We start from the raw sequence: 115343 nt of genomic DNA, 5'->3' as shown, positions 1-115343 counted from the left end.
ACCTTTCTCTAGGTAAGTCATATATTTTTCAGCTAATGTGGGATCAATTTTAAAGCCTGCATGGTTTAATCCCTCGGCGACAGACACCGCATGTGCATAATTGACCGCACCACTTCCTGTCCCTCCAGGGAGATTTTTATAGCTGTAATTTCCAAATAATGCTATAGATTTAGAGCCCTTATTTAATGGAAGTACATTATGTTCATTTTTTAATAAGACCATACTTTCTCTCGCCACCCGACGTGCAATTTCTTTGCTCTTTTCAAAATCGGGTTTATCGGTATAATGATAATTCTTCCATGTACCGGTTTTTAGCGCCACATTAAGAATATTCGCAATGTTTTGGTCGACTACATCCATGCTCAGATCCCCATAACGCAGTGCATGGGCAATCGTATCGGTCCATACTTGTAAACCGGGCATCAACAGGTCGTTATGCGCTTTCATTTGTTCCACCGGATCATCGCCACCGTACCAATCCGTCAGTACGAAACCGTCGAAGCCCCATTCTTTGCGGAGGATATCCACAAGCAGTTCTTTGCTTTGCGGGGTGTATACGCCGTTAATCTTGTTGTATGACGACATCACCGTCCACGGTTTCGCTTCCTGAACTGCGATACGGTATCCCTCTAAATAAATCTCACGTAAAGCGCGCTCCGATAAGATGGTGTTAATGTACCGTCTGCTTGTCTCTTGATTATTGGCTGCAAAATGCTTAATAGATGCGCCAACACCTTGAGATTGTATGCCCTGTACAAATGCCGAAGCCATTTTGCCCGTCAACAAGGGGTCTTCGGAGTAGTATTCAAAACTTCTCCCCCCCAATGGATCGCGATGAATATTCATGGCCGGAGCCAAGAGTATATCCACGCCATACTCGCGCGCTTCATGCCCCATGGCCTCACCTATCTCCTTAGAAAGAGACGTATCCCATCCTGAAGCTACGAGGGTCGCCACCGGAAAAGCGGTCGCATAATAAGTTTGTTTTTCGCCCATTCGTTTGGGCGCAATACGAACACCCGCCGGACCATCTGACAAGTAGATGGGGGGGATCCCCAGATGCAAAAAAGGGTATGTATAACCACCCACAGCTACAATATTTTTTTGCTTTTTCCCCGGCAAAGCGATTGGGTAAACTTCACGGCGTTTTGCACCGGTGACCATCAGCGCCTTCTCTTCAATTGTCATGGCCGCGATCACTTCATTCAGTGGGTCAATACCAAATTGCGGGTATTTCTTTTGTGCATATAGATCTTTTATCGACCCAACCAGTCCCAACATCAGCAATGTGAAATAAAAAACTACCTTTTGATTACTTTTCTGCATAATTCTAAATTTTGTTATTCCTAAAAAGATCCTTCTGTACATTCGACCTTTTAACCCACCGCAGCGGATCCATCCGCGTGTTTACTATCGTTTTAAATGCTTGAATATCTCGTTTGCTATCAACTCATGCCCCAAACGGTTTGGATGGTTAACATGTGACATCAACGGTGCAATCGTTCCCTCCGTTCTAAATACGGTTTCAAATGCTGCATACGAATCCGCAATAGGTAAACCATTCATCCGCGCCAACTTTCTGATCTGCCTTGCATGCTGGCTCAGCATGTTTTCCGGATTGTTCATATCCTGCCGCTGATCAGGAGATGGCGTCAGCAGTACGAGGGGCGTACCATTGGACTTCGCATAGCTGATCATTTGATCCCAAGCAACATTTGCACGCGCAAGGCCCAGTCCCAGGTCATTAAGAGCATAGTCGATGAACACGAGGTCTGGCCGGTGAGGCAATACATCGTTCAAGAACCTGGCTTCGCCTTTTTCCGCATGCTCCCCGCCGATCGCCGTGACGATGATATTGATAACCGCTTTTGGATATTCCTTTTTCAGCAGACCAAGTAAGATATAAGGATATGAATCCAAGGTGTGCACCTCTTGATTAGCCCAGTATCCTGAAGGAACGGAGTGTCCGTGGAACACGAGATTTATGGTTCGGTTATGCGGAAATACCTTCTTTAATTCCTGTTTGAGCTGACAGAGATTCTGTAATGAATCTTGCCCTAGATGTGCATTAGCTATTAAGCAAATAAAGAGGCAATACATGCTCATTATTATTTTTTTCATCCTGTTTTACAATTTTATTACCACGCAACAGTAACATGTCCTGTTACGTTTCTTATTACAAAATGATGTCCATATTTAGGATCCCCCTTTTCAAAGGTCTGCTGCCCCGTTTTCCAAGGATAGCCCACATTTAAATAAGCTTTAAAACTATCTACCGTGACGTGGTCTTCTGGATAGATGCGTAGGGTCGCATTTTTTAGACCAGCGATCCGTATCCTTCTACTCACTCCGAGTTCACCGGAATGCATTTCTTTGGAAGACACGATACCATCATGCTGCTCAACGAAAACGCGAACCTCATTGTGCCAAGCTGTAGGGAAGTGATAAGTTGACATACCCCTTTCTAATTTGGTATCGTACCCATGTAAAATTGGAGCACCCTGCGGAAATTTAAACTTCTGAAGCACTGTTGTATTTGGTGCATAGCCAGAAAAGAAAAAACCATTATGACTGCGTGCTATGGTCAACATCGGACTTTTAACCGACACCCCCTCCTTCTCATATGAAAGTCGGTAATCGAATTCGGCTAAAAGGTGGCGCACGAGCTTCGGACTTATTGCCCACTGCTCCGGATCATCCGGACGCAGTAACATACCGCCCTGAAAACTGCTTGAATTGGTACCACGTATGTACGCTACCTTTCCACCTTTCCACGAGGGAAGCGACCTTATCCAGGCCTGATCGCGTTGCATTTTACCTTGTATTACGTATGCAATACGTTTCGTGTGTTGATCGTGTTTGTCCGCTATCATTGTCCGCAGCCCCCCTCCCGAAAACAGCGAGTTGTGTTGTATTTTTGTTGGCATATGCCCATTGACGACATCGGGTTCGAGCTGACTTACCAGTTCCAGTTCACCTTCTAATGGTTCGATATTTTTAAGATTCAGCAGCTCTCTAAATCCAGTGCTTGCGCGATCGGCGGGACCGTACACAATTGCTTGACCACCCTTTTTTATAAATTCACTTAATGCAGTCTCCTGTGCAGATCCAGCATCAGGCACTATGGTCAACACGATCGACTCAAGATAATAACTAGGGTCGCTTTTTAACAGCTTCGTGAAATTTGTAGTAGAAGTTACCGTATTCAGCGGTAGCCCTTCGTTGATCGCCTGTCTAATAAACCAGTCCCCATAATACATTTCTGGTAACAAATCGTGGCGTTCCTTCGCCCAATCATGATACTCATCAAAAGGATAAACCCATACCACCGGACCTGCTGCCGTAGGCGAATCCTCCCGCCCTCTCAGAATATGCGGAATGACCTCATTAGGAACCACATCCGGTATGTTCCCAAACGAATCGTCTATTGTTAAAAAGTTTAATGTAGACGGTAGTGCCACCTGCCCTTTTTCGTCAATTCGGGCCACCGACATGGGCATATAAATATCATGCGGAAAGCGCCCATAGCGATCCAACCAAGGGCTGTTAAGCCACCACGGATCATGGGTATAGAAGCGATAAACATAGCGATCATCAGGCAATTCAGCTATATGCGACATATACCCAACCATTTCAAGACCGAAGTCGCCGTCAATTGCTGCCCAAGGCGAATTAGGTGGAGGCATTATGTTAAATCCAGATTTATAGATACTCCGTAGGTCGACGCCATCTCGTGCTAGATCGACGCCTGTAGAAAGGTTTGATCCTCTTGTTTGTATTTCGAAGCCGGCGCATTCCTTTCGAAATAGCGTCCAGAAGTTGATAATTTTCTGCCGCGTATGCTCCAGCTTATGTTGCAGAAACCCTGCACCCGTAAAGACCGCCCCCGTGGAAGACCAAGGCTCTACGCCAAAGCCGAATCCATTACTCAGCCACAAAAAGTCAAAATTCAAATCCGTCAAAAAAAGCTGGCTCTGCTTCCCAAAGAAAGTCCCGAAGGGGGTTTGATCCGGAATACCATTAGGATAAGCTGCGTAAGCCACATTATCGCCATTAAGCAAAGCGTAACAACTCACGAACGACTTGTGCCCCATAGCGTTGCCTTCCAGTATCTCTGGATGGCGTACATATTTAAATTCCGACCTAGCAAATTCAGGCCCTGGATCGAACGTGGCGCCAATCTTTATTTTTTTTCCTGTTATTTCCGTACCCTTTTCGCGTAGTGTTTCAATAATCAAGCTAAGATCGGCATAAGAAAAGTCCGGTGGATTGTCCATATAAAGATATGCACGCTCATGAAGCGAGAGGGATTTCGGACCAGATCCTACGGGGTAACTCGTATTCGGATTTCCAATATATTTAGCCCATTCCAGCGGTTGTTGCATGTCTCCGGTGTATTCCAGAATTTCCGACCCATCAGCTATCCACAGCATCACGGAAACAGTATCGGTATGTACCAATAAATTTGACCACTGCTCAAACATGTGCGTTGCCACCTCCGCAATATACGCCGGATCTTTCTGTTTGAACGGCTTCAATGAGGTTTCCAAGGTAATGTTCTGAAATTTCTTCGGCTCCTTGGGATATACTTGTTTCCCGTCCCATGAAACGATCAAGAGGTAACACGAAAACAGTAAGGTGATATAAATTTTGGCTGACTTCATACGCATTTACTTTACTAAGACAGTTTCAATGTTTAAATATTTACCGATCTTTTGGATGGTAGCGGCATGATGACCTATACCCAGTGCAAAATGATGGGTAGGCCCTTCAGCAACCCAATTTTTCAAAAATTGACGCACATCAGATCCAAAAAAGCCTCGGGTATTGGTATTGCCAGTTGGCGGTATCGGACCTTCTACCGACTGTCCTTCGGCAACGATAAACTTAAATCGGCCATCATATGTAGAGCTGATACTCAACATCGTTATCGGGCCTTCTTTGATTTTAAACTCTACTCCCGCTCCAAAGCCTGGTTTACCGTGATACTTCTTAAGACTCCTTAGAACAGGTTTACCTTCCGCTATGGTTACATTGTGCGGGCCATCATGCCCCACCAAGACAAAGTTTTCATTAAAATCGACGGGGTGAAACTCTGCAAAGCTACCACCGATACCCAGGCGATCCATCACCATCATAGCAATACATGTCTTGAGATCAGATTCGCCACACATCGGAAAACCTGCTGCCGTTAAAAGCGAGTTACCTACGATCAAGTTTGACATTACCAATTGTTCTGTGCTTTGGGCCGCACCCTCATAGTAATACGCCAAACCATCTAATTTCTTAGCCGCCACAAAGGCTTTTAATGCCAATGAAACCTTTGCCGCCACTTCAAGATCCTCCTGCTTTAATTTCTCCGATATGGGATCAGATACCGGATCCGGTGTATCAAAAAAGCCCAGAATAAAGTCTTTTTCTCTTTCCAGATCTATCACGTCGACCTCTTGGTATGCGCTGATAATTTCGTGCGATTCACACTGCACGACATGCAATCCAAAATGTGCCGTAAGCATGGTCGAATCGGTATGCATATCCAGCATGGCTTCTATTGGATGTCCGATATGGCCTATCCTAGATCGTTTCAGGCTATGCAATACATTTGCAATGCGGCAGTACTTTCCGATTTCTTCCAACGCTTCTGCATCATCATACAACGTGCCGATGATAACATCCGGTACCGGACGTCCCAATCGAACGGCAACGCCTGTAAATTCAGGTAGCGAACAAATGTCATCATTAAACAGTTGCTTATATGTCGAGGCTTGTTCATAGTTAAGTGCTTTATCCGGCTGCAGCGCAACCAATACCAACGGCACCTGAATATTTTTAACGATCGCACCAAAGGTACTGGAAGTGGCATAAGTAAGCATATCACAGAAGATCAGGTCCAAGTCGGCCGCCAGTAGCTTAGGAACAAGATCGTAAGCCGATTGCGCGTCATCTACCATTCCAAAATCGACGACTTCCACATCGAACTGCCCCACCATGCCTATAAACACTTCCTGCTTTTCCAGCATGTCTTCCAACAAACCCTCAAATTGTGCCCAATACTTAACATATCCTACACCAAAAACCCCGATACGTGCTTTTGCATCCCTTTTCGTCGGCGACTTATAACGGGCTGTACTCGAATTCAATTTTATTTCCATTATTACAATTTATACTTAACGCACTAAGTTAATTAACTTCAAACATAACCATAAAATGATTATATCCCAAAAAAAAGTATTATTTTATTTTCAATTTAAAACAATGCTTTCACACGGGGAACCAGTCCCACAAACAACAGAAAGCCCAAAGGGTACATTAACCCTGCTACCACCCATAGCGGCGTATACGAATATCGGGTTACGATTTCTCCTATGAACGGATTGATCAGCAGGCTCGATAATGCACCGGCAGTGCCGGAGACGCCCACGACAGTAGACGTCGCTTTACTACCAAACATATCGGATATTGCCGTAATGTAATTTGTGATCCAAAATCCATGTGCGAACAGCAGCAGAGACAGTAGCGCAATTGCCAGCTGATAAGAATCGACAAACGCAATAAACGGCGCACTGATCGTGAGTCCAGCCGCTACCCCCATCACCCATTTTCGAGCGCTGTTGAGCGATACCCCACGTTGCACAAGCTTATCGGAAATCCATCCACCGAAGATGTTTGATATTCCTAACGCCAGAAATGGGATCCAAAACAAGTCGCCGATACGCTCAAACGACATCCCACGATATTCACTAAGGTATTTTGGAACCCAAAACATCAAAAAGTACATGACCGGATCCAAGAGAAATCGTATGGCCACGAATACCCAGAGGTACCGGTTCTTTAAAATAGTGACAAACGGAATGCGGTAAGCCATTATTTTTTCCCTACCCGATACTACATACTTCTGCCAAGGAACTAAGAACCAAACCAAAACCCACATCACACCGATGATCCCCGGTATAATAAAACTTGCTCTCCAACCGTAATTTGACGCAACATACGTAGTAAGCGGAGGCGCCAGAACCGCACCAAGTGCAGATCCACCTATAGCAATACCGTTGGCCATTCCGCGTTTCTTTTCATCGAACCACTCGTACACCACCTTAGCTGCTCCGGGAAAACAGCCCCCCTCCCCAAACCCCAATAGGAAGCGAAAAGCGATAAGCTGATAGAAACCCTGCATCGCACCATGCAGCAGGCAAGCGACAGACCAGATCAATACCGCCAACCCCAAGCCGATTTTGCCCCCTACAGTATCGATTATGCGTCCTCCGACAGTGAACATTAGGGCATAACTAACCAGAAAGCTCGTATTTATCCATCCATATTGCACGTCAGTAATATGGAACTCTTCCTGAATTTTTATGATGGTCATGGAAAGCACCTGTCGGTCCAAAAAATTTAATCCAGTAGCGACAAAAACCAGAATCAATACAAGCCATGCTATTCTATTCTTCATTCGTGTAATTTTTATTTTGCGTTTTTATATGCGGTTATTTAGTAAGGTATATGGTCTACAAACATAAAAACATGTTCGGTTAAACGCTAAGTATGTTAACGCATGAAGCTTAAACTGTAAAACATCATAAACACATTTGTTACACAAACTAATTATTTTATATTTGTAGCTCAACCCTTTTATAGTATATATGAGTTCTAAATTTATTTCCATCAGCGAAGAAATCATCAAACGAATCAAAGATGGTGATTTGATCCCCGGCGATAAAGTTCCTTCCGAAAATGATCTGATCAAAACCTTTAACGTGAGTAACACGACCGCCCGCAAAAGCCTTCTGAACTTAGAGACTTTAGGATGGGTGCGTCGTATAAAAGGCAAGGGCACATTTGTACTAAACCGAACTGGGGAGCACAAAATTGTGCGTACCTTGGGTTCCATCGAATCCACACGAAAGGGGTTCAATGAAAGTTTGTCACAAGAAGGATTTGAACCTAAAAATATTGTCATTGAAAAAACGATATTACAGGAAGGTATATCCACCATGATTCAACATAAACAACTGACGCTGGAAGGCCCTGTCTTGAAAATACACATCCTTCGTTACGCGGACGATGAAATTTTGAAAGACGAAACCCGCTACATTTCGCTGACACAATGCCCTAAGATTGAACGCGTTTCGCCGGAGATATCTTTTTTCAAAATGTATGAACAGACCTACAACCTGAAGATAAAAAACATTGAACAAACCCTTAAAACGGTCATATTCGACGAAAACACCCCCGAGAACTATTTTGAAAACGAAGCGCCTATCGCCATCTTCATTCTGGATAGCGCGGTCATAGCGGATGACGGCAATATCATTGAAATAGAGCATTCGTTTTACAGCGGAGACAAGTACCAATTTGGTATTATCGCTCATCCAAATTACTAGCTTATTCGCCATTCGTTTTTAGGTATTTCAATAGCACGCTCAACTGCGGTCTATCCATTCCATTTCTTGGTTCTATCGCCAGCTTGTACTTATTCCACCACGGCCCAGCCGCCCAGTATGTGCCATTTACGCCGTTAGCTTTCAGATATTCCAGCATCTTATCGAGTGTTACTAACCAACGCGGATCATCGTCGGGCACGCCATACTCTCCGAGAAAACCACGTAAGTTATTCTCCTTAAGCCATTCAACGAAGGGCTTTGCACGCATCATACCTGTCTCCGAGGTTGTTTCTTCGGTATCGTACGTACCTTTGTAGGTCCCAGAAGCATCCTTATCAAAATAAAGGTGAGCTTCAAAAATCAGGTTAGTCGAAGGATCCACCAAATCCTTCAAGTTTCCGCTCGCCTGCTGCCAACGCTGCGCCGAACTCCAGCTATCGCCACCGACCATAATCGGCGTTTGTGAGTCGATCTTCCGGATTCGATAGATAGCCTGTTGCGCAATAGTAAACCACGGCACACTGTCCAACATACCATGTGGTTCGTTCATAAGGCCGTAAGCCCAGATGTTTTCCTTCTCTTTAAATTGTTCCGCAATCTTGGCCCAAGCATCTTCAAAATGTGCAACACTTAGATTCGGCGAGCCTATAATTTCTCGGGTGCCATTTACAAAGCGTCTTCCGTAATTGTGCATATCCAGAATCACCCATAAGTTTCTCTCCCTAGCGGCATCCACAAAAGCTGTCATTCGCAGCAGTTCTTCCTCGTCTAAAGGCCCATTCACCTCATGCTGTATGCGCTCCCAAAGAAAAGGCAGACGGAAAAGCGTAAGCCCCCGTGATTTGAAATAATCTAGTTCTGCAATTGTTGGATAGGTGTAATCCCGATTGAATACACCCGGCGTTTTCTGGTGTGCAAACTCGGCGCCAGCCAGGTTGACACCATATGGCTTTTCACTGCGGTCGGGCATATTGCGTTCCGCTTTGACCAGGCGAAAACGGTGCCCCGTAGGTTTAGCAGTTAAGTATATTGAATCCGGCAGCACTCTGGCTCGCTGCTCCAGACCTTCCTGTAGCGGCTTTAGATGTAAATAGTCGTCGAATATTTTTTTGAATGTATCGTAACGCTTATCGTTTGAAACCTGTAAAAAAGACAAATATTCCGATATAAATTGGCGAATTGCCTCCATTTTGCTGTCCCACATTTCCTGCGGCAGATAGCTAAATTCCACAAATTTAATATCCCGCAACTTCCGCTGGACATTCCGGTAGGCAACAGCCTGCTGTAATACTTTTAGCGACTGTTGGTACTGCGGCGTATTTTTGTATACAGCAAGATTCACACCCGCTGCGAGTTCTTCATACGTAAAATTATGGATCAAGATATCGTCTATAGACAACGCATATACCCCCTCATCCAAATTGCTTACCTGTAGCAACTGCTTATTGAACTCATCCACAATTGTTATCCATTTCAGCGCGCCCTCTGCTTCTGGCGGAACAGGAAAAGGTAAAGATTCTTCAAGGTATTCAAATGAGACCTGGTCACTCCCTGCATCTAGATTCGTCACTGTACCCGCATGAATTTGTGAAACCCCCGACTTATCGATGGTAAGCGAAGACACCCTTTCAGGTGCATTTATAGCTTTAAGAAAAGTGTGGGTCATAACCATATGTCCCACAGGTTCAGGGTGTACCCTGTCCTGGCCGACAACGGTCGCTTGGGCGTTGTGCTTTTGCATTTTCGCGTTCACTTCATTCATGATCGTCCAGTAGTCAACTACCATCACCTTATGCTTTTTTGCCAACTTATCGACAATCTCGCCACATCGCTCCAAAGCCCCATTGACTCCTATGAGATTGACTGCCGTTAAACGACCTGTTTCGTCATAAATACTTGGCTTTTGTAGGATAATATTGGTTTTCGTTCGCTTGAGACGGGTTAAAAAAGTGTCATAATACGATTCAAAATCTTTCAACGCCCTATCCTTACGCTGTTGAATATCAGCTTCCGCCTGTTTCTCCGGCGCGTACAAACTGCGGTTTACATCATTCATTCCGGCCATGACGATAGACCAGTTTGCTTTATTAGGTACAATATCGGCTTCCATACGTCTCAAAAAACTATTCGCGTTATCACCTTTTATCCCCAAATTATAAAATGTGAGTCTTTTATCCGGGAAACGTGTCGCATAGTACAGTAAAATATAATGATGAAAATCGCCACTATGCGTGATGCTGTTACCAATAAAGCTCACTTTATCACCAGCCTTAAAAAACATATCTTCCTCCTGCTGTTGCGCCGAGGTAGTAAACACCGCGAAAAAGAGCAATATCGATAGTACCACCCTGTTGAAAAAGTTGATGAGCTGCAAATGTTTCATGACTATTCAGGCAATATGGTTATCTCGAATTCACGCACGACGGACTTATAATCTTCAGCACTGGAGTTGGAAGCCAAAAAAGCGACATGGTATGTTCCCGGAGCATGATAGATATACGTATAATCGGACAGCCTATTGGAACCGATATTTTGGATAGGGGCTCCTCTGTCGGGGGGTACTTTCGTAAAATAGAGCGGCTTCGTAATCAGCCAATCTTCGCTTGGATCACTATTTGGCCCACCGCCGATAATCACGATATCCGCTATGGGGTTTCCTCGGATCGTCCAGGCAGTCGCCGGGTTCAATACGTCGATGGTTGTCCAGCCGGCATTACCAAGTTGTGCTACTGGAATCTCAGAACCATCAGATAGCTCCGTACTTGCTTGTAGTCCGCGTACTATCCAGTTACCCGGCCTCGTGACAGGGTCTCGTTCACCGACGAATTTGAAAGCCATGAAAAACGGCTTTGCAACATCGACCCAAGGGGTCAGTTCGAGGAAATCTGATTCCACGATGGTCGCATCCGTCGCTATGTCTACTTGCGACGTAATATCGGTCCATGTAGCCTGTGCAACACCTACTGCGTTAAGTTGTTCCAGATCGTTACTTACCATCAGCCGCAGCGATGCTACCTGGTTGCCGCCACCACCATATTGGGTAATAATTTTCGCCTTGGGGATACCCCCTTCGACCTGTGTCCGCTCCCTGAATCGATAGTCGGCCCCCGGGAGCCCGGAATAAAATGTGATATTATCTGGTTTTCCAGAAAACTCAAACCGAATGGTATCCCCTACCCGATAATTCGTTTTTGTCAGCTTAACCTCAAAATCAGGATGCCCAACATGGATATTTTTTTCACAGGAAAGCAGCCCAATAAAAAAAGCAATGGATAAGATTTTATGTAAATATTTCATGATTAGTATGATTAAGAAAATTAATACCCTGGGTTTTGAGTTAAAGCCTTATTGAGCGCCATATCATAGGTCGGAATAGGTAATAACACGTTGCGATCCGACACGTTACGAGAGCCCAGCACGTGCCCTTCAACACCGCCGTTAGCCAGCGCCCAAGCGATGTAGTTTTTCATGTCCCCCACAAAATTGCCCCAGCGGATCAAATCGGTACGGCGCGAGGCCTCAAAGCAGAACTCCCTAGCCCTTTCATCCTTAATCATTTCCCTGAACTCATCTTTGGTTAGGTCGGCGGGCAGGTCGGCGTCCACACCGGCATGAGGGGGCTGCGGCAACAGTAGGCCATAGGCACGTCGACGCACTTCATTGATGTACGTATAGGCATTATCAGGGCCGTTTAGTTCATTTTCTGCCTCCGCGGCCATCAATAGCACGTCCGCATACCTTAAAATAGGAAAGTTCTGAGGAGAGGTCGATATATCTTTAGGTGACACCACCTCATACTCTCTACGCCATTTTCCCATATTTCTTCTCCATCTGTCGTTGTTTGGGGTTTTCACACCCGGTGTTCCTACATAGGTGTACGGTGCGAGGTTCCAGTCCCTTCTCAAATCCAGAGAAGCTTTCAAAGGCACTGCAGTGCTATTAGGGTCCAATTCATACAGATCGAACAGCTTGCCGCTGCCGTTTATCAGGCCACCGCTGCGGCCAAGTTCGGCATCTTGTGTTCGTATTCCACCCCGAGCGCCGATGTAATACGTATATTCTTGCATTGCCCCCTGTGTATTGCCATAAAATTCCACTTCCCAGATACTCTCCCGAATATCATACTCATCCTTTGCATATTTGATGAATACGTCGGAATAATCCGGATTTAAGCTGTGTAATCCTGAATTCCGTACTGCCAATGACCATTTCAGTGCATCCGCATATTTCGCGCGATCCATTAGGGGATATCCGGCCATTTTAAGATAAACCCGCGCCAATATTCCCTGCACAGCAGAACGCGATACCCTACCACCAAAATTTACCGTTGCCTCCGTGTTTCCGCCAGCTACCTCATCGACCAGTTGCTCTGCTTCCAACATATCGGCGATGACCAGGTCATATACCTCGCGCATGGGCGTCCGGGGCACATCCATCTGATTAATCGAAGGCTTTACCGTCAGATACAACGGTACGTCGCCGTAATTGCTGACCAACATGAAATAGTAATAGGCACGCAGAAAGAGCGCCTGCCCCTTGATTCGGTTTTTCGGTCCATCGGCCAGATCAGTATCATCTATGACATCCAAGATCAGGTTTGCCCGATAGATTCCGTTGTATAATACTTTCCAAAAATCCGTTACGTTGGCCTCCGCAGGCCCATAAATATAGACCGTAGCATTCGAGGAGCCCGTATTGGTATATTCAATATCCGTGCTTACATTGAGCCAGTAGGGCCAAACGTCGCCATAAAATGTTCTATTGCCTAATATATCATACACGCCAGCAAGTGCAAGATCAAAATCGTTGACGGTTTTATACGAAGGCGTTACGAAATCGGTCGGTTCGGTATCAAGAAAACTCTTGCAGGAAGAAGATCCCAGTGAGAGTGCGATTAAAATATAGATGAGTCTCATATTCATGAAAATTAAAAAGTTGTGGTCAAACCAAAGGTTATTGTCCTTGCCAATGGATATGCAGAAAAATCAAATCCAGGCGTCAATGCAGAATGTCGCACCGAAACTTCTGGATTCGATCCGGAATAAGATGTCCAGGTGTGCAGATTCTGCGCTGCTGCGTACACGCGCAACGAACTTACTTTCAATCGACTTAGCACTTGGTCCTGAAATGTATAACCTAGCGAAACTGTCTTAAGGCGCAAGAATGATCCGTCTTCCACGATACGGCTAGAATAATAGGTGTCACGTTGTCCGCCTGTCCTGAACATTTCGTTGCTCGGGTTCTCGGGTGTCCAGCGATCTACATAACTGGCGTACTGATTGAGTGAGCGCTGGCGCTTAGCGTTTCCTTCAAAAATTAGTCTATTCGCATTCAGAATATCATTACCATAGGACCATTGAAAGAAAATATTCAGATCAAAACCGTTGTAATCAAAACGGTTTGTAAATCCTCCCGTATGGATCGGAAGCCCCCTTCCAATAATCGTAAAATCCATCTCATTTACCTCAAGATCACCATTTATATCTTTATATTTGATATCCCCTGGCTGTATATTTGCTCGTGGTTGTCCGTTTGTCGTAATATGGTCCTTAAGTACGTAATTTCCCAGCACCTGATCAAAGTCATCATACTGATACACTCCGTCCCATGCTAGGCCGTACATTTGCGCCAATGGCCCTCCCACGACGGAGATATAGGGGAATACATTTCTAAAATCCGTATCAAATGCGACCGGGCTTAGCAGCGCGTTCTGATTTTCGTTGAGCGCTATAATTTTGTTTTGGTTAAAACTGATATTAAAATTAGTACTCCATTTAAACCTGTCTCTCTCCACGTTAATGGTGTTCAATGTCAGTTCCAAACCCTGATTACGCAGCTCACCGATATTTTTATAAGCTGTTGCCAAATTCGTGGCGCTGCTTGTTAAGCCTGTCGCATAAGGCAGACTCGCGTCCAACAACAAATCTTTCGTATTTCGCCTATAGACATCAGCAACCAATTCTACCTTCCCTTCGAAGAAAGATAAATCTAATCCGATATTACTTTGTTCGGTCGTTTCCCATGTTAAGTCCGGGTTGCCATACTGCAAAAGGAGCGCCCCCCGGGTGGGTGCAGCATTATTAAAGGAGTATCCCCCAAATCTTGGCACGCTCAACTGTGTAATGTATGGAAAATCCGAAACCCGATTGTTACCTGTCAATCCATAACTCATCCTAATTTTGGCATTATGCAGGAAGGAGACATCACGTAAGAAGTTCTCCTCGGAGACGGTCCATGCAAACGCAGCCGATGGAAAGAACGCCCATCGGTTGCCTGGTGCAAATTTTGAAGATCCGTCATAGCGGAACGAAGACGTTAATCTATACTTATTCTTATACCCATAATTAAATCGTCCTAAAAAAGACATCAAAGACCATCTGGAAGAAGATGAAAAACCAACGTTGGTTCCGGCTTCGTCCAAGCCATCAATTCCTAACGATTCGTTTAGTATATTAAGCCCTTGGAAACCATAATCTCCGCTATCATATTGCTGTAAGGAATATCCACCCACCGCATTGAGGGTGTGTCCTTGTTTGAACGATTTCTTATACGTCAGAATATTCTCATTCACCCAGGTGGTCCTTGGACGGAAGGCAATGGATCCGTTAACACCTTCATTGCGTCTTATGTTACCATTTGCAGTCAGGGAATTGAAAAACATGTCCTGGCGCACCATCACGTTGGTGTAAGCCGCCGATGATCTGAAGATTAGATTTGGACTAAACGAATATTCACCGTATCCATTCAGGGTCAGCGTATTGGCAAAAGTTTCACGCAGCTCATTTTCTGTCGACAAAATCGGATTTACCCGGAAGTCATTCTCCGGAGCGGTAGGATCGAACAAATCTTCGAGTAGCGATTCATTTAAACCCTTTACCGGGCGGAATCCCCATACAGAGGCCAGCAAACTTAGTCCACTGTACGTGATCCGCATGGAAGGCTCACCGACGATGATACCATATGTTTTGTTCGCACTATAATTTGCTATGGTTCCCACTTTCAATTTTTTACCCAATTGCTGATCAAACTGAAACCGGAGCTGCTTTCGATCAAATCCCGAGTTGGTTACCAATCCGTTATTTTTCAGCAGGTTACCAGAGAGCGAATACGTTGTACCATTGCTACCGCCACGTAGCGACAGCTCGTGGTTGTGTACAAATGCCTGTTTATATATTTGGTCCTGCAGATCGAGGCTAGGTTCATCCCGATAGCTCTCCAATGTACGGGTCGCCAGGTAATAATCTGTGGTGAACTGTGGTTCTAGCTCGTACTGGTATTTCACGAACTCGTAGGCTTTCATGAGCTCAAGAGGTTTCGGGTTTTCCGCGAAGCCCGCATAGGCATTGTAGCCTACCACTGGTTTTCCGGCCACTCCCTTTTTTGTTGTGATTATAATAACACCGTTGGCACCCCGGGCCCCGTATATTGCGGTAGCCGAGGCATCTTTTAGTATTTCGATTGAAGCGATATCTCCCGGATTAATGCTGTTGCTATTTGCATCTTCCAACGGAAATCCATCAACAACGTACAGTGGCGCTGTATTTTGTGTAATGGATCCTGAGCCACGGATTACGATGTTAGTATTCGAACCAGGCTGCCCGTCATTAGCTGTTACCGTGACTCCGGCGATCCGGCCCGCTAACGCCTCGTCAAATGATTTTACGGGGGCTTGCGCCAGATCTTTCATATTGACCGATCCTACAGACCCCGTCACGTCACGACGTGTTGTCTCTCCGTAACCAATGACGACGACATCGTCTAATGTAGTGGCCTTGCTCGTTAACATGACATTAAAGGCTCTTTTCTCTCCCACCTGTACTTCCACGCTTTCATATCCTAAGGACGTAAAAACGAGTACATCCTCAGCACCTCTCACATTTAGGGAAAATATGCCCGAAGCATCGGTCTTTGTTGACACAGATCGATTTTTTACGGAGATGCTTACACCTTCCAACGCGCTATTCTGCTGATTCACGACCTTTCCGGAGATCGGAACCGCCACGGGGGCACGCTGCGCATAAATTAGGCTGTTACAGAACAGGCCGTACAGCACTAGTTTGCAATTTATTAAAAACACTATTTTTTTCATCATCTAGTTGTATTTGGATATAGGTTAACAATTATTTTTATCTTCCTAACTCTGGATTAATATCAATCTCCCTTCGCGGGATCGGGAACACTAGTTCATCATCTTCGACTGTAAAATTTAATCCTTTACCAGCAAAGAAAGCGTTGATAACCTGTTGCGTTTTCCCTGTCCGTCGCAAATCAAACCACCGATGCCCTTCGAACGCAAATTCAATTCGACGTTCTTGTGCAATCGCATTACGCATCAGCTCTTGATCGGTAATTTCCAAGTCTTCCAAGTCAGCACGAAATCGAATCCGATTGAGGTATTTCAGCGCTTCACCTGTATTATCAGTTTCATTGAGTGCTTCGGCGTACATAAGAAGTACATCTGCATAGCGTATCAATGTAAAATTAACCGCTCCATCCCTTGGATTTTCGGCCGTTAAATCAACGAATTTTAGTCCATGTCGGCTGTATTCTTTTACTCCATTTGGTCTAATGGTATCACCAACGGATGCCGTCTTCCGTTTATCACCGGCTTCATACGCCTCCATCAAATCCAACGATGGAGTGATCCGGCCAGATCCCTGTTGGTTATTGGCTAGCAAGCCCGTTGAAGCAGGAGTAAATAGCACCGAATACTCGTTGCCCTGATTGAATCCGGAAATAAACTGCAATTCGAACAACGATTCGTCCAGGTTACTATTACCAGGCTTAAATAGCGTTTGGTATTCGGGCTGCAAGCCATACTTATCCATCTCCGTCAGCTCTTTCAAGACCTTTAACGCATCAGCGTGCTGATTATGCGTTAGATACACTTTACCCAGCAATGCTTTAACGGTACCCAAGGCCACTTTTCCCTTGTCCGTATGGCCGTTATCCACTAATAATTGCTCGGCCTCTATCAGGTCGTTGACGATTTCCTCATATACCTCTTCCGCAGGCTTCAATGACAGGTCGGCCTTGGCTATATCTTCCGGACTTCGAAACTCTTCCCGCGTGATAGGCGAACGGCCGAAGACCTGCACCATTAAAAAATAGCTATACGCCCTAATAAATCTTGCCTCTCCGGCAATTCTCGCTTTAATTTCTGTATTCAAATCCGAATTTTCTAACCGTTGCAGTAGAATATTTGTACGTGCTATTGTAAACAGCACCTTCGTCCAAAAGCCCTGTACGATCGTATTCGATGGTGTTAGATTCATCTCGTCAAACTCCATTTCCGCCACAGATGAAGACGAAATTGAAACTTCGGCGTTATCGGTGGTTAATTCGGCGATGTAGAATATCTCCCGGGTAAAGACGTCACGAAAAGAGGCGTAAACACCGACCAATGCGTTTTCAAAATCTTCCGTAGTTTTATAGAAGTTATTTTCACTAATCTGATGAGCCGGAGATAGTTCTAAAAATTTGTTGCAGGAACACAAAAATAACAGTGACAGCGCAACAGAAAGCATATATTTTTTCATCTGTATAGAGTTTTTAAGGTGATGAAACGATTGTGATTTTGTTCGATCTACCTGTTGATTATAAAAATTTTAAAAGTTCCATATAGCTATTTTTGCCATCAACGAATACGCATCCGCAAACCTAGCGTAAAAGTTCGGGGCAGAGGGTATGAAAAATAATCTATACCACTTGCGGCGATATTATCACCGGTGGAACTGCCTTCGGGATCATAACCTGGGTAATCTGTAAATGTGTACACGTTGGAAACATCGGCAAAAAGATCGATTGCAGGGATACTGGTGTTAAACAACTTAGCCGCAGGCAACTTGTACGCCAGATTAACATTCCGAATCCGAACAAAAGAAGCCTCAAAGAGGTATCTCGAATTGACACCAATTCCACGCGCATAATCATTTCGTATAGCTCTCGGCACCAGTCCATTACCCGGCTCTGCTTCCGACTTCCACCGATCATTCACCAGCGCGAGCTGATTTTGAACGCCTGCCGAATTCATAATGATTTCAGCACCCTGAAAATACATTTTTTGCCCATATGACCCGGTTAAACTTATGCCGAGCGAAAGATTTTTGTACGTAAGCTGATTGTTAAACCCAAAGGTATACTTCGGCCATGGGGCACCGACATACGTTTTGTCGTCATCGGTAATCTTGCCATCTCCATTAGCATCCCTGAACCTGATATCTCCTGGCTGCGTATTTGGATGCTGCAAAGCTGATGTCCGCACTTCATCCCAGTTTTTGAACACACCTACAGCTTCCAACAAAAAGAAACTTGAAATTGGCTGCCCCACTTCTGTCGCCTGATAAGCAGAACTTAATATTCTTGCCGACGAGCTGTTAAGCGCCAGCACCTTATTTCTATTGAAGCTGATATTAAAATTCGTATTCCATTGAAAGAAGCTACCCGTGATATTTTGCGTATTCAGTGCAATCTCCAAACCTTTATTTTCAAGCTCACCGATATTTTGAGTCACGGACCCGAATCCTGTCGCCGCGGGCAGTAAACTGTTTAACAGCAAATCCTTTTTCATATTGCGGTAGGCATCCACTGTCAGGTTAATCCGATTATTAAACATTGTCAGATCCAAACCAAGATTGGTTTGTAAAGATCGTTCCCAGGTTAGGTTCTCGTTAGCAAGCGTTTGAGGCGTTACGCCCAGCAATGGCTGACCATTACCTACATACGGCACCACGCCTAGAAGACCGATATGTGCGTAATTTCCGATCAAGTTATTTCCCGATGCGCCGTAGCTGGCCCGTATTTTCAATTCGTCCACGAAGCTCAAAGCCTTCATAAATGCTTCATCCGATAACCTGTAGCCCAACGAGGCAGAAGGAAAAGTACCCCACCGGTTATTCACACCAAATCTTGAACTTCCGTCCTTTCGCACCGTACCCGTTAGTAACCACTTGTTTTTGAAACTATAATTGATCCTGCCTAGCCACGACAACATAGCCCATTCGGTAATGTAATTTGTTCCAGCATTTACATTTCCTCCAGCTAGGAAGGGAATCAAATCTGTCGGAAAATCCATTGCACCGGCCTGCAACATGTTTAAACTCTCCTTTTGCGCCGTAAACCCGGCCACCGCATCAAACTTGTGGTCCGCTCCAAACCTTGCGGTGTAATTAATGGTGTTTTCGTTTAACCAATTGAGCAAGGCACTATTATGTGCCCCAGCCGTAGCCGGACTGGTTTTAGCTCCCCACTCACCAATCTGTGACGATTTCCATAATCTCGTCGCATTCGTAATATAATTGACGCCTATCGACGTTTTTATGGATAAACCATCAAGAATATCATATTGAAGGTAGTTATTGCTGAAAATATTCACCGAATTTCGTTTATCGCTAAACTCTTCAAGAATTAAATAGGGATTTTCAACCGGGACACCCAAAGGATCAAGCAGCTCCGAGCTGTATGAGCCATCTGCCTGGTAAATGGGCATAGCTGGCGAATTTGCCAAAGCAGCGGCGATTAGCCCCCGTGTACCTAGATGACCTTCGGCACGTGCAAAATCACCATGGGTATAAGACCCTGCTAAAGATACGCCCAGTGACAACCGATCCGACAATTTCACATCGATATTCGAGCGAATATTATATTTATTGAAGTCTGATCTTTTGATAATTCCTTGCTGATTATAATAGCCAAGCGAGACCATATAATCGACCGATTCCCCTCCACCCGCTGTAGAAAGCTGGTAATTCTGCAGCGGTGCATTTCTAAAAATCTGATCTTGCCAATCGATATTTGTATGCAACGACTGCAGGTCGCGAAACTCCGGTCGTACGCGTGTACCGCCTGTTCGTACGTCATTTGGATCCTCGGCATTTCCCCCTGCATACACCCAAGCATTATCCCGTCCCTCTGCATGAAATTCGGCAAATTCCCGCGCGGACATCATCTCCAACTTATTGGCCACTGTTTGGAAGCCTCCTGCAGCCTCGATATGAACTACCGGATCCCCCTTTCTTCCCTTTTTCGTCGTGATAATAATAACACCGTTGGCTCCTCGCGATCCATAAATAGCTGTTGCGGATGCGTCCTTTAAAACCTCGATGGAGGCGATATCAGCAGGATTAATACTGCTTAGCGGATTAATTTTTGAAACCGTATTGCGGGCCATACCAGCCGAAGAATACGTATCGCCGTTAAAATTCGACACGTCCGAGCCTCCCCCTCCTGAGCCTATAGCATAACCATCGATGACATATAATGGCTGGTTACCTCCCGTAATGGAATTGATACCCCTGATAACAATATTGACATTACCTCCGGGGGCACCGCTGGTTTGGGTAATCTGTGCACCAGCGACTTTACCTTGCATCATCTGATCAAAACTTGCAGCCGGCCCCGGCTGTAGATCGTCGGGAGACAAACTCGTTACCGACCCCGTTATGTCTCTTTTACGCTGCGAACCATACCCGATGACAACCACCGAATCGAGACTTTCTGCCGCCGCTATCAGGCTTATATTGTACACGGACACATCCCCTACCCGCACTTGACCCGCTTTGTAGCCCACTGAATTAAAAGTCAATAAATCGTCCGCTTTTGCTTGCACTGAATATTCTCCAGCACTATTGGTGCTTGTTCCTTGACGCTTCCCAATAACGTTTACGGTTACGCCAGATAGCGGCACTGCGCTGACCGCGTCCATTACCTTCCCCGTTACGGTACGCACCTGCGCATTCGCCGTAAAACCTGATAGAAAAACAATAAGAACAAAGTAACTAAATAGGTTAAGGTGTGAATAATTTTTGCTCATAATAATCATATTTACCGGATAGATTAGTTTACGCACTATCTTAATTTTAAAAAAACAAATACTTTAAAAATATCCCGAGGGTTTATAATTTACATTGCTTAACAATAGAATAAACGTCAATACTTAACGCACTATGTTAACATTTCACAAACATATATGTTTTTTTCATAAATAAAAAATCTTTTTTATTTATTTCGTTTCAACATGAATTTCGGCTATTAATTAGATATTGGGTTTTATATATCGGCTGGCCGCGTGCAAGGAGTCTTTATGTACAAGCAGCGATGAGGGCTATTCTTTTCTTACCAAGGGGGTGGATGGGTTGGAAATATTTGAAATGAAGGTTATGGATGGAATGGCAACAGAAGTACCTAAAACTGTTAATAAAGGGAACGAAAAAATCCAACCGGGAATGATATTAGCGTAAGTCTGAGAAGAAAATATACTGGCTTGACAATGGCCCACTGAAGTCAAACATCTACCCCATACATGGAGCACCTACCTATCGGTTATCACTTTCTTCCTCTTTTCCTTCCTGTATCAATTCATTAACCTCTTCCATTTCTCCACTTTCGAGCGTTTTAACGTCTTCTGCCTGTTCATCGTTCACTTTGTCAATATGGAACGTGCACCCTATAGGAAAATGGTCTGAACCTACGGAAGGATAAATAAACAGTTGGTCAATAAAAATATCGGGACTGTGAAACAATAAGTCCAAAGGCACTCGGAAGAACCAATATTTTGCATGGAATGTCGACAATATCCCTCTACCGATCCGCGCGTCGAGCAGTCTGCTTGTCTTCTTAAATAAAATAGAGGATTTCGCCCAGGCCACATTATTAAAATCTCCTGTTACGAGCACCGGAATGTCGTAGTCCTTTACCTTTTTCGCTACGGCGAGCAGATCTCCATCCCGTTCCTTAGAATTATCTTCTTCCGTAGGACTAGGCGGTGGCGGGTGCACACCGAAGAATATAAAACGGCATCCGTCTTCCGTTTCGAGTTCAGCTTCGATACTAGGCAGGTCGTCCGCAACAAAATAATGCGTCTGTATTTTATTGACTTTCAGCTTTGTATAAAAGTGCATTCCGTACGTATTTTCCAAACCGATTTTTTCGTGGCCCGGATAGTCCGCCTCCAGCACTTCCAACGCTTTTTCCCAATCCTTGTTACTCTCAATCGTTAAGAATATATCTGGCTTCTCTTCCTTAATTAACGTTATAAAACGATCATATTCTGTATTATACTGATATATATTACAAGATATGACCTTAACTTTATTTGTACTATGTTTTGCATGCGGAAATTTCTGCGTTCGCCAAAACTTAGTGTATCGCATCAAGATAAACACATGATATATAATCAACGTCAACTGTACGGATTGGAGTACCCAAAGTGTCGTTATATCTTTAATCAAAAAGAAAGAAATGCAAAAAGCCCCTATTTGAAGGAACAGGAGCTGCAATTTAATGAATTCGGCTACTCTGAACACCCAATGTTGATGTTGTATAAAAGGGAGTACGCTCAACAAAATCAGAAGAGCAGAAAAAATTATTGCAAATAGTTCCATTGGGTACTAAGATAAAAAAATTCTATAAAAACCAGACCCCTCGGGTTTCACACCTATCAAGCCATTTATCATAGCAAAATCGGAATCAGCCTGTAAAAAAATCCTATGCCTACCAACCCACATACGCGGGAGGTTTAATTCCCTTTAGCCGCAGGTAGACGATGATCTGTCCTACATTTTTGCCATGACTCCCGTATAATGGATGTATTCAAAAATAGTTAAAATGTGCTACAAATGTCAATATTCTGGATCGACGAATAAGTTGTACGTAAAACCATATTGCAATCGTACCGGGAACGATTGCGTAATTTGATGGAAATTTTCTTGTACAAAGCTGTTAAAATATATTATTATTGTATCATAGATGATACATACATGCAATCGTGTTTCATGTGTCGCACCAATTTGAATCTGTAAAAAAAATTCAAACATACAGATAATTAAACAGAAATAATAGAGGACAGACCGTTTCTTGCAGAGTAACTGAAGTTTTCTTAGTAGTAGTTATAGACCTTATACGATCAATTTTTAGAGAATCGTGACATAGCTTGTCTATGGGAATGCAACCGGTTCTTTTGATAAACAACCAATATATAATAAACTGAACTAATAAAAATTAAGAAGCAATACTACAACCAATATTTACATATAAAACAATTCCTAATAATTATATAAAACAGCTTAGATTATGAAAAGACTGCTCCTTATTACATTAACACTATGGGTGTCCATTGCCTCCTTTGCCCAAGACAGGCAAATTACAGGCTCGGTCGTGGAAAAAGGCACTGGACTTGCCCTCCAGGGTGTTTCAATTCTCCTTCGCGGCACCCAGATAGCTACGACAACAGACGGCAAAGGACAATTTGCCCTACGCATTCGCGATACAGGGATGGTTGAATTGGAATTTAAAAACATTGGTTTCGTCACACAAATCGTTCCCGTAGAGGGCAACGAGCCATTGACGATTGAGCTGGTCAATGAAGAAGCCGGACTTGACGAAGTTGTCGTAATAGGTTATGGTGCTGCAACATCCATAAAAGACCTCACCGGTTCAGTGGCTTCCGTCTCTGGCAAAACGTTGGCTCGCGTACCCGTATCTTCAGCTGCTGAGGCCTTACAAGGGAAGGCAGCCGGTGTGCAGGTCACGATGGCAGATGGTGCTCCCGGTGCAGAGATCAATATCCGGATCCGCGGCGGTACATCAGTAACCCAAAGCAATGCCCCGCTTTTTATTGTGGATGGCTTTCCGGTGAGTAATATCAACGACATTCCCCCTACTGATATCCTCAGTATAGACATCCTCAAAGACGCTTCGTTAACAGCCATTTATGGTGCGAGGGGTGGAAATGGAGTCGTCGTTGTTACCACCAAACGTGCACAGGCCGGCAAGATAAGTCTTAATTTCAACCACAATACACAGGTGAGGAGCCTCGCCCGCAAAATAGAGGTGATGTCTCCCTATGAATTCGTAAAAATCCAATACGAATCAGTTGTCGGGAACAATACCAACCGTCAGAAGTTTCGCGGAAACTTTGGCAACCCAGCTGATTTTAGTTTGTACAAACGATTCGAAGGTAACGACTGGCAGGATGAAATTTTAGGTGGAAATCCGATCAGTCAGATGTACAACCTCACCCTTAGCGGCGGAACACAATCACTTAAATTCAACACCAGCATTACCCATCACGACGAAGAAGGTGTACTTATCAAAACTGGCGTGATGCGTACCAACGTCAACACCAAATTGAATGCCGACCTGGCCAAGAATGTAAAGCTATTGATCAATCCACGCTTTACTTACCGTCAGGACAGAGGACCAGGTGCAGACAAGGTTGGCGGCGGCGGTCTGATCAATGTATTGCGCTACCGTCCGACCAATGGTCTCCGGGAATTCTCCTTTCTTCCTGCTGAAGACATCGATCCCGAAGACGAGCGGTTTTTCGCTTATACTAATCCCAAAGGAGACATTGATCAGAACTACCGTCGGGAAAACCGATACGAGTTTACCAACCAGGCCTCCGTCGAATGGGCCATTATACCCCAACTGACATTCCGCACCTTAGGCTCACAGTTTATGGGCTTCCGATTTTCCGATCTTTTCTTTGGAGACCTTACCTCTGAGGCCAGGAATAACAATGGTCTCCCTGTCGTCCAATTGGGAACCGTTCGACAAAATCGGTACGGATGGACAAATACGTTGCAGTATGCGGCATCAAAGGGCAAGCACAACTATTCCGTATTAGCCGGACAGGAAATTCAAACCTCGACCGAATATTCAACGGCCCAAGGCTCGCGTTACTTCCCAAAAGCGATCGAGGCAGAGCGAGCCATCCGGAACCTTGGATTAGGCACGCCATGGGGAGCGACCTCGTTTATGACTTCTCCTGAACGACTATCCTCCTACTTTGGTCAAGCCAATTATAATTTCGACCGTAAATACCTGCTTTCACTCACCTACCGCGCCGACGGTTCGACCAAGTTCGCTCCGGGCAACCAGTGGGGGTATTTTCCCGCCATTTCTGGGGGCTGGGTCATTTCGAACGAAGAGTTCATGGCCAATCAGGACGTCTTCACGCAGCTTAAACTGCGTGCAGCAATCGGTAAATCCGGAAACAACCGCATCACCGACGACATGTGGCGATACCAGTATGGCATTAACACCGGTGGAGGCCCAGGATGGGGAGAGTTGAACGACATCGGTTTTGAATACTACGGAAACACGGGCGGCAGTACACTGCCAAATCCCGATATCCGATGGGAAACGACACTGACCCGAAATCTAGCGTTCGACATCGAAACCTGGCAAGGGCGACTAACGATTACTCCAGAAGCCTATTGGAACACAACCACCGATTTGCTTTATTTGAGCAATATTCCGACAACAACAGGCTATACGCGCCAAATGCAAAATATCGGACAGGTCACCAACCGCGGATTTGATCTGACCATCAATGCTCAAATTATTAAGCGGGACAATGCCTATTTCAATACCACGTTTACTTTTGGATCAACGAAGACACGCGTCGACAAGCTAAATGGGGCTGAAGATGTGCTTTGGATGACGTCTGACCGCTGGAAATCGTCAGACTTTGATTATATGTTAAAAGTCGGTGATCAGCTGGGCCTTATCTATGGCTACCAATACGATGGTATTTATCGGTTCGATGAATTCGATTTACAAGGTCTCAATTGGGTGGCCAAACCCGGTACCGTAAACAACGATGCACTGTTCGGTACGCAGCCGGGCCGTCCTAAATTCAAAAACCATGTCGACGAAGAAGGGGAAGAGAATGTGGTCAATGACCGGGATAAAGTGGTCATCGGAAATACCAATCCGAAATTCAGTGGCGGATTTAACCTGGTCGGCGGCTGGCGCAACTTCGATATGTCCGCTAACTTCTTCTTCATGTACGGATTTGACGTGAATAACGCGACCCGCTACACCCTGTCGTCTTTCGAAAGCAACGCCAACAATTACTTCAATATCCTGCCCGAATTTAACGAAAACGCACGCTGGCGCTACGCGGATGACGTCTATGGCGACCGTATGGTAAGCAATGCACTCTATACCACCCAATACCAGGAGGTCAATGCCGATGCGACGATATTTAACCCGGTAGATATTGGAAAGAAAGTGACCCACTCCTACTTTATCGAAGATGGATCTTTCCTACGTCTACAAGACGTTACACTAGGGTATACGCTACCTAAAAGTACGCTCTCGCGTCTCAAGCTAGGCACTGTTCGGGTCTTTGTAAGTGGTTATAACTTATTCTTATGGACCAACTACAGGGGTTACGATCCAGAAGTCGATGTTCAGACCGGCCTGACACCTGGTGTAGACTACAACCGTTATCCACGCAGTCGAAATTTTTTAGCCGGATTAAATATTACGTTCTAATTTTAATATTCACCTATTGCAGTATAAAATTGATATACCATGAGGAAACCTATTTTAATATTCAGCGTCCTAATCCTACTCTTTACCTCCTGTAAGAAAGGCTTTTTGGATGTTAGCTCCGATTCCAAATACGAAGCGGACTATGTCTTTGGAAACAAAGAGGAAATCAACCGGGTATTAACCGCTGTATATGCTTCGTTAATGAGCAATGACACGTATGGCAATGCCTATTTCAATACCTTCGCCCTGAACAGCGATGTAGAATTTTCGACGTTCTCGTCCGAATTACCCAACGTTAATGGCGAAGAATTTAGAGCCTTTGACGGTGCCCAACATGGGCCTTCCGTCCAGCGGTTCTGGAACAAGCAATACGAAGGTATCGAACGCGCCAATATCTTCATTGAAGGCATACAGAATAGCCCGGCCTTTAATAAAAACGACAAGGATTTAACGCAGATGCTTGGCGAGGCCAAGGTACTGCGCGCCATGTTTTATCACGATCTGGTGGTGATGTTTGGCGATATCCCGTTCAATACCCAGCCGAGTATGAATCTTAAATCCGCTTTCGTGATCCCAATTAGGGACCGCAACGAGATCCTCAGTTTTTTGATCGAAGACCTAAGAGGTGTAGCTTCCGGCATGAAATACGCACACCAGACTTCGGAAGGCGAGTCCGGCACAGAGTTCGGTATAGAAAGGGTTTCGAAAGCATTTTGCTATGGCATGATCGCCCGTATGGCTTTAACACGAGGTGGCTACGCACTCTATCCAGAGGGTACCATTGGTGCGATGAAGCGTATGGCCGATTATAAAGATTACTATCGCATTGCCATGCAGTATGCCGATTCTGTAATTTCGTCTGGCATGCATAATCTGGGAAAATCCTATCGCAATGTCTTTATCGATCAGACCAATAATATCGTAACCAATAATGACGATCCGATGTTTGAGATCCCTTTCCTACGGAATGGCAGCAGTAACTTAGGTTTTGTAACCGGCGGCGCCGTGGGATCGACCGAAGGGGTGACCAACCACGTCTGGGGCGGCGTCAACGGCGGCATGCGGCTGAATGCCTTCTACGCATACTCCTTCGACCGCAAGGACATCCGAAAAGATTATACCGTCGGCTATTGGAACTATGACGCTGCTGGACAACCGCAGGTACTCACCGACTATACTTTATACAACAACAAATGGTCAAAACTATGGGCCGATGCGGGAAGAGCGTTAGGCAATCAGAGCGCAGGTAATACCGGCATTAACCTTCCGTATATGCGTTATGCAGACGTTCTGTTGATGTTTGCTGAAGCCGTTAATGAAGTAGAAGACGGTTTAAACGGCTCCAATGGCGCCAAAGCACTTGATGCGTTCAAACAAGTACGCAGACGTGCCTTTATCGTTGATGACCATGATGAGAAAGTCGAGAGCTATACCAATACGGTCGCTGCCTCGAAGGAGTCGTTTTTCAACGCCATTGTGCAGGAGCGCAAATGGGAATTTGGCGGCGAAAACATGCGGTGGAAAGACCTGGTTCGTTGGAACCTATACGCCAAAGTCGTATACGACAGTTTCAAAGAATACCTTATTGTGGCGTCTATGGGCGGCGGCGACTTTATGGAAGGATCTGAGGACTATCAGACGCTTCCGTTTAACAAGTTTTTTAGGCGGATTCCAAACCCTGGAGACAAAAACATTTATCCGAATACGGCATTGCCTATCATCGAATTTTATAATCCTTGGGAAGCTACGTTGCATCCCGGGACTGGTTGGGAGACAGCGACGCAATATGTCTGGTACAATGAAGACACATCGATGCCACGGGCACAGATCCTATATTCGTTCCGAGGCTATATTAAAGGCGGGCCGGGCGGAAACTGGGAATCGCTGAACCGCAACAACCTGCCACCTGTACGTTATATCTTGCCTTTCCCAAATCAAGCTATTCAGCTCAGCAATGGCGCATACAAGAATCAATATGGTTATTAGTAAACTCTAAAAAAGAACAACGATGAAGACTCATATTTTTACATGGAGCATAGCTTTAGCGAGCGTACTGACCCTATTCCTCCATAGCTGTCAAAAAAATCTTCTATCTCTTACCGACGAAGAAGAAAACAGGTCATTTATGGCCGTATTCCGTCAGCAAGCCAATACAGGCAAATCTGGCGACCCCCTAGCCAGCCAGGTCGTCAATACCAACGATATGTACCTGGTGTGGAACGGCATCAATGGCGCTGCGGGCTATCGCCTTAAAATGAAGGTGCAATCCGGTTCCTGGGATATTCCGACCGATATCCTTTGGGATACTATCGTCGGACCAGACGTATTGAAACTCACCAAGATCGATTTACAATACTCCACCAAACATAATTTTGCCATACAAACTCTTTCACCTAAGGGTGAGGCCTATCACTCGAAATGGTACGGGCTTGGCGACGGTGCGCACAACGATGATCGTGCGGAGTGGGACATGGGCGAAAGAACAGGGATTCCCGATGTGGTATCCGTCTCCAACGTGACCGAAACCAGCATGCGTGTGTGGTTTGACCTAAAGGTTTACAACCCAGATCCCGCTGTGCTAAATCCGAGTTTTCAACATGAGAACGATCAGTTTTTACTGGATGAAATCTTAGTACAGCCTGCTTCGGTAAACAGGGAATTGGAATCAAAATCCGTAAAGCTTACGCCCACAGACCTGACAAACGGTTATGTGGATATTGGCGGATTAAGCTCCAATGCACTTTATGTAGTCAATGGGCTTAACAATAAGGTTGGCCGTTACTGGGACAGGTTGTATAATACCAGCATGGTACGGATGCGCGGGCAGGTCGGTGAACCTATTCTTATTCCGCATATCGTGGATAATGAAAACACCTGGGCACAGCAAAACAATGCTTCCCGTCTAGACACAATACTAAATAACTTCCTATTCGATAATACACTTGCTGAGGGTACCATATATATGCTCGAAGCAGGCAAAAAATACTACTTGGGCAGTAATGTTGTATTGGCGAAAGGATTAACCTTACGCTCCACCCTTCCCGGCACGAAGCCTATTGTTTATATGGGATTGGGGTATAATGAAACCAACAATGGATCGCTGGCGTATAACTTTCAGCTGGGGCGTCCGGCGCAGGCCGGCGAGATCGGCAGTATCACTGTCGGCGATGTGATTTTTGACGACATTAGCTTCGAGCTGCCGCTAGCAGTTAACTTCTTCAACCAATCCTTACATCCGGGCAAAGCCATCACCGGCAATTACTTTATCAACCAGCACTCCGCTTCGATGCCATTTACATGCTCCAGATTAGAAACGCGCAACTGTAATTTTCAAGGCATGGTACGAAGCTGGTTTAGAACGCAAGGTACAAACCGTCAGGTTATCGAAAATATCATTGTCGATAATTGTCTATTTCACGATGCCGGTATGTATGATACGAATGGACGGGGTTACCCATTGATTACAGGTGCCGCCGCGTCTGTATCAACTAATATTTTCAATAATGTGGTCATCAAAAACAATTCATTTATCGGCATCAGCTGGGATCAATTGGTTCGTGAGACCGCTAACTTAGCTTGGGCACCCAGTGTGGTCTGGAACGTAACGATCGAAAATAACACCTTTCTAAATGCGTTTTCGGTATCTAACGGCCGATTCCTGATCCAGCATCAAAATCCTCCAGCGAACAGTAGCTATACAGTTAAGAAAAATCTCTTTATATCGGTTAAAGCTGCAAACGATGATCGGCAGTTTTTCCAAAGTGGCATGGACTTCCGCACCTATCGTTCGGGTTTAAAGTTTGACGTAGCGGATAACTATGCAACAGCATCCAAGTCGGCAAACGGCACTGTTACTTATTACAGCTCTGCGGAAATCATGAACAACCAACCATTCAGCCATAACAGTAGAGGAGCTGGAGCAAACGGCGGATCCTTGAATGTAGGCGGGTTAGAAGCCACTCGCGTGATCACCGGCCCTACCCCAATTGCGCCGGAAAACCTGATGGTCGATCCGTACCCAAGGGGCCGAAAAGTAGGCGCCAATTGGGAGACGAATGCACACATTTACAATATAAATGGTCTACGTTATAAAAATACCCCGGAAGTGCAGAACCATCCGATCTACACCAAGGGCATCGGCGATCCGCGCTGGAGGTAAAACCCCAATAAAAAAACGGGCAATCAATTTGGTTGCCCGTTTTTTGTTATTATTATTATTATTATTATTATTATTATTATTATTATTATTAAAGCATGCGCACCGTTACGCCAATGCTCACGTTAGCGTTGTTCGCTAATTATGTAACAATCGATAACATAAAAAAGATAAGATGAGCGTGGCAACGCATTTGATCAGGCGAATTGTAGTATGTAATCTAGCTTGTCACGAAACCTTCCTCTACTACTGCAATAATCTCGTCAAGATCAAACGGCTTAGCCACAAAAATATCTGCACCTGCTTCAGTCGCAACTTCCCGACCATCCCTGCTAGCCGACATGCAGACAATATATGTATCTCTTAATTCCTCGTCACCCCGAAGTTTTTTGATTAAAAGATCCCCAGACACAACAGGCATCCACAGATCAACAACTATCACCGCTGGTTTCATGCGCTTGATGACATCATATGCTCTTACGCTATCATTCTCGACCACCACATCTACTTCTGCCAGTTCGAATACTATTGTCAACATATCTGTAATACCGGCATCATCATCACAAATAAAAACACTTTTGTTCATCATAACGTTTTAAGTAGTGGGTAAAATAAAACTAAATATGGCCCCTTTTCCGACTTCACTGTCGACCCACAGCGTACCGCCGTGCTGCAATACAATCTGTTCACTTATGTACAATCCTATACCAAGTCCAGAAAATTTTTTCTGTATACTGTCAGCACGATAAAAGCGATCAAATACTTTCTTCTGATCTGTAATATCTATACCGAAACCATAGTCCTTCACTGAAAATTTAAGATGGTCTTTCAGCGCGGCGAGATAAACTTCTACACGGTCTTTCCCAGGAGAATATTTGATCGCATTGGAGATCAGATTACCAACTACTTGACTTAAATGACCCTCATCGCCAACAAACCACGAATCAGTTTGTCCATTAACGATAATTTTATGTGTGTCACTGTTGATCTGCAGATGATCCACCGTGTCGCGCACCATCTTGTCAAAATCAAATCTATCACGGTGAATATCTAGCTTTCCCGACTGAATTTTTGTGACATCGAGTAGCTCCGCTATCAACTTATTTAAACGCTCCACCTGTGTATCCGACTTTTCGACAATGGCCGATAAATTAGCATTATCTTTCGGCATATACCGTTTTATGAGTTGGATATATCCCTTTAATGCCGTTAGCGGAGTCTTAAGCTCGTGACTGGCAATCGATAAGAAATCATCTTTCCGCTTTTCAATCTTCCTGCGATCGGTAATATCTTCAATGGCCAATAATATCCGATCCTTAAATTCACCTTCCAATTCTACGCGATGGGCATTCAGCAGCATGATCTTTTTTCCGATGTGGGGGAAATCATGTTCCACCTCAAAATCAAGTACAGGGTTATTTGAGGGAAGTATTTCTTCCAACAATTTTCTTAAATCGTCAATGTCCCATTGGCGATTTCCAAGTTCGTAGAGCGTCTTACCGGCAGTCTCTGTGCGGGTCACTTTAAAAGTCTGCAAAAACGCTTCATTCACGGAAAGTACTTTCAGCTCTGTGTCTAAAACGACTAAGCTCTCCCGTATTGTTTCCACAATACTGTTCATGTACTCTTCATTCAACCGCAGATGTTCCGTCCTTTCCGCTATCTTGCGCTCGACCGATTCCTTTTCGAACAACAATTCCTCTTCAACCTTTTTCCTTACCGTTATGTTGTTCTGCACGCCAATAAAGTGCGTCACCTCTCCCTCGGCGTTAAGTATAGGCGATATAAACAGTTCATTCCAAAACAGTTCGTTCGCTTTTGTATAGTTACGGATCTGGATCGTGATGCCTTGACCAGCATTGATCGCTTCACGGATCTTCTCCCGGGCAACTTGGTTGCGATCTTGCCCCTGCAGGAACCGACAGTTGTGTCCAATTATATCTTTAGATTGATAGCCCGTCATTTCCTCGAATGATTTATTGTAATAAATAATAGGGTTATCGGGAAGACGGTGGTCAGTAATAATAATACCAGTCGAGCTTGCGTCAAGTGCCGCATAGATCAACTCAGTCATTTCCGGGTCATCAAGATATTTACTATTTAGCATAGAATTTCCAGTATATTAGTTTTTTTAGATTAACCAACTCTAAGACTATTTTGTTTTTTTTTGTACGCTTTTATAAAGCATTGGGAAAGTTTCAGCTGAGAACAGTGTTGGATTACCGCGCCATACTGAAGTTAAATTTGTACTTAGGCTAGCAGAAAAATTGGACTGCGGCGTTATTTCGTAGCATCTCCTCTAGTTGGGATATCGCTGAAACTCTCATTCATCCACTTCAAGCTATTATAGCTTTTTAGAAATTTAAGGTACAATTCAATAATTTTTTCGTTTGCTTCGATCACCTTATTTTCCCTACTGTTAATCAGGAAAAGAGAACTTTCGCCATTGGCATATTTTGTTTCCTCCGCCGTCAGAAGCTTTTCGTAGTTGCTGGCATTTCGCTTAGCCATATCTATCTGTCCGGCATAATTTATCACTTCATTTCTGTATCTGTTCATTTTAGTTACCAATTCCTGCCTTTTGAAATTGAAATCCATTGTATTTTGGCCGATCTTCAATTTTGCCGCGTTATAATCGGCCCTTGCCTGTCTTAAGAAAACGGGTATTTCTAGTTTTACGCCGTATTGGTAATTGTTATCAAAAAACGGAAAGAAGTTATGGGCGTAGCCATCCTTCTTAAAAAAATTATAGGTGAAATCCACCTTAGGCAATAGACTCTGCAGTTTCAGTCTTCGGTCACTATCCAATATGTTTCCCTTCTCATCGTAGTAGCGCAATGCAGCGTGACGGTTAAGCGATTGGGCATCTAATCTGGCAAGCAATTCCTGATAACTATGGTGAGCCATATTATCATCCAGCTCCTCGGAAGGTATTATCCATTGGGTCACATCGTAAGGCTCTCGGTTCTCTCGCCACATGAATAAGGAGAGTTCTTGGGTAGCGTTCAGATATTGGAAGTAAGCATCTCGCTCCTGAAGCTCAAAACGCTGTAGCTGCGCACGTGCTTCGGTCGTATCTATCGCGGCCTGCTCACCATAAGACAACGTTTTAACTACCAAATCCATACGTCTTCTATTAATACGCACAGCCTCCCTTTGAATTCGATAGCCCTCATACTGCTTTACCCATTCCCAGTAGCTGTTTTCCGCATCCAATAGTAGTTCATTTGTCAGTAAAGTCTGTTCCGCTTCAGTCATACGTCTAGCGATATGCGCCTGTTCCAACAGAGCCCTCCGTTTGTCATACAGCAGATTTTTTGCCAGCGGCACAGTCAACCCCACTTGATATAAGCCTCCCCGCGTATCGCTATTATTCAACTTTTCACCATCCAGGTAGCTATAACTTCCATTTACCGTTACGCCATACCAAGTCGGAATATTTAAGCCAACACCTTGTTGCTGATAATAATCTATACCGTCTATTGTTTTAGCGCCGCTTTTCCCATCCAGCACCGGATCAAAATTACCCCGTTCATATCGAACATTTTCGTCTGCAATTCGATTCTGCAAACGGTACTTAAAGGCCATCGGATGGTAACTTTTAACGATCGCCAAAAACTCATCATGTGATAAGCGCAATGTATCCTGCCCATAGCAAAGATGAGAACAGCACCACATCAGCACAAGAAGCAGGTATTTATTTCTTTCCATCCGTTGTTGCTGATTTTTGATTATCTACTATGTAATAATCAGGAGGAAATCCATTGATATTCCGCCATAGCTCATACCAAATCGGCACATCGTTAAGAATAGCAATCCCCTGTACACCCGCGCCCATCTTAATTTGCGGGGGCCAGGGCTTTTGGCCCCTATCTTCTGCGAGCAAAGCTCTAAAGAGACCATTCGCACCGATGTTGCTCTCTACCGCGATGACCTTTGCCGCAAACGTGCCGTAGCTGGTATTGGGCCATCCTGAAAACACGATAGCCGGAAAACCATCAAATACACACATCACGCGCTGCCCTTCCTTAAGCAAAGGCAGGTCTACCGGCCTGACATGGATTTCCACGGCGTAATCGACCTGATTGGGTACGATGGTCCCAATACTTTCCGCATCTTTCAGTATTTCGCCAATACCTGCCTTACTGAGCTGCACCACCTGTCCGCTCTGTGACGCCAGTACAGCATACAGTCCCTGCCTGGCCCGGTAATTTGCAACCTGGTTCTCCAGCTTGGCAATATCGCCCATGCTGCCTTCGATCAGTCCCATACTTTGCAGACGATCACCCTCGGTCTTACTGAGCTTTTCCGCATAATCCTGGATGGTCGAGTTTTGTTCTATTTCTACCGCAACAATCTCCTGTCGTGTCTGCGCCACTTTATTGTCTATTACGGTCTTTTTGGCTAAGGCATTTTGGTAAGCAACACTTCGCTGCTGAAATTGCGTAAGAGATACCAATCCCTCGTCATACATTTTTTTCTGACGGTTAAACTGATCTTCACTTAACGCTAGTTCATTGGTTGTAGCCAAGAGTTCAGCCTCCTCCGCCGCTAGCTTGCTATTCAACTGGCTTATTTTCACCTTCAGTTGCGAGAGCTTTAATTCTCGAGCAGCACCTAAGGCCTTGAGCTGACTATCTGTGGTACCCACCTTTGCTTCATAATAATTACGCACCCCCTGTTTAGCACGTACCTGTTGCTCCGTCCGTTCAACCAGAAGCGGATCCATATAGTCTTCTTTCACCTCAGACAGTTGTAATATCGTATCTCCTTTATTGACGTAGTCTCCATTCTTTACATGCCATTTAATAATCTTCCCCGGTATAGGTGAGTTAAGCTGCTGCGGCCGTTGGTCCTGATAAAGAGTGGTCACATTACCTTTAACTTTTATATTCTGGGTCCAGGGAAGGAAAAGTGCAGCAATGCACAGCAATATTACCACGACAAACCACCTTTTTACGTTGGATTTCCGGTGAACATGGTATATTTTATCAAATGATTCCAGTTTCATGTTTTGCGAAGTCTTTACTTAGTTTCGATCGTACGGTTACGAAGATAGAGATGCTTATCTGCCAGTTCAATAACTTCTTTCTCTTGGGATACAACGATGATGGTCGTATACTGTTTTATTTTATTAAGGTATTGCATCAACTTTGATCTAAACACCTCATCCATCCCATCAAAAGGATCTTCCAACAACAGCAGTCTATTGTTACCCAAGAGCGCACGCAGTAATAGAATGATCTTTCTAGAGCTAAATGATATTTCCGTATCCGTCTCGCTCAGTAAGGTAAAGAAGCCATTGCTAAATTGATCGGACAGTTGGTCTATACCAATTTCCTCGGCCAGCGCCAATATATCTTCGGTGCTGATATCTGCTCTACCCAGCACGATATTCTCGTGCAGCGTACCCTTAATGATGGTCATATCATCCATATAAAGCCCTATCCGGTTACGCATCGCAATCTTGTCGATGTTTTTCATCGGAATTTTATCAATCAATATGGATCCCGTTGTAGGCGGATAAAATCCTGCCAGCATATTTAACAGTAAGGTTTTACCTGCGCCCAGCTTGCCAGAAACCGCCGTCAACGTATTCGCCTCCACTTGAAAATCAAGCTGTTTAAAAATTGGCGCGCGATCGCCGAAAGTCAGACTCACATCTTTAAACATAACCTCCATTCCACCTGTATGGTTCTCAAGCGCAATCTCTCCATTATCCTCCTCGAGAAGGCCGGTAACTTTATTCAGCTTAACGATAGAGGCGATCATATTGTAGTAATGTTCCAGGCTTCGGATCAGCTTCCCAACTGCGGCCATTATCGTCAGTACCACGATTTCCGTCGCCACGAATGCGCCAATATTCAACTTCTGATTGACCATTAAATATGTCCCTATAGCCAGCATGACCAAGGTGATAATGACGTTAAAACCAATGATTGCCTTATACTGAAACAATAACACTTTAAAATGCGTAGTTCGGTTATCTAAATATTGCACCACACGTTTATCCGTACCGGCGAGGTGAATATCTGTTTTAGAAGTAATTTTAAATGTTTTTATGTCACCGGCAATATCTTCGATCCAAGAGGCAACTTCATATTTTCTATTACTTTCCTCCACGCTCGAGCGGATACCCGAATCCATCGTGAAATAAAAGATAGCGACGACAATGATGACAACCACCGCGCCGAAAACCAAGAACCAAGGATGGTAAAAAGACAAGAGTAAGATCCCGAAAAAAATCTGTATCAGTGCCGTAGGTATTTCAAGTAGTATTTTGGAAATACCTTTTTCGAGATTCAATATATCAAAAAAGCGGTTCACCAACTCAGGCAGATAATATTTCTTTGCTGCCGGCAGATCGATTTTAGGCAGCTTCCTGGCGAAGGCCAAGGAATATTCCACAAAAATCTTCTGTTGAATTTTTTCAATAATCTGCATCACTTTAACGCGGAAGAGTCCGGTTAAGAAGGTACCTAAAACCACAAAGCTAATCAGCAAATACAAAGACGTCACCATCGTAGCCCCCATCACGAAACTGACGATTGCCTGTATACCCAGTGGAATACTTAATTGGACAAGACCGCTAAGAATAGCGTAAATATATATGGCTGCTACATCCTTTTTTTCTTTTGTGATCTGTTTGAACCACATTCTTCTGCTCATCGCATAATCTTGTTCCTGTGCCATTATTATTCATTTTTTTAGCATAGACTTCGATTTCCAACTATTACGGTGCATTACGACATCACGAAGCATACGATCGCTTTAAATCAACCTTAAAGCCATTATTAATCAAGTTTTCGCAAATATATTAAATCAGACCAAAAGATGGTAACAGCAGATAAAATAGTTATCAAAAGTATTGCAAACTTTGCAAGACAAGGAAACACTTCTTTTATAGACAACATAGGTTGAAATCGTATCCGAACCCGAAACAGGTGATTTTCTCGTTAATGACATTCACGTAGAAGTGGGCGGTAAAAACAAGACTTCAAAACAGGTACGGGATACAAACACTTATCTCATAGCAGCAGACGATATAGAGACAGGCTTCGGTACAAAGGTGCCGCTATGGTTGTTCGTATTTTTGTATTAATATTCCTGGATATGGGCTGCACATGCACGAGATTCCAACACAGGGATATCGGGTACCACACTGTAGAACGCATCAGGCGAAACAAAATACTAATAAACATTTAACATTAGAATTTGGAAATCTCCATTTAATTACTTTATATTTGTTTTTATGTTCTACATAAGTATAAAATAAATTAATTATAAACACATTAATAATCTGATTATGAGTAAATCAGTTGTTTTAAAGCCCATGCTTTCTTTCGTTATTTTTCTATATTCGATGACAGCATTTAGCCAAAATTTCTTATTAAAAGGCGTCGTCCGGGACGGTGATGGCAGGCCCATTGAAAGCGTAACCATCGCGGCCGGTCGGGCATCGACGAGCTCATTGACCGACGGATCCTATGAACTTCAAATCCCACAAGACAGCACCTCGGTAACATTCCGTGCGGTTGGCTTCCTCGAACGTCGTTTGCCCATTCCAGCCAATGGCGTGTTGGATGTGGTAATGACTTCAGAAGAAAATGCGCTGGACGAAGTGGTGGTTATCGGATATGGCCAACAAAGCAGGTCGACCTTGACGACCTCCGTTAACAAGGTCGATGTAAAGGAATTTGAAAATTCGCCTGGACAGAATCCATTGTTACAGCTACAAGGTAAGGTTCCGGGTGTATCGCTGCAGATTTCCAATGGGCAGCCTGGTGCCAATCCGCAGATATTTATTCGCGGTGGTAGCTCCACGTCTCCGGAAGGCGACACCCCGCTGATCATCGTTGATGGTGTGGTCGGCACTATGCGCAATATGTCCGATCTTAACCCCGACGACATTGAAACCATGCAAGTGCTAAAAGATGCAGCCTCAACAGCGATCTACGGTGCACGGGCTGCAAATGGCGTAATTATCGTTAAAACAAAATCTGGAAAAGCTGGAAAGCCTATCGTGAACTTTAAGGTTACCTCTGCCCTGGAGCAGCTCGCACGTCGCTATGACTTTGCGAGCGCCCGCGATTACATCCATATCAGCCGTTTGAATACCCATAAGTTTAATAAGACAAATCCGGATATGTTTCTGTCCAGTGGCGCATACGGCATGTCCACAGGCAATCCGCGCAACAGCCGCAACACGCTCGCTTTTCTGGACACCTACCTACAGGAGTACGGACAGGATTATGTCGCGGGATTGATCGAAAACCAGGGTTGGGAAACGATGGTCGATCCAGTAACGGGCAAACAGCTGCTTTTTAAGGAGACGAACTATCAGGATATGACCTTTCAAAACGGACGCTCCATGCAGTACGACCTGAATGCCAGCGGTGGAACAGAGCAGGGCAACTACTACCTCGGCTTGGGGCACAATAACCAGGATGGAACGGTTACGGGCACAAGCTACAAGAACTACAGTGCGCTATTTAATGGCGAATACAATATCAATGAGAAGATAAAGGTGCGGTCGAATGTATCGTATCAGGTGAGGGAGTCCAATGCCGCCTGGAACTACCAGAACGTATTGTCCCGCTCCATTACGATGCCCTTTACCTACCGCGATTATTACGAAGACGGCCTGCCTGCGCCGGGTGAAGGACCTGCCAATTTCCGCAGCAGGCACTACGAGGTGCACTACAAGGAGAAATACAACGACCTGAAAGTGTTCCGCACGACGATTGGTCTGGGGATGGATTACCATATTATTCCGGGACTGAAATTTTCGCCAAGTCTATATTACAATACGACCGAGGGCATCGAAAACTATTTTGAGGCCTCGAATGAAACCAACCGTAACCGAAATGCGCGGGCTGTACACGAGCAGTTCCGGAAAATACAGGGCGATGCCTTGCTGTCGTACGATAAAAGAATCAGTCAGCACCACATCAATGTGCTGGCGGGCGCAAGTTACATCAACGACTTCGCCTATCACATGAGTGGTACGGGATACAATGCTCCAACGGATTACATACCGACATTGAACGCCACCGAACCCGAAACACAACGGATTACCACGACAAAATTGCCAGATGTGATCATGAGTTATTTCGGTCGGGCAGATTATAATTTCAATGCAAAATATATGCTATCAGCCAGTTTCCGTGTCGATGGCTCATCACGTTTCGCCCCGAATAACCGCTGGGGGTTCTTTCCGGGCTTTTCTGCCGGATGGAACATACACCGTGAAAACTTTTGGCAACCTATTGCCCCTATCGTGTCTTCCTTAAAACTAAGGAGCAGCTGGGGACAAACAGGAAATAACGAATTGTCCATCGCGGATGCGCAGGGGCAGTACGCTGCGGGTTTTCCCTACGATGGTGCTGTGGGCATAAACAATTCGGTACTGGCCAACAGAAACCTGGTCTGGGAAACGACGACTTCTTTCGATATCGGTACGGAGTGGGGCTTTCTGCGCGATCGTATGCAACTGACGGCGGAGTACTATGATAAAGTGACGAGCGACCGGCTATTTATGCAGCCCTTATGGTCATCGACCGGATTTAGTTCGATACGGAGTAATTTCGGATCGATCCGCAACAGCGGTGTAGATCTCGGCATATCCGGACAACCGATACGAAGAGAAAATTTCAGCTGGGACCTGGGTTTCACGTTCTCGTATAACCGGGGTACCGTGGTCAAGCTTCCAGAAAATGAGGAAGATAAGAACCGAAGTGGCGGTAATTTTGTCTGGGACACGAAGCGGAACGAATACGTTAAAGTGGGTGGCGTGGCCGAGGGCGAACGCTACGGCGTCCGCTATGCATACCAGATGATCGGTGTATATGCGCGCGATGAAGATGCAGCAAATGCACCGGAAGATGTGGAAGCCAACGGCCGGACCAAAGTGGGGGGCGATGCGATCTGGTACGACAAGGACCGCAATGGCATCATCGACTATCGCGATATGGTGTTTATGGGCTACATACGTCCGGATAAACAGGGTGGTATGATCAACACGGTTAACTACAAGGGTATTACGGCCCGTGTTGTCGTTGACTATGCTGTCGGACACGTGATCGATAACTCGTGGAAAGCCCGTGTAATGGGAAGTGCGCGAAATAACAATATGATTATCAATGAGGTGATGAGTGACAAGGTCTGGAATGAGCAGGGCGATATCGCTGAGATTCCACGATATACTGTTCAAAGTGATGCAGATTACAATTTCCGGAATCACCTCCGTAATTCCAACGGCATCGGCACGAGCTCGGGTTACGGGAGTAACAACTCCCTATACTACTCGAAAGGAGACTACCTCGCGTTTCGTGAGCTGTCACTTTCATACGAGCTCCGCGGTAATTGGATGTCGCGTGCGAAGCTGAACGGCTTACGCGTAACAGCAGCCGCGTTTAACCTGGGTTACCTTACCTTTTACGACGGCCTGTCGCCAGAGATTTTTAAGGGTAATGATCAAGGGGAATACCCACGTCCGCGCCAATTCAACTTATCGCTATCTGCTACATTTTAATTAAATGATATGATTATGTCTATGAAAAGATTTAAAAAACTGATCCTGTTGTTTCTCCTTCCTGCAACCGTACTGTCGGGCTGTGATGGCATATTGGATGTGGAACAGGAGTCATCCATCATCGGAAGCGGGTTCTGGAATACCCCAGATGATGTAAACGCGTATTTAACGGGTATATATAATACATTCCGCTCCGGAGACGGAACGGGAGCCGGCGGTGTGATGAATACCACTTTTTGGCTCGAAGACCGTGGAGACTCCTTTGAACAAGGACTTGAATCAGGTGTAACCAATGCCTGGCAACAAAACCTGAATAACGCCAACGCACCCAACTGGCTCTCCATTTACGAACTGATCCAACAGTGTAATATGCTGTTAAAGTACGCACCCACGATAACCTATGTGAATACAGAAGATCAGGATCGGGCAATTGCCGAAACCCTGTTTATCCGCTCGTATATGTACTTCCTGCTGTTGCGCACCTATGGTGATGTGCCGTTGGAGCTGGAGCCTACCGAAAGCGACGACAAACCACCGCTGGCCAGAGCGCCGGCGAATGAAGTGATGGCACAAGTACTAGCCGATGTGGAAGAAGCGCTAAACCGCTTTCCAGAAGGTTTAAGTAATAAAACAAGGGTATCAAAACCTGCTGCACACGCGCTGAAAGCGGAGGCATTAGTATGGAAGAACAAGGTGCTGAGCGGTTCTACTACCGATCTGGAAAATGCATTGGTATCCATCGATGCGGCACTACAGCATGTTAGTCTTGTCGCGGATTATAAAATGATTTTTGCGACCGACAACAAGCGCAATAGCGAAATATTGCTGTCCTTGCATTTTCAGCGGGATGAGAAATCGGACCACTACGGTAGCCGGCTCAAACCGCGGAATATTTTTGTGCAGAACGCCGTCAATGCCGACCTGATACCCTACGCATTGGGTGGGGCACGGAGTGTGTACGCCCCTAGCCAAAAACTGATTGAGCAGCTAAATGAATTTCCCACAGACAGCAGAAGGGATGCCTCGATCATCACGGCTGTCAATACGAATGGTAGCGTAATCGGTGTGTTTGACAATAAATTCAGGGGCACCGCGTATAGTGATGACCGACATTACGACAATGACCTAATTATTTACCGCTGGGGCGGGCTCCAACTCACTAAAGCGGAGATTTTGGCTGCATTGAACCGTACGCAAGAGGCCATAACTGCCCTAGATCTGGTGCGCAGCCGGGCAAAGATAAATGGTTACGGAGGCAGTACAACAAAAGCAAATGTGGAAAGAGCCATACTGGACGAAGCGTTCAAGGAGTTATGGTTTGAGCAGAAGCGCTGGCCCGATCTAGTCAGGTTCCATTTCGGCGGAACGATAGACATCTATGAAGAGGTGCCGAATCTGCGCGATAAAACGCTTCCGCTATTTTTCCCGATTCCGCAGATACAAATTGATTTAAATCCGTTGCTTAAGCAAACGGAAGGATACATAACGCCATAAAGGAGATAAAACGATGAAAAGCTTTAACTACGTATTTTGCATCCTTGCAATGTGTAGCCTATACATACTGGGTGCCTGCGACAATAAACTGGGCGAAAATATACCCGATGATTACTGGGACCACGGTAAGGAAGAACTCGTGACACCCTACCTCTTTCAAAAGGGTTATAAAGGCTATGCCTGCTACCGTATTCCGGCCCTTGTCCGGACCAAAGAAGGAACCTTGCTAGCCTTTGCGGAAGCACGGAAAAACAGCTGTGCCGACGATGGCGATATCGATATGGTCCTCAAAAGATCATTCGACAACGGCAAGACCTGGACGGATATGGAGGTGATCTGGGATGCAGGGGAGCACACCGCCGGTAACCCGGCTCCCGTTGTCGATGAGATTACGGGCGAAATCCATCTGCTGATGTGCAAAAACAACGATCAGGTGCTGGTAACACGATCGGCAGACGACGGCAAATCCTGGTCGGCACCGAAAGACATTACAGCCTCGGTCAAACGGAGCGGCTGGACCTGGTATGCCACCGGCCCCGTACATGGAATCCAACTGAAGAAAGGTCCACATGCTGGCCGTTTGGTGATCCCCTGTGATCACACCGGAAATGCACACAGCATTTATTCCGACGATCATGGCGAGACCTGGAAACTGGGCGGCATACCTTCCCATCCGGTATTCAAACCCAACGAGTGCACGGTAGCTGAACTCTCGAACGGCGACCTGCTCCTGAATATGCGCTGCCCGAACAGCGATAAACGACGCTTACTTTCGCACAGTACCGATGGCGGCCTCAGCTGGAGCAGACCGGAGACACATGAAACCTTGATCGATCCGGTATGCCAAGGAAGTATGCTGACCTTCGAAGATGGACAAGGCCGTAACTTCTTGCTCTTCGCGAATGCAGCGCACGAAACCAGACGTAGAAATATGACCCTACGGATGAGTTTTGATGATGGAAAAACATATCCAAAAGACAAATTGATTTATGGCGAGTTCGCGGCCTACTCGGATATGGCTTTGATTGATCAGGATCAGCTTGCCATGCTCTATGAGCGGGGTGCCTCCGATGCCAACGAAGGAATCGCATTTGAAATTATCCCGCTAGCAGATTTAAAATAAAAGCCTTTTATGATGAAGATAGCACTAAAATTTACGTATTTGCTTGCAGCGCTGTTGATAACAGCCTGTAAAAAAGACGGTTTGGATACGGGGCCGGTCAAAGCAGACTTCTCCGCTGAAAAACAGGAGATCGTGGCCGGCGGGACCGTCACCTTCACCGATATATCAACAGGAATGCCCTCCCGCCTCCACTGGACATTCGAAGGCGGAAGTCCGGATACCTCGATCCTATCGTCTCCCGAAATCCAGTACGAACAACCGGGCACCTACCGCGTTACACTCCGTGCAATGCGCGGCAGCCAGTCGCAGGAAACGGTAAAGGAAAGTTACATTACCGTAGGATACGGTGTGCTGACAGCAGACTTCAGCACAGAAAGCACCACCGTGTACCTGGATGAAGAGGTGCGCTTTCAAAACCTCACCAGTGGTGTAGCAACCAGCTGGGAATGGGTATTTACAAGCGATACCGACCGCAAGCAATCGACCGAACAGCATCCGGTGATTACATTTGATCAGCCTGGTGTATACACGGTAACCCTACGTAGCGTTAACCCAAGCTTCGAGGGAACCGAAACGAAAGAGCAGTACCTGACGGTACTGGATCCAGCAGACATCGAACCGAATTTCACGGTACAGTCCAGCTTGATCCCGATCAACTATGGGGTGCAATTTACCAATACCTCCATGGGAATGGTTGAAAATTTCAACTGGGAATTTGAAGGTGCAGTAAATAGCATATCCACGGAAGAGAATCCCGTCGTGCAGTATGCTGCTGCTGGTACCTATCGCGTAAAACTTACCGTCAGCAACCCGTATACGAGCAAATCTATCATTAAAGAGCGTATGGTACGTGTGATCGACAACAGCTCCTTGGTCCTGCTGATACCTTTCGATCAGGAAACGACCGATCTATCGGCAAACAGCCTCCCCGTTCGGAATCAGGGTAACCTACCTGCCTTTGGCGGACAGGACAGGCATGGCGAAGCAGGCCGAATTGCCACATTTAATGGATCTGGCGGCCTTGTTATTCCAGATCATGATGCATTGAATTTTGGGCAGTCGGATTATTCCATCTCCGTATGGATCAAATCTGCCGCGGGCGACCGGATGATGGCCTGGCAGGAAAGTGGTAAGAATGGCCCGAACGACAACCAGTCCTGGTTGCGTTTGAACGACAATGCAACGGATCGTCGGATGCGTTTCAACACGGAAGATACTACGGGTGGCTTTATCGTCAACGCCGACCGCAACGTGACCAACGGGCAGTGGAACCATGTGGTCTGCGTCAGACGCGGTAACAGATCGCTGATTTACGTGAACGGTGTGGTGGTGCGGGAAGGAACGACCGCTACCGTAAAAACGGTATCGAATGCCGGTGATTTTAAGATTGCCCTGCAGGAGACTGCCACCGGATTCAACAACTTCTTTAAAGGCGACCTAGACGACTTGGTGGTGTACCGGAAAGCCCTGACAGAAGCAGAAATTAAATTTTTATATGACTTGTAAGATAATGAGAATACTATTTTTGACGCTGTTGTGGTTTCAGCTCGCTACAGCAGACACATATGGCGTAAGCAGCAATGACAACATCGTAGAAATACAGCGCGCAGTTCCGGTACTGATCGGGAAGGAAACCGTTGTTTCGAGAATAAAAGTTTCGGGATTACAGGGTAAGATATTGGAGGGCATATCGGTGGTCTGGAACGATAGTAAACTGACTAGCCCTGCCATGGAATTGCGGATCTATGCTGCAGGGAACGATTCGCTCTACGCGAACGACGTAAAGGCAGAATGGAAACTTTTTGGCCGGGCCACCTCCAAAATAGAAGCGAAAAAAATAGCCGGTAATTATGCGATTGCGCATCCCGAAACGTACCTGTATGTAACCTGCCTATTGGCGGAACCACACCGTGTGGGCGAAACCTTCACTTTCACCGTAAAGCGCGCACAGGTGGACCGAAAGGCACAAGCTGTCAAACAGCTTAATCCCGTAAAATATAATACTGGTATAGCGCTGCGGGAGCATATGCAAGACGATATACACACCTCGCGCATCCCCGGACTCGCGCGCAGTAACAAGGGTACGCTACTCGCTATTTTCGACGCCCGCTACGAAAGTGCGCGTGACCTACAGGGGCATATGGATATCGGTCTGCACCGCAGTGAAGACAGCGGAGAGACCTGGCAGCCGATCCAGATCGCGATGGACATGGGCGAGTGGGGTGGACTTCCCCAGAAATTTAACGGGGTATCGGATGCCTGTATTCTCGTTGATGCAGGGTCGGACGCGATCTATATCGCCGCAACCTGGATGCATGGCGTACTGGACGACAAGGGACAATGGATCTCGAACCTAACAGACACCAGTACGGTCTGGAATCACCAATGGCGGCAACGCGGATCCCAACCGGGCTACGATATAAAAACCTCTTCACAGTTCTTGATTGTAAAAAGTACGGACGACGGCAAAACATGGGGTCAGCCAGTCAATATCACGGCCATGGGAAAACAGAAAGACTGGTGGCTATGGGCGCCTGCCCCGGGAAATGGGATCAGCCTGAGCGACGGCACGCTGGTCATGCCCACACAAGGTCGCGACAGCTCGGGAAAACCGTTCTCTAACATCACCTACAGCAAGGATGGAGGTGCCACCTGGCATGCGTCTAACCCCGCCCTTCGCGTGGAAGGCGGAACGACCGAATGTGCGGTGGTGCAACTCAGCAATGGTGACCTGATGCTCAACATGCGCGCCAATACAAATCGCAACAACATGGGTAACAACAATGGCCGCGCTGTTAGCGTTACGGCCGATCTGGGTGCCTCTTGGCGGGAACATCAGACATCCTTCAACGCGCTGCCAGAACCAACCTGCATGGCGAGCCTGGTTACGCATCCCTACCCATTAAAATGCAAGACAAAGCACCCGTTATTTTTCTCTAACCCGAATTCAAAAAACAAACGTCACCATATGACCATAAAGGCGAGTCTTGACGATGGAAACAGTTGGCCGAAATCGCATCAGCTCCTGCTTGACGTAGGAAGCAGCCGGGGCTACTCCTGCATCGCGCCCATCGACGAGCAGCACATCGGCATTCTGTACGAGAGCAGCCAGGCCGGTATGGTGTTTCAGAAAATCGCAATAAAGGATATTATAAAATAAACAAATCAAATGATAAAGAAAATAGATGGCTTAATCGCCGCGGCATTTGCCGCATATAATCCAGACGGATCTGTTAATTTAGCGCTGATACCCGCTATCGTGGATCAGTTGCTCGAGCAAGGTATGAAAGGTGTTTTTGTATGTGGCACGAATGGAGAAGGACCTAGCCTGTCGGTCGAAGAACGTATGCAGATTGCAGAGGCCTACATGAAGGCAGCAGAAGGAAGACTATTGGTATTTATACACGTAGGCCACAGTGCGATTAACGAAGCACGTCGTCTGGCTGCACATGCACAACAGATTGGGGCGGATTACATCTCGGCGGTATCGGCATTCTACTTTAAACCGTCATCGGTACAAGTTTTGGTAGAGAGTATGGCCGAGATCGCATCGGCAGCTCCAAATACACCTTTTTACTACTACCATATACCGCATGTAACGGGATTACAGATCGATATGCTGGAATTCCTGTCGCTTGCCGAGGAAGCGATCCCTAACTTTGCGGGGGTAAAATATACGGCATCCACGATTCACGAATACCAGTCCTGCCTGCATTACAAAGATGGAAAATTTGACATCCTGTTCGGCTACGATGAATTGCTGCTACCAGCCTTAGCAGTAGGTGCAAAGGGCGCTATTGGCAGCACCTATAATTATGCCGGGAAACTGTATAACCAGGTAATTGCCCATGTCGCTGAAAACAAGTGGGAAGAAGCGGAGAAGCTTCACTTTGAAGCCGTTCGCATGGTTGGCCTGTTGGTAAAATACGGCCCCATTCCGACCCAGCGTGCGCTGATGAAGGTAGCCGGGTTGGATTTGGGCGAACCACGCCTACCCTTGCGTTCGTTAAGCGCAGAGAGCTCCAGTAAGCTTGATCAGGATCTGGAAAAGTTACAATTTATGCAATTGGTAGCGCGCTTGTAAGGCCGCCTGATGCGGGGAAATACTCATGAAATACATCACCTTTATACTGATCACCATGCTAATTGGACTGCGGCGTTATTTCGTAGCATCTCCTCTAGTTGGGATCGTAGTTGCTGGCATTTCGCTTAGTCATATCTATCTGTCCGGCATAATTTCGATGGTAACAGCAGATAAAATAATTATCAAAAGTATTGCAAACTTTGCAAGACCAGAAAATACTTCTTTTTATAGACAACATAGATTGAAATCGTTGCAGTAAATATTTTATGCTAGAATGTTTTCATTCCTTAATGGGGTTACGCTTATTATAATATAAAACTATTGCACCCCCGAGTACCAATCCGCCTATTACCCACCACCAAAATACAGCTATTGGATCATCATTGGGTATATCTCCCATATATATAAATGAGGCCCAATAAAAGGGGTTTGACAAATGTTCATCGGCATTACTTAAATATGCAATCTTAGCCTGATGTATGGCTTGGTCATAAGGTCGGCCATTTCTCAGCTCTGCATAAAACGATTTCATAATATCTCCGGTTGCCTTGTCGGGAACAGCCCACAGACTCATGAGCACATTCGGTACATTTGCATACATGAAGCCTCTGGCAAGGCTCATAACCCCTTCTCCTCTTTGAAGTTCACCGAATCCAGAATTACATGCAGATAAGCATATCAGATCGGCATCCAAATTCATCGACAATAATTCGTATGTATGAAGCAAACCATCGTTCGACGAATCAGGTGATAAAATAAGATGTGATTGAAGGGGGTTTTGGTTGTTAATTGCGGAGTGTACGGCCAAATGAATAATGGTTGGTTTTCCGGTCATTTGCTTCAAGCTACTTTCCGTAGCGTTAGAGCCTTGTAGAAACTGACCAGGGAAAATATCTTGTATTGAAACAACTTCATTTGCAGCGTTAGGTAACTTTGCAAGTGACGATTGGTCATTATAAGTCGGAGCCATTGCAAATACGGAAAGTTCTCCATCTTCTATTTTTCGATGCTGAGGCCGTTCAAGCAAAGAAAGAGCACCGTGGTAGCTGAAGCGATACTTATGAACAAGATACGGATAATCTTTAAACGTTTGGGCCGCGTGATCGACCGAATCTAACAAAGCCTCGAAAGGAATATGCGCCAGTATCCCGTCGGGAATAATCACTATATGGTCTGGCGACGTTTCCCGAATTACGGGAAACAGCAGATGGTCATACATTAGTTTTGCAGCATGTTCGTAAGTTTCGTGACCTTTTGGATCACTCAATGCTATTCTTACATTTGCTATGGCGCTCATGAGTTTTTCTGATTTTTCGACAGCTATGGCGCCTTTTTTTCCTTTCGTTATATACTGAATATAAAACGTCCGTTCACTATCAAAGTAGTCAATCAAAGTCTTGCCTTTAAGTCTGTTTTCATTAATATTGACCCGCTTCTCTTCCTGTTCAGTGTAGGAAACCCCATACATGATCTGTCGATAATTTGGATATTTGTCATCTAGCTTGCGTAACCATCTGTCAAAATCTAATTTTGCCTCCAGTAATTCCGCCATCACGCTGCCACCTTCTCGATCTGGCCATAATTGGTTGGCAGCACTATGTGAATAAACGCGTTGCTCGAGCTGAATAATTTTGCTCTTTAATTCCAGCTCTTCTATACGCACTTGTTGAGGGACGCCAATGGAAGTGGTTAAGGCCGTTACTAAATGTTCCTTTAGAAGTGCTGATTTTGACTGATCGGAGATCCATAAGATTTTTTCGAGATCCGTATCCGCGCCTGTCTTTTCGTACAATGTATGGGCGAGTGCCATGGCTTGGGAAAAGCTATCATGAAGTAAATTAGAAAACGTCGCTTTAGACCTCAACGTCATCAGCCCCTTGCGAGATCTACCCCCCTCCCTGATCGCAATCATGTAACAATCCAGCGCCTGCACCAGATAGTCGACCCTTCCGTTTTGTTGATAGAGTTTATGAAGTAAAGCGCCTTTTTTAGTAAAAAATGCACCCATATACGGATGCGTAGGAATAAGATTAGGAGGAGGATTACGAAGAATATCTGTCGTATCGCTAAAACCCGGGAAAAGTAAGTCTGTAGCGCGTGACACGAACATCGGTATAGAATCTAAATTCGCTATATCAGCTAGTTGCAACAAAGCCTGCACTTTATACATCGTTTTATTGGCATCAGCTTGTACCGGTATCTCGAGGGCTTTGGATAGGTAATGACGTGCTGAATCAATTTTACCTTGTGCCACGAGTATTTTAGCATACTCATTGTACCTAAAGATCAGTCCGGTATATTTATCGCCATAAGAGGATATTAAAAAATTTTGAGTTTGGATGGCATAATCCGTAGCCTCTTCATACGCACCCAGCAGGTAATGTGCTTTAGAAAGTAGCCCCAGAAAAGATCCGTGGTAATAATCGCCGGGATTGATAGCTCGTAGAATGGCAATACCTTCATGAAGATGTTTTATCGCAGCCAAGATATCTTCTTTATCTTGATTAATTTCAAGTAAGACCTCGGCGTATATCAGATTTTCCCGCATCAAGGCGTATTGATCTTGCGAACTAACGGAGTTCTGCCCACGGATGTGACGCGATAGCTCAATATTCTCCAATGCTGATTGGTAGTCTCCCAAATCCAGTTGATTGAGCGCTTTGTTCAAGTAAAGAGTTTGCGTTTGCTTGTCCTGTAACAATGACCTGTCGTTGAAAATGACGAGACAGCTGTCAAAGTACCGGATGGCTTGTTCGTAATCCGAAAGAAAATTATAATTAATGGCTATGTTGTTAAAAACCTTAGCTCTTTTTGTTTTGATGTGGGGATCGTCCTCAACCTGAAGGTAGAATGCGTTCAGCTCTTCAAAAACCTTAATCGACTCACCGTTGCGTTGCAAATAAGCAAGAACAATACCGTAGGTGTTTTTCGTTTCCTGAACAAGGGCAGTATCAAGGATATGATACCTATTAATGAGCCGGTTGGCGCTATCTAAGTAAAAAGCAGCGCTGTCCAGTTTATTCTGGCTATAGAATGTCTTGCCGCTCGATGCCAAGACCTGAAGGGTCTCGATAAGTTCTTCCTGGCTTTCGCTATTCGGGAGGCGTGATCCGCTTTGGAACCAGATGAAGGCAATGCCTATAACAATCCATAAAGTCTTACTCATGAGGTAAATATACTAAATATAGACAAATGGCGCAATGGATTTTTCAAACGTTACACTGGTGTCACTCCGCTTATATTTCGCAATACCTAAAAGCCACTAGGATATTTTCAAATATACCGTATCAATCACTTTCTGTTGCACGAAATTTGTATAATGTAAATTAAATAAAAAATTCAAATTTCATTAAAACATCTACATATTATGTTTCAAAAAATAACTAAGACAGACCTATCAAAGACCACCATACTTATTCGTATCATGATAGGTGCCGTATTTCTTTCGGAAGGCATTCAGAAATTTTTATTCCCAGCTATTCGCGGAGCGGGGCGTTTTGAAAAAATTGGCTTACCGTCTCCCGAATTTTTAGGAAGTTTTGTAGGCATTTTTGAAATTCTCTGTGGAATACTTGTCCTTACTGGACTTTTCACAAGACTAGCTAGTATTCCCCTGATTACTATTATGCTGGTTGCCATTGCAGCCACCAAATCAGAAGTTTTAGCGGAAAAGGGATTTTGGGAAATGATGCACGGAAGCCGAACCGATTGGGCCATGCTCCTGGGAAACATCTTCCTATTGATAAAAGGAGGAGGTCGATGGTCGATTGATAGCCTTGCATTCAACCCCAACACTTTAAATCAAATAGATGAAGTCGAATTAAGAAAATAAGAATGGAAGAGAAAGTAAATTTGAAAGAACTTGCTAAAGTCTTCGCAAAGTTGGGCATCATCGGTTTTGGAGGTCCTGCATCACACATTGCCCTGATGCGTGATGAAGTCCCTTGCATAGTATAGATCACAGCCCTTCTACTGAGGTCTGCCCGTGCATTATCCGTTCTGGTATTCCGTCTTTGCTGGTTTACTCTCCAGAAGGCACTTCAAGAAATGCACCCGCAGCTACGGGCGTTCCGAAATTGGGTGTACCATCTGCATTCCAAGTAAACCGTTGCATACGTGTGCTGCGTACATTGCCACAACCGTTGTTATTGGGATGAGATTCTATATTTGCATGGTATATGATCCAATCCTCTTTTCCGTCCTTGGACTTGAAAAAACCGTTATGACCTGCGCCGTATGCGCTAGGCGCTTTTGTAAATACCGGATTGGCGTTTTTAGACCACGAAGCGGCTTTCAGTGGATCCGCATTATCGGCCAACCGCAACAAACCCAGTGCATAGTCGTCCGTACCGCAGTAACTGGCCGAATAAATCATAAATACATCTCCATCGGGATTTTCTAATATCTCCGGTCCTTCGTTTACGCCGAAGCCATTTCGCTCCCAACCATGCTGTGGTGTCGATATCATGACCGTCTCACCCGTTAAGGTAAAAGGGTTAGACATTTTTGAGATGTAGATGTTCTGCGTTAAGTTGTTGTTTTGCGCTCCCGGTCTGCCCGACCAGATAAAGAACAACTCGTTGTTATGTTCGAAAATACTACCGTCTATAGACCACAGATCGGCCGGTTGCGTCATCAACTGTCCCTTGTCCACCCAATTATTTGTCGTGGGATCTTCATTGGCATTTTCCAGCACAAACATCCGGTGATTAACATCCTGCCCGTCGCTGGCCGTATAGTAAATATACCATTTCCCTTGCAGAAAGAACATTTCCGGAGCCCATACATCCCTGCTGTTAATGCCCGTTGCGGGAGCATTGAACACCACGGTGCTGCTCGCTGATGCAAGTTGGCTCATTTTTTCCGTTTTTCGGATTTCAATCCGGTTGCCATGAGTTTGTAGGAAATAATAAAAATTCCCCCGTTGTGCGACCCAGGGATCCGGAGCAGCGTTCAATAAGGGATTTTGAAACTTTGCCGGTCCGCTTGCCTCCGGTGCTGTGGGCGTAGCTAGAAAGAGTCCGGCTCCGCGTTTGTCGCAAGCTAATAAAATGATTAGAAAAGCAAGATATATTATGTGTCTCATGCGCATAGGTATTACAGTTTTGAATATTCCAAGTAGTCCAGCTCACCGTACCCCGTGTTGTGTCGGATACTTATTTTATGTGTGCCCTCTGATAAATTAAATACCAGGTCGAAGGTTTGCCATGTATTCCATCCCCTATTCGGAATACTATATACTTTCGCTTCTGCAAACTGATCATCGATATAGATCTTGTGGGTTGTGCCATCGAAACCCGTACCTGCAGCCACGCGGATCAAGTAATCGCCGGCGGCCAATATCTGTATAGTGGCATCAATACCGCTATCTGTATTGTCTATAGCGCCCACCTTTGCTTGGCCAGAGGAGGTTTCCCGCGTAGCTGGGTCATCCGCCTTTTTGGCAACTCCTCTTATGATTGTATTTTCCGCTTCGATCCGTTTGGCGCCCACCCGCACCTTCGCTTTTACGGTATTGCTTTGGACACGGTTACCCGCTCTATCGAATAGAACGGCGTGGAAAGAAAGCTCTTCTTCGGGTATAAGTTCAGTCACGGTATAGCCAAAGTTATAAGGCGCAATGGTCTTTTCCCCAATTTTTTCTTCCCCTTTGTAAAACTCCACCTTGCTGAGCTGTGGGCCTCCGTACGCACTCTTGCCTTCCGCAGTTAATGTGTAAACACTTTCAGACAGCGCGACCGTATCGGCGTCGAGACGTAACGTTGGCGGATTCATGCTCACGGGAAGATCTTCTTCTCTTTCGCATCCGACCACTATCCAGAGTAAGAATAGCGGGCAGAGGTATAATAACTTGTTCATATGTACACTATTTTGTCGTTAAAGCCATATGAAGTATCCAGGTTAAATATATGTATACTGGTGCAACACGGATATTTCATAGCTGTATCATTTGTTTGTCAAGAGTTATTGCTGCTTCGATTTAGGGCTAATAACCGGGATTCTGTGTAAGGTTTGGGCTGTTATCTATATCCGCTTGCGGAATAGGATACCACTCATGTCTACCTGAAATAAAATTGATAAAATCCGCATCCCTTTCCCGCAGGGTCTCCAGGTTGTTGGAAAACTCTCCCCAGCGCACCATATCAAAGTACCGCCAACCTTCACCTGCTAATTCTAACGTACGTTCATGCTTCAGCTGCTCTTGGAAAGCGAGTTGACCCATATTTGGCTTTACATCACTGAGAGGCTGTAGGTTTACACGCTGACGAACCTCATCTACATAGACGTATGCGGCATTCGTCTGCCCGGTTTCATTCAGGCATTCCGCATACATCAACAGGATATCCGCATACCGGATCAAGCGGTAATTATTCGGCGAGCTGAATATCTCATTATTCTTCCAATCGTCATTCAGCAACTTTCTAAACCACACGCGCTTATCGTCTGCACCGTATCGGCTCAGCCAGGTCTGCCCATACACCATGGTAAAAGCCGGTCCTCTTTCATCGGCATTGTCATAGATAAAACTAACAGCCGCACGGGGATCCTTTTTATTATCGACGGTCCGTTCGGTATCAAAAGCATCAACGATCCAGCGTCTTGCTGCACCATCTCCAAAACCTGGCCCCGGACTAGGTGGTGCCAGAAATTTAGGTACGGAAGCTCCGGTATTGAGGCTTATTCCCGGATTGGTATCGTCATCTCCGTTCTCTGCGGCATTTTCTTTGAACTGAATCTCAAAAACGGACTCTCTATTGTTCTCTGTATCTTTCCTAAAATTATCTGCATAGTTGTCCATCAAGCCGTAGTTGCTGGCGCCATCGCCTGTCACTAACCATTCCATCGCCTCTTTGGCCTCCGCGAATTTACCCTGCTGCATATAGACCTTTGCCAATAGGCCATGCGCCGCCCCTTTGGTGATCCTACCTACATCCGCAGCATCATAAGACGGTGGCAAGTCGACCATAGCTTCGGTTAGGTCCTTCTCAATCTGTGCAAAGGCTTGCTCGGGTGTCGCATTCGACGGGTAATCATCAGCTGGCGATAGAAGTGTTAACACCAGAGGTGGACGGCCCCAAAATACGACCAGATTAAAGTAGTTCAGCGCACGTAACACCTTTGCTTCGGCAACAAGCCGCTTTTTTAACGTTTCGTCCATTTCGATCTGCGGCACATAGGTGATGACCTGATTCGCCCGGTAGTTTGCGTGGTAGATGGCATTCCAAGTACCTCTGCTGGTATTGTTATCCGTAAAAGCGAAGGCCACATTATTGTTAAGACCGATATCGCCCCCCGACCCAAAGCCCTCATCGGAGCGCAAGAGGTACAAAAAGTGCATGCCCCGGTTATAGTAGTTACTACTTCGGTTCAATGCGCTGTATATAGCATTCACGCCTTTAATGGCATCGGTTTCATTTTCCCAAAAAGAGTCCGCAGTGAGCATATCGGGATTGGGCTCATCGAAATTCCGCTCGCAAGCAGTCGCAAGAAAAACGAAAGCAGTTAATATAATTAGAGTATGTCTTTTCATCTTAAATGATTTTTCTATTCAACGAGTTATAAGCCAAAGGATAAGCCAAAAGATATGATTCTGTTCGGCGGCCAAGCGCCCACATCCACACCGGGTTCCAAATTTGCGTTTGCCCCTACCACATCCGGATCCAATCCTGAATAGTTGGTTACTGTAAAGAGGTTTTGTCCGCTTACATATACGTGCAGCGAAGGTATGTGCAGCCTTTGCAAAAGATGTTGCGGTACATTATAGCCAATCTGCACGTTACTTAGCCGCAGGTACGAGCCATTTTCCAACCAGCGATCCGAATCGCCCCGCACATTAGATACAATTCCTCGGTCTATAGCCGGGTCTCCTGGCGTCGTGCTGTTGTACGACACGCCCAGCCTAGGGAAGTCTGTTGGATTTTCAGCCGTCCATGGCGTAATACCGCTTCGGTAGTTGGAGTAACCCATTCCGTCGAAATCCCGGCGCATGTCATTATACAACGTGGTGCCCACGACGCCGTAAAGTTGTAGGTTCATCGTGAAATTTTTGTAGTATGCATTCCACATAAGACCTGACGTAAATACCGGCCATGGCGTTCCCGCAAAGGTTCTATCATCTGGGGTAATATCGTTTCCCGTACCCCTGTCCGACAGATTAATATAGCGAATATCGCCGGGCTGGGCAATATCTGCCTGTGCCCGATGTGCGTCAATTTCGTCCTGATTCTGGAAGATACCGTCTGTCCGTATCACGTAATATTCGCCGATGGAGCGTCCAACCTGCGTACGTGTGTTACCTGCTTGAATATAATTTCTCGGTAGTCCTGTGACCGGGTCAATACCGAGATTCCCCAGTGCTAGCACTTTGTTACGGATAAAACTGATGTTCCCGGTAATATCCCAATTAAATGCGCGTTCCTGCCCCTGCCGCGGACGGTAGTTTAGCGCTAATTCCACCCCCCTGTTCTCGATAGAACCTCTATTGGTAAATATGTCCGGGTTTATACTTCCTAGATAACCGGGAATGGGCAAAAAGAGCAATACATCTGAAGTCACCGAACGGAATACATCGAATGTTACATTAAGTTTCCGGTCAAACAAGGCGGCATCAAATCCTAGATTCAAGGTCTCTTTTTCTTCCCAGCGCAAATTCGGATCCACGAGGTTTACCTGTGAGCCACCGACGTAACTGTTTTGATCACCCTGACCAAAAATAGCTCGTGGCGCTTGATTTATGAGACCGATGTACGCATAATTACCTAAGTTAGCCGCGCCCAACACACCGTATGAACCTCTCAATTTCAGTTCCGGCAGCCAGCTCACGTCGAAGAAATCTTCGTTACTGACACGCCAGGCCAATGCTCCGGACGGAAAAAATCCCGTGCGGAAATTCTTCGAAAAGCGCGAGTCCTTATCCGAGCGAAAGGTGAAGGTGGCTAAATACCGATCGTCGTAGGTATAATTGAAACGGCCGAGCCAAGAATCGATAAAGTTTCGTCCCCTACTTCCGGACGCTACCATCTCTCCCGTGGCGGAATTGACCGTGGTAAAATAGCGGTCTCCTGCAGCGAGCAGATCGGTTCTTTGGGCGCCAATACCCGATGATCCGATGGTCTGCTGGGTATAGCCAAACACACCATTTACCTGATGCTTGTCGAAGGTTTTGTTAAAATTTAACGTATGCTCGAACAGGTAACTTAAGAACTGGGAACGATTTTCTTCGATCCGCGTCGGCTGGTCGGCTTGATTCCAGTACCATATTCCTTTGCCTCGCAGAGCAGTTCTCCGGTCAAAGCTGGTTTCCAGTCCTGCATTGAATCGATAGGTAAGCCAGTCTGTAATATCGGCCTCCCCGTAGAGGTTACCCATCATCTTTACATAATTGTAGTCGGAATTGGTAATCGACGCCTGTGCTACCTGATTTCGTGAATAGGTACGGGCGTTCTCTGAGCCTATCCCCCAGCCTCCGGGGTTGGCATCACTTACAAACCCTGCACCTTTAATCGGTATAATGGGTAGCATGTTAAATGCGTCGTAAAATGGATTTCCGCCGAACGCACCACCCGAGAAGGGCGATCGTCCGTAGCTGTTGGAGATCATCAGGTTCTCTCCGACGCGGAACCGGCCTCGAGAGGTCTCTGTATTGAGGCGTAAAGCTGCGCGGTCGAATTTACGCTCGATTACGGTACCCACATCTTTAAAGTAAGAACCCGACATAAAATATTTAGAGGACTCGCCGCCTCCCGATACGGAGACATTGTAATCCTGTATTGCGCCTGTACGGAATAACTCGTCCGCCCAGTCAACGTCGGTACCGTCGTAGCTGGCAACCGCTGCCTGCTGTGTATATCCTGCATTTTCATAGGCTTGCCTGTTCATGTTCACATACTCCTGTCCATTCATCATGTCGTACATCTTCGGGAGGTTAACGATGCTGTATCGTGCCGAAGCATTAACCTTCATGGGGCCGGTTCTTCCTTTCTTCGTCGTGATGATAATGACACCATTCGCAGACCTCGCTCCATATATAGCCGCTGCAGAAGCATCTTTTAGCACCTGTATACTTTCTACATCATTCGGGTTGATCGTGACGTTTGGATCTGATAGCATCCCGTCGATAACATATAACGGATTTGCGTTTCCGTATAAGGTGCTTAGTCCTCGAATATTAATAACCGCACCTTGCCCGGGACCACCTGAGTTTCTTACCACTACACCAGAAGATTGGCCCTGAAGTGCTTCGGGTAAAGATCTGGCTACTTTAGCTTCCGTATTTTTGGTTTCAACCAGTGTTGCTGCTCCCGTAAGGTCTTTTTTGCGTATAGACTGATAGCCGATCACGACAACCTCCTCGATGTCACTTTCATCTGCCAGCAATACTACGTTCAACGTTTGATTGCTTGACACCGAAAGTTCCTGTGTTACATATCCTACATATGAAAACACTAGTATTGCTTCGGGATTACCCACATTTATGGCATAACTTCCATCCGCGGAAGATATCGTGCTATTATTTGTACCTTTCTCCTGCACAGAGACACCGCCGACCGGGCCACCGTTTAGATTTGTCACAACCCCTTTTATCGGAATTGATTCCTGTATTCTTTTAAATTTTAAATTATTTTGGCCACCGCCCTCGAATGCCGAAGGTGGGGAACCATTCGCCTGAGAAAAAGACTGCAAAACAAAAATAGCAGAAAGCAGAGCTGATACAATTGCGAAATGCTTCATAAGAATCTAAAGGTTTATATACCCCAAATATAATCGGTCTTAAAAAACAAAGAGATACATATCATCTCAAAAAAAGCTACATTCGTCTCATTCTACGATCAAAAATGCTCGCGCTAGCCTGGGCATCAAAATACATTGAAGCTTATTTTGCGGTTCGTATACGCTCTCCACCTAAAAAATCTTCGCTAACGTGCCACTCTATTGGGAAATGGTCCGATGAGACGGATCTTTGCCCCATGCCCTTTGGATACTGCGAATAGATCCGTATCTTTATACTTGTGACTAATGTTCTTTTTTAAAAACACTACGCGATGAACAATCGCTTAATACACTGAATACTAGTCACGTATTAAAGTATCATCAAAAATAAAATACTTTTTATTAACTATTTGCATTTTTTTTGCCATCTACTAAACAAAATTTGTTTGATATTTAATAGAAACGTAATAATTTACGACAATGGCGGCTTATGACCTTAAGGATGATGGTGAGTTAATAGCGCTACTTGTAGCTGGTGACCGGTCTGCATTTACGGAGATATTCAACCGCTATAACAAGTTGCTGTATAGTCATGTATTAAATAAAATCCGTGATGAGGACGCGGCAGAGGATTTAGTGCAGGATATCTTTGTGGTCTTATGGGAAAAGCGCAGCCTTGTTCAAAATATCAACTTGTCAGGTTATCTGTTTACCATGACGCGCAATCGCATCCTAAATATGTTAAGCCATAGTAAGATCGTGTCCGATTATGCCTCTGCTATCAAGAACTACGAGCAACCGTCTTATCCTATCGCAGACGAACTGATTCAGGAGAAGCAGCTCTCAGCTATTATCGAATCAGAAATCAATGCGCTACCACCACGTATGCGCGAGGTGTTTGTGTTAAGCCGGTATAAACACCTCAGTAATAAAGAAATTGCGGCTAGGCTAGGACTATCTGAACATACGGTAGCGGACCAGATAAAGAAATCCCTGAAGACACTACGTTTTAGGATCGGTGTTCGAATTCTTATCAGCTGCACGACTACTTTTTAATTTTTTTCAATTTCATATCCCCGATTCACTTCTCTGAACTGTTATGTTAATATTGAGTCCGTGTTGACTTTATGTTATGAATAGAAAGAACGAACAAGAAATTTTACAACGTTATCGCGAGGGACGTTGTTCAGAATCTGAATTGAGGCAGCTTGACGCCTGGTATGACAGCTGGAATACGGAAGACCGTCTCTTGCTAACCGAGGTGCAGCTGGAGGAGGCGGAATCCCGCATGCGATCCAAGGTGATGGATCGGGTAGGTTTTAATAACACCCCCAGAAGATTGTGGCGCCGTGTGTCCATTGCGGCAGCAGCTGCAATTGTTGTGACAGCAGTAGGTATAGGGATTTATCATAACCTTGGTGAGCCGCTACCCGATAAAACAGATCGAGCGAGGAGTTATGTGCATGACATAGCTCCAGGTAAAAATATCGCTACCCTTACCTTGCCCAATGGTGAAGTGGTCTCGCTCAGTGATAAAAAGGATGCCGTAGTTATCGATGCCTCGGCATTAAGTTATGGCGATGGATCGAAAATCAGTAACACTCCCCCAAAGGATGCACTAGCCTATGAGCGCACTTCGTTACATACGATCACAACTCCACGAGGAGGACAATATCAGGTAATTCTGTCTGATGGAACTAAAGTCTGGCTCAATGCCGCTTCATCCATAAAGTTTCCGGCATCTTTTGCAGGCGCTAAGCACCGGCGCATAGAAATTTCCGGAGAGGCCTATCTTGAAGTTGTTAAAGACAAACAGCATCCATTTATTGTGGTTTCAGGGGCACAGGAGATCGAGGTCTTGGGAACACACTTCAACGTTAACGACTATTCAGACGAAACTGTCGCACAGACCACACTGATCGAAGGGTCCGTGCGTGTCAGACCATTGCATACAGCTAATACTAACGGTGCTAAAAAAGTATTAAAGCCGGGACAAAAGTCGCTAATAACTGGGCAGGAGATAGTCGTAAGAACGGCAAATGTCAACGAAGTAATCGCATGGAAAGAAGGTGACTTTAGGTTTGAAGACCAAAGTGTGCCGGATATCATGAAGCAGTTAGCGAGATGGTATGACGTCGATATTGTTTATCTAGGAGATGTATCGGACGTAAAACTGAATGCCTCGATATCCAGGGGCAGGAATGTAAGCCAAATACTCAACATGATGGAAAAAACAGGGGAAGTTCATTTTACAATAGAAGGGAGGAAGATCATAGTGACAAAATAGCTACCATATAATAAAAAAGCCAACTCCCTTTAGCAAGCGGGAATTGGCTGTCAGTTTAACCTAATTTAAATAATTGAATCAACAAACAACAACAAAAAGCCTCAGCTTCGAAACAAGGGCTTTATGTGTTATCAAACCAACTACTAAATGTATAAATTTTATAGGAAATTATTGCTAATTATGCGACTCACCACCATAATATTTATAATATCATTGATGCAGGTCAGTGCCGCCAGCATGGCCCAGCATATTTCTTTATCCGAGAAAAACGCACCGTTGTCGCGTATTTTTGAGAAAATCAAAGCACAGGCCGGTGTCGATTTCATCGTCTCTACCGACGTGCTCAAAACGACTAAGCCCATTTCTATAGAAGTGCACAACGTGCAACTCCATGATGTGCTAAAGACGATTTTTAAAGGTCAGCAGCTTGATTACGTTGTTGAAGATAAATTTGTCGTGGTGAGCAGAAAGAAGGTAGCACTGCGCGAGGATGTACGCATGACGGCAGTTCCAGTTTCTCAGGACATTACCGTCTCGGGTCGTGTAGTAGACTCCAAAGGAGCACCGCTATTAGGTGCGACGGTGACGATCAAAGGTACGCAACGTAGGGTATTGACCAGTAGTACAGGGGACTTTGTTATCCAGAACGTGGATGAGAGGGCTATACTGGTGATCACTTTTACAGGATATGCTAAACAAGAGGTGAAAGCTGTCCAATCGTTGGGTGTGATAACGATGCAAATAAATGTCGACGATCTAGAAGAGGTGATGGTATCGGTTAATACAGGATATCAGAAAATAAAGCCTGAGCATAGTACGGGAGCTATTGCACAGATTACCACCAAAGAGTTTGAATCCAGAATAAGCAGCAACTTTCTGGACGGACTGGTGAATCGTATGCCCGGACTGATGATCAATAACGATGTAACCTTCAACAGTACAGTCCCTGGGCAGGGGCAGTCGAGCCGTCCGTTATTCAATATCCGGGGTATTTCTACTATGTCGGCTAACCAGAGCCCCCTTATTGTAGTTGATGGCTACCCCACTGAGCTCACGTTGGATATGATTGATCCCAATGAAATTGCTTCGGTAACGATATTAAAAGATGCCGCAGCGGCAACCGTATATGGTGTGCGGGCATCGAATGGCGTCATGGTTATTCAAAGAAAACAAGCCGATGTGGGCGCACCAAGATTTAATTTTAGAACGACATGGGGTTTGCGACCAGAGGAAAACTACAGCCGCTACCGCTGGGACCCGAATGCATCGGAGGTTAATGCAAATTATGTACGAGAAAGACAGAATCTCAATATTGCTCCCTCCACATGGGCAACTTTATTTAACCCGGGTGTAGGTAATATCAGACGTTCTATTCCATTCTTTATACAGGCACAACTTGCTGCAGGTATTATTTCGCCAGAGCAAGCGGAAAATTCATTTGCGGAGCTAGCCGCCTATGATAACCTAAGTGACTACAATCGTTTGTTCTTAAGAACAGCACTCACACAAACGCATACATTCAACGTATCGGGAGGTTCTCCTAACGCATTATACTACATTACGGCCAACTACACCGGCAATCGCAATAATGAAATTAACAATGGCGATGACAGACTTTTACTAACAGGCCGCACTACGCTTAAACTCTCCAATAAATTGAGCCTAGAGCTTACCACAGAATACCAAAATCAGAAATTCAAGGCGGCTCCTATACCCGGTCCTGATGATTATGCTGGCTATGAGCGTTATGTAGACGAAAATGGCAATCCTGCCGCCATCATCTCGGAAAGCTTTGCACCGGTATATAACAATTATATTATGTCACAGGGCTTATTAGATCAAAACTATTATCCCTTGGCTGAGGCAAATTCTGTAAGTGATAAGACGCAGATAATGAATTACAAGACGATTGCCAATTTCAATTACGACCTTGGAAAGGGCTTCAACCTTTTATTTGGTGGCGTATACGAAACTTCCCGTTCAGAGTATAGACATCTCGCGAATGAGGGATCTGCAGAAGTAAATGCCTGGGTAAATAATTATACCGTGACAGCGGGAACATTTAAAAGGAACCTTCCGAACGGCGCGTTCCTGCGCCAGCAAAACAGTAGTTCAACAGGGTATACCGCACGTGCACAGCTTAACTACGACAAGCAGATTGGCGATCATTCTTTCAACGGGATAGCAGGTTTTGAAGTACGCAGCGTTCTGGACAAAGGGAATTTAGCGTCGTATTTCGGGTATAATGATCAGAGCTTACTTCAACAGCCGGTAGATTATGCATCGATATTTACGGGCTCCTCTGCAGTAAGGGGTACGTTGGTTACCTCCAATACACTTGGTTCACTAAACAGCTTCTTTGATCAGATGTACAACGAAGACCGGTATTTATCGGCCTTTTCAAATCTTGTCTATTCGTATAAAAACACCTACTCCTTATCCGGAAGTATTCGTATAGATCAGTCTAACCTCTTTGGTACAGATCCGAAATATAAATACAAACCGCTATGGTCATTAGGTGCTGGATGGAACATCCATAAAGAGAATTTTATGGATGATATCAATTGGTTGAACCAATTAAAATTGCGCGGAGCGTTTGGCTTTAACGGAAATGTGGCCAAATTATCGTTACCTCAGGTAATTGCTACATCGCAGAACAACCTTTCAAATACACCTACGCTTACCTCGTTGGTGTTATTTTCTAATGCCAATAGTAGTCTTCGCTGGGAGACGACTGAGAATTTTAATCTGGGACTTGATTTTAATGTTTTTAAGAACGTTAGCGGTAGCTTTGAATATTACACCAAGAAAACGAGTGATGTCATGGGGTCCTCGCGGGTTGATCCAACACTGGGAGCAGGTTCACCAGCGTTAGGTGCAGGTTTAGCCCTCGTTAATTTTGCCACCATCCGAAACAACGGTCTGGAACTAAGTGTGAAGGCCGATTGGATTTCCAAAAGTAATTTTAACTGGAATACCGGTATCGTAGTTGCCAAAAACGACAGTAAAGTGCTAGATGTCTTCAGGGCGGGCGGATACAATCCGCAGGCTCTCAATGTAATCGGGTATGTTGACGGCTATCCGGTTGGCGCTATGTTCTCCTACAATATGACAGGATTAAATAATGAGGGCCACCCGATCATCGTTGATCACAACGGTACAGAGTATGTGGTGAATACCAGCTCTACAGGTCAACCGCTAACCACTGCCATGTCGAGTGAAGATTCCGGTCTTGTACAGTATTCCGGAACAACACTTCCAAGTATCAATGCTGGATTGAGCAACCGAATCGATGTAGGCAACTTCTATTTTTTCGCGATGATTAACTATTACGGTGGATTTAAAGTAAGAGTTCCAAGACCCACCCCATCCGATAACCGTCCTTTGGAGGGCGCGGGGAATTACTGGAGGGTTCCTGGCGACGAGCTGAAAACAGACATCCCGAACCTACTGGATTTAATGGCTACAAATCCAAGCTGGGCGTATCGCTATAACAGCAATTATGTCGTAAACGGTGACTATCTGACCATTGGTGACATTACGGTTTCCTATCGCCTAAACGACCTTAATTTTATCAAAAAGGCAGGCTTTAGAAACTTTGAGATCAAAGCACAGGCTTCCAACCTCTATACAGTAGGCTTCAACAGTTATAATTTTAGTATGGCGACAAGAAGTTATGCGAAGTCTTATGTCACGCCTACTTATACACTTGGTTTGTTCACTAATTTTTAAAATTGTCCTAATGAAGAAATTTAAATATATAGCTACCGTACTATTACTCTGTTGCCTGGTTCTTAGCAGCTGCGACAAATACCTGGATATTGAACCCAAGGGTAGACAATTACTCAAAACAACCGATGATTTCGACCAGTGGTTAAACAGCGTAACACTGACTGCAGAAACACCTGCAGATAATATCCTGAATTATATGACGGATAACATCGACCTCCCTAATATTGGTAATCCTCCGAGTTCACTCGCAGAATTGATCTACACGTGGGCTCCGCAGTTTACAACGAATTTAAATGAGAATACATACCTATGGGGTGAACACTATCAACGTATTAATCTTTTTAATACCGTATTGTTGGGTATTGACGGTGCAGAAGGTGGAACTCCAACACAGAAAAGAAATTTAAGAGCAGAAGCTTTATTGGGGCGTGCGCACTCCTATTTTTATTTGGTGAATGAGTATGGTAAACCTTTCAACCCGGCAACAGCATCATCCGATCCTGCTGTACCATACATTACATCTGATGATGTGAGCCAAACTATACCGTCTAGGTCAAGTGTTGCCGAAATTTACCAATACATCATTGATGATATTACTAAGGCCATTCCTGATCTACCAACGGATAACAGTAATGCACGGTTCCGCGGTTCTAAAGCTGCTGCCTATAGTGTACTGGCGAGAGTTTATTTATACAGAAGGGAATACGATGAGGCACGCCGTTATGCTGAGCTGGCACTGGACAATACACGGGCAAAAATTATTGATTTCACCAACCCTGCCACCTTCCCGACAACCACTAATGTCGTGTCACATCCCGATGTTATTTATGGAAGATCATCTATCGCTTTAGGCCTGACGTTATCGCAGGATCTAAAAGACATCTTCGCGAGCAACGATGCGAGACGAACGGTATTGTATTATAATTTTGCCAGTCCTGCCAGAGGAGCCACTATGTTTTATGCAGCTGCCATTACACCGGTATTCCAATTAACCAATTCGGGCACGACAGTCCAGGAGATGCATTTAATTGCAGCCGAAGGCGCGGTTAGAGCAAACGACCTGACAGAAGCCCTTTCGCATTTAAACATCGTCCGTACCAATCGGTATACCGGAAACAGCAGGGCATTTGAATCAACAGATCAGGAGGTGATTTTGGATGAGGTACTTAATGAGAGACGACGTGAATTTCCTTTTCACGGCTTACGTTGGTTTGATATGCGACGTCTGGATATGGAAGACAGAATGCCTACCGTAACGCGTACAAATGCGCAGAATGAGGTGATTGCTACATTGGAACCAAAAAGCAGCAAATATACATTGCAGATACCTATACAAGTGACTGTTTATAATCCTGACATCGTACAAAATCCTTAAAAATGAAGAAATTCACATATAATATACTGGCAATAGGTTTTTTTGTACTATTGCTTGCAGCTTGTAAAAAAGAAGAGTCCAGACGCGAGGTGCTTACAGAAGGGCGTGTAACTTTTGATCTGCCTACATCTTCGGATGTCGTACAGCAAAACCTCGATATCAAAGAAGTGTCTTTGCTTAGTATGGAAATGAAAGCGGCCTTACTAGGGGGCACATCTTCAGATCCGCATTACGTTACTTTCGCGCCGGATACCACTAAAATTGCTGCCTATCGGGAAAAGTACGGTAGTGCAGCACTGTTACTTCCATCGTTGAATTATCTGTTTTACAAATCGACGGTAGCGATCAATGCGGGTAGCAACGTATCCGAATCCGCCGTATTAAACCTTAGCTTCCAAAATCTGTTGAGACCTAATAGCACCTATGTACTTCCTTTAGCGATAACAGCTGTGGACGGAATCATACAGGATCCCGGTACGCGGAAGGTCGTGTATTATGTCTTCAATACAGGAGATGCCCTATATGTAGACCATGCCGGATTTACGGTGACAGCCACTGCCAGTTCCACGGCCGGAGCAAATACGGCAAGCAGAGCAGTTGATCCAAATACCGGTACTACCTATTGGGCGAGTGCAACATCGGAAGTCTTTCCGCAGTTCCTCCATATAGATTATGCGCGGGAAGTGAGCTTTTCGGGAGTTGATATATTTTACCCGACGAGTGTCAATATAAATTACGCTACGTTAGGAGGAGACCCCACTTCGGTAAAGCTAGAAACAAGTATGGACAACAGCACATGGATAGACCAGGGTACCTATAGTGTAGACATTAGAAACACGGCTAGGAAGCACACGATGAATTTGCCTTCCCAGACCACAGCAAGGTATGTACGGGTCACCGTTTTGGAAGCAGCCCCTTACGTATCAGGTACGCTGACTTTTAGCGTTGTGCTAGTGAGTGGAATTATGTTAAGAAATTAAACTATTAATTTGAAAGTCATGAATATTAAACTAATTGTAGCCTTGCTGCTCCTGCCCTTTATGGCGGCAGCACAAGGAAGTTATACGATCAAGGGAAAGCTACCTGCGCTAAAAGAGGCGGCTAAGGTGTACCTTGTTTTATTGAAAAACGGAGCATGGACAGAAGTAGATTCCGTCTTGGTTAACAAGGGTAAGTTCCAGTTCAGCGGTTCAGTCGAAGAGCCTCAAAATGCCATTTTGACCTTAAAGCGGCAAAATACTTTAGCAGCTAGTCGTCAGCGCGATTCAAAAGATTTTTTTATAGAAAATTCTAAGATTTCCATCGTAGGGACGGACTCCATTCGTACCGCAGAAGTAAGGGGTTCGATCAGCGACACCCAGAATCGGCAGCGCGAAGCGTTGATGAAACCGGTAACCGCACAAATCGTTAAATTACAAGATGAATATGGAGCCAAAGATGCACAGGGCGAATATATTAAGTCGCTGGAAGAACGTAAGATGGCGGGAGATAGCATCCAAAAGCTAGTCGCAAAAAACAAAGAGATCAACTGGACCTTTGCAGAAAATCATTTAGATTCCTTTATGGGGCTACATACATTCTACCTGTCTGTACTGGATAGCAAGTTTGACCCAGCGGTCGTGGAACCCTTATTCCATCGGTTTTCGGATGAGCTGAAGTCTTCGCCATTAGGCTTACGGACCGTGGAGAAAATAGAAGTCGGCAAGCGACGCCAGACAGGCATGAAAGCAACCGATTTTACTCAAAATGACGTAAATAGTAAACCTTTTACACTTTCTTCGTTACGCGGTAAGTATGTATTGGTTGACTTTTGGGCCAGTTGGTGTGCCCCCTGCCGGGCTGAAAATCCATTCCTCGTGAAGGCATATAATGAGCTAGAAGGTAAGAACTTCGAAATTGTAGGCGTATCGCTGGACTATCCGGGCAGTGAAGCGGCATGGCAAGGAGCAATCGAAAACGACGGCCTGCCATGGATTCACGTGAGCGATCTGAAGGGATGGAAAAACGAAGTCGCTGTGATGTACGGCATCAACTCGGTACCTCAAAACCTATTAATCGATCCTAACGGGATGATCATAGCTAAGAACCTTAGAGGAGAGGCACTATCGCAAAAATTGAAAGAACTTATTAAATAAAAGAGAATGATCACTATTAAAAATATCGTTACAGCATTATTGATGCTCATAGCCGCCAGCAGCATGGCGCAAGACAAGTTTGAGATAAAAGGTCGACTTTCCGGGGTGAAGAAAGCGGGCAAAGTAATTCTTACTTATGTAGACAGCCAAGGGAAAAGTGCAAGGGATAGTTCATTGCTGAAAAATGGCAAGTTTATGTTTAAAGGTACCACGGCTTTTGGTAATAAAGCCCACCTCTCATTAGTACCGCTAGAGCGAGACAGTACGCAAAAAAGAACTATGCCAGACTATCAGCAATTTTACCTTGAAAAAGGAAAGTATAAGGTGGTGGCTACCGATAGTCTGACGAAGGCACGTATCACCGGTACGCAGGCACAGTCCGATTTCAATGCATATAATCTACGCACTGCGGATCTGTTGGCACAGTTCAAGGATATTTCGGATCGGTTCTCAAAGGTTTATTATGCCAAAGAGAAAGATACAGTCGCTATAAAGGCTATCCAAGCGGAAGCCCGCCCGGTACATGCACGAATTGAGGCAGTTTTAGACTCTTTTATTTTCAGCCATCCGGATTCGTACGTTACACTGGATCTGATCCTTGACAATAAAACGGCTGTAATAGATCCTGCCACATTTGGCAAATATTACGATCTACTCAGTGAGCGGGTATTGGCCAGCTTCAATGGTCAGAAACTAACGCAGAAGTATGATAAGGCAAAGAATATCGCTATAGGAAAAGCGGTTGACTTTGAACAGCCCGATATTGAAGGCAACACCTTTAAACTGTCTTCGCTAAAGGGCAAATATGTATTGGTAGACTTCTGGGCAAGCTGGTGTGCGCCCTGTCGTGCCGAGAACCCACATTTGCTAAAGACCTATAATGAGTTGAAGGATAAGAATTTTGAAATTGTGGGCGTATCGCTTGACGAAAGCAAGGCTGCATGGCTTAAGGCTGTAGAGCAGGACGGTATGCCATGGATACAAGTTAGCGACCTTAAGGGGTTTAAAACTGATATCGCAGTTAAATATGGTATTACCGCTATCCCGCAGAATTTTCTGATCAATCCCGAAGGCGTCATTATTGCCAAAGATCTTAGAGGCGAAAATGTCAATAAGATGATTGCGTCTTATATGAAGTAAGCAAGATGCGTATATGTATATTTGATCTGTGCCCAGATCAAATATACATATAAAATGACTTGTACTCAAGTCATATGGGGCGCCAGCAGGTGCTTACTTTTCAATTTCAATATCGACCACTGCCAGTATCCACTCCCGTAGTTCCTGAAATTTTTCTTTCGATATCGTGATATCTGTCGGGGTCTTTTCTTTCAGCACCAGCAGGTAGCCGTCTTTACGCTTAATGCATTGAGCCAGCGCATTTTGTGGAACGATGTAGTTTCTGTTTACCATTTTGCAGTACCCTTTAAAGGCCGCATGCATGTCCTTAAGTGTCGACTGTTCGGTGATATAAACCGTTTCACCACCGAATTTTCCGAGCCGTCCGATCTTATTCGTCCAGTAACCGTAGACGACCTGGTCAAAAGAAACTTTCGTTATCGTGTTGTTCACCGTTTTATCTTTACGGACTACGATATGCTGCCTATCGCTCTGCTCGGGCTTCTTCTGGGAGGTTGCTTCACCATCTTTGTCTTGTTCACAGCACTTACGACGGCCAACTGCCATTATGCCGACCTCAGCACCCGTGTCGACATCAACGCAAAGATCATACAGACCTGCGATTATGGGAATAACTCATATAGCATCCGCTTCCTATACCTGGAAGACGGAAAGGAACGTCCGGGCGAAATAGCGGTACATCCCTGGGTCTACCACAGTGCCAAAGTGGGTGGTATCATTTCCCTTCACTTGCATCCCGGTTATCTGGGTTGGCACTGGTATCACCATTCCATCCGCCACCGCATCCACCGATCGCTCATTCCCGAAAACCGGCTCCTTCCGGCTCCTCATCAGCCACAACGCTAAACAAAGCAACTATGGAAAATCACGAAACATATAATCGCTTACGGGCTATACTGTCCAACTACAAACCCATACCCAACGACAGCTGGGATACGATTGTATCCTACCTAAAACTCAAGGAGGTTGCATGCAACGAGATCTACATCGATTACGGCGACCAGGTCAGCGAATATTGCTATCTGGTGGATGGCGCGGCCTACGGTTATGAGCAGAACGAAGGTCATTCCCAGGTGGTACGCCTCTGGAATACCAACAGCTTTATTTTGTTGGGCGAGAATTTTCTGGTGAATTCGGCAAGCAACATGCGGATCGTGTTTTCTAAAGCGTCGACCATCATTACCCTGCCCACCGGTGCGGAATCCGGAGAGCGGGTTCCTGCCTGTTTTGCGCCCTACTTCAACTACCTCCTCAGTAACGAACTCAACTATCATAAGGAGGCGGTACGGATTTTCAGGCAGAACGACACCAAGAAGCGGGTAGAATGGCTCATCCAGGAGTTTGGCGATGTCACGAAAGAGCTTCCCGACGAAAAATCAGCACAGGTTATCGGCGTAAGCCGCAAATGGTACAATTTCACCAAGCGCGGTATCTGACCGATTGCATCAGTTATGCGGCGGCCTTTTCGGATATCCGCCACCGGTATATACCCACAGCTCCCAGGTCGTGATATGGAAGCCCGTGCAATGCGGACAGTAGTACGCCCGTTGCAGCTTGGGCTTGCCTTTCATACGGTGTTTGCGCCGCGAACCATCTTCCCGTCGGATCGGGTGGTTGTGCCTCCATTTTATTTCGTCCATGAATGATTCCGCATCGCGCTTACAGCTAAAGCTGGTCTTTCTCGTCGACGGACATTTCAATCTTTCTTCTCGTCTGTGATCATCCCATAGCATGACAGTACTCCTTTCTTTTCTTAATTACATTTTACATAAATTATTTAGGTAAAAATAACCAAATATCAACGGATGGCACCTCCATTGCGAACCCGTTCCCACAGGTTGAGAACTCAGGGATTGCATTTGCGAAGTCAGGTCTTTACGTTGCGTACCCGTTCCCTTTTTTTAGCCGGCTACAGCGTCTACATTTGTTTCAACAGTTAGCGATGATAAACATATAAAGCCATTATGATGTATATACCCAGCTTAATCAAACGAAACTATGCCACACTGCGATACTATAGTGTATTCGCATTATCTATTAGCCTTGCGGCGCTGTTTGCGTATACCGCTGCCATAAAGACTTCTTAATGGTAAAAATCAACAAATCATCTCTGTATATTATTAACAGGATAAAGTTAAAAAGACTAGTTAACGGCGACTCTACAAGAAAACTTTCTGAAAAAATTGATAAGTCAGAAGGCTATGTGGGTATGTGTGAGAGTTCTGTAGTTGTGCATAAATACAACTCTGCGGACTACCCTTTAATAGCTGATGCGTTAAGATGCGAACTATCTGACATCACTCCACCGGACGACTGGCAGGTCAGTGACTCGCATGAGAAAGTAGACAAGGTTGTGGTTTCGTTATCTGATCCTGCATTTGTGCTACAGGTACTAGAAGGGATAAAAGCATCGCCGAAAGCGGACGTGCTGGAAGATCTGGACAAACTCTACAGGCATCTCTCTACCAAAGACACCAACGAAAAAGCCGTCATCAAAACGGTGTGGGAGGAATTTAGAAAATATCATTATATTTGTGTGATAGGTATAAAATCAGTCAGTTATGAAAACGAAAAAAGAAAATTTAAAGGAGAAGGATACGGAGCGGTTCATTGCTGTGTTGCAACAATACAAAGAGAAAGTCACTAAAAACAGTGAAACCTCTAAAAGATTTTTGGTAGATTTGGGTGTACTGACCGAAACAGGGAAACGCTCCAAAAATTACAAGCATTTATGTATTCCAGAGGCTCAGGAATAGTTTATGGATTCCATGGGTGTGATGAAGAGGTTGCATATCGGGTACTGACACTTCAACAACCACTTAAAGACAGTGTCAATAAATATGATTGGCTTGGGAACGGCATGTATTTTTGGGAAAATAGTCCGTCAAGGGCCTTAGAATACGCTCATCACCTTAAAGCAAATCCTGGACGCTCTAAAAATCCTATACAAAAACCGTTCGTGCTAGGTGCTGTTATACATTTGGGTAATTGTCTGGATTGATATTCTAAGCACTACTTTAAGCTCCCAGAACCAACCTATACCACAAAACAAACCCATTGGCGATTTGCGGGAATTGATGCTTAGAGAATTAGATTGTGCCGTAATTGAAACTTTGCATAAAGCACGTAGAGACGAAAGTCTTACAGCATTTGACAGTGTTAGAGGTGTATTTTGGGAAGGAAAAGAACTCTATCCAAATGCCGGGTTTCGAGAAAAAGACCATATCCAAATCTGTGTAAGAAACCCGAATTGTATCAAAGGCTTTTTCTTAGCACGTGATATAGACCCTAAGTTTACCGAAGTCTGAAAATTATTCTACAATTTTAACGATATGAAGAAATCTTTGCAGAAACAAACTAAGTGTGAAAGCCCTAGGGAAGCTTATAAAGCTGCCAAGGCTCAGCCTGCTGTTCCGGCCGAGAAGAAGGAGAACAGATTTAAGGGCATGTCCGAAAATTTGGTACAATTTGAACCACTATATATCCCTGGATACAAAATCAGAGGATAATATTCTTTACCTTCATTCAATATTATTCCATTGATCGAAGTTATCCAAAGACCATCCGTAAGAAAAGCAGATAAGCCAGACGTCATTATGTCCCGGATGGATTATATCATTATCTGTCAGGTTATTGAGCAGCTAAATGAGATCGGCATGACTGATGATGAGCTTTCCTTTCTACTGGGAAAAGCCAATAATTATGTCTTCGGCTTCATTATCAAACCTGGGGATAAGAACCGGTTTAACGAAGATCAGATCGATCTACTACCCTATATCTTAGGATGTCCGTTTTCTAAAATCATTCCTAATGGCGCCGAGCCGGGTAATATACAGCTCTATCATACCGGCGGGATACCGGACCACGGGTACAAAGGATTCTCCCATATCGTCTACTTCCCTAGCGGCGAAGGTATACGCATCATCTGGAAGAAGAAAAATGCGCCGAAAGGCAGCACCCGAAAAACCAACAAAGGTCTGCTCGATCTCTTAAAACGATGGATCGAAAAGAAGTTTTTTAATAAGAAAAGAGATGGCCTTGAAATCTATAAAAAGATAAAGACCGAAAGCAACATCTCTTTCACAGTAAGTGAATTGGAGAAATGCTTGAAAATCCTTTGTAGTAGTCGCCACAAGCTGCTGGAAAAAGATTCTATTGATGGAATTTTGAAGTATTGGAGGGAAGGATCTTGAATTACGTAGAAAAAGCAGAGCTGCTAAAAAAAGACCTGAATGCCTCTCGCCCGTTACCCGCAGATATAGCAGACGTACTTAGGCAAAAATTCAGATTCGAATGGAACTATCATTCCAATAGCATCGAAGGCAATTCATTGTCATTCACCGAGACCAAAGCACTTCTATTGCATGGAATAACGGCTCAGGGAAAACCTTTAAAGGATCACTTCGAAATAACAGGACATGATGAGGCGATTAAGTGGGTAGAAGATTTAGTAAAAGGAGACCATCCTCTTACTGAAAATTTCATACGAGAGTTACATACATTATTACTTAGGTCTCCATACGAAGTAAAAGCCGTTACTCCGGAAGGCCAACCCACAACACGAAAAATAGCTGTGGGCCAGTATAAAACTTCCCCTAATCATGTCAAGACAAAAACCGGAGAGATATTCCGATTCGCAACACCGGAGGAGACACCGGCTAAAATGCATGACCTTATTATTTGGTACCGCGAAAAAAGTGAAGAAGTTGATATTAACCCTATCATCCTAGCCGCTGAATTTCACTACCGCTTCATTCGTATACACCCCTTTGACGATGGAAACGGACGTACCGCGCGTATACTGATGAACTTTATCTTAATGAAATATGAATATCCTCCGATAATCATCAAAACCGAGGACAAAGAAAATTATTTTTCTGCTCTACGCCAAGCCGATGCCGGAACAATCGATCCTTTCATTAATTACATCGCTAAGAATCTTATCCATTCGTTGGAAATAATGATTGCAGGAGCTAAGGGTGAGAGTATTGAAGATGGTGATGACGCCTTAAAGGAGTTGATTTTGCTAAAAGCAAAGTTGAAAAATGGAAAAAGCACCAAGAGTCCCATTTTAGCCTACGATTGTCTATCATATTTTATGGAAGAGGTAAAACCTCGCTTCGAAGACACGATATCCAAAGTCGATGATCTTTTTTCTGAAACTCAGAAGTCGATATACGTAAATGGCGAAACATACCGACCTAGCTTGGAAACAGCAATTAATTCTAATATAGCTATCCTCGGAAAAGAGATCGGCTCTAAGCTACAAGTCATCAATTCGGGAGAAAAGAACCTCACGATACTAGGCAAAAATCTTTATAAAGATGACGTACAGGAAGTAACATTTAGAGAGGAAAAGTTTGGTCTCAAGGGAGCAAATAAAAAAATACCGTTCGTCATTGATATCAAAATAATATTGGAGCATACACACTTGAAAATGGCACTTCATGTTTCCGGTCAGAAGAACATTGAAAAAATATTTGGCTATGATGACAGATTAGATGAAGCTTTTATCATTTCCTTGGAAAATGAGCTGCTCAAAAACATGACAAACTCAATCAAACATGCCATTGCGTAAAATAATAAAACGCAAAATTGTCAATATTGAGGGAGCTGTTGAGGGAACTATTGAGGGAGCTATTGAGGGAACTAGAAATATCAATTTTGGTGACCTTACCTTATTCGTAGGCCCGCACGCGAGTGGAAAAAGTATACTATTGCAGATGATAAAGCTTTTGGTCGACAAAGACCATATACGCCGTACCACTGAGCAGTATGGTTCAAGTCGGTTCACAAAAAATACTATAGACTACCGTAGTACATAACATCCATTATCAATGACTGATTTCAAAAATAAATCTTGCATGGCGTAAGGGAAAGGTTCCCATAGGCATATTGTCGGCGGTATCCCTTAAAGTGTGTAAATAAGATTTAATTGTTGTAACCAGTGCTAAGAAGACAGCAAAATAACGGTGCTTTACGATAAACATACGTAATTATATTTTTATATAACGTTGTTATATAACATATTAACGTTTTTTTTAAATGTTATACCGTTATTTTATTTAGTAATTACGTTAAGTAGAGTTATTTTTAAGTTACTTTAATTTAAATTAACGTTTATATCAAATACTATAACGTATTAATATTTCATAATACCGTACTTTAAAAATACTTTAACGTTGATGTTGAATAAATCTACGATATTGTATTTTAAAATAACGTTGATATTAGTTATATTAACGGTATATTAGAATACAATTACATCGTATTGTCTAGAAATGAGTCTCATTATCTGATCTAACATACAAATAAGTAAATCTAAAAACATTAATTATGAGCTACATACGTGTATTAGGAGGCTTCGGTCAGCATAGAGATAGCGTGCCATGTCTATCCTATATACATCGGGGTTTCCCGTATTTACAGGAAGGAAGAAGGGAACAGTTCCCGGGGCACCTACCGGCGGTCGGCTTTCCGATGGGCAGCTATTCGACGAAGTCCGTTTCGACTTCAATCCGTTGGGCAGAGATCTGACCTATGAGTGCAAGTATGCGGTATGGACATCAGATGATGAAGTTGAACCCCATTCGCCAGAACTTCAGTGGGAGCATTCACTTTTTACTACCCGATCTCGGAATAACGTGCTTAAGGATATACCGTCCCGATCAACAGTTTTCATTAAGGTACGTGCTATAAACAGCTACGGAACTGGAGACTGGAGCGATGTTGTGAGTTTGAGGGTACGGTAGGGTTTTAGGAAGGTACTTCATCCAGCGTTAAGAAAGTATTCTTGAAGCCTAAGGATACATCATCCAGTGCTAAGAAGGTATCCTTGATGCGTAGGGATACATCATCCAGTGCTAAGAAGGTATCCTCGAAGCCTAAGGATACATTATCCAGCGCTAAGAAAGTATCCTTCAAGCCTAAGGAAACATCATCCAGCGCTAAGAAAGTATCCTTCAAGCCTAAGGAAACATCATCCAGCTCTAAGAAAGTATCCTTCAAGCCTAAGGAAACATCATCCAGCGCTAAGAAGGTATCCTCGAAGCCTAAGGAAACATCATCCAGCGCTAAGAAAGTATCCTTCAAGCCTAAGGAAACATCATCCAGCGCTAAGAAAGTATCCTTCAAGCCTGAGGAAACATCATCCAGCGCTAAGAAAGTATCCTTCAAGCCTGAGGAAACATCATCCAGCGCTAAGAAAGTATCCTTCAAGCCTGAGGAAACCTCCCTGACGGTTAAGGATATTACCGGAAGGCCCCTTCTTACCAAAAAAAGCTTCACAATTCCTTTAAAATTTCCTTCCATTCATCTCACATTACTACAAAAAAACAGTAACTTTAAGCAGTGAAAACATTGCCTAATGAACATTAACCTTTCCCTACTCTCGCTTGTATTGCTATGTGCATCAACGATGCAATTTAGCCAAGCACAACACAAAAAAAACACGAATTTCGAACTCGAATTACACGGGGGCTATACTAGTAACGGTGTCGTTCCATTTTGGATGCGCTCCAACCAGTATGGTTCCGTTCCATTGGATGGTGGATCGGGGAGCTTCGTTATTAGGGCAAACAAAACCTATCGACAGCCTGGTGAATGGCAGGGCCGGAAGACCGATACCGAATCTCTATGGGACTGGGGATATGGGCTGGAAGCACGAGCAAATGTTGGTAAAGATGTCAACGTACAGCTCATCGACGCCCATGCAAAGGTGCGCTATGCGATGTTTGAAGTGAAGGCCGGTCGCAGTAAAGACGTCATGGGATTGAACGGTGACACCTTACTGAGCTCGGGAAATTTTGCGGTATCGGGAAATGCACTGGGTGTACCTAAATTAGATATCAGCATCCCGGAATATTATCGTCTTCCTTGGTTTGGCGGACTGTTCTCTTTTAAAGGTAATTTTGCGAATGGGTATATGGGGAAATACGAAATAAACCCTGATGAATTTCTAATAAAATCAGACAACCAACTACATACCCTGCTCCACCAGAAATCAGTTTATGGACGCCTAGGTAAACCGCATTGGAAATTAACTCTTTATGGAGGTTTTAATCATCAGGCACAATGGGGCAGTGAGAAGAAAGCCTATGGCAGTGCTTACGAACTCAACACATTCCAAACACTCTGGCATGTAGCCTCAGGAAAAGCTTATGGAAACGAAAGCAACGGCATACCCCGCTCCAAAATAGGAAACCATCAAGGATCTCTCGATATCGGTGGATCGTATAATTTCGGTTCGGTTAATGTCTTGGTTTACCGTCAAAACTTCTACGATGTTGGCGCGTTATCCAAACTGGCAAATATCAAAGATGGCTTAAATGGGATTACGCTAACAAACAATCTATATAAAAGTAGCGATCGCGTTTGGGATTGGCAGAAACTTTTAGTCGAGTTTTTCTACTCTAAAGATCAAGCGGGTTATCCCTGGTCTAAATCGACCAAATCCGGTGATGAGGATTATTATAATAATTTTTTCTATGTTGAAGGTTGGTCATATAAAAACAAAAATATTGGAAACCCCTTAATAGCAGCGAAAAATACAGTTCGCGAAGGACAAATTGCCTACCATAATGAATTTTTTATTAGTAATCGAGTAGTAGCTAGTCATGTTGGTCTTTCTGGGCATATACAGCGATGGGACTTCCTAACCAAACTAACTTATGCAATGCATTATGGCACCTTCAGCACAAGTGAATACGGCGGTTCTTTGGGACAAACGCGATTTCCACCCATTTATGGTATTTTCAAAAAGGTCAACCAGTTCTCCGCAATTGTGCAAGGTGAACGCCTAATATCCAAACGCTTATTTATTGGAGGTACAGTAGCATTAGATCAAGGTAAATTGCTAGAGAATAGTCTCGGTATGTCAGTGCGACTACATAAAACTTTTTAGAATAATGCGTAAATGAAACATTATTTTTCTTTACGAGTTTACATATAAAATCTTACATGTAAACTCATTTTATCCACTCCTGTACAATAAGCCTTTAGGCTTCATCATTCAATAATGACGAAGTCAGTTATTTTCTTATCGTGTATCAGACTACTATTAAATATCTGATCAATGCTCTATGCTATCTAGGAGCTCGCTACGCTTGGTTTGTTATTTTGTGAATTCCCGTTTGATTCCTCTTTCTCCGCTACTGTCTTACGCAATCCGGAGCTCGAAAAGCGGTGATCCCTTCCGTTGAAATAAAGTTCGATTCCCTTTTCTTCACAGTATTGTCGTCCGGTAAAATTTTTACTCATATACTCATCCCCCACGATGCGTACATCCAGTTTATACGAGCGTAGGATATCTTCCAGATCCTGCTCAGTAGCATAGGGTACAATCTCGTCTACATGCTTGCATCCTTTCAGCTGAATATAGCGTTCGACCACCGTCTGCACGGGTTTATTCTTTTCTGGACGATCCAGCGTGGGGTCAGTTTGCAAACCACAGATTAAATAATCACACTGTGATTTCGCTTCTTCAAGCATTTTAATGTGACCGGCATGTAACAGGTCAAAGGCAGAGAATGTGATTCCAATTTTCATTTTACAAAGTCAAAAGTTATAAATTATAGACAATAAGCTCGACAGCCATTAAATGGCAAATGTTATCCGTGAGAATAGGTGTTATACCATTCCACAAACCTCTTCACCCCTTCCTGAATCGGTGTTGTACTCTGATAACCCAGTGCCGTCAGGTGTTTTTTATCTGCCCAAGTACGGGGTACATCTCCGGGTTGCATCGGCAGCATGTTCTTGTCGGCTATCTTGCCCAAATGCTGTTCCATTGTTCCGATAAATTCCATCAGGGAAACCGGTGAACCGTTACCGATATTGAATACCTGATATAGGGGCCGTTCCTGTTCTTGTTTTGGTGGGTTGTTTAAGGTAATGATAATCCCGTTGACGATATCATCAATATAGGTAAAATCACGACTCATCTCTCCATTGTTAAACACGTTGATCGAACGGCCCTCCTTGATGGCAGAAGCAAACAGGATTGGTGCCATATCCGGTCTGCCCCAGGGGCCGTATACCGTAAAGAATCGAAGCCCCGATGTTGGAATCTGGTACAGGTGGCTGTACGTATGCGCCATCAGCTCATTGGATTTCTTGGTCGCGGCATACAGGCTAACAGGATAGTCAACGCGATCGTCTTCTGAAAAGGGTACTTTTCCGTTTTCTCCGTAAACGGATGAACTGGATGCATACAGCAGATGCCCTATCTTATGGTGACGGCATGCTTCCAGGATATTGACAAAACCGACAAGGTTGCTGTCGACATAGGCCATGGGATTCTCCAGGCTATAGCGTACACCCGCCTGTGCCGCAAGATTGATCACTGCATCGAATTTTTCCTGCTCGAAAAGTTCGGGCAGTCCTTTGCGATCTTCCAGATTCATACGTACAAACTTAAAAGTAGGGTATCTGTCAGAGCCAGCTTCCTGGTTCCAGTTCTCTGCTTCCGCTCTCCTAACCTCTAACTCCTCAAGCCGGGCATACTTCAGGTTGATATCATAATAGTCATTGATATTGTCTATGCCCACGACATCAATGCCCTGATCAAGCAGTTTCTTACTGAGATGGAAGCCGATAAAACCTGCAGCTCCCGTAACCAATATTTTTTTGTAGTTCATCCTCTTATTGTTTAGGTACAAATTCCTGCTGTGCATACTCGCTCTTCGTCATCTGTCTCAAAGTTTAATCTCTAACTCCTAACCTCTGTTTACTCCCCTATTGCGTAATATATAAACCCAAGTTCTTCCAGCTCTGTACGGCCCAATAGTTTCCTTCCGTCAAAGACAAAGGAAGGCCTCTTCATCGTTTCCTTGATCTTCGCCCAGTCGTAATCCTTGAATTCGTCCCATTCCGTTAAAACCGCTGCGGCATGTGCACCTGAAAGTGCCTCGTATGGATCGTTCACTACCCTGACAAGTCTCCGGTTTTCTTCGGGAGACCGTGTACCTAAGTAATCCAGATCTTTATAGATCTGCTCTGCAGGAACCTTAGGGTCATAGACAATCACATTAGCTTCTTCATCCAGCAGATGATCGGCTACATAGATCGCTGCGGATTCGCGTGTGTCGTTGGTGTCTTTCTTAAACGCCCAGCCCAGGAAAGCAATATTTTTACCATTTACGGTATTATATAAAGTCTTGATGATATTCTCTGCAAAACGTACTTTTTGGTGGTCGTTCAGGATGATGACCTGTTCCCAGTAATCCGCAACAGCCGTCAGGTTATAAGAACGTGCGATGTACACCAGGTTCAGGATATCTTTCTGAAAGCAGGATCCACCAAAGCCGACCGAAGCTTTAAGGAATTTTGCACCGATACGTGAATCGTGACCGATAGCACGGGATACCTCGTCGACGTTCGCCCCCGTTACTTCACACAGTTCGGAAATCGCATTGATCGATGATACTCGCTGTGCCAGGAAGGCATTGGCAACGAGTTTGGACAGTTCGGACGACCAGAGATTCGTGGTCAGGATGCGTTCACGTGGAACCCAGGCTTCGTAAACCTGCACCAGTGCTTCTATGGCCTCAGCGTTCTCTCCTCCGATCAGTACACGGTCCGGATTGTGCAGATCCGTAACGGCTGTACCCTCTGCCAAAAACTCGGGATTGGATAGGATATGGAAGTTAACCCCGTTTCCCGTATTATCTAATATACTTTTTAATGCTTCTGCTGTACGAACCGGCAATGTTGATTTTTCTACCACGATCTTATCCGACTTGGCAACAGCCGCTATCTGGCGGGCACAAAGTTCGATATATTTCAAATCTGCTGCCTGTCCCTTGCCCTTACCATAGGTTTTGGTGGGCGTATTCACCGAGATAAAGATCATATCGGCTTCATCTATCGCTTTATCTACGTCAGTTGAGAAAAACAGGTTGCGCCCACGGGCTTCTCCGACAACGCCGTCCAGACCCGGCTCGTATACCGGTAAGTTATCCAGATTTTCATCGTTCCATCCGGCAATACGTGCGGTATTCACATCTACGACGGTAACCTCTACATTTGGGTTCTTCTGGGCGATAACAGACATCGTCGGGCCGCCAACGTAGCCTGCTCCTATACAGGTGATTTTTTTAATAGATTTCATAATAATATCATATATTTATCAAATAGCCAATAAACACCTACAATACAATCCGTTTCCGTCTTTATTTCTATAATTGGAGGCTTAGGTTATAACTAAACCCCTTTTTCTATATACACAGTTAACGAAATAGCTAAGAGTTTCTACACAATGGATTTATATACATCATTAGTATTTGCTGCAATATTTTTCCAATCATAATTATCCAAATTATAATAAATCGGATTATTAGGTACCTTATTAGCAAAGTATTTGTTAAGTTTTTGAGCAAGTGCCTCCTCATTTCCTACAGGGAAAAAAGAATGTTCCGGTATTGGTACTTGTGTGTTTGCCGGTATATCAGAGGCCAAGATTGGCAGATTATATGACATAGCCTCCAACAATGAAATTGGTAAACCTTCATAAAAAGAAGGTAAAACAAATAAACCACAATTAGCAAACAATTGCGATAGTTCTTCACCTTTTATAAAGCCAGTTAATACTACCCCTGCATCCCTTGCTTGGCTCTTCAACGATTTTGAGTACTCTGACTCGTGATCAGCATCACCCGCAATAACAAGTTTATACGCTCCATTTACTTCAGACTTTTGAAAGGCTCTAATTAAATAATCGAACCCTTTCTCTGGAACAAATCTTCCCAAAGTAAAAATATATTTGTATTGATAGATTCCATACCTTTCTAAAACGTCCTTTTCGTAGGCTGGTCTCTCAGCGATAGAAACACCATTAGGAATAACTACGGCATCATCTCGTCCGTACTTTTCTACAATACTTTTTTTTATTTCTTCTGAGATGACAATAACTTTGTTAGCGAATTTTACCCCAGCCCATTCTCCAGTCTTAAGAAAAAGCTTAGCCATCTTACCCCATTTTATTCTTTCATAATCAGGTCCATGATGAGTCATGACAACATTAAGTCCTAACAATCTTCCTATAGGCGTGACCAAATTGGGCCCAACAGCATGAATATGCACGACATCAGGCCGTTTGATTGCTGCATAAAATACCGACAGGAGAGAATGTACTATCGCTTCAAAAGCCTTATTTTTAGGCGCATAAACAGTCTTTAATTTAACCCCTTTAAAATTTTGCAACTTGCCATTCTTTACATAGCAAGATCGACCTATCACGGTAATCTCGTGATTCGAATCATGAGCCAAATAAGGATACAGTTCCTCACAATGGGTTTCTACTCCTCCTAAAATATTTGGTATTCCTCTCGTCCCTATAACAATTACCTTCATAATTTTTCTTCAATTAACTGTTGGTATCTTTCTCTAAACCGATCTACGGAATAATTTTCCTTCAAACGTATTTTACTATTTTGCCCCATTAATATTCGCAAGTCTTCATTGGCAATTAATGTCATCAAATAAGACGAAAGAGATTCCACATCTTTAACAGCAGTTAAAAAGCCTGTTTTATTGTGTCTTATCAGTTGATAATTATCGCCAACATCTGTAGCCACAATAGGCAAATCAGCATTCATTGCTTCCATTATGGAGTTACTAGTTCCTTCAAAAAGAGAAGTTGACATATATATATCAGCATTGTTCAACAACTCCGTTATATTATTTGGATTTATGTATATCTCGACACTGGTGTCTATACCTAATTCTTGGATTTTACTCCTAATAGGTCCTTCCATCTCGCCATACCCGACAATATGATATCGGATATTAGGAAAAGAGAGTCTAAGAAGATTTATTACATTCAATGCCGTGAAATAATCCTTTTGCTCGACAAAGCGACCAACACTGATGATATCGACCGTTTCCTTATCTCTTCTTTTCTCTTTATAATTAGCTATCTTTTCAAAACAATTCGGGATAACCAACATTTTATTTATGTCAAAACCATGTTGGGTGAAGTATTTTTCTCCCGAATAACAATTCAATATGGAGCCGGAAGCCATTCTGTTACAAAGGAAACGATCTACAAATGCCTTAAAGGGAGGTAAGTAGGCATTACGGATTCCCGTATACACTCTTTTTATACCAGTGAATCGAGCAGAAACAATAGCAAAAAAATTGGCAGCTGTTAGGTAACTAAATATGATTTCTATTCTATTTTTTTTTAAATATTGAACTAACTGATAAAACCTGGAGAATAAACTCCCCCTAAAAGCTACAACTATTATTGACGGATTCTCACCAAGTAATTTCAAGTATTTAGGTTCCTGATAATCAGCATTTAAAATGACATAATGTATATCATATAAACTATCTAGTGCTTTTGCCAATAAAACAGACTGCTTTTCAGCTCCTCCACTAGTTAAGTTTTTGACTAAAATTAATATCTGTGATCTCATATAATAAATATAACATTCATATGCTAGAATTTTGCTACGAAACAAAAAGCCTATAATAGGCTTCCGCACACTTATCTATAGAATAATATTTTAAAAACATCTCTTTCAATTCACTCTTATTTACTTCACGTCGTTTTTCAATAAAACATAATAACGTCTTCTTATAATTCTCCTCCGAAAAATCAGGAGATATAAAGCCTGTTTTCCCATCGTGAATTATATCAATAATTCCACTGACCGGTGTACTAATTGTGATGCATTCACAGGCCAAAGCTTCTATAAGTGTGATCGGCATTCCTTCAAAAAGAGAAGATAGACAGAAAGCATCACACAAATAAAAATAGTCTGCAACATTATTTTTGGGACCTAAAAAAATAATAGAATCACTTGCGAATGTCAACAATTCCAATCCGAGTTCGGAATCGTGATATCCATCTCCTAAGATAAGTAGCTTAAAATCTAAATTAAGTTCCTTTTCATTATTCAAAGCATTAATAGAAGAGATCAACAAACCTAAATTCTTTTGAACGGAACACTTGGCTATTGCAAGTAAAATAATTGTTTTTGATGTTGTTCTGATCTGTAAAAAGAATTTTTCAATATCAGGATAACTCGCAGTCTTTTCAGGCTGCTTTCTGCCGTTATAAATCAAAACATCATTATTTTGATTTAAATAATTTCTAAGCGATTCTTGATTCGTGTCCGAAATAGTAACTATATTAATCAGCTTCTTCCTTAAAAGAAAATACAGTACGTGTTTCTGAAAGCCAGGAAACCCCTCTTCCGCTTTGTTATGAAGAGTGATTACATATTTGCAGTTACGTTTCATAATAATTGGTAAAATCAAATATTTAAAAACACAATGAATATGAACAACATCTGGTTTAATCTTTTGAAGAACTTTATAAATTTTTAAAGGATAGCTAAGATTCACTCCATCTCCAAATCCCATCGGTATAAAATGAATTTTTCTCGATAGTTCTCCAACATAAAAATTTTCATTTCGAGGATCTCTATTTTTTAAAGCGATAACAAAAACTTCTGTATCCTCATCCTGCACAAATCTATTACTTAAATCTACTAATAGACGTTCTGCGCCCCCTGGATTCAAAGCATGAATGATCTCTACTATTTTCATTATTATTAATTATTTATTTGATAAAAAGACCTTTCTTATTAACTCTTTAAAGCTTTCGCCTTAAACCAAATTAATCTCATAACAAAACATAAAAAAATATCCTGCAAGCGAGGAGAAGGTACTGCTTCAAAAAGGTTATAAATTTTACCTAGATACCCTGATAGCCCGATATTCCCATCTACAGATTTTCCAATATATTTAAAGTCTAAAATATAATTATGCCTTTCAGAAAAAGAATATTTACCTGACAAATACAGTAACGTAAGCAAATTAAATCCAACAGTTTTTTTATTATTTTTCTTTAAACTCTGAATGGGATATCCGCTTTCTTCTAGCTTGACTTCGATAAAGCGAAATTGCCTATAAAGATTAATCAGCTCATAGGGCGTCATCCTATATTTATTAATTTTGTATTGTGGCTTAATATATATATATCCTATTTCATCACTTATATAAACAGACTGTACATTACATAAAAAATTAAGAATAAATAGAGTATCCTCGCCTATTCTTAATGAAGTATCGAATCTTAAATTGCCTCTATTAACTAATTCTCTTTTAAACATCTTTCCCCAAACAGTTCGAGCAAGATGATGATTTAATATAGAATTAAAAGGTTCTTGCTCATAGTCAAAACAGCTTATATTCTCTACATCTATACTTCCATCATAACGAATGATTTTGCAACCGCACACAGAAAAATCTTCATTATTATGCGGAAGCATCATCTGTAGAAAATTATTTTCTACATAATCATCTGCATCCACAAAAGTGATATACTTTCCGATAGCATTTTCTATTCCTATATTACGAGCATAACTAACACCGTTATTTTTATCGTGGTGAACATAAAAATTAGGATAATATTTGGCATACTCATCACAAATATCACCCGACCCATCAGTACTGCCGTCATTTATTAACCAAACTTCAAATTGTTGAATGGTTTGGCACAACAAACTATCCAGACACCGTCGTAAATAACTTGATGCATTATAAACAGGTATAATAATTGAAATTCGACAATTATTTACTTTTATTTCTTTTCCAGATATCATGATATAAAAACAATTTATATAAAATTGCTAAATTTAGAAACACTATATATAGACTGATATTAACTGCCCCATTCATAGTAACCAACAATAGATAATAAAGTGGTATGGATATAACTAATATTCTTTTATTTTCGAATTTATCAATAGAGACCAACCCTTTAAAAAACAACAAATATAAAATAACTCCTATCAGCCCTTGTTCTACTAAAAGTGGAATCCAAACACTTTCTGCTCCGTAGAGATCAAAATTACTACTTCTAAGAATGTCAGTATAACCGTACCCATGTCCAAATATTGGAGATTCAAAAAAACTTCTTAATGCAATAGCAAACTGATTCTCTCGCATTGAAACCGAGCTTCCAGAGATTGCTTTAGATTGAGAATCAAAAACCGAGGTAATGATCTCTAATCTATCTATTACAAAAGGTAACGATAATACTAATAATACGCTTCCAATTATAATTATACTTTTATAACGTTTTGGCATCTTCAATAATAACAAAGGAGTAATGGTAATAAATGGCAAAATTGTAGACCTAGAATTAGATAAAAAAACCGAAATAGTAACTAAGATGATTAAGCCAATCAAATACTTATTATTTAGTTTTAAAAAAGACTTAAAGAAAGTATTAGCGATCAAAATCATGTATAAATATGAAACTATAGTTAATGAAAAAATAAATGGACTCATAAACAAGGATTGGAGTCTTATCCCACGTTCAGTATTCATATAGGATATCATTTTTATCTCTTCCGTTTGAGAGCTTGATATAGAAATTTCATAGTCAATAATGGGATTAGATTTAGTAACATAGGTAAACAGACCATATATCAAGGATATCAAAATTGAAATAGACAAACACTTGATTAAAAATTTTAAATCTTTCGGATTCCTGACAGACGCAAAAATGACATGTACAATGATCAATTCATTTACAACGAACTGAAATATTTTCAGTATTGATTCGCCTAGTCTGTTAGTTGGAAAAATTGCTGAGAACACATAAGAAAATAGCAAAATTAAACATGCACTAGTAAATGGATTAATTAATTTCTTAGCAGGGTTCTTTGTTAAATAGAATAAAATAAAAAAAGTATTTAGTGCAAACGTAACCGTTAAAGACGGAGGAGAAAACTTTAGACATGTCGCCAAATCGAAAAATATTGAAAACGCCGACCAAAAGAACAACGACCTCTTAAAATTAAAGAAAGCAGCTATAACAAAAAATGTAGATATTATTATATATATAACCATAGTTTATCTGATATTAACACACTTTCAAGGTCTATCAGAAGAGATATTTTTCAACAAAGCTAACAACATGTATCATCTCTCTTTTACACTTTAATATGAATAAAATTAATAATCTTCCTGACATATCATTAAGCAAATCTTAATATCTTACCTTTACACGCATTCTGTTTAAACATCAAAAGAAAAAAACTCAATTTTAAAACAAAATGACTTATGGCTGTACTTTTACTATATTTAAATAGAAGTCCAATCAAAATAAATACTGTTCCTTTTCCTCTTAAAGGCTGAATATTCACTTTACCCGACACTAATGGAAGAAAAGAATAAACTCTTTCTAATTGACTTTTACGAACATATCCTCGGCGATAAAGCATAAAAACCAACGTACAACAGTCGGCGACCAAACCTTCCTTTATATTTGACGACTTCTGACACTCCTTAACATGTAAAATTAGCATCGGATAGAATGTGTCTATATATTTATACCATCCTTCTATATTTAGATTTTGAGATAAAGATTCAGCACCCTCGACACGCCGCCAATTATAGTTCGAGGTTTTTGAAACAGTTAAACTGCCATCAATCGCATTTATATAAATAAAATTAAAAATCGTATCTTCTCCGATAGCTAAAGTTTCATCAAAATAAATCTCTTTATTTTTTATTATCGAAGATAAATAAAGCCCCCCCCAAACCGTTCTAACGATATAAGTAGAAATAAAATCTTGGAAAAAGAGATGAATATCGGCTTTCGAGTAATTTAAATCATTACCGCTGGTAAAAATCTGTTGTACTCTTAAAGATTGCTTCTTGTAACCTCCCAGAACAATCTGAATATCCAATTGCGCATATAACATCAGTTTCTTTAAATAGTCTGCATTTATCCAGTCGTCACTATCTATAAAAGTTACCCATTTACCTCTTGCCTCAGAAAGTCCTAGATTTCGAGAAGAACTTACACCTGTATTTTCTTTATGGAACACTCTAATTCTATCATCTTTGGCTGCATATTCGTCACATAATTCTCCACTTTTATCAGGGGAACCATCATCTATCAACAATACTTCAAAATCATCGAATGTTTGAGATAATATACTATCTATACATTGTGGTAAATATTCCTCTGCCTTATATATAGGAATTATTATGCTAACACACGGAGTCGTCATTTTAAGATATTATTTAAGTATACTCTAGCTTCTCTTTTTTTCAATTCCAAAATTGCGTTAACATTTTCCCAGTTTATTTCCTTCAATATCTCTTCAGATTTAAAATCCTTTGCAGAAAAAATCAATCTATCTGTTAAATCGAACATTGAAAGCAAAGAAGAAAATCGAGCAACACCACGATATTGATTACCATACACTAGAAACGGCTTATTAAAAAGTATAGCAAAAACACACGCGTGGAATGAATCAGTAATGATAAAATCAGCTTCATAAAATCCTTTTATCCACTTTTCAGTAGGTGGAGCAATCCTATCTTGGAGAGTGGCCGACTTATCTTCAGTTTTACTATTCACTCGAAAAATAGATTTCTGTAAGAGGTTCGAGACACTTTCAATCACTGCTGTTTTGTCCGAAGTTTCGTCTAAAATATAAACTAGAACACCTTCTGCTTTTGCTTCATTCCGAACAGGTTCTACTAACTCTAAGTATTTAGAAACTTCCAAAAGCATCGTAGGATCTAGAACGTGTTGTGCATCAATATCAAAATGTTTATTACAGAATTTTACACCTGAGCTCTCTCTAACAGAAACTGCATCAAATAACTTTAAATACTTAGCACACTGTACTTCTTGTTCTGCGGAAAATCCCCATTCATCTGTACCGAATGAGGCAGCATAGGATATGCGTTTGGTTTTATTACTTTTTAAAAAACCCAAAAAGTAATCTTCAATATTAGAGGTGTATGCGGGTCTCCAAACCTGATCGCTCCCGACAACTATTGCATCAAACTGGCATCGGCTTACGACCCTAGATAAATTTCTTGTTGAATAGGCAGCCTTCGTTTGCGGCTGTATATTCTTCTCTGTAAATGGTTGGGTATATTGACTAATAATGGAGTATTCCTTTCGTATTTTTGCTTCAACAAAAATCTCTATATCCTTCTTATTAAGAACATATTTCATTAATAGTCTTTTTATAATGGCCAAGGGCAATTTCCATCTAGGTATCCTAGCTCCTTGCCTGTTTATTAACCACACTTCATGTCCCATCTCCTTCAATACGGTCATCAATGCATATGCTTGCAAATTCCCTCCGTAATTCGTATGAAGCGGTAATGTAAGAATTCCGATTTTCATATTTTATTTTTTAACTTTTATCTATTTAATGATCTCGCTGCATTATATCCACAAATACCGCGTACACCGCCCCAAAGAGATGTAGAGCTAGAGCCAATAAAAATTTGAGGATTCGGTGTTGAATACGGATTAAACCGCATCACCGGCCTACTAAAAAAGTTGGGAAATATCTGCAGCTCCCCCAGTAATTGCCCCTCCCGTAAAATTTTTATTATACTGGTAAAATTGCAATGTATTAGTGGTTTTCCGATCCAAATTAAAATACGCCTTGGTCCCAAACTACTTATAGAACTAAATATTCTCATTCGAAATACGATCAAATAGAGTCCCCCAAATAACATTACTATTTCTATTAGAATCCTTATCATTTTTATAGCTTTAAAATAAATCATTGAAATCCAATAAGTATTTCACAACGAATACTTAATCCCCTTTAAGTCCCAACGAACGTCCACCGTCCACAATAAAGTTCTGTCCGGTTACAAATTCAGCTTCACCGGATACAAGAAACCCAACCATATTAGCTATATCCTCTGGCCTCCCATAATCATCCAAATAATTTGTCTTTTTCAATTTATCAATCTGTTCCTTATTTATCAACCCCCTCTGAACTATCCCAGGAGATACACAATTCACGCGAATTCCCTTTGGTCCGAGTTCCATCGCTATTGACTTTACAAAGGCAATAATTCCTGCTTTTGCTGCTGCATATTCTGAAAATCTTGCTTTCCCCTTATCTCCTATTACAGATGTGATACAGACAATTTTTCCTTTCTTGTGAAGTAGCATATATTTCGAAGCTTCCCTGCAACAAAGTATTGTTCCACGCAGATTAACTGTCAAAATGGTATCTATTACTTCAGTGGGTAATTTATCTATTGATGCATTCTTTTCTCGCGAACTTCCACCTGCACTATTGATTAGGATGTCAATTCTTTTCTCTGTACTATAAATACCGGCGATCTTTTCTTTAATATCCGTCTCAGAAAAGAAATCAATCACACACGAAACAGCCTCTCCCCCTAAAGCTATGATCTCCTGCACGACCTTCTCAGCCTTTTCCCTCGTGGTGCCGCATACGTACACTTTAGCCCCATCAATTGCTAATCTACAAGCAATAGACCGACCGATCACACCGCTACCGCCTATTACAATAGCAATCTGATTTTTTAACCGTTGATTACTTTCAATTTGGTTTATCTGATACGGTACACTTGCCTCTACATATGCAAACTTCTTATGCAGAAATTTATTCACTTTCTTTCTGATAAATTGCGGAATGATTTTTTTTAACATTTCTTAAAACCTATTTAATTTGAATTTAGCTTTAATACTTCCAGTTAACCTATCTCGCTCTATCGAACTTATTCCTATCCAAAAAGAACTAACTCCAATAATTAGAGCCGATAGGAGACTAATTAAAAAAGTATTTAACAGGCTATCATTTAGTCTTATCTTTAACAGAAGAGGTATTGGAATAGAAACTAGGAATATTCCTAAACACCTTAACACTACATCATAAAAATATTTAACCAGTGATAATCCAATTGACTTGCGTAAAAATATTAATCTAGATATCGAAATCATTCCAGATATTATAATGGAAATGATCAAAACAGAGTAAGGCACTGCTCCTGCTTTTAAAACAAAATAGCTTAAAGGCAGGTTTAATATTCCTAGCAAACTTAATGTAAAATGGTATAATTTTACTTTACCTGTGGCACCTTGTGCCGTAGAATGTACAGATGCAAACGACTCAACCAATGCCTGAGCCAACACTAAACGCGTAAAAAACACAGTGTACTCAGGAACTGTCGTTAACCAAATCTTAAGGATCACATCTGCCTCGACAAAAATTGGAAATGCTATTAAAAAAATTAAAATAAACGACACCCGTGAACTAAACATCACCATATTGCGCATCTCTTTCATTCGTCCTGCGGCGTAATCCTTAACTATTTGGGGGTTTACCGCTTGAGTAAAATTGGCAGCAAATCCAGTTATAACTGTGTTAACCTGATTCGCGATTCCCTGAGCCGCATTTACTGTTGTCCCAAAGAATATATTTAATAATATACTTAGGCCTTGATTTCTCAGTACAATTGAAAAACCGCTCAGCAAAGTCCAAGAAGAAAATCCAAATATTGATTTTAGAAATTCATTATCTCTACAAATCTTCCCTTTACATTCGAGGAATTTCCTTTTAGAATAGATGCTATACATTGCATTTACAATGAGAGTGGACAACAAAACTAATACTCCGTACCATATGAGTTTATCGCCTCTGAAAAAAGGAATACTAATTGCAATAATTAGTTTCAATAGCACCTCTACTACATTAATCAAAGCAAAAACATTCATCTTTTCATTAGCAATTATCGCCGCCCTAAACGGAACATTTAAAATTGTAAAAACAAAAGAAATAGTGGAAAGATGAAAAATCCAATTCGCAGCCGTCAACCGCTCCGAATCAATATTCAGTTTTTTGTTCAACATCCATAATCCCGCAGATTCGACTATTATAAAAAGACATAAACCAAGCACAATATGAACGAAAAGGCTAGTACCGAATAACCTCTCTACACGATTCGTATCTCCTCTTCCCTTCTCAAAATTTAAGAAACGCTGCGTGGATGACGCCATCGTAGTACTAATAAAAGAAAACAAAAGAACTACACCTCCAACAACGGAATACAATCCATAATCACGTACTCCCAAAACATCCAGTACAACTCTTGATGTATACAACGAAACCATAACCGTCACCAACATCCTAAGAAAAAGGAATAATGTGTTTTTGGCTATACGCTTATTGTTACTTGTACTCATAATCTAGGCACATGCTTAAATATTAAAATGTTTCAAAACTCCTTTAATCTTAGATGAAGCTTTCATCTTTACCTTGTCCATAAGAGTTTCTCTATTTAAGCTTTTAAAATACTCTTTTAAAATTTTCACATCAGATTCCTTCTGTGTAAAAACTTCCAAAACAACTGCACCCGTATATGAATTGTCTGTTAATATCTGTACACCGTCTTGACATTCTCTCTCATTTGTTGCAGAAATATAACGTATACCTAATGACTCCACCCATCCTTTTGCAGATGTGCCATGCCCCGCCGAAACATGCTTAGGTAAAATACTTGCCATACGGTCGTGAAGAGGCATGTGCATAACAGCGCCACCCTCATTATTCAAAAGCAATATCCGTATATTGGAACCTAAATGTCTATTCCACAGAGCATTCATATCGTAAAAAAATGTCAGATCACCTATGACGAGAAATACAGGATTATCAGTATTTGCAGAAAATCCTACGGTGGTTGACATACAGCCATCAATTCCATTTACACCTCTATTGCAATAAACTTTGATGGTCGGATCCAATTTAAATGTCGAAAACATGCGAATTGGCGAACTATTAGCAATATGTAAATCCACATTTTTCGGCAAGGACTTTATAAAATCACCAATTGCATAAAGCTCGCTATAGGGAACCTTTGGTTCCTCCAAAATATCTGAAATTAATTTCCATTTTTCATAATAATCACTTTTACTTTCAATCCCAGCGGTAAGAATTTGACTAAAAAAAACATCTTCTCTCATTTCGAAAATACGTGTAAGTCGTTTAAATGGATCACATATTATTCCAGAGGGATCAATAAGCCAATGCTCAAAACTCTTACCGAGTGGTCGAAGAAGTCCTTTTATCTCTCCATTAAATACATAATTTCCAAACATCGATATTACTATATCGGGTGAAAATTCGCTCTTTTCGCTACGTTTTAATGCGCGTAACAATAAAAAAGTATCATCCAGTGTATTATCTCCATTCCAATTAGATAGATTATCTGTTAGGACGACTGCACCAAGTTGTTTGACAGCAGTATTAAACACCTCTCTCAATTCCGGGGCAGTATGATGCGTTTGTCCCCATATAATCATAACCTTCTTACCTCGTAAAGAATTAGCAATCCCATTCCAAACCTCTGTTCTTTCGTATGAAAAATACCGAGTTATTTTCCTTACGGCAGGTAAATTTGTTTGCGCGAAGGTATCCAAATGATGATTTTCAATCGGAATATTTAATTGTACTGGCCCTTGCCCATGATGGTTCAGTGCTAGTAAGCCTTCATTAATCACTCTATTACAAAACCATTCATCGAATGAATTAGAAATTTGCTTGAGTTGACCATGATATTTTATAAAATGATGAAAAGCATCATCTTGCTTAAACATTTGGTCTTCCATCTGCCCTAGAAATTCCGGCAATCGATCCGCGGTTAACAACAGCAGTGGCAAACGCTGATAAAATGCCTCTACGACGGCCGAACCGTAATTAATGGCCGAGGTGCCTGAGGTACAACATACAGCAGCAGGTTCATTATACCGCTGTATCAATCCCAAAGCAAAAAAGGCTGCGCTACGTTCATCCACCACAGAATACAAATCAAAAAAAGGATCGTTCTCCATCGAGTGAATAATAGAAAAATGTCTACTTCCTGGTGAAATAACAATCCTCCTTATACCAAATTGCTTTAATAAAGAGAGTAAATTTAAAATTAATGGGTTATCAGAATACATAATACTAATTTCTATTCAATCATTAAATAACCGGAAACTATTATTTCCAAAATTTCCACCACTTTTTCTTTTTCGTTACTTGTCCATAATCTCCGTAACCATAACCGTAGCCGTAACCATACCCATAATTGCTATAATAGCCCCCCTTAGCCTGTACATCATTAACTACGAGGTGTATAGGATGGATTTTACCTTTTGCCTGCAAATCATTTGGAATACGTAATTGTTCCTTATACGTAAAGCCTTGACGAACTAAATAGAGACAAGCATCCGCATAACGCGATAGGAGCTGCGCATCGGTTACCATACCGACAGGTGGTGCATCCATTAGGATGTAATCGTATTGATCGTTAAGTTGACTCATCAATTGTTCCGTGCGCGTATGTACCAATAATTCCGCTGGATTTGGAGGAATGGCACCAGCTTGAATCAGATGCACATTCTCATGCGCACCAGAAGCCATGACAATTTCTTCTAAGCGCATATCAGGTCGTACCACATAATGCGAAAACCCCTTTCCTGCGGCCAATCCTAGCTTAGCAGTGACAGAGGGCTTCCGCAGATCAAGTTCCATTAGCAATACCCTCTTATCCAACAAAGCCAAGGAAACCGCGAGATTTAATGCGACATAAGACTTCCCTTCACCAGACATCGAAGAAGAAAACAAAATCGTCTTACCTCCCTGCAGAGAAAACTCCAAATTCGTACGTAAAGCACGAAACTGTTCCGCAATTGCAGAACGCGAAGTCTTTGTCACTACTATTTGGTCATGCTCGTCAGAGTGGGCTATAGCTCCTAAAATGGATAAATGTGAACCCTCTTGTACATCATTAATTGTCTGAATGCGTACATTTAATAAGTCTTTTCCGTACAAAATTCCAAAAGGGACAAGTAAGCCCACAACTAATCCAAATGCGAGAACCAATTTACGATTTGGCGCAAAGGGAAGTTCCTCCGATTTTGGTGAATCAATTACCTTCGAATTGGATACATTGGCTGTGCGTCCGATGGCTGTTTCCTCCCATTTTTCTTGTAAGAAAATATACTGTGCTTGCTTGATTTGTTGCAAACGAGCCAAATCTATATACCCTCGTTCGATGGTAGGAACTTGCTGTATTTGCGAAGTAACGCGCTTGGCCAATTCAACTTGACTCTGCTTATTTAATTCAAGTGATCTACGCGTTGTTGCCACATTATTGATCATATCGGCACGCAAATTAGCGATCTGGAATGTCACATTCTGTACCAACGGATTATCTTCCGTATTTGCCATGAGCAAACGCTCACGTTGCAACACCAATTCATTATAACGTGAAATCAGCGCATTAAAGGCTACATCTTGCGGTATAACCGAAGAAGGAACTACCCGAGGATTTTGACTATCCTTTAAATAGGTAGACATGGCGTCCAACATAGCCAATTGCGTTTCCGCCTCCGCTAAGATTTTAGTATAATCTGCTGAGCTTTCCAATAGAATCCGACTTTGTTGCGAAATATCTGCTAACTGCGTACTCTTTTTATAGCCTGATATTCTGTCCTCAACACTGGCTAATTCCTCTGTAATACTGCGAAGACGGGTATTTATAAATGACAAAGTAGAATCTGCAATTACATTTTTATCGTGCAAGTTTAGCTCTACATATTTTTGAATTAGCGTTCGTAAAAATTGTTCCCCTTGCTTCGGTAATTGAGTTTCAAAAGTCAAATCAATTGTCGAAACCAACTTATTCGTCACCTCTACCGTTAATGCCCCCATAAGTCCGTCAGTTACTTTACGAACTGGCGTTAGCAAAAAACTATAAGTCTCATTTACATCATAACTGCCTAAAGCCGGTGTCAACATTAAAGTTCCGACTTCTCTAATGTTAAAAGGGCTACTAACCTTCACGCGAAAGGACGTATCCGCATTTGACAATTCAAGCTCCTGCTTATCTAATTGATTAATTTTAAGATTAATCGACTTCCTTATCGAATCCGGATCTGACAATAGATTAACCATATACGGGCTCCGCAATATAGGAATTTTGTGTACTTTACCGGTATTAAAATAGGATATATATGCCTGCTCAGCAAGAACCATCTCACGCATCAGATCTCCTGTTCGCAATACTTCCACTTCATTATCTACGGAATTTTTGGCCCCCATTAAACCGGATAAATCTCCCAAAGAAGAAGACATCATACCACCGCCCTTTTTATCATCAGAGACCAACAATTTTGCATGAACTTTGTAGGTAGGGACCGTATAACGTAAGTATATAAATGCCACAAGCAACCCTGCTATAGCGCAGAGTACAAACCAATACCAATTGGCTAAAATACGTCCAATAAAACGAAGCAATTCCTTATTATCCGACTTCCGGTCTTCGAATTCGAATTCGTCTTCCCAGTCTGATTTATTTTTATTCATAATAATGCAAGTATCTTAAAGCCTAACAGCCAATGTCACCAATAATGAAATAATCGAGGATGCGATAGCAATCAGCTGTGTGCGCTGCGCATTGGTCTGTGCCACCTTTGATTTCCCCGGCTCTACATAAAGTACATCGCCTTGCTTCAGGTAAAAATAGGGGGACTGTAGCAATTGGGAATCATTGAGGTTTAGCCGCACCAGTTCATTTGTTCCACTTTCTTCGCGTACCAACAAAATATTTTCACGTTTGCCGTGGATGGTCAAATCTCCCGCTAAACCCAAGGCATCAAAAATGGTTACCTTTTCATTCGGAACGGTATAGGTAGCCGGACGATTCACCTCGCCCAATACGGTGATTTTATAGTTTGCAAAACGTACTTGAACGGTGGGATTATTATAATACTTCTGCGCTTGTGTCTCAATTGCTTTACGGGCTTCAAAAGTTGTCAACCCCGCAACTTCTATCTTACCTAATAAATTAAGCTGCACAAAACCTTCTTTATCGACCACAAAGCCGGAAATCATCTGGTTTCCCGTATTTGTCGACGAAGATGCACCTATGGCTTGGGTCGCCATAGTCTGATTAACAATCTGGGTACTTTGGGGATCGATCGTTGTGACCTGAATGCTCAGAATATCATCGGCCTGGATCCGAGGTTCTTCGAATTTGGCTGCTATACGATTTGTTAATAGGGTATCGGATGAGAGATCGTTGAAATAGACCGTTTTCTTCGTAACTACACAGCTGTTCATCAACAGTAACAGCAACAACGGAAATAACAATTGCAACCACCGTTGGGATGTTGGCTTAATTTTTTTCATGTTATACTTATTCATTATTGTAGGGGATGGGGATTTAGTTTTTATGTTCCATATGTTATTTTATATTATTTTCGCCGAGCTGATGCCTGTAAATAGGCTTTGATTTTGGATCTTGCACTTCTTAAAATAATCTGAAATATCTTCTTTTTTTATACCGTATTCTATTGCCTTGACGTGACGTTCATGATGTACATCTGTACCGATCAAATCGATCCATCCTTTATCCATCAGGTAACGTGCCATGCGCTTCTCATTAAGCCCATAATACCCATATACCGACAACAGGTTAACCTGCAGCAGGCAACCGATATCCCGTAAATGCTTAATGCGCTCGGGTTGCTGATGGTAAAAAATATAACGCTCGGGATGGGCCAAAATAGGCCTGTAACCCAAAACCTGTAAATCGAACACGGTCTTCTCAATCTGCTTGCTCTCCTGCATATACGACATCTCGATCAAAATATACTTACCGGGTAAGGTAAGCAGTTCGACCTCCGGATCAAGTAAAAGCTGCTCAAAAGCTGTATCCACCATATACTCGGCCGCATAGCCAACCTTTACAGTTGATGTACTTGCTGTCTGAACCTGTTCAAAAGCCGAAGCAATCGTAGCTGGGGTATTGGGGTATAGTTCTCGAAAGATATGTGGGGTAAAGTAAAACTGGGTTAACCCCACCGCATGGAGACGATCCAAGAGGATCAAACTCTCACTTAGTTCTCTGCAACCATCATCTATACTGGGTAAAATATGCGAATGCATATCCACTTGGATCCAGCTGAGATCGGTATGCTGACGTTTTCGGTTGAAGATGGAGAACATGCTTTTTTGTTATTGCGAATTCGCGAATCTGCGAATCTGCCTATTTGTAAATTTTAGGTAATTTGCAATTGTATTGAAATATCCGGCCGAAGCCGGTCGGCCGGAATATTCCCCTACAATAACAAGCATACACTTGTTAATTCTTAAAGATTGCTTCGTCGTTCCTTCTCGCGATGACCGGAGAAAAACTACCTCCTCGATGACAGAGAGGGTTGCCTTTCGCAGTGACGGAGCTTTCTTTTATTCTTAGATGGGATTAGGGCTGCTTAGATTGCTTCGTCGTTCCTCCTCGCAATGACGGAGAAAAAATTCCTCCTCGCAATGACGTCGTAACTTTTAACAGCCCTCCCTATCTACTACTTACTATTAATTTTTACACTCTTCGGTAAGGATCGCCAAGTTCGTCGCACCTGCTTTCTCGCCAATGATATCATTGGCGCCAATACCTACCGTACCGGTATTATCCTCATTTACTGTTTTATTATTCACAACCTTCACGCGGTCATTATAGACGGCACGGAAGTCATATCGTGTACCATCGGATTTTAACAGTGTAGTCTGTAAGAAACCGTTGGTTACTTGACCCAGATATTCAAAAGTACCTGTTCCTGCGATCCGGTACTGCAACTCGAAGGTTGGCAATACGGTAAGCACATTGGTTTGTCCCGGACAACGTACATACAACTGTAAGGTTACCTTAGGCTCAATAACCGGATTCGGATCCGGAAGATTGATCGTTGTCGCACTACCGCAGGCTGCCAAAGGCGCTTGGGCTACGATATCGCCGTCGTTATTACGAACCACAATTTGTACCCCGGCATTTGCTGGTAAGTAGGCTAAAGCTGCTGTCTTGTTGCTCTCGCTAATGGAGAATGTGCTGCTCGCAATTACATTGCCATGTTGTACAGCTTGTACCACCAACGGGTAAGTAAAGCCCTGTGCCATCCAATCTGCTGTAAAGTCGATGGTGCTTACTGGGTCACATGAAGCTACAAAGTTACCTGCTACAAATGTCGTTAAGTGATCGATATCGAAATTCAAGGAGTAACCAGTAGCTGCGGAGCCGGTAACGGTTGCATTTTTCTCGTATTTCCACACGGCATTTGGATCGCTCTCGTCATAGCTATAGATCGATAACTGCGTACCGGCCATAACAGGCTGTCCTGTTGTTGCATCGACGAAATCCGGATTAATTCCCATCGAAATTGCGATAGGCGCGCTGAACTGACGTACGGATGTACCACCAACAGACATTTTGATCACGGTCGTAGCGGCTGGATTAAACGTTCCTGATTGCGTTTCTCCGTTTGGACCGACAACAGCATCTGATGTTAGCTTTCCACCCGGAAATAAGGCTAAGGCTGCTGGATCGCTTGCATCGATAGAGGAAACATTGGCCGTTAAGACGCCGCCGACAATGGCATTGCCGCTCGCATCTCTAAATTGAAGTCCTGCTGGTAAAGAAATATCAATATTACCTTTTGTTCCTTCACCTTCTTTGTCAAGTACAATCGTAGTGGCCGCTGCTAAGGTGCCATTGGCGCCTAACTGTATGTTTTCTACAATGACTTCAACACCATCGGGAACTTCCGTTGGCTTAACCAATTGCACCGGTTGGATACCTGTAGACACATCGGCTATGGTCACCGGAACAACTTGAGTTAAATAGCCCGCTCCGCTGATCTCGATACGGAACGTAATGGGATTAGCCGCTGTAGGTGTACGCTTTGGATCGACGCCAAAGGTGACCATGTCGCCGTTTAATTTAAAATCTTTGTATCCACTGAGGTTGTAGATATCTTCGGTATCACCCGAAAGCAACTTGATCGTTACATTGTTGACAGGTTCATTGCCTGTATCCCGCACCTGCAGCGTAGCAGAATGCTTGATCACCTCGCTGCTGATCACAAGGTTGAAGTCCTTCAATGGACTCTCGCATGAGATGGCGCCCCAAAGCAGGGTGCAGGTCATGGCGTATATGGGTAATTTTTTAAAATTCATGTCTTTATTTCTTTATTTGCGTTAAGAATGACTTATCTAATCCGGTAGCTTACACCTACCTCTACACGGGGAAGAAAGCGGTAGTTCTTGATGTTGTTTTCCACAGTAGCGGCATTACCACCATTGCCTTCTAACAAACCCGTCCCCGTAATGGATACGCTTGGCTTAGGAAGGTAATAGGATCCCAAATCTACCTGCAGGGAGAAACCGTCACCCAGCTTGATATCGTTGAAACCAACGCCTAAATACGGAGAAATGGTTTTTTTATACTTGATATCCGTATTGATCTCGCCGACCTCATCTTCGTCGATCAGGATATCGCCGTGACGGTAAGGCTCTGCAAGCTTGGTCGTCAATTCACCATCCAGGTTATAGAAGAAAGCGCCCCCGGCATTGACCGCAAACGAACGGAAGAAACCCGCGCTTTGGTAAAACGGTGTCCAAGAGAATAAGGCCGAAATATTGTGTGCCCTAACTTTGACATCGGACTCGGTTTCGCGGGTGCTGTAATTGCCTTGGATACTGGTATTAAATGGCATAAAACTAGCCCCTAAACGTACACCAAATTGATCGCCCAGCGGTGTGGACAACTGCAGCCCAAATCCGGTAGTTCCGACGTGCACCCCCAAGTATAAGGGAAATGTGGAATCGTTGTAAATGCTATCCTGACGGTTTTCTACTGTATTTGCCTGCAGCGAGGAAACGCCCAGTATAGCAAACAACGCAAGCAACAATCTGATCGCTGCCTTACGCACTGTAATTGGTTTGTTCATGTATAATCTGTTCATATATAATAAGTGGTTTTTTAGTCAATTAATAGACATCTTTTTCCCTGCCGGCAATGTTGATCGCTGTCATACAGACAATCTTGAAATCGAGCATGGCCGACCAGTTTTGCATGTAGTCGATATCGTGCTCTACACGGCGTGCCATCAATTCGGGATCCTTCGTTTCACCACGGTATCCATTGACCTGCGCCCAGCCGGTGATACCGGGTTTCACAAATTGGCGTACCATATAGTGCTGGATCAACTGACTGTAATGCTCGGTATGCGATAGCATGTGCGGGCGTGGCCCTACGACAGACATCTGGCCGAGGAACACGTTGATAAACTGCGGAAACTCATCCAGGCTGCTCTTGCGCAAGAACTTACCGATCGCCGTAACCCGCTTATCGTCTTTGGTTGCCTGCTTGGCATTGGACTCTTTATTGACGACCATGCTGCGGAATTTGTAACAGTAAAAAGGCTTGTTGTTACGACCCGAGCGCAATTGCTTAAAGAAGATAGGCCCCGGGCTTTGCAACTTAATCAGCAGCCCGATTAATGGCACCATCCAGCTGAGTAGGAAAACGATGACCAGACCGGAGATGAGCATATCTATCAGACGTTTCTTAACGCGGTTTTCCATATTGGACATGCGCTCGCCGTGCGACTGGATAACAGGAAGCTCCATGCTGACTGAAGGCATTGCTGTACCCGAATAGCTGATATTGGCGGTCATGGCCGGTACGAAATTAAGCTGTACACATTGATGATCGGCCGCTTGCACCAATTCCTTGCTGTAGCTGTACATATCGGGCGAGGTCACGATAAATACATCGTGGATACCTGCCGTAGATACCTGCTGAAAATATTTTTTGAAGCGATTCAGGTTTTCCTCTTTACTCGCCAGCATCTCTTCATCTTTATATTGTATGGTATTGACATGGTAAAAAGGGCGGTGACGCTCGAAGTAATTGGCAACAGGTGCCAGATAAGCGCCATTACCGATAATCACAACCTGCTTATACCAATTGAACCGCTTCGGAAATACGGTGTAGACATAGGTCATAAACATGCGCGAGATAATGTAGTATAAAACCATTACTGTAGCTAAGCTGACTAGAAAGATCAGCATCCCACCGACGCGCTGATCGAGCTCTACAGAGATCGAAAAAATAAGAATGTGGGTCACGCCACCCTTCCAGGTGGTACGGAACATATTCTCCAGGCGCTCGATGCTATCGTCACTGTACATTCTAAACATCAGTGCAGCAACAAATCCGGTCATGTTGAACATAAGCCAGATCGCCTGTTGATTAGCTTGTAATGTACCTTGCGGATCTAATACCGGGTAATAGGTAGCCAAGCCGACTGTAAAAAAGAACAGTACGTTTAAAAGCACCATATCCATGGATATCAGTAGCATCTTTAAACAAATGGCCATACGAGATTGGACGTACTTATGCATAATGCAAAAATTTTAATATTATACAACAAATATTCTATAACGAAATCACAACAAATGATGCCGTTAAATTTTTACATTTTACCAAGTGAGAAAGTAGTTAGATTGCTTTAATAGTGTAGGGCTACCTGATCAATCCTTCTCCTTCTTTAATATTCCGGCTAATAATCCTGATAAAAAATGTCTTTCACAATGTAATGTCACAAATATAATTAATATTTGTAAATAAAATATAAAATATTTATAAAATAAACATTAAACCTCCCATTTTCTTTTAAATTTTATATATTTTTTCAAAAAAAGTGACAAAAATCACAGATTATATTAACAATAAAATAACAATTCGATGTAAAATTTAAGATAATGTGAATTATTCATCAATAAATTGTCAATTATACCTTAAACAAACAGTATAAATACTCTATTTTCCACAAAAGAAGAAAAATTAAATAAATTAAACTTCAAAGTAATTTAGGAAATCGTTTTTAACCCTGAAAGGTTCATGTACGTTTGGTAGAATTTAAGCCATTACTTCCATCGCATTACTTTGCAGAGCAGGCTGTAGCCGCATGTTCACTTTATAGATAAACGGCACCTGTTGCTCTTTTTCCAAAAACATATACCCTTCTACTTCCACAGCGCACTGCCTGTCGCTGATGCGCTCAAGCTTATCGCGATCACAGCTAAATCCAACAGCACAAACAGGAAGCGGCTCGTAAAGATCTTTCACAACAATGGTAGGTTGATCCGCAATATGAACCTGAAGCTTCGTCCCCGGAAAACGAATAGCTGCGATGACGACCTTACAAAGCCTTCTATCTGTCGCTTCCATATGAAACAAAAAGGTTCCCGTTGTTTTGTTGTGTTCCCTATCTTCATCCTTTTTCAAAATACGCATACGCAAATTTGCAAATCGCTGCAAACGTTTACTGAGCGTGAGCTGATGGATGAAGAAAAGTGCACCGAATGATAGGATGCCACTGCTTAGGATAAAAACGGTATTCATTTCTTATTTTACTTGTTCATTCTTTTCATTTACTTGATATTGTAGCAATTCGGCTACAAACATGATAAAAATGATCTACTTTCGGCTCTTTTAGACGGGGGACAAAAAGAGTACATCACCATAAGCCCTTGTTTTATAACACATTAAAAAGGACAACGTAAAAACACTATTGCTGATCGAGCGTGCTTAGCGCTAGAAATATATCTACATCCAGCTTTTTCTTCAGCCGTTGTTTCGCCTTTTTGACACCATCTACCGATATACCCAAAATATCACCCATACTCCGGTTGCTAAGCTCCAGTTTCTGTAATGCGATAATTCGGAGATCATTCTCCGTAAGCTGCGGATGCAGTCTCTTTAGCTTTGCAAGGTAACCCTGATGTACCCGATCAAAGAGGGCTTTAAATTTGAGCCAACGTGCATCTGTCATCAGGTGCGAATCAAGCAGATCTTCTAAGGACTCCAATGAGTCGACAACTTTTCCCTGATGATTTTCGTCTTTTAACTTCTGTATAAGCAGATCGTTGATCTTTAAAGTATTGGTAAACTCTTCTAAAGAACTCCGCAGCACAACAATCTCCTCACCCATCTGCTGTTTTTCAAAACTTTCTTCGATACGCCTCTTTTCTGCTAGAATAGCCTGCGTTTTCAGCTTTTGACGGAACCGCCCCACGAGAAGCCCCCCGATTACCGTAATCAGAAAGAGGATAAAAAGACCAATCTTGGAATAAATGCGATTTTGCGCTTTCTCCTCGGCAAGAGCGGTTAAGGTATTTTGATCCCGTTCGCTCTTCCACCGCCAATAACTCCGCTGCAGATGCTCGGCATCTTCACGTTTCGAAAGTGCCTCCTGCAACCGAATGGCACGGCTAAGCTGCACCAGCTCAAAGTCCAGATCTCCTTCATAGTGGGCAATCTTGGCCAATAACTTGGATACCCTGAGCTTATAAACCAAAAAATAAGGCTTGTCTTCTATATAGGGAATGGCTTGCTGTACCGCAGACCTGGCCTCCATATATCTATTTTGTTCGACATATATCTCAGACAGTTCAATCAGCGAGCGCATCGCATCCAGTTGTTCATGGTAATGTATGGAATAGGCAATGTTCTGTTTGAGGTCAGCAATAGCTTCTTCTACTTCGCCATTTTGATATTTCATATTGGCCAGATTGCCCAATACGATACCGATCCACACGGTATCCTTCGCCTGACGGGCCACCTCAAGGGCTCTAGTAAAATAATGCGCAGCATCTTCGGGCCTGTCATCGCGCTTCAAATAAACGGCCATGGAATTATACATATCGATCTGCTGCCGACTGGCGGCTGCAGCAAATGGCAATCCACGCTCTAAACTACGGACGGCCCGCTTATGATCGCCAATGTAACTGAAAAAATGGGCCAGGAAATTAATATGCGTAACGAGCTGTGGAACCTGGCTCAGATCGACCTCATCTAAAAGGGCAGACGCACGCAAAAAGTAAGGAATGGCGTCGGAGACTTTGCGATAAATAAACTGATAGTGCCCATTGCGGGCCTCTGTAATGAGCAAAAGCTCGGGTCGGTCGATTTCCTCGGCAATGGATCTAGATTTTTGAAAAAACTCATCGCTTCTGGCATTGACCGCATCGCTAGCTATGGAATGTCCATCTGCCATACGCAGGTAATAGGCCCACAGCAACTGTTCTTCATTTTCGTCCTGAGCCTTCTGGATAAGTACGCTAAACTGCTGACTTAGTGCCACCGTATCCTTTCCGTAATCGACCGGGATCGCGAAGACAGCATCTAAATCTTGTACACTGGGTTCGCTACCCCGGAACCCGCCCTGGCAGCTCCAGCATATACCTAAGATACAACAAATAAATACCCGAATCTGAAGGGTAAAGGTTAATTTATACATAGCGGTTAACAAGTTACAAATGTACGTTATAACATATGAAATTAAATACCTGAAAACGAAATAAGAATTGACAAATGTCAACTTTTAAAAACTCCTTACCGGATAAATCTAACTCTTTATCCGGCAGGGAGCTTGACAGAATGGAAAAACTGTCTGGTTCATTGGTTAATATATTGGTATAAAATATCTTGTCATGACGTAATACTAAATAGTGCTCTATTTTGCAGGAAACTATTCTTAAAGAAGCCGGACAGGTCCTGCTTTCTGACAAAACGCTCGAGCGCTTCGATGTGCCGTTCCTGACGCACATCGGTACCAACGAGATCGACAAGGCCATGGCTTAACAGATATGCTGCTACCTTCTGTTCGCGCGGACCGTAATGTCCATACATGGACAGCAGGTTAATTTGCAGCAGGCAACCCCTGTCTTTATAGCGCTTGATACGCTGCGGGGCATCATGGTAAAATACATATCGCTCTGGGTGCGCCAGTATGGGCGTATAGCTCATACTCTGCAGGGAAAGGATTACATGATCTATATTCCGGCTTTCTTCGGTATAAGGCATGTCGATGAGCACATGCCTACCGGGAAGGCACAGTAAGGGTTGGTATTTCTGTGTCAACAGGGTTTCAAAATCTTGATCTGCCCTATATTTCGCAGCGTAACGGAGCTGGATGTTTCGGCACCCTAAGGCATCAACTACGGTGCGGTAGGATTTTGTTATACTGTCAACATCATTGGGGTAAAGCCGCTTAAATACATGCGGGGTGCCATAGAATTGTTCAATGCCCAGTTGCTGCATCTGCGTGAGCAGCGACAGGCTATCTTCGACTGAAGCAGCACCATCGTCTAGCCCTGGAAGTACTTGCGAATGCATATCGACTCCTATCCAGCTGAGATCTTTATACTTCCGTTTACGATTGAAAATGCTAAGCATGTTATCTATTTCCTTTTTGCGTTTTACATTGTACCGGATATCTAAACATCAACAGACACCCTTGCATCAAGCTTTCCTACTACGCTATCACCCCCCGCGATGGAGACTGTGTTCGTGTAGCAGGCAGGCTATGTTGTTTTTCATACATAGATAAAAGCAAATGTAGGGCTTTAAGCCATGCGCGTACCTACCCAAAAGGGTGGGTTTTTAAATCTATTTGTATTTTAAGATGAGTTCTGCCCGGCTATTGACCTGCAGCTTGGCATAGATATTACGGATATGGAACTTAACGGTATCTACGCTGACAAAGATCTGCTCTGCGACTTTTTTGTAGGAGGCACCTTGCTGCAATAGGGCTACTATTTCGATCTCCCGCGGGGTGAGCTGTTCAATACGGGCATTACTCCGTTTGTTCAGGTGGGGATTAAAATGTTCGAATACCAAACGGGCGACTTGCGGACTCATTACTGAACCGCCTTTCATGACCTCAAGCAAGCGTTCTTCGACCTCAAACAGAGGGGTACTCTTCAGTAGGTATCCGGATGCGCCGGCACACAAGGCTTGAAACAGGTTGTCCCGGTCGTCAAAAACCGTAAACATAACGACCTGCGTAGCGCTCGACTTCTTTTTAATATACCAGGTGATTTCGATACCCGATTTTCCGGGCAGACCGATATCGCATAGGAATACATCGATCTCCTGCTTTTGCCAAACGGCAGCAAGTGCTTCAAATGAGTTGGCCGAAACTACAAGCTCAAAATGTGGGGATGTAGAAAAAAAATTGACCAGGGAGTCCAAAACGGGCTGCCGATCTTCTACTATTGCTAGACGGTATTTCATGTTCTAGATATGAGATGTTAGATATTAGATTTGAAGATTCGTATTCTTCTTTTTACAACAAAGGGGTGGAATGCCGCACTCACGAACATCCATATACTGAATAATAGAAAGAACAGACTTACCCATACCAGTTGACCCGTGTTCTTTAAAATAAAAGAGCCTTGCATCTCGTTTACAAGTATGGTTACAATAAGACCACTTTGTAGAAGCAGGTGGAGGGAATACATAATTGAAAAAGTGAGTACGGTATACCTTGCTCCTGCACCAATTCGGCTCTCTCTGGGATCAAATAGGTAAAAAAGCCGCCACTGCGCCATCAAATAGACAAAAGCCAGCATAAACTTGACAAGGTAATGCCATTTTTGGTCGATGAATCCGTAACTGTGTCTAAACCCCATCTGTAGATCAACGACAACCGTTTCCAAAAGTGCTACCTGCTTTTCCCGGCTGGCCAGGGCATAGGGAATCACGTCTATGACACCAAATGCAAATGGCAGAAGATGCATGACCCAATATTTTGAAATTTTGGCGCTAGGGTAAAGGGTAAATAGGGTATAATAATATGCGCAGGGCGCGATGAGGTAATACAACGGAATACCTTTATTGTACAGTTCGGGGAAGAGTCGGATATGTCCCGTAAAAATAAGCAGATAAATGAACACATGCCAAAACATGGCGATAACAGCTAGGCAAAGCAGCTGCTCTGCACGTTGCTGGCGTCGCTCTTTATCCAGCAGACGCAGGGCGATACCCAGAAAGCTTAACACTGAGCCCAATACGGCAAAAGATAATGCTAGCGTGTAGGTTATATCCATATCATCTTCGGTTTAAAGGATTCAAAATACTAGTTAATAGCCCGGAACGAACAGGAACGGATACTTCTACGACATAGCCCTCGGCTGTAAATTCCGAAACAAAAGTTGCACCAATCTGCTCGGCACGCATCTGCATATTCCGTTGCCCCTGCCCCACACGCATCCGTGCGTTATCCTCAATCTTTGCGGGTGCGTGCCCTGTATTCTTCACGACCATATCAATAGAGCCGGGCAAAACATGGAGTTTGATGTATATCTCGCCGGGGGCGGCATGTTTGCAGATATTGTGCAACGCTTCTTTGTAGATGAGGTAAAGACTTTGCCGTACCGTCTGCAGCATTTTTCGTTCATACCGATGATCCATATCAAATGTAATCGGCATGCCCAATGGTTCAATCATCTGTCCGGCAAGGTATTTCATCCGATCGCCCAAGCTCCCCTGTTCATTATTCCGTGCATCGATCGCCCATATAATATCATCCATCATCTGTATCGCCTCCCGGCTATAGCTACCAATGGTCTCGCCGGGTTTTTCCTGCTGCCCTGCCCGACCCATGCGAAGCAGATCGGCCTGCATGGATATCCCGGTAAGGAGTCCGCCCACTTCATCGTGCAGATCGCGGGAAATCTGTTTTCTTAACCGCTTTTCACCTTTTGCTCTACTGGATCGTTCATAGAGAATAAAACTCGTCAAGCCGGCTATTAAAGCCAGGATCAACACATAAAATCCCAGCGTCTCTGTAAAATGTGGTTTTTTGTATAGAAGCCAATTTAGTTCATTGCTCCCTCCATCATTATCTGCCAGCGCCCTGACCGACACATGGTACTGACCGGTGGATAAACCGGAAAGATTGATCTGCCGGGATGCGGGCATCGGTTGGTATCCTTCCATAAGTGGTACGATACGATACTCCATGTGATAGGCCTGCCGGTATTGGTCCAGATGTGCAAAGTCCATCGAGAACCACACTGCATCGGCGGGCATGTAAATGGTGTCTTTTAACTCTTGGGCAGCGTAGCTATGCCAATACCGGTTCGAACGCTTCCCGATGTGGATACCCACGAGTACAGGGGCGGGCACGTAAAACTGATTCACCAGGGTTAGCAGTGCCGAAGGATCAAATGCTATGTATCCGCCTGTACCACCCATAAAAAGGCGATCGGCTTTCTTATCGTAATATATCGCATGATGATTAAATTCCTCGAAAGGAAGTCCGTCGCTATCGTGATAGCTATACACCTGACCGCGTTGCGTACGGACGGAAAGACCTTCGTGGGTACCTATAAAAAGGGCGCCATCTATCCAGGCCAACTGGTAAACTGTATTACTTGCCAATCCACTTTTCTGATCGACGGACAGGGCCTTATTCTGTTTATCCAGAACTATAAGCCCCCGCCCTTTGGTAGCGAGATAGGTGTTTTCGCCTTGATGCAGGTGCGTATAAATATTTAGTTTGGAATCGTCTGCCGGATAAATTTTCTGCAACTGGCCTGCTTGCCACAGGTAGTAGCCGTTTTCTGTCGTGAAGGATAGGGCTTCGTCTTTCCTCCCCATGGACATGATCCGCATCCCCTTGCTAAAGAATCCGATCTTACTATCCAGGACAGGTGACACGGTGCCCGAAGTGATAGCGTATCTCCATATGCCATTGGAGGTCCCGACCAGCAGGGTGTCAGTGCCCTGCATCAGCATACAAAAGGCCATAGGCGAGAATTCCTTATTCCAGATCGCTGGCACTTCTAACGGTGCCTTTGTGACCCGCCCATCGCTAAGGAATCCCAGGAAATCACCTTCTAATGCAATACAGGAGGTATCGGCATTGCGTTCGAGAAAAGTGTAGTAATTATTTTCGGGTGCTTCGGTATAGGTACGTCTATCACCTTGAAGTGTCATAAGATCCAAATAGCCGTATCCGCCAAAATAGTACTTGTCGTGCTGCCGGATCATACCCCTGGAACTTCCGCTCTCTACAAAATCAAAATTGATTTTGGCCCGGAATACGCTATAGAGACCTTCATCTGTCGCGAGCAGCCACTCGTCTCCGGCTCGTTGCCAACCGTTCAGCTTTTTGTAAAGTACATCTTCTTCCAGACGATGCCGCTCTTCGGCTAATCGCACGAATGCCGTGTCTCTACTGTACTCAAAATAGCGCCCATTTTTATAAAATATCTTGATGCGATCTTTTTCGGTGAAGGACCAATGGCTCCAATTGGTAAAGTCATCGGTGCCACTGCCCCGCAAGTCGGACAATTTAAACTGTTGACCGTCGAAAATATAATAGCCGTATCTGTAATTGCGGATAAGCAGCCCCCCTTTAATGGGTAATAGATCTTCAACGTAGTCGAACACGTCGGCCGGAATGGCTTTGAGCCGGCGCTTATAGGTGCGCAGGTTCATGCTATAGAGCTTACCGTTAAACGCCAGCCATACCTGATCGTGATCGGCAACGAAAAGACTTCCTACGGTTCTTCTTCCTCTGCCTCCCTGGGGGTCGAAATAAAAGAGGAAGGTTTTGTGGTTTTCGTGGACCTGCCACACCATTCCCGTTTCAGTGGCTACAAAGAATGCGTCTCCCCGGCTAAACATGCCTACAATTCCAAGATTTTTTATTCCTTTCACAAAGGAGGCGTGTTCGACAAATGACCAGCTATTGATATCAAATATCAGAAGACCATTCCGCGTGTTGAGCCACAGCCTGCCCCATGGGTCTGCTGCCATGGACTGCACTTCGTCATAGGGCAGCGCCTGCGCATAAAGCTTGGCAAAGGGCATGACATTGACCCCGTCATATCGATAAAGTTGACCGCCGGAAAGGAGCCAGATCAGACCGCTTGGGTCTTTGACAGCTACACGAATCATGCTGTGCGACTTGTCTACACCTGTTAGCACCTGAGTATAGCGATAGGGCGAAGCCTCTATCGACAGGGGCAACATGCAAAGCACAAGCCACAAATAGAGCTGCAAACGTGGAGCAGAGGTATTTATCTTAATGATCACTTAAGGTATGTTACGGTTACTTTTCCATTCGGCAATTGGAATCCAAATCTAATTAAATTTGAATTGAGATGTAGCGAGCCCAAACGATCTTTTTTTAAATTTGTAGCGCTTTAGCTACAAAGAAAGAAAAGTGTTAAAACAAAAAAAGCCTTCGAGAAGATCGAAGGCTTTAATATGTGTATACTAATAAAAAGCTTATTGAAATTTCTTAGCATTTACTTTACGCTCATTCTCTGTTAGGTAGATTTTACGTAAACGGGTAGACTGAGGTGTTACCTCGATGTATTCGTCTGCTTGGATATACTCCATCGATTCTTCTAACGAAAATTTGATCGCCGGAGCAATACGTGTATTGTCATCCGTACCGGAAGCACGCATATTGGTCAATTGCTTACCTTTCGTAATGTTGATCGTTAAATCGTTATCACGGATGTGCTCGCCTAAGATCTGTCCTTCGTAAATATCTACTCCTGGATCCACAAAGAATTTACCACGATCTTGTAATTTATCAATAGAGTAAGCTGTTGTAGTACCTTTATCCAACGAGATCAATACACCGTGCAGACGTCCAGGGATTGTACCTCTCCAAGGCTCGTATCCTTTCAAACGGTGTGCCATTACAGCCTCTCCTGCTGTAGCTGTCAGTACGTTATTACGTAGACCGATGATACCACGGGAAGGGATTTCGAACTCTAAGTGTTGCATTTCGCCTTTGGTCTCCATAATCAATAGCTCGCCTTTACGTTGCGTTACCAATTCGATTACTTTACCTGAAACCTCTGCAGGAACGTCAACCACCAATACTTCGATAGGCTCACATTTCTTACCGTCAATTTCTTTGACAATTACCTGAGGCTGACCCACCTGCAATTCGTATCCTTCGCGACGCATGGTCTCGATCAATACGGACAAATGCAGGATACCGCGACCATACACCAACCAGGCATCTGGGGATTCGGTAGGAACTACACGAAGCGCTAAATTTTTCTCTAATTCTTTTTGAAGGCGATCGTGGATGTGACGGGAAGTCACCAACTTACCTTCTTTACCAAAGAAAGGGGAGTTGTTGATCGTGAACAACATATTCATTGTAGGCTCATCGATATGGATAACCTCCAATTGCTCTGGATTGTCAAAATCAGCAATCGTATCACCAATATCAAAGCCTTCGATACCTACTACGGCACAGATATCTCCACAAGCTACTTCAGTAACGCGACGACGACCTAAGCCTTCAAAAGTATGTAATTCTTTAACACGGGATTTAACGATTTTACCATCACGTTTCATTAAAGAGATGGGTTGATTTTCTTTAATGGTACCACGTGCCACACGACCAATTGCGATACGACCTACGAACGTAGAGTAATCTAAAGAGGTGATCTGCATTTGTAATGTTCCTTCTACATATGGGGAAGGTGGGAAGTGATCTATGATCGCATCCAATAATTCAGATACATCTTCTTTTGGTTCTTGCCAATCGGTTGACATCCAACCTTGTTTCGACGAACCATATAATACAGGGAATGCCAATTGCTCTTCTGTAGCATCTAAGCTAAAGAACAGGTCAAATACATTCTCATAAACTTCTTCGGGACGACAGTTTTCTTTGTCTACTTTATTAACGACAACCAATGGTTTTAGACCTAAAGCAAGCGCTTTTTGTGTCACGAAACGTGTTTGCGGCATCGGACCTTCAAAAGCATCTACCAACAACACAACACCATCTGCCATTTTTAATACGCGCTCTACCTCACCACCGAAATCGGCGTGACCAGGAGTATCAATAACGTTTATTTTTACACCTTTATATTGTACAGATACATTCTTAGCAACGATCGTAATACCGCGCTCCCGTTCCAGATCATTGTTGTCTAGAATTAAATCACCTGTACCGTCATTATCTCTAAAAAGATTTGTGAAGTGTAAGATTTTGTCTACCAGCGTAGTTTTACCGTGATCGACGTGAGCGATAATCGCTATATTTCTGATATTTTGCATTTAGCAACGATATTATATAAAAATTTGAGGTGCAAAGATATGAATTTTGTACCTCATTTCTAAATATTTACCGTGAATATTTTGTTAGTTTTTTGTTTACTCGGCTTAACACCCCGACCAACAACCCCCTGAATACCTGTTAATTAATGATAGAGGGCATTTTTTTATAAAAAAGAATCCGCAATTAAATCCAGCTGAGGCATAAAAAAAGTACAATATAATTAATGCACTATCCTTACAATTACTCAAGATGTCGCCTGTGAAGCTTTAGCTACGCTGAGCTCCACTTCGTTTCGGTTTGGCAGTAGCAATGGGAGGCACTATCCCTACGGCCAAAAGGTTCGAGCGACATGGTTTTGCGTCCTTTTGACAAGACAAAAGGACGAGCCAGTCGCGGCCTTGAGCGACAAACTAACTTTATTACTGTATCACACCCAATGCTTTCCCTACTTTGGTGAACGCAGCAATCGCTTTATCCAAGTGTTTGGTTTCATGTGCTGCGGAGATCTGTACACGGATACGTGCTTTTCCTTGTGGAACGACTGGATAATAAAAGCCGATCACATATATTCCTTCTTCCAGCATCTTTGCTGCAAATTCCTGTGCTAATTTAGCATCGTATAACATCACGGGAACGATCGGATGAAAGCCTGATTTGATGTCGAAGCCGGCTGCTGTCATTTTCTCGCGGAAGTATGTTGTATTATTTTCCAACTTATCCCGTAATTCGGTCGTTTCACTCAACATATCCAACACCGCAACGGAAGCGCCGGCGATTGCTGGAGCTAGGGTATTTGAAAATAAATACGGCCGTGAACGCTGACGCAACATATCGATAATTTCTTTACGACCGGACGTAAATCCACCTGAAGCACCACCTAAAGCTTTACCTAGAGTACCTGTAATGATGTCTACACGATCGATGACGTTAAATAGCTCGTGTGTACCGCGACCTGTTTTACCGATGAAGCCTGAGCAGTGTGACTCGTCTATCATGACTAGCGCCTCATATTTATCGGCAAGGTCACAGATTTTATCCAAGGGTGCTACTGAACCGTCCATTGAGAAAGCGCCATCTGTCACAATGATACGATGGCGTGCTCCTGAAGCTGCTTTTAATTGTGCTTCAAGATCTTCCATATCACAGTTTTTATAACGGAAACGCTGTGCTTTACACAAACGGACGCCGTCGATAATTGAAGCGTGATTGAGCTCGTCGGAAATAATTGCATCCTCCGCACCTAATAGGGGTTCGAATACCCCGCCATTTGCATCAAATGCTGCGGCGTATAAAATGGTATCTTCGGTGCCTAAAAATTTGGAAATCTTTGCCTCCAATTCTTTATGGATATCCTGCGTACCACAGATAAAGCGCACAGAAGACATGCCATAGCCATGCGAATCAATGGCCTTTTTCGCTGCTTCTGTAACTTTGGGATGGGATGATAATCCCAGATAATTGTTTGCACAGAAATTAATCACTTCCTGCCCTGTGCTTACTTTAATATCTGCTCCCTGCGGGGTGACGATGATACGTTCTTTTTTGTATAAACCTGCATCTTTGATCGCTGCAAGTTCTTTTTCCAATACGGGTTTTAATGTGGTAAACATGTTATAAGTAAAAAATTAAGCGTATTTGTGAATCTGCAAGTCTGCGTATTCGCAAATCTGCGAATAAGCCAAAGATACAAGAAATTATAATGTACTTACAACGAAATCGATTGTCCTATTTAACGCGTTTCCATGTTTCGGTGCGTCCCAGAAGACTCACGCCCACATATCCACGGATATCGAGTTGATCGGCGCCTTTAATGCTCATTTTACAACTGTACGTTTTTCCGGATTTCGGATCGTAAATCTGTCCGCCCTCATAGGCACTCCCCTTTTTGGTAAAGTTGGTAAGTATTTCTACACCTTGGATGTTGCGGGAACGAAGTTTTTCATCTGGATTATTGACATCCTTTTTTGCGGCGTCTTTAATCCAATATAACTTCCCAAAATATTTATCGCCTTTCTTGTAAATTTCTATTCGTCCTTCTCCGGAAGGATTTTGCCATTTACCCAAAATAGGATCGCTTGTTTGCGCAAATAATGTCACAGACATTATCCAGGCACATACTGTAAAGAGTAGCTTGTTCATACGCATTTGTTTATAATTAAGGTGAAGATAATAAAATTTCATATGCAAGCATAATATATATATATTTTTTTTAGCGTCTAGCTCAACGTCAAGATATTCGATGTTTTAAAACTGCTAATCTGAATGCGCCTTTTTGGATAATAATTTCTTAAGCCGCTCGTCAGAAAGTTTAATATGGAAACTTCTCCTTTGGCACTAAATTTGAATCGCTTTCATAAACTAAATATATTGTAA

At 43.4% G+C, this 115343-nt stretch carries 82 protein-coding genes (1 of these 82 cut by a window edge); 29 read left to right on the top strand and 53 right to left on the bottom strand.

Annotation, left to right across the window (positions count from 1 at the left end):
* The 5 genes from FAZ15_RS13675 to FAZ15_RS13655 form a co-directional block, all read right to left on the bottom strand.
* On the bottom strand, window positions 1-1326 hold the 5' portion of the coding sequence (locus FAZ15_RS13675; protein WP_136901876.1) for a glycoside hydrolase family 3 C-terminal domain-containing protein. The gene continues 1014 nt to the left of window position 1, outside the view; only the first 1326 of its 2340 coding nucleotides appear in the window; the start codon lies at window positions 1324-1326; its stop codon lies beyond the left edge, outside the window.
* 84 nt (window positions 1327-1410) lie between these two features.
* The gene (locus tag FAZ15_RS13670; protein WP_136901875.1) at window positions 1411-2121 is read right to left on the bottom strand and encodes an SGNH/GDSL hydrolase family protein; all 711 of its coding nucleotides are present in this window, start codon (window positions 2119-2121) and stop codon (window positions 1411-1413) included.
* Window positions 2122-2138: 17 nt separating this feature from the next.
* Complete coding sequence (locus tag FAZ15_RS13665) at window positions 2139-4664, bottom strand: hypothetical protein (RefSeq protein ID WP_202912397.1); 2526 nt, start codon at window positions 4662-4664, stop codon at window positions 2139-2141.
* Between the two features lie 6 nt (window positions 4665-4670).
* Window positions 4671-6152 (bottom strand): L-fucose/L-arabinose isomerase family protein, encoded by a 1482-nt coding sequence (locus tag FAZ15_RS13660; protein WP_136901873.1) that lies wholly within the window; start codon window positions 6150-6152, stop codon window positions 4671-4673.
* Between the two features lie 95 nt (window positions 6153-6247).
* Complete coding sequence (locus FAZ15_RS13655) at window positions 6248-7450, bottom strand: MFS transporter (RefSeq protein ID WP_136901872.1); 1203 nt, start codon at window positions 7448-7450, stop codon at window positions 6248-6250.
* A 190-nt stretch (window positions 7451-7640) separates the two neighbouring features.
* Between FAZ15_RS13655 and FAZ15_RS13650 the strand changes: the two genes are divergently transcribed.
* Complete coding sequence (locus FAZ15_RS13650; protein WP_136901871.1) at window positions 7641-8381, top strand: GntR family transcriptional regulator; 741 nt, start codon at window positions 7641-7643, stop codon at window positions 8379-8381.
* Between the two features lies 1 nt (window position 8382).
* On the opposite strand, the gene FAZ15_RS13645 is transcribed toward FAZ15_RS13650, so the two are convergent.
* The 6 genes from FAZ15_RS13645 to FAZ15_RS13620 form a co-directional block, all read right to left on the bottom strand.
* Window positions 8383-10764 carry a cellulase family glycosylhydrolase gene (locus FAZ15_RS13645; RefSeq protein WP_136901870.1) on the bottom strand — a complete coding sequence of 794 codons (2382 nt, stop codon included), beginning with the start codon at window positions 10762-10764 and terminating at the stop codon, window positions 8383-8385.
* 2 nt (window positions 10765-10766) lie between these two features.
* Entirely contained in the window at window positions 10767-11678 is a 912-nt protein-coding gene (locus FAZ15_RS13640) for a DUF5017 domain-containing protein (protein WP_136901869.1), read from the bottom strand.
* Between the two features lie 20 nt (window positions 11679-11698).
* The gene (locus tag FAZ15_RS13635; RefSeq protein WP_162304941.1) at window positions 11699-13297 is read right to left on the bottom strand and encodes a RagB/SusD family nutrient uptake outer membrane protein; all 1599 of its coding nucleotides are present in this window, start codon (window positions 13295-13297) and stop codon (window positions 11699-11701) included.
* Window positions 13298-13308: 11 nt separating this feature from the next.
* The gene (locus tag FAZ15_RS13630) at window positions 13309-16473 is read right to left on the bottom strand and encodes a SusC/RagA family TonB-linked outer membrane protein (protein ID WP_238387255.1); all 3165 of its coding nucleotides are present in this window, start codon (window positions 16471-16473) and stop codon (window positions 13309-13311) included.
* Between the two features lie 34 nt (window positions 16474-16507).
* Window positions 16508-17920, bottom strand: a complete 1413-nt coding sequence (locus FAZ15_RS13625) for a RagB/SusD family nutrient uptake outer membrane protein (protein WP_136901867.1) — start codon at window positions 17918-17920, stop codon at window positions 16508-16510.
* A 98-nt stretch (window positions 17921-18018) separates the two neighbouring features.
* Complete coding sequence (locus FAZ15_RS13620) at window positions 18019-21192, bottom strand: SusC/RagA family TonB-linked outer membrane protein (protein ID WP_136901866.1); 3174 nt, start codon at window positions 21190-21192, stop codon at window positions 18019-18021.
* Between the two features lie 229 nt (window positions 21193-21421).
* Here FAZ15_RS13620 and FAZ15_RS13615 point away from each other — a divergent pair, with 229 nt between their 5' ends.
* Complete coding sequence (locus FAZ15_RS13615; RefSeq protein WP_136901865.1) at window positions 21422-21619, top strand: hypothetical protein; 198 nt, start codon at window positions 21422-21424, stop codon at window positions 21617-21619.
* A gap of 75 nt (window positions 21620-21694) precedes the next feature.
* Here the strand turns inward: FAZ15_RS13615 and FAZ15_RS13610 are convergent, their stop codons facing one another.
* Window positions 21695-22762: an endonuclease/exonuclease/phosphatase family protein gene (locus FAZ15_RS13610; protein ID WP_136901864.1), complete on the bottom strand. Its 1068-nt coding sequence runs from the start codon at window positions 22760-22762 to the stop codon at window positions 21695-21697.
* Window positions 22763-23450: 688 nt separating this feature from the next.
* Here FAZ15_RS13610 and FAZ15_RS13605 point away from each other — a divergent pair.
* Genes FAZ15_RS13605 through FAZ15_RS13595 form a run of 3 tightly spaced genes read left to right on the top strand, consistent with a single transcriptional unit; the run spans window position 23451 to window position 30822 of the window.
* The gene (locus FAZ15_RS13605) at window positions 23451-26663 is read left to right on the top strand and encodes a SusC/RagA family TonB-linked outer membrane protein (protein WP_136901863.1); all 3213 of its coding nucleotides are present in this window, start codon (window positions 23451-23453) and stop codon (window positions 26661-26663) included.
* Between the two features lie 39 nt (window positions 26664-26702).
* A complete protein-coding gene (locus FAZ15_RS13600) occupies window positions 26703-28649 on the top strand; it encodes a RagB/SusD family nutrient uptake outer membrane protein (protein WP_136901862.1) in 1947 nt (648 codons plus the stop codon).
* 22 nt (window positions 28650-28671) lie between these two features.
* Window positions 28672-30822, top strand: coding sequence for a hypothetical protein (locus FAZ15_RS13595; protein ID WP_136901861.1), 2151 nt, complete (start codon window positions 28672-28674; stop codon window positions 30820-30822).
* Window positions 30823-31039: 217 nt separating this feature from the next.
* On the opposite strand, the gene FAZ15_RS13590 is transcribed toward FAZ15_RS13595, so the two are convergent.
* The 5 genes from FAZ15_RS13590 to FAZ15_RS13570 all read right to left on the bottom strand — a co-directional run bounded on the left by FAZ15_RS13590 (window position 31040) and on the right by FAZ15_RS13570 (window position 37512).
* Window positions 31040-31408 carry a response regulator gene (locus FAZ15_RS13590; RefSeq protein ID WP_136901860.1) on the bottom strand — a complete coding sequence of 123 codons (369 nt, stop codon included), beginning with the start codon at window positions 31406-31408 and terminating at the stop codon, window positions 31040-31042.
* 6 nt (window positions 31409-31414) lie between these two features.
* Window positions 31415-32926, bottom strand: coding sequence for a PAS domain-containing protein (locus tag FAZ15_RS13585; RefSeq protein WP_136901859.1), 1512 nt, complete (start codon window positions 32924-32926; stop codon window positions 31415-31417).
* A gap of 173 nt (window positions 32927-33099) precedes the next feature.
* Window positions 33100-34530: a TolC family protein gene (locus tag FAZ15_RS13580; protein WP_136901858.1), complete on the bottom strand. Its 1431-nt coding sequence runs from the start codon at window positions 34528-34530 to the stop codon at window positions 33100-33102.
* Window positions 34517-35830 carry an HlyD family secretion protein gene (locus FAZ15_RS13575; RefSeq protein WP_136901857.1) on the bottom strand — a complete coding sequence of 438 codons (1314 nt, stop codon included), beginning with the start codon at window positions 35828-35830 and terminating at the stop codon, window positions 34517-34519. The genes FAZ15_RS13580 and FAZ15_RS13575 overlap by 14 nt, the downstream gene beginning before the upstream one ends.
* A 14-nt stretch (window positions 35831-35844) precedes the next feature.
* Window positions 35845-37512 (bottom strand): ATP-binding cassette domain-containing protein, encoded by a 1668-nt coding sequence (locus FAZ15_RS13570; protein WP_202912396.1) that lies wholly within the window; start codon window positions 37510-37512, stop codon window positions 35845-35847.
* Window positions 37513-38125: 613 nt separating this feature from the next.
* Between FAZ15_RS13570 and FAZ15_RS13565 the strand changes: the two genes are divergently transcribed.
* From FAZ15_RS13565 to FAZ15_RS13540, 6 genes are read left to right on the top strand one after another with little or no spacing between them, the layout of a single operon-like run.
* Window positions 38126-41353: a SusC/RagA family TonB-linked outer membrane protein gene (locus FAZ15_RS13565; protein ID WP_136901856.1), complete on the top strand. Its 3228-nt coding sequence runs from the start codon at window positions 38126-38128 to the stop codon at window positions 41351-41353.
* A 21-nt stretch (window positions 41354-41374) separates the two neighbouring features.
* Complete coding sequence (locus FAZ15_RS13560; RefSeq protein ID WP_136901855.1) at window positions 41375-42847, top strand: RagB/SusD family nutrient uptake outer membrane protein; 1473 nt, start codon at window positions 41375-41377, stop codon at window positions 42845-42847.
* A gap of 49 nt (window positions 42848-42896) precedes the next feature.
* The gene (locus FAZ15_RS13555; protein ID WP_162304940.1) at window positions 42897-43970 is read left to right on the top strand and encodes a sialidase family protein; all 1074 of its coding nucleotides are present in this window, start codon (window positions 42897-42899) and stop codon (window positions 43968-43970) included.
* Between the two features lie 9 nt (window positions 43971-43979).
* Complete coding sequence (locus FAZ15_RS13550) at window positions 43980-45476, top strand: LamG-like jellyroll fold domain-containing protein (RefSeq protein ID WP_136901853.1); 1497 nt, start codon at window positions 43980-43982, stop codon at window positions 45474-45476.
* Between the two features lie 4 nt (window positions 45477-45480).
* The gene (locus FAZ15_RS13545) at window positions 45481-47130 is read left to right on the top strand and encodes a sialidase family protein (RefSeq protein WP_136901852.1); all 1650 of its coding nucleotides are present in this window, start codon (window positions 45481-45483) and stop codon (window positions 47128-47130) included.
* Between the two features lie 9 nt (window positions 47131-47139).
* Window positions 47140-48054, top strand: a complete 915-nt coding sequence (locus FAZ15_RS13540) for a dihydrodipicolinate synthase family protein (RefSeq protein WP_238387254.1) — start codon at window positions 47140-47142, stop codon at window positions 48052-48054.
* A gap of 280 nt (window positions 48055-48334) precedes the next feature.
* Here FAZ15_RS13540 and FAZ15_RS13535 read toward each other — a convergent pair whose 3' ends face one another.
* Window positions 48335-51220 carry a CHAT domain-containing protein gene (locus tag FAZ15_RS13535; RefSeq protein WP_136901851.1) on the bottom strand — a complete coding sequence of 962 codons (2886 nt, stop codon included), beginning with the start codon at window positions 51218-51220 and terminating at the stop codon, window positions 48335-48337.
* Window positions 51221-51421: 201 nt separating this feature from the next.
* Between FAZ15_RS13535 and FAZ15_RS13530 the strand changes: the two genes are divergently transcribed.
* Entirely contained in the window at window positions 51422-51886 is a 465-nt protein-coding gene (locus FAZ15_RS13530) for a DoxX family protein (protein ID WP_136901850.1), read from the top strand.
* Window positions 51887-51888: 2 nt separating this feature from the next.
* Window positions 51889-52011: a hypothetical protein gene (locus tag FAZ15_RS22985; RefSeq protein WP_262709302.1), complete on the top strand. Its 123-nt coding sequence runs from the start codon at window positions 51889-51891 to the stop codon at window positions 52009-52011.
* Between the two features lie 64 nt (window positions 52012-52075).
* On the opposite strand, the gene FAZ15_RS13525 is transcribed toward FAZ15_RS22985, so the two are convergent.
* The 4 genes from FAZ15_RS13525 to FAZ15_RS13510 all read right to left on the bottom strand — a co-directional run bounded on the left by FAZ15_RS13525 (window position 52076) and on the right by FAZ15_RS13510 (window position 58785).
* The gene (locus FAZ15_RS13525) at window positions 52076-53140 is read right to left on the bottom strand and encodes a glycoside hydrolase family 43 protein (protein WP_238387253.1); all 1065 of its coding nucleotides are present in this window, start codon (window positions 53138-53140) and stop codon (window positions 52076-52078) included.
* Window positions 53141-53151: 11 nt separating this feature from the next.
* Window positions 53152-53913: a carbohydrate-binding protein gene (locus FAZ15_RS13520; RefSeq protein WP_136901848.1), complete on the bottom strand. Its 762-nt coding sequence runs from the start codon at window positions 53911-53913 to the stop codon at window positions 53152-53154.
* Window positions 53914-54040: 127 nt separating this feature from the next.
* On the bottom strand, window positions 54041-55585 hold the full coding sequence (locus FAZ15_RS13515; RefSeq protein ID WP_136901847.1) for a RagB/SusD family nutrient uptake outer membrane protein: 1545 nt from the start codon (window positions 55583-55585) through the stop codon (window positions 54041-54043).
* 26 nt (window positions 55586-55611) lie between these two features.
* Window positions 55612-58785: a SusC/RagA family TonB-linked outer membrane protein gene (locus FAZ15_RS13510; RefSeq protein ID WP_136901846.1), complete on the bottom strand. Its 3174-nt coding sequence runs from the start codon at window positions 58783-58785 to the stop codon at window positions 55612-55614.
* A gap of 459 nt (window positions 58786-59244) precedes the next feature.
* Here FAZ15_RS13510 and FAZ15_RS13505 point away from each other — a divergent pair, with 459 nt between their 5' ends.
* From FAZ15_RS13505 to FAZ15_RS13475, 7 genes are all read left to right on the top strand, one after another.
* Window positions 59245-59820 (top strand): RNA polymerase sigma-70 factor, encoded by a 576-nt coding sequence (locus FAZ15_RS13505; RefSeq protein ID WP_136901845.1) that lies wholly within the window; start codon window positions 59245-59247, stop codon window positions 59818-59820.
* A 76-nt stretch (window positions 59821-59896) separates the two neighbouring features.
* Window positions 59897-61051 carry a FecR family protein gene (locus FAZ15_RS13500; RefSeq protein WP_136901844.1) on the top strand — a complete coding sequence of 385 codons (1155 nt, stop codon included), beginning with the start codon at window positions 59897-59899 and terminating at the stop codon, window positions 61049-61051.
* Between the two features lie 216 nt (window positions 61052-61267).
* The gene (locus FAZ15_RS13495) at window positions 61268-64783 is read left to right on the top strand and encodes a SusC/RagA family TonB-linked outer membrane protein (RefSeq protein ID WP_238387252.1); all 3516 of its coding nucleotides are present in this window, start codon (window positions 61268-61270) and stop codon (window positions 64781-64783) included.
* Between the two features lie 10 nt (window positions 64784-64793).
* On the top strand, window positions 64794-66158 hold the full coding sequence (locus tag FAZ15_RS13490; protein ID WP_136901842.1) for a RagB/SusD family nutrient uptake outer membrane protein: 1365 nt from the start codon (window positions 64794-64796) through the stop codon (window positions 66156-66158).
* A 2-nt stretch (window positions 66159-66160) separates the two neighbouring features.
* Window positions 66161-67138, top strand: a complete 978-nt coding sequence (locus tag FAZ15_RS13485) for a discoidin domain-containing protein (RefSeq protein ID WP_136901841.1) — start codon at window positions 66161-66163, stop codon at window positions 67136-67138.
* An 18-nt stretch (window positions 67139-67156) separates the two neighbouring features.
* Window positions 67157-68293: a TlpA disulfide reductase family protein gene (locus FAZ15_RS13480; RefSeq protein ID WP_136901840.1), complete on the top strand. Its 1137-nt coding sequence runs from the start codon at window positions 67157-67159 to the stop codon at window positions 68291-68293.
* Window positions 68294-68299: 6 nt separating this feature from the next.
* Complete coding sequence (locus tag FAZ15_RS13475) at window positions 68300-69433, top strand: TlpA disulfide reductase family protein (RefSeq protein WP_238387251.1); 1134 nt, start codon at window positions 68300-68302, stop codon at window positions 69431-69433.
* Between the two features lie 93 nt (window positions 69434-69526).
* On the opposite strand, the gene FAZ15_RS13470 is transcribed toward FAZ15_RS13475, so the two are convergent.
* Window positions 69527-69979: a hypothetical protein gene (locus FAZ15_RS13470; protein WP_136901839.1), complete on the bottom strand. Its 453-nt coding sequence runs from the start codon at window positions 69977-69979 to the stop codon at window positions 69527-69529.
* A gap of 311 nt (window positions 69980-70290) precedes the next feature.
* Between FAZ15_RS13470 and FAZ15_RS13465 the strand changes: the two genes are divergently transcribed.
* The gene (locus FAZ15_RS13465; protein ID WP_136901838.1) at window positions 70291-70869 is read left to right on the top strand and encodes a cyclic nucleotide-binding domain-containing protein; all 579 of its coding nucleotides are present in this window, start codon (window positions 70291-70293) and stop codon (window positions 70867-70869) included.
* 13 nt (window positions 70870-70882) lie between these two features.
* On the opposite strand, the gene FAZ15_RS22505 is transcribed toward FAZ15_RS13465, so the two are convergent.
* Window positions 70883-71059, bottom strand: a complete 177-nt coding sequence (locus FAZ15_RS22505) for a hypothetical protein (protein WP_162304939.1) — start codon at window positions 71057-71059, stop codon at window positions 70883-70885.
* Between the two features lie 583 nt (window positions 71060-71642).
* Here FAZ15_RS22505 and FAZ15_RS13460 point away from each other — a divergent pair.
* The 7 genes from FAZ15_RS13460 to FAZ15_RS13435 all read left to right on the top strand — a co-directional run bounded on the left by FAZ15_RS13460 (window position 71643) and on the right by FAZ15_RS13435 (window position 76185).
* A complete protein-coding gene (locus FAZ15_RS13460) occupies window positions 71643-72080 on the top strand; it encodes a hypothetical protein (RefSeq protein WP_136901837.1) in 438 nt (145 codons plus the stop codon).
* 319 nt (window positions 72081-72399) lie between these two features.
* On the top strand, window positions 72400-72741 hold the full coding sequence (locus tag FAZ15_RS22715) for a hypothetical protein (protein WP_202912395.1): 342 nt from the start codon (window positions 72400-72402) through the stop codon (window positions 72739-72741).
* A gap of 24 nt (window positions 72742-72765) precedes the next feature.
* Window positions 72766-72942: a hypothetical protein gene (locus tag FAZ15_RS22500; protein ID WP_162304938.1), complete on the top strand. Its 177-nt coding sequence runs from the start codon at window positions 72766-72768 to the stop codon at window positions 72940-72942.
* Window positions 72943-72972: 30 nt separating this feature from the next.
* Window positions 72973-73626, top strand: a complete 654-nt coding sequence (locus FAZ15_RS13450; RefSeq protein WP_136901836.1) for a hypothetical protein — start codon at window positions 72973-72975, stop codon at window positions 73624-73626.
* Window positions 73623-75011, top strand: coding sequence for a Fic family protein (locus tag FAZ15_RS13445; RefSeq protein WP_136901835.1), 1389 nt, complete (start codon window positions 73623-73625; stop codon window positions 75009-75011). The genes FAZ15_RS13450 and FAZ15_RS13445 overlap by 4 nt, the downstream gene beginning before the upstream one ends.
* A complete protein-coding gene (locus FAZ15_RS13440) occupies window positions 74998-75258 on the top strand; it encodes a hypothetical protein (protein WP_136901834.1) in 261 nt (86 codons plus the stop codon). Before FAZ15_RS13445 ends, FAZ15_RS13440 begins: the two co-directional genes overlap by 14 nt.
* Before the next feature lie 564 nt (window positions 75259-75822).
* Window positions 75823-76185 carry a hypothetical protein gene (locus FAZ15_RS13435; RefSeq protein ID WP_136901833.1) on the top strand — a complete coding sequence of 121 codons (363 nt, stop codon included), beginning with the start codon at window positions 75823-75825 and terminating at the stop codon, window positions 76183-76185.
* 4 nt (window positions 76186-76189) lie between these two features.
* Here FAZ15_RS13435 and FAZ15_RS22710 read toward each other — a convergent pair whose 3' ends face one another.
* Window positions 76190-76744 carry a hypothetical protein gene (locus FAZ15_RS22710; RefSeq protein WP_202912394.1) on the bottom strand — a complete coding sequence of 185 codons (555 nt, stop codon included), beginning with the start codon at window positions 76742-76744 and terminating at the stop codon, window positions 76190-76192.
* A gap of 55 nt (window positions 76745-76799) precedes the next feature.
* On the opposite strand from FAZ15_RS22710, the gene FAZ15_RS13425 reads away from it, so the two are divergent.
* Window positions 76800-78335: a capsule assembly Wzi family protein gene (locus FAZ15_RS13425; protein WP_136901832.1), complete on the top strand. Its 1536-nt coding sequence runs from the start codon at window positions 76800-76802 to the stop codon at window positions 78333-78335.
* Between the two features lie 185 nt (window positions 78336-78520).
* Here FAZ15_RS13425 and FAZ15_RS13420 read toward each other — a convergent pair whose 3' ends face one another.
* The 28 genes from FAZ15_RS13420 to FAZ15_RS13285 form a co-directional block, all read right to left on the bottom strand.
* Window positions 78521-78979: an adenylyltransferase/cytidyltransferase family protein gene (locus FAZ15_RS13420; RefSeq protein ID WP_136901831.1), complete on the bottom strand. Its 459-nt coding sequence runs from the start codon at window positions 78977-78979 to the stop codon at window positions 78521-78523.
* 62 nt (window positions 78980-79041) lie between these two features.
* Window positions 79042-80070: an NAD-dependent epimerase gene (locus tag FAZ15_RS13415; RefSeq protein WP_136901830.1), complete on the bottom strand. Its 1029-nt coding sequence runs from the start codon at window positions 80068-80070 to the stop codon at window positions 79042-79044.
* An 89-nt stretch (window positions 80071-80159) separates the two neighbouring features.
* Window positions 80160-81542: a nucleotide sugar dehydrogenase gene (locus tag FAZ15_RS13410; RefSeq protein WP_136901829.1), complete on the bottom strand. Its 1383-nt coding sequence runs from the start codon at window positions 81540-81542 to the stop codon at window positions 80160-80162.
* 140 nt (window positions 81543-81682) lie between these two features.
* Entirely contained in the window at window positions 81683-82783 is a 1101-nt protein-coding gene (locus FAZ15_RS13405; protein WP_136901828.1) for a glycosyltransferase family 4 protein, read from the bottom strand.
* The gene (locus FAZ15_RS13400; protein ID WP_136901827.1) at window positions 82780-83850 is read right to left on the bottom strand and encodes a glycosyltransferase; all 1071 of its coding nucleotides are present in this window, start codon (window positions 83848-83850) and stop codon (window positions 82780-82782) included. Before FAZ15_RS13400 ends, FAZ15_RS13405 begins: the two co-directional genes overlap by 4 nt.
* A gap of 34 nt (window positions 83851-83884) precedes the next feature.
* Window positions 83885-84988, bottom strand: a complete 1104-nt coding sequence (locus FAZ15_RS13395; RefSeq protein ID WP_136901826.1) for a glycosyltransferase — start codon at window positions 84986-84988, stop codon at window positions 83885-83887.
* A 38-nt stretch (window positions 84989-85026) separates the two neighbouring features.
* Entirely contained in the window at window positions 85027-86046 is a 1020-nt protein-coding gene (locus FAZ15_RS13390) for a glycosyltransferase family 2 protein (RefSeq protein WP_136901825.1), read from the bottom strand.
* The gene (locus FAZ15_RS22495; RefSeq protein ID WP_162304937.1) at window positions 86015-86776 is read right to left on the bottom strand and encodes an O-antigen ligase family protein; all 762 of its coding nucleotides are present in this window, start codon (window positions 86774-86776) and stop codon (window positions 86015-86017) included. Before FAZ15_RS22495 ends, FAZ15_RS13390 begins: the two co-directional genes overlap by 32 nt.
* A gap of 653 nt (window positions 86777-87429) precedes the next feature.
* The gene (locus tag FAZ15_RS13380) at window positions 87430-88470 is read right to left on the bottom strand and encodes a glycosyltransferase family 2 protein (protein WP_136901823.1); all 1041 of its coding nucleotides are present in this window, start codon (window positions 88468-88470) and stop codon (window positions 87430-87432) included.
* The gene (locus tag FAZ15_RS13375; RefSeq protein WP_136901822.1) at window positions 88467-89606 is read right to left on the bottom strand and encodes a polysaccharide pyruvyl transferase family protein; all 1140 of its coding nucleotides are present in this window, start codon (window positions 89604-89606) and stop codon (window positions 88467-88469) included. The genes FAZ15_RS13380 and FAZ15_RS13375 overlap by 4 nt, the downstream gene beginning before the upstream one ends.
* A 423-nt stretch (window positions 89607-90029) precedes the next feature.
* On the bottom strand, window positions 90030-90902 hold the full coding sequence (locus FAZ15_RS13370; protein WP_136901821.1) for an SDR family NAD(P)-dependent oxidoreductase: 873 nt from the start codon (window positions 90900-90902) through the stop codon (window positions 90030-90032).
* Between the two features lie 3 nt (window positions 90903-90905).
* Complete coding sequence (locus tag FAZ15_RS13365; protein WP_136901820.1) at window positions 90906-92435, bottom strand: oligosaccharide flippase family protein; 1530 nt, start codon at window positions 92433-92435, stop codon at window positions 90906-90908.
* 15 nt (window positions 92436-92450) lie between these two features.
* Window positions 92451-94190, bottom strand: coding sequence for a 2-succinyl-5-enolpyruvyl-6-hydroxy-3-cyclohexene-1-carboxylic-acid synthase (gene menD, locus FAZ15_RS13360; protein WP_136901819.1), 1740 nt, complete (start codon window positions 94188-94190; stop codon window positions 92451-92453).
* A 40-nt stretch (window positions 94191-94230) separates the two neighbouring features.
* Window positions 94231-96600, bottom strand: a complete 2370-nt coding sequence (locus FAZ15_RS13355; RefSeq protein WP_136901818.1) for a GumC family protein — start codon at window positions 96598-96600, stop codon at window positions 94231-94233.
* Window positions 96601-96615: 15 nt separating this feature from the next.
* On the bottom strand, window positions 96616-97425 hold the full coding sequence (locus FAZ15_RS13350) for a polysaccharide biosynthesis/export family protein (protein ID WP_136901817.1): 810 nt from the start codon (window positions 97423-97425) through the stop codon (window positions 96616-96618).
* Between the two features lie 60 nt (window positions 97426-97485).
* Window positions 97486-98244, bottom strand: coding sequence for a tyrosine-protein phosphatase (locus FAZ15_RS13345; RefSeq protein ID WP_136901816.1), 759 nt, complete (start codon window positions 98242-98244; stop codon window positions 97486-97488).
* A 366-nt stretch (window positions 98245-98610) separates the two neighbouring features.
* Window positions 98611-100245, bottom strand: a complete 1635-nt coding sequence (locus tag FAZ15_RS13340; RefSeq protein WP_136901815.1) for a hypothetical protein — start codon at window positions 100243-100245, stop codon at window positions 98611-98613.
* A gap of 32 nt (window positions 100246-100277) precedes the next feature.
* A complete protein-coding gene (locus FAZ15_RS13335; RefSeq protein WP_136901814.1) occupies window positions 100278-101033 on the bottom strand; it encodes a hypothetical protein in 756 nt (251 codons plus the stop codon).
* A gap of 25 nt (window positions 101034-101058) precedes the next feature.
* On the bottom strand, window positions 101059-102477 hold the full coding sequence (locus FAZ15_RS13330; RefSeq protein WP_238387250.1) for an exopolysaccharide biosynthesis polyprenyl glycosylphosphotransferase: 1419 nt from the start codon (window positions 102475-102477) through the stop codon (window positions 101059-101061).
* A 517-nt stretch (window positions 102478-102994) separates the two neighbouring features.
* Window positions 102995-103480 (bottom strand): hypothetical protein, encoded by a 486-nt coding sequence (locus tag FAZ15_RS13325; protein WP_136901813.1) that lies wholly within the window; start codon window positions 103478-103480, stop codon window positions 102995-102997.
* Between the two features lie 166 nt (window positions 103481-103646).
* Window positions 103647-105377, bottom strand: coding sequence for a tetratricopeptide repeat protein (locus FAZ15_RS13320; RefSeq protein WP_136901812.1), 1731 nt, complete (start codon window positions 105375-105377; stop codon window positions 103647-103649).
* Window positions 105378-105568: 191 nt separating this feature from the next.
* A complete protein-coding gene (locus FAZ15_RS13315) occupies window positions 105569-106315 on the bottom strand; it encodes a tyrosine-protein phosphatase (protein WP_136901811.1) in 747 nt (248 codons plus the stop codon).
* Between the two features lie 213 nt (window positions 106316-106528).
* Window positions 106529-107155, bottom strand: coding sequence for a response regulator (locus tag FAZ15_RS13310; RefSeq protein ID WP_136901810.1), 627 nt, complete (start codon window positions 107153-107155; stop codon window positions 106529-106531).
* Window positions 107156-107172: 17 nt separating this feature from the next.
* A complete protein-coding gene (locus tag FAZ15_RS13305) occupies window positions 107173-107970 on the bottom strand; it encodes a hypothetical protein (protein WP_136901809.1) in 798 nt (265 codons plus the stop codon).
* A 1-nt stretch (window position 107971) separates the two neighbouring features.
* Complete coding sequence (locus tag FAZ15_RS13300; protein WP_136901808.1) at window positions 107972-110968, bottom strand: sensor histidine kinase; 2997 nt, start codon at window positions 110966-110968, stop codon at window positions 107972-107974.
* Window positions 110969-111163: 195 nt separating this feature from the next.
* Window positions 111164-112969: a translational GTPase TypA gene (gene typA, locus FAZ15_RS13295; RefSeq protein WP_136901807.1), complete on the bottom strand. Its 1806-nt coding sequence runs from the start codon at window positions 112967-112969 to the stop codon at window positions 111164-111166.
* Between the two features lie 420 nt (window positions 112970-113389).
* Entirely contained in the window at window positions 113390-114580 is a 1191-nt protein-coding gene (kbl, locus tag FAZ15_RS13290) for a glycine C-acetyltransferase (protein WP_136901806.1), read from the bottom strand.
* A 115-nt stretch (window positions 114581-114695) separates the two neighbouring features.
* Entirely contained in the window at window positions 114696-115109 is a 414-nt protein-coding gene (locus FAZ15_RS13285; protein WP_136901805.1) for a DUF2147 domain-containing protein, read from the bottom strand.
* Between the last annotated feature and the right edge of the window lie 234 nt (window positions 115110-115343).

The organism is Sphingobacterium olei (genome assembly GCF_005048855.1).
Taxonomy (GTDB): domain Bacteria; phylum Bacteroidota; class Bacteroidia; order Sphingobacteriales; family Sphingobacteriaceae; genus Sphingobacterium; species Sphingobacterium olei.
This window is presented reverse-complemented; position numbering and strand designations above follow the sequence as displayed.

What these genes read in the sequence shown, in the direction of transcription:
- FAZ15_RS13670 (WP_136901875.1), bottom strand. Translation starts at nt 2,121, where the DNA reads ATGAAAAAAATAATAATGAGCATGTATTGCCTCTTTATTTGCTTAATA.
- FAZ15_RS13665 (WP_202912397.1), bottom strand. Translation starts at nt 4,664, where the DNA reads ATGAAGTCAGCCAAAATTTATATCACCTTACTGTTTTCGTGTTACCTC.
- FAZ15_RS13660 (WP_136901873.1), bottom strand. Translation starts at nt 6,152, where the DNA reads ATGGAAATAAAATTGAATTCGAGTACAGCCCGTTATAAGTCGCCGACG.
- FAZ15_RS13655 (WP_136901872.1), bottom strand. Translation starts at nt 7,450, where the DNA reads ATGAAGAATAGAATAGCATGGCTTGTATTGATTCTGGTTTTTGTCGCT.
- FAZ15_RS13650 (WP_136901871.1), top strand. Translation starts at nt 7,641, where the DNA reads ATGAGTTCTAAATTTATTTCCATCAGCGAAGAAATCATCAAACGAATC.
- FAZ15_RS13645 (WP_136901870.1), bottom strand. Translation starts at nt 10,764, where the DNA reads ATGAAACATTTGCAGCTCATCAACTTTTTCAACAGGGTGGTACTATCG.
- FAZ15_RS13640 (WP_136901869.1), bottom strand. Translation starts at nt 11,678, where the DNA reads ATGAAATATTTACATAAAATCTTATCCATTGCTTTTTTTATTGGGCTG.
- FAZ15_RS13635 (WP_162304941.1), bottom strand. Translation starts at nt 13,297, where the DNA reads ATGAGACTCATCTATATTTTAATCGCACTCTCACTGGGATCTTCTTCC.
- FAZ15_RS13630 (WP_238387255.1), bottom strand. Translation starts at nt 16,473, where the DNA reads ATGATGAAAAAAATAGTGTTTTTAATAAATTGCAAACTAGTGCTGTAC.
- FAZ15_RS13625 (WP_136901867.1), bottom strand. Translation starts at nt 17,920, where the DNA reads ATGAAAAAATATATGCTTTCTGTTGCGCTGTCACTGTTATTTTTGTGT.
- FAZ15_RS13620 (WP_136901866.1), bottom strand. Translation starts at nt 21,192, where the DNA reads ATGAGCAAAAATTATTCACACCTTAACCTATTTAGTTACTTTGTTCTT.
- FAZ15_RS13610 (WP_136901864.1), bottom strand. Translation starts at nt 22,762, where the DNA reads ATGGAACTATTTGCAATAATTTTTTCTGCTCTTCTGATTTTGTTGAGC.
- FAZ15_RS13605 (WP_136901863.1), top strand. Translation starts at nt 23,451, where the DNA reads ATGAAAAGACTGCTCCTTATTACATTAACACTATGGGTGTCCATTGCC.
- FAZ15_RS13600 (WP_136901862.1), top strand. Translation starts at nt 26,703, where the DNA reads ATGAGGAAACCTATTTTAATATTCAGCGTCCTAATCCTACTCTTTACC.
- FAZ15_RS13595 (WP_136901861.1), top strand. Translation starts at nt 28,672, where the DNA reads ATGAAGACTCATATTTTTACATGGAGCATAGCTTTAGCGAGCGTACTG.
- FAZ15_RS13590 (WP_136901860.1), bottom strand. Translation starts at nt 31,408, where the DNA reads ATGATGAACAAAAGTGTTTTTATTTGTGATGATGATGCCGGTATTACA.
- FAZ15_RS13585 (WP_136901859.1), bottom strand. Translation starts at nt 32,926, where the DNA reads ATGCTAAATAGTAAATATCTTGATGACCCGGAAATGACTGAGTTGATC.
- FAZ15_RS13580 (WP_136901858.1), bottom strand. Translation starts at nt 34,530, where the DNA reads ATGGAAAGAAATAAATACCTGCTTCTTGTGCTGATGTGGTGCTGTTCT.
- FAZ15_RS13575 (WP_136901857.1), bottom strand. Translation starts at nt 35,830, where the DNA reads ATGAAACTGGAATCATTTGATAAAATATACCATGTTCACCGGAAATCC.
- FAZ15_RS13570 (WP_202912396.1), bottom strand. Translation starts at nt 37,512, where the DNA reads ATGGCACAGGAACAAGATTATGCGATGAGCAGAAGAATGTGGTTCAAA.
- FAZ15_RS13565 (WP_136901856.1), top strand. Translation starts at nt 38,126, where the DNA reads ATGAGTAAATCAGTTGTTTTAAAGCCCATGCTTTCTTTCGTTATTTTT.
- FAZ15_RS13560 (WP_136901855.1), top strand. Translation starts at nt 41,375, where the DNA reads ATGAAAAGATTTAAAAAACTGATCCTGTTGTTTCTCCTTCCTGCAACC.
- FAZ15_RS13555 (WP_162304940.1), top strand. Translation starts at nt 42,897, where the DNA reads ATGTGTAGCCTATACATACTGGGTGCCTGCGACAATAAACTGGGCGAA.
- FAZ15_RS13550 (WP_136901853.1), top strand. Translation starts at nt 43,980, where the DNA reads ATGATGAAGATAGCACTAAAATTTACGTATTTGCTTGCAGCGCTGTTG.
- FAZ15_RS13545 (WP_136901852.1), top strand. Translation starts at nt 45,481, where the DNA reads ATGAGAATACTATTTTTGACGCTGTTGTGGTTTCAGCTCGCTACAGCA.
- FAZ15_RS13540 (WP_238387254.1), top strand. Translation starts at nt 47,140, where the DNA reads ATGATAAAGAAAATAGATGGCTTAATCGCCGCGGCATTTGCCGCATAT.
- FAZ15_RS13535 (WP_136901851.1), bottom strand. Translation starts at nt 51,220, where the DNA reads ATGAGTAAGACTTTATGGATTGTTATAGGCATTGCCTTCATCTGGTTC.
- FAZ15_RS13530 (WP_136901850.1), top strand. Translation starts at nt 51,422, where the DNA reads ATGTTTCAAAAAATAACTAAGACAGACCTATCAAAGACCACCATACTT.
- FAZ15_RS22985 (WP_262709302.1), top strand. Translation starts at nt 51,889, where the DNA reads ATGGAAGAGAAAGTAAATTTGAAAGAACTTGCTAAAGTCTTCGCAAAG.
- FAZ15_RS13525 (WP_238387253.1), bottom strand. Translation starts at nt 53,140, where the DNA reads ATGAGACACATAATATATCTTGCTTTTCTAATCATTTTATTAGCTTGC.
- FAZ15_RS13520 (WP_136901848.1), bottom strand. Translation starts at nt 53,913, where the DNA reads ATGAACAAGTTATTATACCTCTGCCCGCTATTCTTACTCTGGATAGTG.
- FAZ15_RS13515 (WP_136901847.1), bottom strand. Translation starts at nt 55,585, where the DNA reads ATGAAAAGACATACTCTAATTATATTAACTGCTTTCGTTTTTCTTGCG.
- FAZ15_RS13510 (WP_136901846.1), bottom strand. Translation starts at nt 58,785, where the DNA reads ATGAAGCATTTCGCAATTGTATCAGCTCTGCTTTCTGCTATTTTTGTT.
- FAZ15_RS13505 (WP_136901845.1), top strand. Translation starts at nt 59,245, where the DNA reads ATGGCGGCTTATGACCTTAAGGATGATGGTGAGTTAATAGCGCTACTT.
- FAZ15_RS13500 (WP_136901844.1), top strand. Translation starts at nt 59,897, where the DNA reads ATGAATAGAAAGAACGAACAAGAAATTTTACAACGTTATCGCGAGGGA.
- FAZ15_RS13495 (WP_238387252.1), top strand. Translation starts at nt 61,268, where the DNA reads ATGCAGGTCAGTGCCGCCAGCATGGCCCAGCATATTTCTTTATCCGAG.
- FAZ15_RS13490 (WP_136901842.1), top strand. Translation starts at nt 64,794, where the DNA reads ATGAAGAAATTTAAATATATAGCTACCGTACTATTACTCTGTTGCCTG.
- FAZ15_RS13485 (WP_136901841.1), top strand. Translation starts at nt 66,161, where the DNA reads ATGAAGAAATTCACATATAATATACTGGCAATAGGTTTTTTTGTACTA.
- FAZ15_RS13480 (WP_136901840.1), top strand. Translation starts at nt 67,157, where the DNA reads ATGAATATTAAACTAATTGTAGCCTTGCTGCTCCTGCCCTTTATGGCG.
- FAZ15_RS13475 (WP_238387251.1), top strand. Translation starts at nt 68,300, where the DNA reads ATGATCACTATTAAAAATATCGTTACAGCATTATTGATGCTCATAGCC.
- FAZ15_RS13470 (WP_136901839.1), bottom strand. Translation starts at nt 69,979, where the DNA reads ATGGCAGTTGGCCGTCGTAAGTGCTGTGAACAAGACAAAGATGGTGAA.
- FAZ15_RS13465 (WP_136901838.1), top strand. Translation starts at nt 70,291, where the DNA reads ATGGAAAATCACGAAACATATAATCGCTTACGGGCTATACTGTCCAAC.
- FAZ15_RS22505 (WP_162304939.1), bottom strand. Translation starts at nt 71,059, where the DNA reads ATGGAGGCACAACCACCCGATCCGACGGGAAGATGGTTCGCGGCGCAA.
- FAZ15_RS13460 (WP_136901837.1), top strand. Translation starts at nt 71,643, where the DNA reads ATGTGTGAGAGTTCTGTAGTTGTGCATAAATACAACTCTGCGGACTAC.
- FAZ15_RS22500 (WP_162304938.1), top strand. Translation starts at nt 72,766, where the DNA reads ATGAAGAAATCTTTGCAGAAACAAACTAAGTGTGAAAGCCCTAGGGAA.
- FAZ15_RS13440 (WP_136901834.1), top strand. Translation starts at nt 74,998, where the DNA reads ATGCCATTGCGTAAAATAATAAAACGCAAAATTGTCAATATTGAGGGA.
- FAZ15_RS13435 (WP_136901833.1), top strand. Translation starts at nt 75,823, where the DNA reads ATGTCTATCCTATATACATCGGGGTTTCCCGTATTTACAGGAAGGAAG.
- FAZ15_RS22710 (WP_202912394.1), bottom strand. Translation starts at nt 76,744, where the DNA reads ATGGAAGGAAATTTTAAAGGAATTGTGAAGCTTTTTTTGGTAAGAAGG.
- FAZ15_RS13425 (WP_136901832.1), top strand. Translation starts at nt 76,800, where the DNA reads ATGAACATTAACCTTTCCCTACTCTCGCTTGTATTGCTATGTGCATCA.
- FAZ15_RS13420 (WP_136901831.1), bottom strand. Translation starts at nt 78,979, where the DNA reads ATGAAAATTGGAATCACATTCTCTGCCTTTGACCTGTTACATGCCGGT.
- FAZ15_RS13415 (WP_136901830.1), bottom strand. Translation starts at nt 80,070, where the DNA reads ATGAACTACAAAAAAATATTGGTTACGGGAGCTGCAGGTTTTATCGGC.
- FAZ15_RS13410 (WP_136901829.1), bottom strand. Translation starts at nt 81,542, where the DNA reads ATGAAATCTATTAAAAAAATCACCTGTATAGGAGCAGGCTACGTTGGC.
- FAZ15_RS13405 (WP_136901828.1), bottom strand. Translation starts at nt 82,783, where the DNA reads ATGAAGGTAATTGTTATAGGGACGAGAGGAATACCAAATATTTTAGGA.
- FAZ15_RS13400 (WP_136901827.1), bottom strand. Translation starts at nt 83,850, where the DNA reads ATGAGATCACAGATATTAATTTTAGTCAAAAACTTAACTAGTGGAGGA.
- FAZ15_RS13395 (WP_136901826.1), bottom strand. Translation starts at nt 84,988, where the DNA reads ATGAAAATAGTAGAGATCATTCATGCTTTGAATCCAGGGGGCGCAGAA.
- FAZ15_RS13390 (WP_136901825.1), bottom strand. Translation starts at nt 86,046, where the DNA reads ATGATATCTGGAAAAGAAATAAAAGTAAATAATTGTCGAATTTCAATT.
- FAZ15_RS22495 (WP_162304937.1), bottom strand. Translation starts at nt 86,776, where the DNA reads ATGAATACTGAACGTGGGATAAGACTCCAATCCTTGTTTATGAGTCCA.
- FAZ15_RS13380 (WP_136901823.1), bottom strand. Translation starts at nt 88,470, where the DNA reads ATGACGACTCCGTGTGTTAGCATAATAATTCCTATATATAAGGCAGAG.
- FAZ15_RS13375 (WP_136901822.1), bottom strand. Translation starts at nt 89,606, where the DNA reads ATGAAAATCGGAATTCTTACATTACCGCTTCATACGAATTACGGAGGG.
- FAZ15_RS13370 (WP_136901821.1), bottom strand. Translation starts at nt 90,902, where the DNA reads ATGTTAAAAAAAATCATTCCGCAATTTATCAGAAAGAAAGTGAATAAA.
- FAZ15_RS13365 (WP_136901820.1), bottom strand. Translation starts at nt 92,435, where the DNA reads ATGAGTACAAGTAACAATAAGCGTATAGCCAAAAACACATTATTCCTT.
- menD (WP_136901819.1), bottom strand. Translation starts at nt 94,190, where the DNA reads ATGTATTCTGATAACCCATTAATTTTAAATTTACTCTCTTTATTAAAG.
- FAZ15_RS13355 (WP_136901818.1), bottom strand. Translation starts at nt 96,600, where the DNA reads ATGAATAAAAATAAATCAGACTGGGAAGACGAATTCGAATTCGAAGAC.
- FAZ15_RS13350 (WP_136901817.1), bottom strand. Translation starts at nt 97,425, where the DNA reads ATGAAAAAAATTAAGCCAACATCCCAACGGTGGTTGCAATTGTTATTT.
- FAZ15_RS13345 (WP_136901816.1), bottom strand. Translation starts at nt 98,244, where the DNA reads ATGTTCTCCATCTTCAACCGAAAACGTCAGCATACCGATCTCAGCTGG.
- FAZ15_RS13340 (WP_136901815.1), bottom strand. Translation starts at nt 100,245, where the DNA reads ATGAATTTTAAAAAATTACCCATATACGCCATGACCTGCACCCTGCTT.
- FAZ15_RS13335 (WP_136901814.1), bottom strand. Translation starts at nt 101,033, where the DNA reads ATGAACAGATTATACATGAACAAACCAATTACAGTGCGTAAGGCAGCG.
- FAZ15_RS13330 (WP_238387250.1), bottom strand. Translation starts at nt 102,477, where the DNA reads ATGCATAAGTACGTCCAATCTCGTATGGCCATTTGTTTAAAGATGCTA.
- FAZ15_RS13325 (WP_136901813.1), bottom strand. Translation starts at nt 103,480, where the DNA reads ATGAATACCGTTTTTATCCTAAGCAGTGGCATCCTATCATTCGGTGCA.
- FAZ15_RS13320 (WP_136901812.1), bottom strand. Translation starts at nt 105,377, where the DNA reads ATGTATAAATTAACCTTTACCCTTCAGATTCGGGTATTTATTTGTTGT.
- FAZ15_RS13315 (WP_136901811.1), bottom strand. Translation starts at nt 106,315, where the DNA reads ATGCTTAGCATTTTCAATCGTAAACGGAAGTATAAAGATCTCAGCTGG.
- FAZ15_RS13310 (WP_136901810.1), bottom strand. Translation starts at nt 107,155, where the DNA reads ATGAAATACCGTCTAGCAATAGTAGAAGATCGGCAGCCCGTTTTGGAC.
- FAZ15_RS13305 (WP_136901809.1), bottom strand. Translation starts at nt 107,970, where the DNA reads ATGGATATAACCTACACGCTAGCATTATCTTTTGCCGTATTGGGCTCA.
- typA (WP_136901807.1), bottom strand. Translation starts at nt 112,969, where the DNA reads ATGCAAAATATCAGAAATATAGCGATTATCGCTCACGTCGATCACGGT.
- kbl (WP_136901806.1), bottom strand. Translation starts at nt 114,580, where the DNA reads ATGTTTACCACATTAAAACCCGTATTGGAAAAAGAACTTGCAGCGATC.
- FAZ15_RS13285 (WP_136901805.1), bottom strand. Translation starts at nt 115,109, where the DNA reads ATGAACAAGCTACTCTTTACAGTATGTGCCTGGATAATGTCTGTGACA.